The organism is Rhodococcus sp. ABRD24 (assembly GCF_004328705.1).
Lineage (GTDB): Bacteria > Actinomycetota > Actinomycetes > Mycobacteriales > Mycobacteriaceae > Prescottella.
This window is the reverse complement of record NZ_CP035319.1, coordinates 2646122-2761464: the sequence shown is the minus strand read 5'-3', so window position 1 is coordinate 2761464 and position 115343 is coordinate 2646122. Positions and strand designations below refer to the sequence as shown.

General features: G+C 65.2%; 99 protein-coding genes and 1 tRNA gene (1 of these 100 cut by a window edge). 45 read left to right on the top strand and 55 right to left on the bottom strand.

Annotation, left to right across the window (positions count from 1 at the left end; translation table 11 throughout):
• Nucleotides 1-473 precede the first annotated feature (473 nt).
• The gene (locus tag ERC79_RS12150; protein WP_131578491.1) at nt 474-677 is read right to left on the bottom strand and encodes a cold-shock protein; all 204 of its coding nucleotides are present in this window, start codon (nt 675-677) and stop codon (nt 474-476) included.
• Nucleotides 678-1045: 368 nt separating this feature from the next.
• A complete protein-coding gene (locus tag ERC79_RS23100) occupies nt 1046-1216 on the bottom strand; it encodes a hypothetical protein (RefSeq protein ID WP_165497098.1) in 171 nt (56 codons plus the stop codon).
• A gap of 529 nt (nt 1217-1745) precedes the next feature.
• Between ERC79_RS23100 and ERC79_RS12145 the strand changes: the two genes are divergently transcribed.
• From ERC79_RS12145 to ERC79_RS23095, 4 genes are all read left to right on the top strand, one after another.
• On the top strand, nt 1746-2201 hold the full coding sequence (locus ERC79_RS12145) for an Hsp20/alpha crystallin family protein (RefSeq protein ID WP_131578490.1): 456 nt from the start codon (nt 1746-1748) through the stop codon (nt 2199-2201).
• 573 nt (nt 2202-2774) lie between these two features.
• Nucleotides 2775-3641 carry an SDR family NAD(P)-dependent oxidoreductase gene (locus ERC79_RS12140; RefSeq protein ID WP_131578488.1) on the top strand — a complete coding sequence of 289 codons (867 nt, stop codon included), beginning with the start codon at nt 2775-2777 and terminating at the stop codon, nt 3639-3641.
• Nucleotides 3642-3725: 84 nt separating this feature from the next.
• Nucleotides 3726-4163 (top strand): SPW repeat protein, encoded by a 438-nt coding sequence (locus tag ERC79_RS12135; RefSeq protein ID WP_131578487.1) that lies wholly within the window; start codon nt 3726-3728, stop codon nt 4161-4163.
• Nucleotides 4164-4198: 35 nt separating this feature from the next.
• Nucleotides 4199-4369, top strand: coding sequence for a hypothetical protein (locus ERC79_RS23095; protein ID WP_165497097.1), 171 nt, complete (start codon nt 4199-4201; stop codon nt 4367-4369).
• 12 nt (nt 4370-4381) lie between these two features.
• On the opposite strand, the gene ERC79_RS12130 is transcribed toward ERC79_RS23095, so the two are convergent.
• The 10 genes from ERC79_RS12130 to ERC79_RS12085 all read right to left on the bottom strand — a co-directional run bounded on the left by ERC79_RS12130 (nt 4382) and on the right by ERC79_RS12085 (nt 12383).
• A complete protein-coding gene (locus tag ERC79_RS12130; protein WP_131578485.1) occupies nt 4382-5146 on the bottom strand; it encodes a GntR family transcriptional regulator in 765 nt (254 codons plus the stop codon).
• 107 nt (nt 5147-5253) lie between these two features.
• Nucleotides 5254-6033: a 3-oxoacyl-ACP reductase FabG gene (gene fabG / locus ERC79_RS12125; RefSeq protein WP_131578484.1), complete on the bottom strand. Its 780-nt coding sequence runs from the start codon at nt 6031-6033 to the stop codon at nt 5254-5256.
• 33 nt (nt 6034-6066) lie between these two features.
• Nucleotides 6067-7065, bottom strand: a complete 999-nt coding sequence (locus ERC79_RS12120; RefSeq protein WP_131578482.1) for a phosphotransferase — start codon at nt 7063-7065, stop codon at nt 6067-6069.
• 32 nt (nt 7066-7097) lie between these two features.
• A complete protein-coding gene (locus tag ERC79_RS12115; RefSeq protein WP_131581035.1) occupies nt 7098-7706 on the bottom strand; it encodes a microcompartment protein in 609 nt (202 codons plus the stop codon).
• An 86-nt stretch (nt 7707-7792) separates the two neighbouring features.
• Nucleotides 7793-8074, bottom strand: a complete 282-nt coding sequence (locus ERC79_RS12110; RefSeq protein WP_131578480.1) for a BMC domain-containing protein — start codon at nt 8072-8074, stop codon at nt 7793-7795.
• A gap of 97 nt (nt 8075-8171) precedes the next feature.
• On the bottom strand, nt 8172-8417 hold the full coding sequence (locus ERC79_RS12105; protein WP_131578478.1) for a EutN/CcmL family microcompartment protein: 246 nt from the start codon (nt 8415-8417) through the stop codon (nt 8172-8174).
• A complete protein-coding gene (locus tag ERC79_RS12100) occupies nt 8414-8935 on the bottom strand; it encodes a hypothetical protein (RefSeq protein ID WP_131578476.1) in 522 nt (173 codons plus the stop codon). Before ERC79_RS12100 ends, ERC79_RS12105 begins: the two co-directional genes overlap by 4 nt.
• Nucleotides 8932-9537: a BMC domain-containing protein gene (locus tag ERC79_RS12095; protein ID WP_131578474.1), complete on the bottom strand. Its 606-nt coding sequence runs from the start codon at nt 9535-9537 to the stop codon at nt 8932-8934. Before ERC79_RS12095 ends, ERC79_RS12100 begins: the two co-directional genes overlap by 4 nt.
• A gap of 3 nt (nt 9538-9540) precedes the next feature.
• On the bottom strand, nt 9541-11097 hold the full coding sequence (locus ERC79_RS12090) for an aldehyde dehydrogenase family protein (RefSeq protein WP_131578472.1): 1557 nt from the start codon (nt 11095-11097) through the stop codon (nt 9541-9543).
• Nucleotides 11097-12383, bottom strand: a complete 1287-nt coding sequence (locus ERC79_RS12085; RefSeq protein WP_131578470.1) for an aminotransferase class III-fold pyridoxal phosphate-dependent enzyme — start codon at nt 12381-12383, stop codon at nt 11097-11099. Before ERC79_RS12085 ends, ERC79_RS12090 begins: the two co-directional genes overlap by 1 nt.
• A gap of 224 nt (nt 12384-12607) precedes the next feature.
• On the opposite strand from ERC79_RS12085, the gene ERC79_RS12080 reads away from it, so the two are divergent.
• Entirely contained in the window at nt 12608-14140 is a 1533-nt protein-coding gene (locus ERC79_RS12080) for an APC family permease (protein WP_131578468.1), read from the top strand.
• A 143-nt stretch (nt 14141-14283) separates the two neighbouring features.
• Nucleotides 14284-15276 carry a LuxR C-terminal-related transcriptional regulator gene (locus ERC79_RS12075; RefSeq protein WP_131578466.1) on the top strand — a complete coding sequence of 331 codons (993 nt, stop codon included), beginning with the start codon at nt 14284-14286 and terminating at the stop codon, nt 15274-15276.
• A gap of 30 nt (nt 15277-15306) precedes the next feature.
• On the opposite strand, the gene ERC79_RS12070 is transcribed toward ERC79_RS12075, so the two are convergent.
• The 10 genes from ERC79_RS12070 to ERC79_RS12025 form a co-directional block, all read right to left on the bottom strand.
• Complete coding sequence (locus ERC79_RS12070) at nt 15307-16080, bottom strand: 3-oxoacyl-ACP reductase family protein (RefSeq protein WP_131578464.1); 774 nt, start codon at nt 16078-16080, stop codon at nt 15307-15309.
• Between the two features lie 181 nt (nt 16081-16261).
• Nucleotides 16262-17893 carry a DHA2 family efflux MFS transporter permease subunit gene (locus ERC79_RS12065; RefSeq protein ID WP_131578462.1) on the bottom strand — a complete coding sequence of 544 codons (1632 nt, stop codon included), beginning with the start codon at nt 17891-17893 and terminating at the stop codon, nt 16262-16264.
• A gap of 172 nt (nt 17894-18065) precedes the next feature.
• Nucleotides 18066-19625 carry a carboxylesterase/lipase family protein gene (locus tag ERC79_RS12060; RefSeq protein WP_131578460.1) on the bottom strand — a complete coding sequence of 520 codons (1560 nt, stop codon included), beginning with the start codon at nt 19623-19625 and terminating at the stop codon, nt 18066-18068.
• Nucleotides 19626-19655: 30 nt separating this feature from the next.
• Nucleotides 19656-20330 (bottom strand): GAP family protein, encoded by a 675-nt coding sequence (locus tag ERC79_RS12055; RefSeq protein WP_131578458.1) that lies wholly within the window; start codon nt 20328-20330, stop codon nt 19656-19658.
• Nucleotides 20331-20488: 158 nt separating this feature from the next.
• Nucleotides 20489-22228 (bottom strand): hypothetical protein, encoded by a 1740-nt coding sequence (locus ERC79_RS12050; RefSeq protein ID WP_131578456.1) that lies wholly within the window; start codon nt 22226-22228, stop codon nt 20489-20491.
• The gene (locus tag ERC79_RS12045; protein WP_242676536.1) at nt 22225-22881 is read right to left on the bottom strand and encodes a response regulator transcription factor; all 657 of its coding nucleotides are present in this window, start codon (nt 22879-22881) and stop codon (nt 22225-22227) included. The genes ERC79_RS12050 and ERC79_RS12045 overlap by 4 nt, the downstream gene beginning before the upstream one ends.
• A 95-nt stretch (nt 22882-22976) precedes the next feature.
• Entirely contained in the window at nt 22977-24530 is a 1554-nt protein-coding gene (locus tag ERC79_RS12040) for a succinic semialdehyde dehydrogenase (RefSeq protein ID WP_131578454.1), read from the bottom strand.
• A gap of 140 nt (nt 24531-24670) precedes the next feature.
• On the bottom strand, nt 24671-25687 hold the full coding sequence (locus ERC79_RS12035) for a hypothetical protein (RefSeq protein WP_131578452.1): 1017 nt from the start codon (nt 25685-25687) through the stop codon (nt 24671-24673).
• 76 nt (nt 25688-25763) lie between these two features.
• Nucleotides 25764-26288: a hypothetical protein gene (locus ERC79_RS12030; RefSeq protein ID WP_131578451.1), complete on the bottom strand. Its 525-nt coding sequence runs from the start codon at nt 26286-26288 to the stop codon at nt 25764-25766.
• A gap of 187 nt (nt 26289-26475) precedes the next feature.
• Nucleotides 26476-26964 (bottom strand): hypothetical protein, encoded by a 489-nt coding sequence (locus tag ERC79_RS12025; RefSeq protein ID WP_131578449.1) that lies wholly within the window; start codon nt 26962-26964, stop codon nt 26476-26478.
• A 229-nt stretch (nt 26965-27193) separates the two neighbouring features.
• On the opposite strand from ERC79_RS12025, the gene ERC79_RS12020 reads away from it, so the two are divergent.
• The 4 genes from ERC79_RS12020 to ERC79_RS12005 all read left to right on the top strand — a co-directional run bounded on the left by ERC79_RS12020 (nt 27194) and on the right by ERC79_RS12005 (nt 32396).
• Nucleotides 27194-27838: a TetR family transcriptional regulator gene (locus tag ERC79_RS12020; protein WP_131581031.1), complete on the top strand. Its 645-nt coding sequence runs from the start codon at nt 27194-27196 to the stop codon at nt 27836-27838.
• A gap of 41 nt (nt 27839-27879) precedes the next feature.
• Entirely contained in the window at nt 27880-28779 is a 900-nt protein-coding gene (locus tag ERC79_RS12015; protein WP_131578447.1) for an ABC transporter ATP-binding protein, read from the top strand.
• Nucleotides 28776-30407 (top strand): ABC transporter permease, encoded by a 1632-nt coding sequence (locus ERC79_RS12010; RefSeq protein WP_131578445.1) that lies wholly within the window; start codon nt 28776-28778, stop codon nt 30405-30407. The genes ERC79_RS12015 and ERC79_RS12010 overlap by 4 nt, the downstream gene beginning before the upstream one ends.
• Before the next feature lie 138 nt (nt 30408-30545).
• Complete coding sequence (locus ERC79_RS12005; protein WP_131578443.1) at nt 30546-32396, top strand: long-chain fatty acid--CoA ligase; 1851 nt, start codon at nt 30546-30548, stop codon at nt 32394-32396.
• Nucleotides 32397-32474: 78 nt separating this feature from the next.
• On the opposite strand, the gene ERC79_RS23090 is transcribed toward ERC79_RS12005, so the two are convergent.
• On the bottom strand, nt 32475-32642 hold the full coding sequence (locus ERC79_RS23090; RefSeq protein ID WP_165497096.1) for a hypothetical protein: 168 nt from the start codon (nt 32640-32642) through the stop codon (nt 32475-32477).
• A gap of 294 nt (nt 32643-32936) precedes the next feature.
• Between ERC79_RS23090 and ERC79_RS12000 the strand changes: the two genes are divergently transcribed.
• Nucleotides 32937-33959, top strand: a complete 1023-nt coding sequence (locus ERC79_RS12000) for an aldo/keto reductase (RefSeq protein WP_131578441.1) — start codon at nt 32937-32939, stop codon at nt 33957-33959.
• 146 nt (nt 33960-34105) lie between these two features.
• Here the strand turns inward: ERC79_RS12000 and ERC79_RS11995 are convergent, their stop codons facing one another.
• Both ERC79_RS11995 and ERC79_RS11990 read right to left on the bottom strand, forming a co-directional pair.
• Nucleotides 34106-34543 carry a hypothetical protein gene (locus tag ERC79_RS11995; RefSeq protein WP_131578439.1) on the bottom strand — a complete coding sequence of 146 codons (438 nt, stop codon included), beginning with the start codon at nt 34541-34543 and terminating at the stop codon, nt 34106-34108.
• Nucleotides 34544-34587: 44 nt separating this feature from the next.
• Nucleotides 34588-35643 (bottom strand): alcohol dehydrogenase catalytic domain-containing protein, encoded by a 1056-nt coding sequence (locus ERC79_RS11990; RefSeq protein ID WP_131578437.1) that lies wholly within the window; start codon nt 35641-35643, stop codon nt 34588-34590.
• A gap of 358 nt (nt 35644-36001) precedes the next feature.
• Here ERC79_RS11990 and ERC79_RS11985 point away from each other — a divergent pair, with 358 nt between their 5' ends.
• From ERC79_RS11985 to ERC79_RS11965, 5 genes are all read left to right on the top strand, one after another.
• Nucleotides 36002-37135 carry a sugar ABC transporter substrate-binding protein gene (locus ERC79_RS11985; protein ID WP_131578435.1) on the top strand — a complete coding sequence of 378 codons (1134 nt, stop codon included), beginning with the start codon at nt 36002-36004 and terminating at the stop codon, nt 37133-37135.
• Nucleotides 37128-38684, top strand: coding sequence for a sugar ABC transporter ATP-binding protein (locus ERC79_RS11980; RefSeq protein ID WP_131578433.1), 1557 nt, complete (start codon nt 37128-37130; stop codon nt 38682-38684). Before ERC79_RS11985 ends, ERC79_RS11980 begins: the two co-directional genes overlap by 8 nt.
• Nucleotides 38681-39790, top strand: a complete 1110-nt coding sequence (locus ERC79_RS11975) for an ABC transporter permease (RefSeq protein ID WP_131578431.1) — start codon at nt 38681-38683, stop codon at nt 39788-39790. Before ERC79_RS11980 ends, ERC79_RS11975 begins: the two co-directional genes overlap by 4 nt.
• A gap of 51 nt (nt 39791-39841) precedes the next feature.
• On the top strand, nt 39842-40633 hold the full coding sequence (locus tag ERC79_RS11970) for an SDR family oxidoreductase (RefSeq protein WP_131578429.1): 792 nt from the start codon (nt 39842-39844) through the stop codon (nt 40631-40633).
• 173 nt (nt 40634-40806) lie between these two features.
• Nucleotides 40807-41592: an SDR family oxidoreductase gene (locus tag ERC79_RS11965; RefSeq protein WP_131578427.1), complete on the top strand. Its 786-nt coding sequence runs from the start codon at nt 40807-40809 to the stop codon at nt 41590-41592.
• A gap of 63 nt (nt 41593-41655) precedes the next feature.
• Here the strand turns inward: ERC79_RS11965 and ERC79_RS11960 are convergent, their stop codons facing one another.
• Entirely contained in the window at nt 41656-42567 is a 912-nt protein-coding gene (locus tag ERC79_RS11960; RefSeq protein ID WP_131578425.1) for a LysR family transcriptional regulator, read from the bottom strand.
• A gap of 1540 nt (nt 42568-44107) precedes the next feature.
• On the opposite strand from ERC79_RS11960, the gene ERC79_RS11950 reads away from it, so the two are divergent.
• Together ERC79_RS11950 and rraA are read left to right on the top strand one after the other, a co-directional pair.
• Nucleotides 44108-44488 carry a DUF5313 family protein gene (locus ERC79_RS11950; protein WP_131578421.1) on the top strand — a complete coding sequence of 127 codons (381 nt, stop codon included), beginning with the start codon at nt 44108-44110 and terminating at the stop codon, nt 44486-44488.
• A gap of 63 nt (nt 44489-44551) precedes the next feature.
• On the top strand, nt 44552-45022 hold the full coding sequence (gene rraA, locus ERC79_RS11945; RefSeq protein ID WP_131578420.1) for a ribonuclease E activity regulator RraA: 471 nt from the start codon (nt 44552-44554) through the stop codon (nt 45020-45022).
• Nucleotide 45023: 1 nt separating this feature from the next.
• Here the strand turns inward: rraA and ERC79_RS11940 are convergent, their stop codons facing one another.
• The 3 genes from ERC79_RS11940 to ERC79_RS11930 form a co-directional block, all read right to left on the bottom strand.
• On the bottom strand, nt 45024-46325 hold the full coding sequence (locus ERC79_RS11940; RefSeq protein ID WP_131578418.1) for an alpha/beta fold hydrolase: 1302 nt from the start codon (nt 46323-46325) through the stop codon (nt 45024-45026).
• Between the two features lie 94 nt (nt 46326-46419).
• A complete protein-coding gene (locus ERC79_RS11935) occupies nt 46420-47271 on the bottom strand; it encodes a mycofactocin-coupled SDR family oxidoreductase (protein ID WP_131578417.1) in 852 nt (283 codons plus the stop codon).
• A gap of 19 nt (nt 47272-47290) precedes the next feature.
• On the bottom strand, nt 47291-47878 hold the full coding sequence (locus ERC79_RS11930; RefSeq protein WP_131578415.1) for a cupin domain-containing protein: 588 nt from the start codon (nt 47876-47878) through the stop codon (nt 47291-47293).
• A 136-nt stretch (nt 47879-48014) separates the two neighbouring features.
• Between ERC79_RS11930 and ERC79_RS11925 the strand changes: the two genes are divergently transcribed.
• Entirely contained in the window at nt 48015-48896 is an 882-nt protein-coding gene (locus ERC79_RS11925) for a LysR substrate-binding domain-containing protein (RefSeq protein ID WP_131578414.1), read from the top strand.
• A 923-nt stretch (nt 48897-49819) separates the two neighbouring features.
• Complete coding sequence (locus ERC79_RS11920) at nt 49820-50863, top strand: hypothetical protein (RefSeq protein WP_131578412.1); 1044 nt, start codon at nt 49820-49822, stop codon at nt 50861-50863.
• 355 nt (nt 50864-51218) lie between these two features.
• On the opposite strand, the gene ERC79_RS11915 is transcribed toward ERC79_RS11920, so the two are convergent.
• Genes ERC79_RS11915 through ERC79_RS11880 form a run of 8 tightly spaced genes read right to left on the bottom strand, consistent with a single transcriptional unit; the run spans nt 51219 to nt 60217 of the window.
• Nucleotides 51219-52715, bottom strand: coding sequence for an NAD(P)/FAD-dependent oxidoreductase (locus ERC79_RS11915; protein ID WP_131578411.1), 1497 nt, complete (start codon nt 52713-52715; stop codon nt 51219-51221).
• Between the two features lie 46 nt (nt 52716-52761).
• On the bottom strand, nt 52762-53619 hold the full coding sequence (locus tag ERC79_RS11910) for an alpha/beta hydrolase (RefSeq protein WP_131578409.1): 858 nt from the start codon (nt 53617-53619) through the stop codon (nt 52762-52764).
• A 2-nt stretch (nt 53620-53621) separates the two neighbouring features.
• On the bottom strand, nt 53622-54356 hold the full coding sequence (locus tag ERC79_RS11905; protein ID WP_242676535.1) for an aspartate/glutamate racemase family protein: 735 nt from the start codon (nt 54354-54356) through the stop codon (nt 53622-53624).
• Between the two features lie 23 nt (nt 54357-54379).
• Nucleotides 54380-55717 (bottom strand): acetylornithine deacetylase, encoded by a 1338-nt coding sequence (locus ERC79_RS11900; protein ID WP_131578406.1) that lies wholly within the window; start codon nt 55715-55717, stop codon nt 54380-54382.
• A complete protein-coding gene (locus tag ERC79_RS11895; protein ID WP_242676534.1) occupies nt 55710-57029 on the bottom strand; it encodes an amidase in 1320 nt (439 codons plus the stop codon). Before ERC79_RS11895 ends, ERC79_RS11900 begins: the two co-directional genes overlap by 8 nt.
• Nucleotides 57030-57034: 5 nt before the next feature.
• Nucleotides 57035-57913: a VOC family protein gene (locus ERC79_RS11890; protein WP_131578403.1), complete on the bottom strand. Its 879-nt coding sequence runs from the start codon at nt 57911-57913 to the stop codon at nt 57035-57037.
• Between the two features lie 52 nt (nt 57914-57965).
• A complete protein-coding gene (locus ERC79_RS11885) occupies nt 57966-59021 on the bottom strand; it encodes a 2Fe-2S iron-sulfur cluster binding domain-containing protein (RefSeq protein WP_131578402.1) in 1056 nt (351 codons plus the stop codon).
• Between the two features lie 2 nt (nt 59022-59023).
• Nucleotides 59024-60217 (bottom strand): Rieske 2Fe-2S domain-containing protein, encoded by a 1194-nt coding sequence (locus ERC79_RS11880; RefSeq protein WP_131578400.1) that lies wholly within the window; start codon nt 60215-60217, stop codon nt 59024-59026.
• Nucleotides 60218-60497: 280 nt separating this feature from the next.
• Between ERC79_RS11880 and ERC79_RS11875 the strand changes: the two genes are divergently transcribed.
• Nucleotides 60498-61151: a winged helix DNA-binding protein gene (locus ERC79_RS11875; RefSeq protein WP_131578399.1), complete on the top strand. Its 654-nt coding sequence runs from the start codon at nt 60498-60500 to the stop codon at nt 61149-61151.
• Nucleotides 61152-61163: 12 nt separating this feature from the next.
• Here the strand turns inward: ERC79_RS11875 and ERC79_RS11870 are convergent, their stop codons facing one another.
• Nucleotides 61164-61901, bottom strand: coding sequence for an IclR family transcriptional regulator (locus tag ERC79_RS11870; RefSeq protein WP_131578397.1), 738 nt, complete (start codon nt 61899-61901; stop codon nt 61164-61166).
• A gap of 157 nt (nt 61902-62058) precedes the next feature.
• Between ERC79_RS11870 and ERC79_RS11865 the strand changes: the two genes are divergently transcribed.
• Nucleotides 62059-63474, top strand: coding sequence for an acyl-CoA synthetase (locus tag ERC79_RS11865; protein WP_242676881.1), 1416 nt, complete (start codon nt 62059-62061; stop codon nt 63472-63474).
• 2 nt (nt 63475-63476) lie between these two features.
• Nucleotides 63477-64253, top strand: coding sequence for an enoyl-CoA hydratase/isomerase family protein (locus ERC79_RS11860; RefSeq protein ID WP_242676533.1), 777 nt, complete (start codon nt 63477-63479; stop codon nt 64251-64253).
• Between the two features lie 88 nt (nt 64254-64341).
• Here ERC79_RS11860 and ERC79_RS23085 read toward each other — a convergent pair whose 3' ends face one another.
• From ERC79_RS23085 to ERC79_RS11850, 3 genes are read right to left on the bottom strand one after another with little or no spacing between them, the layout of a single operon-like run.
• On the bottom strand, nt 64342-64497 hold the full coding sequence (locus ERC79_RS23085; RefSeq protein WP_165497095.1) for a DUF6131 family protein: 156 nt from the start codon (nt 64495-64497) through the stop codon (nt 64342-64344).
• A gap of 26 nt (nt 64498-64523) precedes the next feature.
• The gene (locus ERC79_RS11855) at nt 64524-65906 is read right to left on the bottom strand and encodes an FAD-linked oxidase C-terminal domain-containing protein (RefSeq protein WP_207390305.1); all 1383 of its coding nucleotides are present in this window, start codon (nt 65904-65906) and stop codon (nt 64524-64526) included.
• The gene (locus ERC79_RS11850) at nt 65903-67546 is read right to left on the bottom strand and encodes an L-lactate permease (RefSeq protein ID WP_131578390.1); all 1644 of its coding nucleotides are present in this window, start codon (nt 67544-67546) and stop codon (nt 65903-65905) included. The genes ERC79_RS11855 and ERC79_RS11850 overlap by 4 nt, the downstream gene beginning before the upstream one ends.
• Before the next feature lie 172 nt (nt 67547-67718).
• Between ERC79_RS11850 and ERC79_RS11845 the strand changes: the two genes are divergently transcribed.
• Nucleotides 67719-68402 carry a GntR family transcriptional regulator gene (locus tag ERC79_RS11845; protein ID WP_131578388.1) on the top strand — a complete coding sequence of 228 codons (684 nt, stop codon included), beginning with the start codon at nt 67719-67721 and terminating at the stop codon, nt 68400-68402.
• A gap of 29 nt (nt 68403-68431) precedes the next feature.
• On the opposite strand, the gene ERC79_RS11840 is transcribed toward ERC79_RS11845, so the two are convergent.
• A complete protein-coding gene (locus ERC79_RS11840; protein WP_131578386.1) occupies nt 68432-68665 on the bottom strand; it encodes an RNA-binding S4 domain-containing protein in 234 nt (77 codons plus the stop codon).
• Nucleotides 68666-68799: 134 nt separating this feature from the next.
• On the opposite strand from ERC79_RS11840, the gene lysX reads away from it, so the two are divergent.
• Nucleotides 68800-72135, top strand: coding sequence for a bifunctional lysylphosphatidylglycerol synthetase/lysine--tRNA ligase LysX (gene lysX / locus ERC79_RS11835; protein WP_242676880.1), 3336 nt, complete (start codon nt 68800-68802; stop codon nt 72133-72135).
• Between the two features lie 13 nt (nt 72136-72148).
• On the top strand, nt 72149-72853 hold the full coding sequence (locus tag ERC79_RS11830) for a DUF998 domain-containing protein (protein ID WP_131578382.1): 705 nt from the start codon (nt 72149-72151) through the stop codon (nt 72851-72853).
• A gap of 104 nt (nt 72854-72957) precedes the next feature.
• On the opposite strand, the gene sigJ is transcribed toward ERC79_RS11830, so the two are convergent.
• The 4 genes from sigJ to ERC79_RS11810 form a co-directional block, all read right to left on the bottom strand.
• Nucleotides 72958-73863, bottom strand: coding sequence for an RNA polymerase sigma factor SigJ (gene sigJ / locus ERC79_RS11825; protein ID WP_131578380.1), 906 nt, complete (start codon nt 73861-73863; stop codon nt 72958-72960).
• On the bottom strand, nt 73860-75107 hold the full coding sequence (locus ERC79_RS11820; protein ID WP_165497094.1) for an FAD-dependent oxidoreductase: 1248 nt from the start codon (nt 75105-75107) through the stop codon (nt 73860-73862). The genes sigJ and ERC79_RS11820 overlap by 4 nt, the downstream gene beginning before the upstream one ends.
• Nucleotides 75108-75216: 109 nt before the next feature.
• Nucleotides 75217-75510 carry a putative quinol monooxygenase gene (locus tag ERC79_RS11815; RefSeq protein ID WP_131578376.1) on the bottom strand — a complete coding sequence of 98 codons (294 nt, stop codon included), beginning with the start codon at nt 75508-75510 and terminating at the stop codon, nt 75217-75219.
• 54 nt (nt 75511-75564) lie between these two features.
• Nucleotides 75565-76059: a hypothetical protein gene (locus ERC79_RS11810; RefSeq protein ID WP_131581029.1), complete on the bottom strand. Its 495-nt coding sequence runs from the start codon at nt 76057-76059 to the stop codon at nt 75565-75567.
• A gap of 79 nt (nt 76060-76138) precedes the next feature.
• Here ERC79_RS11810 and ERC79_RS11805 point away from each other — a divergent pair, with 79 nt between their 5' ends.
• Genes ERC79_RS11805 through ERC79_RS11795 form a run of 3 tightly spaced genes read left to right on the top strand, consistent with a single transcriptional unit; the run spans nt 76139 to nt 79251 of the window.
• Complete coding sequence (locus ERC79_RS11805; protein WP_131578374.1) at nt 76139-76789, top strand: TetR family transcriptional regulator C-terminal domain-containing protein; 651 nt, start codon at nt 76139-76141, stop codon at nt 76787-76789.
• Between the two features lie 3 nt (nt 76790-76792).
• Nucleotides 76793-78454, top strand: a complete 1662-nt coding sequence (locus ERC79_RS11800) for an FAD-binding dehydrogenase (protein WP_131578372.1) — start codon at nt 76793-76795, stop codon at nt 78452-78454.
• Complete coding sequence (locus ERC79_RS11795) at nt 78451-79251, top strand: SDR family oxidoreductase (RefSeq protein ID WP_131578370.1); 801 nt, start codon at nt 78451-78453, stop codon at nt 79249-79251. Before ERC79_RS11800 ends, ERC79_RS11795 begins: the two co-directional genes overlap by 4 nt.
• Nucleotides 79252-79366: 115 nt before the next feature.
• Here the strand turns inward: ERC79_RS11795 and ERC79_RS11790 are convergent, their stop codons facing one another.
• Nucleotides 79367-80158: an SDR family NAD(P)-dependent oxidoreductase gene (locus ERC79_RS11790; protein WP_131578368.1), complete on the bottom strand. Its 792-nt coding sequence runs from the start codon at nt 80156-80158 to the stop codon at nt 79367-79369.
• A 550-nt stretch (nt 80159-80708) separates the two neighbouring features.
• Here ERC79_RS11790 and ERC79_RS11785 point away from each other — a divergent pair.
• The 7 genes from ERC79_RS11785 to ERC79_RS11755 all read left to right on the top strand — a co-directional run bounded on the left by ERC79_RS11785 (nt 80709) and on the right by ERC79_RS11755 (nt 89140).
• On the top strand, nt 80709-81689 hold the full coding sequence (locus ERC79_RS11785; RefSeq protein ID WP_165497093.1) for an alcohol dehydrogenase catalytic domain-containing protein: 981 nt from the start codon (nt 80709-80711) through the stop codon (nt 81687-81689).
• 191 nt (nt 81690-81880) lie between these two features.
• On the top strand, nt 81881-82606 hold the full coding sequence (locus ERC79_RS11780; RefSeq protein WP_131581027.1) for a sulfite exporter TauE/SafE family protein: 726 nt from the start codon (nt 81881-81883) through the stop codon (nt 82604-82606).
• A gap of 172 nt (nt 82607-82778) precedes the next feature.
• Nucleotides 82779-84272: an NAD(P)/FAD-dependent oxidoreductase gene (locus ERC79_RS11775; protein WP_131578364.1), complete on the top strand. Its 1494-nt coding sequence runs from the start codon at nt 82779-82781 to the stop codon at nt 84270-84272.
• A 73-nt stretch (nt 84273-84345) separates the two neighbouring features.
• Nucleotides 84346-85941 (top strand): AMP-binding protein, encoded by a 1596-nt coding sequence (locus ERC79_RS11770; RefSeq protein WP_131578362.1) that lies wholly within the window; start codon nt 84346-84348, stop codon nt 85939-85941.
• 75 nt (nt 85942-86016) lie between these two features.
• Complete coding sequence (locus tag ERC79_RS11765) at nt 86017-87018, top strand: alpha/beta hydrolase (RefSeq protein ID WP_131578360.1); 1002 nt, start codon at nt 86017-86019, stop codon at nt 87016-87018.
• Nucleotides 87015-88058 carry a zinc-binding dehydrogenase gene (locus tag ERC79_RS11760; protein WP_131578358.1) on the top strand — a complete coding sequence of 348 codons (1044 nt, stop codon included), beginning with the start codon at nt 87015-87017 and terminating at the stop codon, nt 88056-88058. The genes ERC79_RS11765 and ERC79_RS11760 overlap by 4 nt, the downstream gene beginning before the upstream one ends.
• A 29-nt stretch (nt 88059-88087) precedes the next feature.
• Nucleotides 88088-89140, top strand: a complete 1053-nt coding sequence (locus ERC79_RS11755; protein WP_131578356.1) for a zinc-binding dehydrogenase — start codon at nt 88088-88090, stop codon at nt 89138-89140.
• Between the two features lie 90 nt (nt 89141-89230).
• Here the strand turns inward: ERC79_RS11755 and ERC79_RS11750 are convergent, their stop codons facing one another.
• A complete protein-coding gene (locus ERC79_RS11750; RefSeq protein ID WP_131578354.1) occupies nt 89231-90133 on the bottom strand; it encodes a LysR family transcriptional regulator in 903 nt (300 codons plus the stop codon).
• A gap of 286 nt (nt 90134-90419) precedes the next feature.
• Here ERC79_RS11750 and ERC79_RS11745 point away from each other — a divergent pair, with 286 nt between their 5' ends.
• On the top strand, nt 90420-91733 hold the full coding sequence (locus ERC79_RS11745; protein ID WP_131578352.1) for an MFS transporter: 1314 nt from the start codon (nt 90420-90422) through the stop codon (nt 91731-91733).
• 139 nt (nt 91734-91872) lie between these two features.
• Here ERC79_RS11745 and ERC79_RS11740 read toward each other — a convergent pair whose 3' ends face one another.
• Nucleotides 91873-92724, bottom strand: a complete 852-nt coding sequence (locus ERC79_RS11740) for a hypothetical protein (protein ID WP_131578350.1) — start codon at nt 92722-92724, stop codon at nt 91873-91875.
• A 300-nt stretch (nt 92725-93024) separates the two neighbouring features.
• Between ERC79_RS11740 and ERC79_RS11735 the strand changes: the two genes are divergently transcribed.
• Entirely contained in the window at nt 93025-93570 is a 546-nt protein-coding gene (locus tag ERC79_RS11735; RefSeq protein WP_131578348.1) for a DUF732 domain-containing protein, read from the top strand.
• Between the two features lie 74 nt (nt 93571-93644).
• On the opposite strand, the gene ERC79_RS11730 is transcribed toward ERC79_RS11735, so the two are convergent.
• From ERC79_RS11730 to ERC79_RS11705, 6 genes are all read right to left on the bottom strand, one after another.
• Nucleotides 93645-94547, bottom strand: coding sequence for a cutinase family protein (locus ERC79_RS11730; RefSeq protein ID WP_131578346.1), 903 nt, complete (start codon nt 94545-94547; stop codon nt 93645-93647).
• Between the two features lie 295 nt (nt 94548-94842).
• Nucleotides 94843-96582: an Ig-like domain-containing protein gene (locus ERC79_RS11725; RefSeq protein ID WP_131578344.1), complete on the bottom strand. Its 1740-nt coding sequence runs from the start codon at nt 96580-96582 to the stop codon at nt 94843-94845.
• 22 nt (nt 96583-96604) lie between these two features.
• Nucleotides 96605-98440 (bottom strand): Ig-like domain-containing protein, encoded by a 1836-nt coding sequence (locus ERC79_RS11720; protein WP_131578342.1) that lies wholly within the window; start codon nt 98438-98440, stop codon nt 96605-96607.
• A 303-nt stretch (nt 98441-98743) separates the two neighbouring features.
• Nucleotides 98744-100210, bottom strand: coding sequence for a glutamate synthase subunit beta (locus ERC79_RS11715; protein ID WP_131578340.1), 1467 nt, complete (start codon nt 100208-100210; stop codon nt 98744-98746).
• Nucleotides 100203-104852, bottom strand: a complete 4650-nt coding sequence (gene gltB / locus ERC79_RS11710; RefSeq protein ID WP_131578338.1) for a glutamate synthase large subunit — start codon at nt 104850-104852, stop codon at nt 100203-100205. Before gltB ends, ERC79_RS11715 begins: the two co-directional genes overlap by 8 nt.
• An 824-nt stretch (nt 104853-105676) precedes the next feature.
• Nucleotides 105677-105762: transfer RNA gene (locus tag ERC79_RS11705), tRNA-Leu, on the bottom strand.
• A gap of 188 nt (nt 105763-105950) precedes the next feature.
• Here ERC79_RS11705 and ERC79_RS11700 point away from each other — a divergent pair.
• From ERC79_RS11700 to pknB, 7 genes are all read left to right on the top strand, one after another.
• Complete coding sequence (locus ERC79_RS11700; RefSeq protein ID WP_131578336.1) at nt 105951-107204, top strand: DUF3662 and FHA domain-containing protein; 1254 nt, start codon at nt 105951-105953, stop codon at nt 107202-107204.
• A gap of 165 nt (nt 107205-107369) precedes the next feature.
• Nucleotides 107370-107837 carry an FHA domain-containing protein gene (locus tag ERC79_RS11695; protein ID WP_131578335.1) on the top strand — a complete coding sequence of 156 codons (468 nt, stop codon included), beginning with the start codon at nt 107370-107372 and terminating at the stop codon, nt 107835-107837.
• Nucleotides 107834-109237 carry a PP2C family serine/threonine-protein phosphatase gene (locus tag ERC79_RS11690; protein WP_131578333.1) on the top strand — a complete coding sequence of 468 codons (1404 nt, stop codon included), beginning with the start codon at nt 107834-107836 and terminating at the stop codon, nt 109235-109237. Before ERC79_RS11695 ends, ERC79_RS11690 begins: the two co-directional genes overlap by 4 nt.
• The gene (locus tag ERC79_RS11685) at nt 109237-110679 is read left to right on the top strand and encodes an FtsW/RodA/SpoVE family cell cycle protein (protein WP_131578332.1); all 1443 of its coding nucleotides are present in this window, start codon (nt 109237-109239) and stop codon (nt 110677-110679) included. The genes ERC79_RS11690 and ERC79_RS11685 overlap by 1 nt, the downstream gene beginning before the upstream one ends.
• Complete coding sequence (locus tag ERC79_RS11680; RefSeq protein ID WP_131578330.1) at nt 110676-112163, top strand: penicillin-binding protein 2; 1488 nt, start codon at nt 110676-110678, stop codon at nt 112161-112163. The genes ERC79_RS11685 and ERC79_RS11680 overlap by 4 nt, the downstream gene beginning before the upstream one ends.
• A gap of 2 nt (nt 112164-112165) precedes the next feature.
• Nucleotides 112166-113530, top strand: coding sequence for a serine/threonine-protein kinase (locus tag ERC79_RS11675; RefSeq protein WP_131578329.1), 1365 nt, complete (start codon nt 112166-112168; stop codon nt 113528-113530).
• A protein-coding gene (gene pknB, locus ERC79_RS11670) for a Stk1 family PASTA domain-containing Ser/Thr kinase (RefSeq protein WP_131578327.1) crosses the window boundary here: on the top strand, nt 113527-115343 show its 5' portion. The gene runs 97 nt beyond the window's last position; 1817 of the gene's 1914 nt are visible here — the first part of the coding sequence; its start codon is at nt 113527-113529; the stop codon falls past the right edge of the window. The genes ERC79_RS11675 and pknB overlap by 4 nt, the downstream gene beginning before the upstream one ends.

Here is a 115343-nt window from a genome sequence, read left to right as displayed (position 1 = left end):
CGGAACTCACTACCCTCGCGCGGGCCGTCGAGAACCTGCACGGGGCTGTCCACCACTGAGAGATTCTCTTGCCAAACCGGATTCGGGATCAGACCCTGGTGCGGTGCGCGGCAGCTATCGAGCAGCCTCGTGCGTGGACGATCCATCGTGTCGGGTGATTGAACGTGCAACCACGATCGGCGCGGAGGGCACGGTGGCGAGAGATGCTGCCGGCAGCGGAGCACGCGAGTCGCGGCGTATTCAGCGTCTCGGTCCCGTAGGAGCTGTCCGGCGTGGGCCTGCAGACCTGCGGCTGTACGGCCGGCGACGCCCATCCGCGCACGCCTGATCGAGGAAGACACACTCCTCGCGAATTCGGCTGCACAGCGGGAGTTTTCCCGGTAACGCGAAATACGTCGGGCCCCGCCCCCTGCATAGGGGGGCGGGGCCCGACGCTGCCTCACATCCCCGCGAGGGGGAAGAGCGGGGGTGGATCAGATGACGGTGATACCGGTCGCCTGGGGGCCCTTGGCGCCCTGGCCGATATCGAACCGCACGTGCTGGTTCTCTTCGAGGTTGCGGAACCCGCCGCTCTGAATCTCCGAGTAGTGCGCGAAGACGTCAGCGGTGCCGTCCGACGGTGCGATGAAGCCGAACCCCTTCTCGGAGTTGAACCACTTCACGGTGCCCTCTGCCATGTATATCTCCTCTTGTCATGCTCAACAGCTCTGCCGAAAATGGGCAAGGCTGGGCCGGTATCACACGACGGCGATTCCTGAAGAGGAAATCCATCCGCCCGCAATAAGGATTTGCGAGCGTGGAAAAACGCGAACAAAAACTACGACCAACAACAGTTAACCACACATGCTGCGGGAAGTCCTCTCGAACGGAATTCGCAGCCCCGGCCCCGAGGAAGAAACCGAGCGCCCGGGAAGCGCGCAGCAGCCGCTGTCGCCGGGGAGCAGCGCCGGCGGTCCGGTCGACGACCTCTACAGGACGGCTGTCGACATACCGAGGTCAAAGTTCCACTCGGCCTGAATTTCTCGGAAGACCGGATTGCCGGTGTCTACTGCGCGCTGAAGAGCACTCGATGGATTTCCTCGCTCGTCTTCTGCTTAGGGATGAGGAGGGCACTGGTGGATCCGGCCACCTCTCGCGTCGGCTCATTGTTCTCCGGGCCGACCCCCGCAGGAGGGTCGGAGAAGAGCAGTCCGTCGACACCATATTTGCTGTTCACAGTGGTCCTTTGTCGTCGTGCATCGGGTCAGCAGCGACATACTCAGGATCGATACCGGCCCCCGCGTCGGCCCGAGAAAGGTCCGAAAAAAGGACCGCATCGAGACGCCGTACATGGGGCCCGGGTACTCGATCACCGAGACGAGTCTCTAGCGTGCTGAGATCGCCGGGGCAGAGAGAGTCACCTGGCTCGAACCCCACTGTACGGCTTTCCCGGAAAAGCGGGCGCCGATCTGTTGAGCCGGACCGAGAATGACCCAGTAGCGACGGGTTGTGATTGACCCTTCCCTGATGCCAGGAGGGTGAAATCCGCGGAGGATTCGGCGGAGATCCATCGGCAGACAATCATCAAGACCCTCTGAGTCTGGGCGCCGTCACGCCTCTGCTGCACACCCCGCCCACATCCGCGATGAGTTGGCACTCGGGGTTGCCGAGTGCCAGATTCTTTGGCTATCATGCACTCGCACAGTAATTTTCGGTCGCCCGTCGAGGTGGCGGGGACCTTTCGACGACATGGGAGGTGTGTTGCTGTGCTTCGCTTGGATCCCTTCACTGACATCGACCTGATCGCCAAGTCTCTGCTTGCCCCAGGGACCGGCAGTGCCCGGAGTCCACGGTTCATGCCGATCGACCTCTACAGGGTCGAAGATCACTACCTCCTGCACGCCGATCTCCCCGGCGTCGATCCAGGATCGGTGGATGTCCGTGTCGACGGTTCGACCTTGACGTTGACTGCGCACCGCAGCGCACCGCCGGAAGACGGTGTGACGTGGCTGGCCGGTGAACGATTCACCGGCACCTACAAGCGTCAGGTGTCCATCAGCGACGACATCGACAGTGAGCGCATTGCCGCGTCCCACGAGAATGGTGTCCTGACGGTGAGTTTGCCGATCGCGGAGAAGGCGAAGCCGCGTCGCATCGAGATCACGTCCGGTCCACCGGGTAGTGCCGGCACGGCCTCCGGGCAAGTTCAGATCGAAGCATGAGCCCCTCGGCCCGGGCGTAACCATGGTGGGGAGGCCCGAAACCGTGTGCCGGTTCTCGGGCGTCCCCCACCGTCGTCATCTCGCCGATGTTCGAGCCCTGGTGTTCGTCAGCAGCTGGGCTTTTCGCCGGTGGGCGCAGCGGATTCGGCAGCCGACACCGTCGGCTGCCAATACTGGTATGTCGCTGATGGGCAGTACGCATGCACCCCGGCGCCATGAGTTCGACGGAAGTCGGCAGACACTGCACCGGGTTCGGGGTAGGTCTCACACGGAGGCTAACGCCATGCGCCGTGCAATAATTCGTCGTTCGTTCGCACCCTGGGCCGCGGCCCAGTCGCGGTGCTCACCTCTCGCTGTGCTCGGCCGCCGACGTCGACGACGAGCGAACCCGGCCTGGTGACCTTCGCGGCGGGTACCAGATACTGGTCAACCCGGGTCTGGGGACCTTCCCGGTCCCCCAACCTCACATGCTCCGTGGTCGTAGCAGCCTGTACCAGGCCGGCGGTAGCGCGCCGAACTCCGTCGCCTCACCACTCGCTCGCTCGCATTCCGCACCCCCTATGATCCGTCGGCATGACCTCGACGAGAACGTGGTGGTACCAAGTCAGACACGCGTTGGACACCCGCAACCCGCTGCGGGCACTGCGCGGTCGCCGCACTCTCGCCGAGGCGGTAGCCGGCCGGACCGTTCTGCTCACCGGCGCATCGTCGGGGATCGGCCGGGCCGCCGCGATCGAGCTGGGTGCGGCGGGCGCCGTGGTCCTGCTCGTGGCGCGCCGCGAGCAGGAGCTGAACGAGGTGGCCGAGACGATCTCCGCACTCGGCGGAATCGCCGCGGCCTATCCGTGTGACTTGAACGATGCCGACGCGACCTCGACGATGCTCGAGCGGGTTCTCGCCGAACACGGGCACGTCGACATCCTCGTCAACAATGCGGGCCGATCGATCCGACGATCGCTCGACCAGTCCTACGATCGGTTTCACGACTTCGAACGGACGATGCAGCTCAACTACTTTGCCGCAGTACGGATGATGCTCGCGGTGCTACCCGGGATGCGCGAGCGCGGGTTCGGACAGGTGATCAACGTGCTCTCGGTCGCGAACCTCTTCGGCGGTCCGGGGTACGGAGCGTACGTGGCGTCCAAGGCTGCGCTCGACGAGCTCGCCACCTGCTTCCAGGCCGAAACCCTGGACGAGAACATCCGATTCACCTCGGTGTACATGCCTTTGGTACGAACGGCCATGATCGCGCCCAATGAGAAGTGGCGCGATGCCGCGGCGCTCACGGCCGAGCAGGGGGGCCGGGTGATCTGCGACGCCGTAACAGATCGTCCACGCCGGGTCGGTCCGCTGTCCGGCAAGGCCGTCACTCTGGTCGACGCCATCACTCCGGCGCGAGCCGACAAGGGCCGGAGCCGGCGATTCCGGTCGGGAGTCTGAGCCGCAGATCGGGCCTGTACGCACCTCCGAACGCGGATTACTGTCGAAGTACACGGATCGAACAGACCGAGGAGATGATCCGTCATGCCGACAACACCGAACATGTCGATCGAAGCCCATCCCGATATCGCAGCCCTACGTGACAGCTACGACGAGCTCGGCGAGGGGCCTGCCCTCCAGATAGCCGAGGGTCTGATGGTGCTCGCCGGCCTGTACGCGGCCGCGTCGTCCTGGATCGTCGGCTTCGACGGTCAGACGTCACTGATGATGAGCAACCTCATCTGCGGCCTCGCGGTCGCCCTGCTCGCGGCCGGCTACGCCACGACGTACGGACGCACCCACGGGATCGCATTCGTCGCCCCGCTGCTCGGAGTCTGGTTGATCGTCTCGCCCTGGCTGGTTTCGAACGTCACGACGACCGCGGGGATGATCTGGTCCAACGTGGTCACAGGGGCGGTGATCCTGGCTCTGGGCGCGGCGGGAGTGGGGATGGCTATGACCCGGCGAAACCTCCTCCGCTAGTTCGCGCAATGTCCCGGGAACCGAACCGGAAGCCGGTGCGAACCATTCAAACGGTGGCCGTCGCGGTGACGGCAACCCTGGTACTGACCGTGGCCCTGAGCTGGACCGGTTCCATCCTCATGGCAACGACCCTGGCGGTGCTGTGCGCCGTCGCGGCGGTGATCGTGCTTCTCCTGTGGCAGGTACTTCCGCCCTCACAGGAGTAAGCTGGCCGCCCGCTATGCCCGCAGCTCGACGACCGTACCGTCCCGCCGTGCCTGGCCGCGGATACCCGAGCCCGGCGCGGTGACAGCGATCCGGGTGCGATCGCCGCGGAAGAGGTCACGGGAGAATTCGAACGGCACGCCGGACTCGTCCCGCGTGGTCCGAGTGATCAGCAGCAGGGCGGCTCTCGGTTTGATCCCGAGCATCGACGCCTCGTCATCGCTGGCATTGACCGCCTCGATACGTTCGTCGGCTTCCCCCGGGACCAGGCCGTACTCCTCCTCCAACAGCTCGTACAACGAGCCGCCGAGGGGCTGCTCGAGCAGCCCCGGGAAACGGTCGGCGGGAAACTGCACCTGTTCGAGCGAGATGGGCTTGCCGTCCGCGAGCCGGATTCGACGGATGTCTACGACGAAGTCCCCGGCCTTCGTCCCGAGGGCGCGGGCAGACTGCGCATCGGGCTCGGTGATTCGCGTCGAGAGGATCCGGGAGCCCGCCGAATACCCCTGGCTCGCCAGGTAGGCCGGCACACCGACGACGCCGGACAGGTTGCGCTCCACTTTCATGTCGCTGATGAACGTGCCGCCGGAACGCCCGATGGATCGGTTGACCATTCCAGCCTCCTCGAGCGCGGCCAGAACCTGCCGCAGGCTCGAGCGGCTCACGCCGTAGTGCTCGGCCAGCTCTCGCTCGCTACCGAGCTTAGAGCCCGGTGGTAGCTCTCCCGAGCTGATATCGGCCACGATTCGACGCCGCAGTTCGTCGGTCTGATTGCCCAAAACGTCCTCCCCAAGACCACCTGTTGTGGTAGGACCAAATTCTAGCGCATTCGACCATTACGTCATCCGGGTCCCGCGCCGGCGCACCAGGCGCCGGCGCGAGGATCTCAGATCTCGCTCAGGGCCTGCAGACTCTCCGGCAGAACCTGGCCGCCGTCGACCACGAGGGATTGACCCGTCACGTAACGCGCCTCGTCGGTAGCAAAGAACAGCGCGGCGTTGCCGATGTCCTCGACCTCGCCCAGACGCCCTTGCGGCACGGCAGCAGCCATCGCCTTCAGATACTGCTCACCCATTCCGTCCAGGCCCTCGGTCCTGATGTTGCCGGGCAGGACCGCATTGACGGTGATGTTCCGCCGCGCCAGTTCCATCGCGGCGGTACGCAGGAACCCGAGCTGTGCGGCCTTGCTGGCCCCGTAGTGCGACCAACCCGGATATCCGGTCATGGGGCCGGTAATCGAGGACGTGACGACGATCCGCCCCCGACCGGAGGCCTCCAACGCGGGCACCGCGGCCTGCACGGCGAACACCGTGCCCTTGAAGTTCACCGCGAGCACCTCGTCGAGATCCTGCGAAGTGAGGTCCTCGAGCCGGCGGGACGGGAAGATCCCGGCATTCGCACACAGCACGTCCAGTCCGCCGTACCGGTCGACGGCCATCTCCACCATCTCCCGGCACGAGTCCGGATCAGTGACGTCGACCTGCATCGGGGTGACCCGGCCGGGTAGTTCGGACAGCTCCCTGGCCGTCTTCTCGAGCGCCTCCGCATCGCGGGCGGTGATCAGGACGTCGGCACCGGCTGTGGCGAAAACCCGCGCGATGCCGCGCCCGATCCCCTTGCTGCCACCGGTGACGATCACGGAACGGCCGGCAATTGATGTGAACATTGACTTCCTCGAATCGCTTGACGGAAGAACGAACTAGAGGAGCGAGAGCCCACCGGACCGCAGATAGCGCTCGGCGAGATCGCAGGTTCCTACCGCGAAACTTGCACTCTTGGTGCGTGATTCACGCGAATGAGCATGAGAACCCATCCAGGCGAGTAGCAGCATCCGCCGCAGCAGCACGAACGTAGGCAGCATGGCCTCGTCCTCGGCCGCCAATTCGGCCTCGGAGCGGTAGCCCGCGAGCCACGCCGCCTGCCACTGCCCCAGCGCCGGATCGTGCTCCATGAAGGACACCGCGGTGCCGAAATCGTAGAGAAACCAACCGAACCCGCAGTCATCGAAATCGATGACGTTCACCCGGGAGGGCTCCACCAGCAGATTGGCCAACCGCAGGTCGGCGTGGATCAGACCGAAACGGTCCGATTCTTGTCCGTATCCCTCGAGACGCTCGCGCAGGAGCGCGACGGCGGGGCGCAACAGATCGATCTCGGCCGGACCGACCCCACCAGCGTCCTCCCATCGACCCCAGCGCGGATCGCTGCCCAGACAGTGCTCCCAGTCCCATGTGAAGCGAGTGAAGCCGGCTGGCGGCGACCATCGCTTGGAATGTTTGTGCAGACGCGCCGTCACCGCGCCCAGCGTCTCGAAATCCGCTGGGGTGAGGCCATTCTCATCCGGCTCCAAACCTCCCATCGTCTCGAACAGCACCACGTGGCGCGTCCGGCCCTCCAATTGCACGGTCACCACTCGGCGGCCGTCGCGGGCCGGGATCACGGCCGGAGCGTCGACTGCGCCGTCGGCGCGCAGCGCCTCGAGCCAGGTGAGCTCCGATTCGACGGCCGCCACACTGTGATACCCCTCGCGGTGTACCCGGAGGATCCCGCCGCCATTGGTGGCGGGATCCTCGATGAGGTACGTCGCATTCTCCGAGAGGTTGATCATCCGGCAGCGGGTGCCCGCCGAGAAGGTGTACTCGGCGAGCGCTCTCTCGGCGACTGCATCGTCGATCGAGCGGACTCCGTTTGCAGGCATAACACCACCCTTGTTCCCTCAACCGACTCAGGTCAGCTGTGCTCTCGTCCCTCGATACCGGCAAGGACCTTGGTGATCTGGTCACGGGCCACCGTCACGTCCTCGGTGGATCCGCTGATGTAGAGGCGACCGGCGGCGCCGATCATCTGCACATCGACAAGCGTGATGCCCGGCGCAACCCGTTCGGCCTCGTTGGCTGCCACCGCCGCGAACAGCGCCGGAGTCATCTCGTAGACGAGCAACGACTCCCCCGGCATCACCATCGAGGCCTGCCGATTCCGGTTGAGAATCACCGCATGCTGATCGGTGATGGTCTCGATGATGTCGTGATAGAGCACCTTCGGCCGCAGCTGGTCGCTCGCCTTGTTGCCGGTGCCCTCGAGGATCGCCTCACCGGCGCGAACGACGTCGTCGAGCGTCCGCGCGTGGATTTCCAGGACGCCGAACTGCCGCTCCACGTACAGAATTCCGGGTTCCACGGTGGGCACCGACCGCAGAGCCAGGTCGATGACCCGCTCGATCGCCAGTGCAGGCGACACCTCCACAATCAGTGCGTGGTCGCCCTCGTACGGCGGATAGCCGCGAGCCCGGGTGGGCGTGCCCATGTATGCCGCGAACTGGCGTTGCAGATCGTGAACCATGAGATAGACGCGGATGTCGGTCCGGGTGCCGGTGTTTTTCTCGCCCACTGCGCTCACCTCCTTGTCGGTGTGTCGGGCTCGTCGGTCTACTTGGACGAGACCGAGAAGTGGGCACCGAGTTCGGCGTGCGGGCGCGGGATGACATGCACACTGACGAGTTCGCCTACCTGCGAGGCGGTCTCGGCACCGGCCTCGGTCGCGGCCTTGACCGCGCCCACCTCGCCCGTGACGACGATCGCGACCAGGCCGTCGCCGACGTCCTGACGATCGGTGATCGTCACATTGGCGGCCTTGACCATGGCGTCTGCGGCAGCGAGTGCAGCGACGTAACCCTTGGTCTCGATCATTCCGATGGCGTTGCTGGACATTGCATCTCCTTGGTGTGATGCGCACGCGCGCTGCGTACGCGGATATGGGGTGGACGAACCGGAACGCGTCCGGCTGGTTGGGTGCGCAGTTGCGGGACTACGGTGCGTCGTCGACGGAGCCGATGATCAGGGCATCCACCGGTGGCGGGGTTCCCGGGAACCAGGAGGCGGCCACCGAGCCCTGGGCGACCAGGACCTTCTCGCCAACGCCGGAGCCGAGGACATCGAAGGCGATCAGCCGCGAACCGGCACCCTCGACCTCCACCTCGAGGAAGGCGCCGTGCGGGAGACCTTCGACCCGACGCGTGGCCCACACGCTGCCGGTCACAGTTGCGACAATCATCTGCGCTCCTTCTCGATTTCGACTCCCAACGCCCGCGCCTTCTCGCGCGCGAGCGGGGTGAGGACGGCGCCCGGGGCGAGGAGGAGACGGCCACGGGTCTCGGCGACGGCCACGATCTGTCGTTCGGTCACCGCACCCTTGTCCACGCGGGTCACGGAGCCTGCGCCGGTTGTGCCGCCGCCGGCCAGCCGAAACTCGAGGCGACCGGCACGCAGGTCCGCCCGAGACTTGGGGTTCTCGAACAGAGCCAGGAGCGTCCGTACGAACGCCCCGAGCTCGGCGTCGTCCGTCAGACGCACCGTCTCGGTGCGCTTACGACCGGCCGTCGCCCTCGGCCCCGAGGGCGACGCGCCGATCTGCTCGGCAAACGTCGCTGGCGCGGGTCGAGCGGGGACGGCCGCCACCGCGGCGGGCTTGCCGCCCACCGGGGCCGGGTTGGTGGACTTGAGATCACCGACCACGTCGCGCACCACCTCACGGACCATGGCGCGGATATCGGCGGGCAGGAGATCGCTCATCGCGCACCTCCCGCCAGCGCGTCCTGCGCTGCGGACGCCGCCTGGCGCACGTCCGCCTCGGTACCGGAGAGGTAGACGCGCCCGGTGGCACCGATCATCCGGAAGTCCACGACCTTGATGTCCGCGGCCTTCTCGGCCTCGTTGGTCGCGAGGATCGCATACGACGCGGGCTGGACCTCGAGGACGAACAACGATTCCCCAGCCAGCACCATCGAGCCGATCTTGTTGCGGTTGATCAGGAATGCGTGCTGGTGCTCGACGCTGGAGATGATCTTCGAAGCCAGGATCGTCGGCGCCATCGCGGAACTCGTCGTGGCGTCCAGTGCGTCGAGTGCCGCCTCCGCGGCGGCGGTAACGGCTCCGGTCTCCCCATGGAACTCGAGGTAGCCGAATTGCCGCTCCACCACCAGAATTCCGGCCTGCACCTCGGCGTGCTTGAGGGCGACGTCGGTGATGCCCTCGATGTCGAGACCCGGTGCCACCTCGATGATCTGGGCGGCCATATCGGCCCTGGGCAAGGCTCCACGGATCCAGCTACCCAGATAGGACATCGTCTGGGGTTGGAGTCGGTCGATGAAAATGAAGGAACGTAGCTCTGCCACGGTTCACCCCTTGATGAGTTGAGAGAGCTCTTCGACGACGATGCGCCGCAGCTCGGCTCTGAGTTGGTCGGGACCCGGACCACCACGGCCGGTCGAGCGGGTGGCCGGCCGCGACGGCGCCCGAGGCGACGGCGAGGCGACGGCTCCGGGATCGTTGGACGGGACCGGGTACGACGGGACCGGCCCAGCGGGAACGGCCCACGGCTCGGCTCCGGCGAACGACCCCATCGGAACGGCTGGGTCGCTGTTGAACGCGACCTTCGTCCAGTCGAGCAGGTGCTTGGGCTCGAGGTTCTCTCCGATCGAACTGCGGCCGACGAAGCCGGTCCCGATCGTCATGGACGGTGCGAGATTGGTGTCGAGACCCGAACTGCCGGTGCTGTTTCCAACGTTCACCGATACTCGGAGCACTGGCACCCGAGCCCCGAACTCCATGATCGTCGCCGAGTCCGAGCTGTGGATCGCACCCGAATGCCCGGCACCGGCGATGCGCACCACCGCCCGGGCAGCGTTGATGCCCCGCCGCGCATCCGCGACGCGGGTCATCCCGATCACCGGAGACAGCTTCTCGTGAGTGAACACCTCTTCCGCGATGACGAGAGGGAACGGCGCAACCAGCACCCGCACCTTAGGGTTCACCTGGATTCCGGCCTCCGCCGCGATCCAGGTAGCGTCCTTGCCCACCACATCGGTGTTGAGGTGACCTTCGGGGAACATGTACGCGCGCAGCAGATCTGCAGACTCGGTGTCGAGAATGTGGGCTCCGGCCCGCGTCAATTCCTTCTCGAGCTGGTCGGCCACCGACTCCTCGACGATCAGCACGGATTCGTTGGTGCACAACACCGAGTTGTCGAATGCCTTGCTCTCGACGATCCGCCGGGCCGCGGCCCGGACATCTGCGGTGGCATCGACCAGGACCGGCACGTTACCCGGCCCGACTCCGAGTGCGGGATTTCCGGAAGAGTACGCCGCGCGCACCACGCCGGTGCCGCCCGTCGCTACGATCACGTCGGTTCGTTCATCCGCCATGAGTGCCTCGACCAACGGGATCGACGGCTCCTCGAGCACCTGCACGATTCCGTCCGGCGCACCGGCGGCAGTCGCCGCCTCGGCGAGCATCCGGGCCGCGTCGACGCAGCACTCCTTCGCCCGCGGATGCGGTGCAATCACCACGGCGTTGCGCGTCATCAGACTCAGGATGATCTTGAAGTACACGGTGGCAACGGGATTGGTGGTGGGCGTCAGGCCCAGCACCACCCCTGCAGGACGGGGAAGCTCGGCAATCTTGCGGCCGTCGTCGACCCGCGGCGAGACGAAGTCCTGTCCGCGGTAGTGCTCCACCAGCCCACGCGAGCAGGCCTGGTTCTTGCGGACCTTGTCCGCGACCACGCCCATCCCGGTCTCGGTGACCGCCCACTGGGCGTATTTCTCGGCGTCCCGGTAGCCCGCCTCGGCGACCGCGGTGACGATCGCTTCGACACTCTCCCGGTCGTAGGTGGCATAGGACGCGGCGGCCCAGCGGGCCCGTTCGAGAATGTGTCCGGCACGTGCCGTACTCATCAGCTTGCTCTCCGATCAGTTCTGCGCGCCTCCGCGCGCGCTCGGCCGACAGCCACTTCGAGCCGGTCGAGCACGTCCTCGCAGAGATCGCGTGGCATGAGGATTCCGGGCTTGAACTGCAGGACCCTCGGGTCGAGCGTCGAGAAGATCGCCCACACTCCGATTTCGTAGAGATGGCGCATGACGTACTTCGCGCCCTCCGGGTGATCGAACTCGAGCCCGACCACCACTCCGTTCTGCCGGATTCCGACCATCCAGTCCGGGTACGTCTCCTGGATCCGGCGCAGACCGTCACGCATCAACTCGGAGATGTAGTGCACCATCGAACGAACCTCGGGCCGGGTCGTGATCTCGAGGGTCGTGAGCGCTGCCACGCAACCCACCTCGGCGCCGCCGAACGTGGAGATGTGGCCGAAGCCGTCCTGATCGAGCCACTGCGCGGCCCGGTCACTGAGCAACGCCGCAGTGATCGGGTAGACGCCGCCGGAGATTCCCTTGCCGGTCACCAGAATGTCCGGCCGAATGCCGTGTTTGGTGATCGCCCACAGTTCCCCGGTACGCATCAGCCCGGTCTGGACCTCGTCAGCGATGTACAGCGCGTCGTACTTCTCGGTGAGCGCCTTGACCGCCTCCAGGTAGCCGGGTGGCGGAAGCGGGAACCCGTATGTCGCCGGAATGGTCTCCATGATCACCGCAGCGACGTCGCGGCCGGAGAGGGCACGATCCATCGCGTCGATGTCCCCGAAGGGGACCTGCACGAATTCGTCGGGCTGCTCCGAGAGGAAGATCTTGGCGAACCGATTGTCACCGGTAGCGAGTGCCAGTCCGGTGTGCCCGTGATAGGCCTTCATGATCGAGACGATCTTGCGCTTCTGCGTCGCGTGCCGGGCACTCTTGAGGGCGATATCGATCGCCTCGCCGCCACCCGAGCCGTAGGCAACCTTGGTCAAACCCTCAGGCGCAGTGGCGATCAGAGCCTCGGCCAGTGCCGTACGCGCCACCGACGGGAAGTGGTGATTACCCACGTCGAAGCGTTGGAGCGCATCGGTCACGGCGGCCACGACCTCCGGATTGCGGTGTCCGAGGTTGTATGTGCCGCCGTTGAGGTGGAGGTCGATCAGGCGTCGCCCGCTCATGTCCCACAGGAAGTAACCCTCCCGGCGGTCGATGACCAAATCCACGCCAGAATTGGTCCAAAACTTGGTCTTGTCCGGATTCCAGTACTTCACGGACTTCTCGAGGACTTCACTCTTGGACTCGAAAGTGAATGCGCCGTAGTCGTACATGGCCTACCCATCGTCGCTCGGGCCCGATCCAGATCGGGCGGTCAGCCACTGTCGAGGTCAATAATATTGGTAGGACCATAAATGTCAATGGTCTCGAAGTAACCAGTTTTTCTTGGTCCGAACCCTTGCGGGCGTCAATTGGTAGTGCCATTATTGCCGCCATCCCATGTGGCGTAGACCACACATCCTATGTCAGCCCGACGATTCCGGGAGGTTCCCCGCTCATGACCCAAACCGAAAACCCCGAAGTAGCACCGACTGGTCGGTCCGTTCAACGACTGAGACGGAACGCCGTCGGCACGATCGGTGTCGTCTTCATGGCTGTCGCCACGTCCGCGCCGATCACCGCGATGGTCGGCAACGTTCCCATCGCGATCGGCTTCGGAAACGGCTCGGCAGCCCCTGCCGGCTACCTCGTCGCGACGATCGTGCTCGGCCTGTTCGCCCTCGGATACGCCACGATGGCCAAGCACATCACAGCCACCGGTGCCTTCTACGGCTTCATCTCGCACGGGCTCGGGCGAATCGTCGGCATGGCGAGTGGATTCATCATCACGATGGCCTACGTCGTCTTCGAGGCCGCCCTGGTCGGAATCTTCTCGTTCTTCGCAGCAAACATGCTCCAGACGGAGCTGGGTATCACGGTCCACTGGATCGTCTTCGCGCTCAGCATGATCGCACTCAATGCTCTGCTTACGTACTTCGACGTCAACCTCACCGCCAAGGTTCTCGGCGTCTTCCTCGTCGCCGAGATCGCGATTCTCGCACTCGGCGCCTTCGCTGTGCTCGTCCACGGCGGTGGCCCGGAGGGCTTCGTTCCCGAATCCATCAATCCGCTCAACGCATTCGAGCCGGCAAAGGGCGTGGTTACGGCCAGCGCGGGGCTCGGGTTGTTCTTCGCCTTCTGGTCGTGGGTCGGCTTCGAGTCCACGGCCATGTACGGCGAGGAGTCCCGGGATCCCAAGAAGATCATCCCCCGCGCCACGATGTTCGCTGTCCTCGGCGTCGGCGTCTTCTACGTGTTCGTGTCGTGGATGGCAATCGCCGGCACCGGGCCAAGTGAATCCATTGCGCTTGCGCAGGATTCGAGTACGGCATCGGAGATCTTCTTCGGCCCGGCCCGCGAGTACCTCGGCGCCTGGTCGGTGACGACGTTCAACATCCTGCTGGTGACGGGGTCGTTCGCCTGCGGCATGGCCTTCCACAACTGCGCGTCGCGGTACCTGTACGCGCTCGGACGCGAGGGCCTGTCTCCACGGCTGCAGCGCACGCTGGGCGCGACCCATCCCAAGCACGGGTCGCCGCACATCGCATCCTTCACGCAGACCGCCATCGCCACCACTATCGTGCTGCTGTTCCTCGCCGCCGGAATGGATCCGTACGGCGAGATGTACGTGATCCTGGCAATTCTCGGAACGATGGCGATCCTGATCGTCCAGGCGCTGTGCGCGTTCGCCGTGATCGCCTACTTCCACGTCGGCAAGCACCATCCCGAATCGGCGCACTGGTTCAAGACATTCACCGCTCCCCTACTCGGCGGTATCGGCATGCTGTACGTGGTCTACCTGTTGTGGAAGCACAAAGAAGACGCGGCCGGTTCTGCCTCCGGCACATTGCTGTTCACGCTGACACCGTGGATCGTGGTCGGTATGTTCGCGGCCGGTGCCGCCATCGCCGTGTACTTCCGGTTCCGCGACCCGAAGCAATACGAACTGATCGGTCGCATCGTCCTGGAGGAAGCGCACGAACGCGAGTAGTCACGATCGAAACCGAACAAACGTTTGAGGACGGATCCCGCAACGTGGGATCCGTCCTCGAGATCTCGCCGAAAGCCACCGCCACCCGCCGAGAAGGCGCAAGATCCACACTGTCCGCTCCCCAGGTGCACGAGGAAACGCAAATGACGAACTCTCACGACACCCTCGCGATGATCTCCGATATCGCGGCGATCTGTACCGAACCGATGCCGGCAGACGACCTCGCCACGGCCGTTATCGAACGACTCAGCGGCGATATACCGTTCGAGGCTGCGGCGCTCTCTACCTACGACCCCACCAACGGCGTGCATTCGACGATCGCGGGTACCGAATACCCGAGCGAGGTGGTCGGGTATCTGAACGACGGATTCACCGTCGACGATCCAGCCTTCCTGGCCATGCGTTTCCGGCATTCACGCCCCCTCCGCTGGTGCGACATCCCCCGCTATTCCGAAACCTTCAGTGCACGAGAAGTTTTCCAGCCGTCAGGATTTCGCGAAGGGGTTACTACCTGCCTGTTCACCCGCGACGGCCGCTACACCGGATCACTGCACCTGAGCACCACCTTCGCGGTGCCACTCAGCGATACCGACGTCGACTGCCTTGCGGCGATGCGCCCGGTACTGGGCACGCTTCTGGACTCGCTCCGAGTGGTTTCGGCGGCGGCCTGGACGGATCTCGTCGACAGTGCCGAAGAATCGGCTCTGCTGACGAAAGGAAAGCAGCTGGTGCCGCTTCCGGGCCTGCCGTGCGGGACGCTCCTGACGCAGGACGGCCCCGTCATGCGACGGATCCTGGTCGCGGCTGCCCTCCCCGGGCAGCGCAGTCTGTACTGGACCGCCCCTGACGGCCGCACGTTCCTCATCCAGCTCACGCCGGTCTCGGCCGGATCGGTCGTGACGATGCGCGAACGCCGGCCGCCCCGCGGACTCACCAACCGCGAACTCGAAGTGCTCGCGCTCCTCACGCAGGGTCTCAGCAACAGCGAGATCGGAGCAGAGCTGCACCTGAGCCACCGGACGGTCGCAACCCATGTCGAACACATTCTCGAGAAGTTGCAGTGCCGTTCCCGGGTCGCGGCCGCCGGCCTCGCGACAGCGGAGGGGATCGTCGCACCACCGGCGACGACCGGGTGAGGAGGGCTCACGCGGTCGTCGCGATCCGACTCATAGCTGGACCGGCGTTCCGATCGTCCAGCCGCCGTCCACCAGCAGGTTCTCGCCGACGATGTGATCAGCGAGTGGGGACGCGAGGAACAGCACCGCGTTCGCGATGTCCTGTGCGGTCGCCCACCGGCCCCGTGGGGTCTGGGCCGACAACGCGTCGCGGGTCTGGTCGTCGTACAGCGCGGTCATCTCCGTCGTCACGAACCCGGGTGCCACCGCGTTCACGTTGATGCCGTGCGCCGCATAATCGAGCGCGACCTGCCGAGTGAAGTTGACGATCGCCCCCTTCGAGGCGCAGTACGCCGCAAAGCCGGGGTTCCCGCGTAGTCCGCTGATCGAGCTGATGTTGACGACCTTGCCCGGGCGGTCGAGTGCGAGCAGTTGGCGGATCACCTCGCGGGTGCAATGGAAGGTGCCATCGACGTTCACCGACATCTGCCGACGCCACGTCTCGTCGTCCGTCTCCACGACGGTGCCCGAGACGAGCACTCCCGCGTTGTTGACCAGTATGTCGATGCCGCCGAGGCGGGTCGAGACGTCGGCAACGACACGCGATACCTGCGCACTGTCCGAAACATCGAGCAGCACATGCTCGGCCGAACCACCATCCGCCACGATGAGCTCGCCAGTGGTGGGGCCACCCTCGCGTGCGCTTTCGGTGAGGTCCGCGATCACGAGGTGTGCACCCACCTGGGCGAGAGTGTAGGCGATCGCCCGCCCGATCCCGGAGGACCCGCCGGTGACGAACGCGACCTTGCCTGACAGATCGATCATGATGCTCCTCGAAGTCTTTGCCGGATAATGGTTTCCCACGCTAAGAGCACTCCTGAGTGACTGCAATCGGCCGGTCGACCCACTCTTTCGGATCGCATCGAATCGGGCATCCGTCAATTGACGGAGCCGGAGCGGCGAACCGGTTCCCCGCCCCAGTTCCCGTCACGGATTCGTTTGCCCACTAGACCTTCTCGCGAGTCCGCGGCTGCAGCTGTGTCGCGGTGCCGAGACCGGCGAGCAGGAATCCGGCGGCGACGAGCAGCGACCAGCGGGTCGCGTCGGCAAATCCGTCGGACAGCGCTTCCGCCGTCTCCGGCCCGGCGGTGCCGAGTCGGCCGTGGTCACCCTGATCGCGGATCGACGGGATCGTACCGCCGGCCGAGTCACGGGTGGCGTTCACCAGCTGCGACGAAACCTGCGGCGGCAACGCGACCGGTTCGAGCCGGTCGGTGAGGCTGTGCGCGAGCCCGAGCGAAAGCACGGTACCGAGAATCGCGGTGCCGAGCGCGGCGCCCAGCTGCCGGACAGTGCTCTGCGTCGCCGATCCCTGCCCGGACTCGTCGGTGGGAATGTCGACCAGGACCGTGCCGGTGAGCTGTGCCGACGCCAGCCCCAGGCCCAGTCCGTAGATGGCGAGCAGCAGCGCCAACAGCCACGTCGGCGAGGTCGGGCGCAGGTACAGCGCGAATGCCAGCACACCGACAACCTCGAGCGCCAAGCCGAGCATGACGGTGCGCGGCGCCCCGAACTTCGCCGTCACGTGGCGAGCTGCAGCACCCGACATGAACGCACCGGCGGCCATCACCGCGAGCACGCAACCGGCGCCGAGGGTACTGAGCCCCATAGCATTCACCAAGAACAGCGGCAGGACCAGCAGCAGGCCGAACTCGCCGATCGCGACACTCATCGCGGTGAAGTTGCCCCAGCTGAACGTGCGGAAGCGGAACAGCGCCAGGTCCAAGATCGCCGAGTGAGCGATTCGCGCCCGGTGCCGCTCCCACACCACGAACGCCACCAGCGCCGCCACACCGATCGCGGCAATGACAGGAGTCGCGGAGATCGCCGCGGTCTCCGGCCACGTCGCACCGAAGACGTTGAGGTCCGCGATCGGTGTCCACCAACCGATGGTCTGCCCCTCGATCAGTGCGAAGATCAACGCACCGAACCCGATCACGCTGAGCAGCAGACCGACGACGTCGAGGCCGGGAACGGTGATCTTCGCCCGCGTCTCCGGGACCGTGAGCACGGCGCCGATGATGACGAGGATGCCGATCGGGACGTTGACCAGGAAGATCCACGGCCACGTGAACGACGTGGTGAGCCAGCCGCCGAGTAGCGGGCCGACGGCCGCCATGCCGGAGATCACGGCGCCCCACACGCCGAACGCTATGGCCCGGTCCTTCCCGCGGAACGTCGCATTGACCGTCGACAGCGTGCACGGCAGCACCAGCGCGCCGCCGACACCCTGTACGAGGCGGGCGACGATCAGCGCGGTGGAACTGTCCGACGCGGCAGCGAGCAGGCTGCCGCCGATGAACACGACGACACCGACGATGAAAAGCAACCGGCGGCCCAATCGGTCGCCGAGTCGGCCAGCGGTGAGTAGCAACGCCGCGAACACCACTGCGTAGATGCTGTTGATCCACTGCGCATCGGTGAGGTCCAGGTTCAGCTGGTCGATGATCACCGGCAGCGAAACGTTGACGATCGTGCCGTCCACGACGATGAGCGACAGACCGGCGGCCAGAACCCCCAGCCCTATCCAGTCCCGCCGCCCCACTCGGGGTTCGGTCTCGGTCGTATCCACGCTCATCACTACGCCTTTCCTCCGGCTGTGCGGCGCGCCATCTGTCGACGCTCCCGCGATTCCATCAGAGGAAACGCGCGACAGTGACGGATGCCGACCGCGAATCGGGCAATTCAAACTTTCGGTTGAGGCCTCCGGGGTACTTGGACCCCATCGGCAACTGAGCCACGAGCGCAACTCAGGTGAAGGCGATGACCTGCTCGCCCCAGGCCTCGCGCAGCGGCCCGTCGAGATCCCTGACGACGGTGTCGTGTTTGTCGATCACCAGCGTGGCCCGATTCTCCCTGTTGTATGCGTCCCATTGCGGCTCACCGTCGAGGCCGACCGGCACAGCGTACTTCGCGAAGGCGAGCCACCGCTGCTGCATGCGCGCCGACACCTTCCGGCCCGTGGACAGGCCGCCGAGCTTGTAGGTGATCTCCTTGGGCCCATGCGCAATGTTGCCGAATACGTATGGCAGTTCGGTCGCGTGGGTCGCGCCGATCTTCAACGCCTTGAGCATCGGCGTCGCGTAATCGAAGCGGTACAGCCAAGTGGGGGCGTACTGGCTGTGCGCCTCCACGATCCACAGCGTGGGCAGCCGAAACCCGAAGTCCCGAGTCAACCCCATCGCATCACTCTTGGTGGCCAGACCCGAGTAGGCCGATTCGATGCGCGCCTGATCGGGTAGCTCCAGATCGGGGTGCTCGGCGGCAATCTCGTCGAACATCGCCCGGATGACGGCGGGATCGACCGGCATGAGTGGGCTCTTCATGATCTGGAACAGCGACGACTCGTCCTTGTTGGTGCCGATGAGCAGCGGGATCCGCATCGCGGTGCCGTTCCAGAATGCATTCACCGGATAGTCCGGCACCAGCTCGCCGTCGACGATCGGGCCGAACGCCAACGTACCGGGGGTCTCACTGGGGATGCGGGCGAACAACGCGTCCGACGCCGTCAGCAGTTCGTCCGAGGTCGCCGTCAGCAGACGCTCGACGGGATCGTCTGCGCCGCCGAGGATCTCGAGGAAGGTATTCGCAACATGAGCTGCTCGCTCCGAGTTGTACACCGAGGTGGCCGGGGAGCTCTCCGCGATCGCGCGGTGGAAGAGCCCCCGCGCCGAAGGCATTGTCATCAGCGTGGTCACCGCGCCGCCGCCAGCCGATTCCCCGAACAGGGTGACGCTGTCCGGATCACCGCCGAAGGCGGTGATGTTGTCCCGCACCCAGCGCAGCGCGGCAATCATGTCCTGCAGCGCGACGTTCGGATCGAACCGGTGCTCTTCGGTGTTCAGCGACGAGAAGTCGACGAACCCGAGGACGCCGAGACGATAGTTCATCGTGACCACGACAACGTCACCGTTCTCGGCGAGCGACCGGCCGTCGTACAGCGGCTGACTCGACGCCCCGCGGAAGTACGCGCCTCCGTGAATCCACACCATGACCGGCTTCGGCTTGTCGAGGCTTCCCGGCGACCAGACGTTGAGTGAGAGGCAGTCTTCGTGCTTCTGGATATCGACGCCGAGCGGCATCCCCGGCATCGGGCTCTGCGGGCAGACTGGGCCGAAGCGGTTCGCCTCGAAGATGTCGGTCCACGGCTCGGGTGCGACGGGGGCCTGGAACCGCCGGCCACCGGTCGGTGCGGCCGCGAAGCGGATTCCCTTCCACACGGCGACGGGGCCGTCGATCGTGCCGCGCACCGGTCCGTAGCTGGTTTGGACGACGGGCACGGTGTCGGTGTTGTTGCCGGTGAGAGTCATCGGGTTCCTCCTTCGAATCGATTGGGACGGCTACGCGTTGAGCGCGGAAATCACATGAGAGACCTGTAGGGCTGCCAGCATCAGAAAGAGAACGGTCATGATGGCGGCGTTGTGGCGGACCAGTTCGTCCTTGACGATGCCGAGCGCAGCGGTGACCCGCTTCGATGGCACAGCCGCGAGAATGGTGAGGACGATCAGGCCCAGTCCGCCGAGGACGGCGAACCCGAATCCGAGGAGGATCAACTGCGGCACAGCAAGATGCGCTTCACCGATCAGCGTGCCAGCCTTGAGCTCGATCGGCAGGCTCTTCGCATTCGGGACCGTCAGCAGCAGGCTCAGTACTGCGACCCGGCCGGCAGTCATGGAGTCGATCTGGGCCATCCACGAGGGCATCACTGCGGCGGCGCCGTTCTTCGGCCGGCTCCGCCAGCTCAGATACGCCATCACCAGGAAGGCAGAGCCGAAGACCGAGGCGAACACCACCTGAGTCGGGTGCGCTGCTCCAGTGGCGTCCAGATCGGACCTGCTCGTCAGCGCTGTCACGATGGTGATCACCGCCGACCCCGCGATCGCCACGGCCGTGAACGTCATCGCGTTCGTCCGGGCCCGGGCAGAGAGCACGATCGCGATGATGGCCGCGAGTGGAATCGGGCTGATGATCATTCCGATTCCCAACGGAACCAGATGAGCCACTGTGGATTCCATTTCGACTCACCCTTCCTTCGTTCGTATCGAATGCGGAAGCTGACGAACAGTGCGGAGACTATCGTCGGCATCCGAGAGCAACGATATGAAGGTCAGTGCCAGGTTCGTCCCAGATGTTCGGGTATTGCGACATCGCTGCACGGAGGAGCCGGCGCCGGTCAATCGAGCCGGACGGACAGCAACACCGAATCGGGCTCCTGAACGAGTTCCGCCGCCCCCACCGAGTTCGACAACGAGGCCAGCCCCAGCCCCACACCACGATCTCGCGCGATCTGGCCGGGTGATCGAATTCCTATGCAGATCAACGATGTCCGCGGATCCACCCGCATCGACACGTGTAACGGACCGCCCGATCCGTGCCGGATGGCATTCGTGAAGCCCTCGGACAACACGTCGACTGCATGCTCGAGGCGGACGGGGCTGGCCGACAGTAACGGCCAGACCGCCTCGTCGATGTCCGTCACCATCGGCACGGCAGCGGACCACATGCCGATCAACTCGGTGATCTGCTGCTTGGCTTCGGCTCTCGGGATCGTCGGCCGCGACTCGTCCTCGGCCACCTCACGCAAGATACGGTCGATCAGCTCGCCGACGGCTGCGTCGACGGACGGCTGATCGACGGAGGTACCGGCGGCACTGGCTGACGTGTGCATGAGGAGTGCCGCGGCCACCAGCTCGCCCTGCACCGACGAATGCAGAACGTGCGCCAGCCGCCGCCGAGCCGACACCACCTGCCCGTGCACCTCCGCCGCGAGACGGCTCTGCTCGCCGAGCGCCGTCGCGAGTTGCTGCTCCTCCAGCGCACGCTGCGCGGTCGCAGCCCGGATGAAGCAGATGGCGAGCGCGGAGAAGGGGTAGAAAGCAATGCCGGGAAGGACGAAGGCCGGCGGGTATCCGACGCCGCCGAGGATCACCCAGAACACAGAGGCGGTCGCGGCAGCGACGACGACGTACGCCACTGCCATGAAGCCGATGCGCCGGGCGGCGACCGGAATTCGCGACGCCGTGCGCTGGACGACCCAGCTTCCGAACATCGACACCACGGCGCCGAGCACGATCTGGAGTGCCGCATCGCGGAACCCGTAATTCGTGAACAGGAACGTCATGATCAGCGAGGTGTACAACAGCGCCGGCAGGACGAGCGGAGCTGGTTCCACCGCCTGCATCATGTCCGCCAGGCGCTCGCGTCGGGTCAGTACCGCGGGCGTCACGGCCGGTTGAGGCAGCGGAGTGACGTCCTGGAACAGCGCGTGGCTCATGGGGCGGACGATCTCCTCCGAGATCCCGCGCAGCAGCCGTGACGCCCGCTCGGGTTCGAGCGAAGTTCGGTCCGCGGCATCGAGAGCGGAGCGGATCTGTCCGGCCAGCTCGTCGGCGCATTCCCGTCCGAGACCCGCGAGGTACTTCTCGTCGATTCTGCGCTGCTGATCGAGCGCTGCCTGCGCGGCCCGCAACCGTTGCATCATCGCGTTGTGTTCACGGATGGCGTCGACGAGAATCGCGATGAGCGACAACGAAACCACTGCCGTCGACACGTTGATGATCACGCGGATCAGCGTCGGCCGGAGGTCGGTCGGCAGGCCCTGGAAGCTCAGCAGCGCATCCAGCAGGAACGGTCGGCATGCGCCGAGCACGGCGAAGACGGCGATCGACACGGCGGGACGCGGCCGGATCCGGTTGCCGCGCAGCACGGTGAGCCATGCAATCAACAGCCCGCCACCGACGATCATGTGCACGACCACCGCGACCCCGAAGTACTCGGGCCAGTCGCGAGGACTCTGAGCAGTGGTGTAGCTACCCATGACCGTGACCGCGAACGGTGCGGTCAGAATCCACGACCAGCGAGTGACGGCGCAGCTGCCGCCGATCCGCGTCAGCCAGGGAAACTGTCGGTTCAACCGATCTCCGCCGGAGTTCCGAAGCGGCGGACGTACAGCTGTGCGGCGACGACCCGCGGGTTCAGCTCCGGGTTGTTGCTCAGCTCGAGGGCATCGAAGGTGCGGGTCACCATCTTCTCGACACTTCGCAGGCTCGAACCCCGTCGCCGCGCGATCTCGGCATTGGACCAGCCGAGCGCGATACACCGCAGCACGTCGAGCTGGGTACGCGTCAACCGCTCGAGCACCGCGTCCGGATCGTCATGCCTGGGCGCCGGCGGCAATGGCTTTTCCGTGAGCGCGAACTCGACGGCCGTCACCAGATCCTCCACGGATTCCAGCGAGACCTTGTCGAGGAACACCGATCCAGCGGGGACGCCCTCACCCGGAGCGACACGGGCCCGCGGATAGTTCGTCAGGAACACCACCGCGCAGTGCGGGGCCCTGGCATGGATGATCATCGCCATCTCCATGCCGTTGGGCCGCGCCCCGAGGTCGATGTCGGTGATGAGAACGTCCGGGTCGATGTCGTCGAAGTCGGCGAGCGCGTCGGCAGAACACGACCGCTGCTCCACCTCGAATCCGGCATGCCGGAGTGCGTCGCCGACCAGTGAACGCATCAGCGGCTGATCTTCGACGACCAGTGCCCTACGCACCCATGTGGTTTCGTTCACGGGAAGAGAGTAACGAGTGAAGTCCGATCAGACGTGACAGTACGCATGTCTAACGATCAACGGCGCGCCGTGCAGCGGGCCTCGAATCTGCCGGCTCAACGCCCCGGAAGGTAACCCATCGCCTTGATGAACGGCGGCAGGAGCCTGGCCCACACCTTGGCCGGAAGCCAACGCGGGCCACCGAGATTGACCACACGCGTGGTCGCGACAGTCTGCGCCTCGGTGTATTTGAGCAGCCCGTCCTCGCCATGACGTCGACCCACCCCGGAGGCGCCCATGCCACCCATCGGCGCTGCGGTGCTGCCCCACGCCGGGCCGTAGCCTTCAGCGACGTTGACCGTGCCTGCCATGATGCGAGACGCGATGGCCTCACCCTCGGCATGGCTACCCGCCCACACACTGGCATTGAGGCCGTACTCGGTGTCATTGGCGCGGCGGATTGCTTCCTCGACGTCGGCGACCGGGTAGATCGATACCAGAGGTCCGAACGTCTCGTTGGCGTAGCACTCCATTTCCTCGGTAACGCCGGTGAGCACCGTCGGCTCGTAGAACAGCGGGCCCAGGTCGGGACGCGCCTTGCCGCCCGCGACCACCGTGGCGCCCTTCGCCACAGCGTCTTCGACATGCCCGGAAACCGTCTTGACCTGCGCCTCGGAAACGAGGCTGCCCATCTCGATGCCGAATTCATAGCCAGGCGCCAGGTTGATCTTGCGTACCCGTTCCCCGAACATGCGGATGAACTCCGGCGCGATCGACTCCTCGACGAAAATCCGCTCGATCGAGATGCACAGCTGGCCGGAGTTGGAGAAGCAGGCGCGCACCCCCGCGTCGGTGACCTCGCGCAGATTCGCACCCGCGGCGACGATCATCGGGTTCTTGCCACCGAGCTCGGCGGAGAAGCCGATGAGGCGGCGCCCAGCCTGCTCCGCGAGCAGCTGTCCGGTAGCGGTGGAGCCGGTGAACATGAGGTAGTCGGTGTTCTCGACCAGTGCGGTGCCCACCACCGATCCGGGACCGGGCACCACCGCGAACAGCTCACGAGGAAGACCCGCCTGGTACAGCAGCTCCGCGCAGGCGAGCGCGCAGTACGGCGTCTGGCTGTCCGGCTTGATCACGACGGCGTTGCCGGCGAGCAGCGCCGCGATCGCGTCGGACACCGCCAGGGTCATCGGGTAATTCCACGGCGAGATCACGCCGACGACTCCCTTGGGATGACGTCGGACAACGGTCTTGGTCAGGCCTGGCAGCATCCCCTGGACCCGCTTGGGGCGCAGCAGCTTCGGAGCGAGCCGCGCATAGAAACGAGAGGTCATCGCGATATCGAGAACCTCTTCCTGCGCCGAGGCACGAGACTTGCCGGTCTCGGCCTGCGCCATGTCCATCAGCGCATCGCGGTTCTCGAGGACCAAGTCGCGGTAGCGGAAGAAGATCTGCGCCCGCTCGACCGGCGAGCGCTTCGCCCACGCCTTCTGCGCCACGCGGGCCCGCTCGATAGCCGCAAGCGCATCGGCCTCGGTACCGACCGGAACGGTCGCAAGTTCGCGGCCGGTGAATGCCTCGACGATCGAGCGCGTCGGACGGTCAGCGGCGTCCGGGATCGCGATGAGATCGGCGAGACGCGCAAATGTCGCTGCGGACGGAGCAGGCATGTTCGCACCCCTACTGGTGAGTAGATTTCGAGTTACACACAAACCTACCCCGTCCGTGGCCGTGATCACAGGTTCCGGCGAAGCAGTGTCGGTACATCATCGAATGATCGAGACCGCCGTTCGAATGGTCCGTGTTCGAACTACCCGGCCGGCGGGTTGTTGTGCTGCCACAGCGCCCAGGCCGCTGCCCCCACCGCCGCGGTCGCGGCGGCACCCACAAGTGGGATCCAGAGTGACGACGTACCGGAGGAGGAACCGAGAGAGCCCAGCGAACCGAGGGAACCGCCCGCACCGGATTCGGGGAACGTGACCGGGCCGGAGTACTTGCGCTCGAGCCAGTTGTTGTGCAGCAGCTTGACGGACGCCAGCCACTGGCCGCCCGGCAGCTCGACGCTGTCCGAAATCGGGAACACCACCCTGCCGCGCTCTCCCGTACCGACCCTCGTCACATTGGCTGGGATGGGTCCGGCACTCCTACCGCCAGGACCTGCGGTCAACATCAGCTCGCCGCTGATGTCCACGGCACGGCCGCCGGTGTTCTCGACGTCGACCACCACGGAGACCTGCCCGTCCGGCCCGGTCTCCGAGGCCAGGCCGAGGATCCCGAAGTTCGCGGGCGGGCCGTTACCCGGACCCACGGTGAGATACACGCGGACCCCCACACGGGATGCCGAGATGACGCCACCGCCACCATTGCCGTTGGCGCCCTGGGCCCAGACCACCGCCTGCTGCGCACCTTCGGGCGCGTCGGCGGGAACCGCGAACGTGACGATCACCTCGGAACTCTCACCGCTCGCGAGTACGACGCTCGGCTTGTCCATGCTCATCCACGTCGTCAGTTCATTGAGGGTGCCCCGGTCCTCGACTACGAACTGACCGTTCGTCTCAGTGGCCGCGCCCGCGTAGACCTCGACCCGCTGCGTCGCAGCGGTGGTGTTCTTGACAAGAACCCGCCGGTGGATCGTCGCGCCTGGTGCGAGATCCTCGACGATGTAGTTCGCCCGCGGATCGCCCGGGTTCCCAACGGGCGCATCGAGGAGCCTGATGCCGATACCTCCCCCTTCGGCCGCAGGAACCACGGACGGAGCCGCGTTCGCCGTCACGGTAGACCCGACGATCGATGCAATCAGAAGTAGGAAAGTAAGCAGGTGGCGCATGGAGGAATCACCTTCGTGAGAGACCCGCGGTGCAGCTCGTCGAATGAGCCGCGCCGAGTGGAAGCGGAACGAACAATCAAGCAACCGAGTGAGTCAACGTCGCGCTGCAGTTCCCGATGACGTCGATAGCAGTGCGGTCGATCGACAGCTTCGGGGTCCACTGGACCGTGATGTCGGTCAATCCGTGGCCCGGTTGGGCGAGGACGACCTTGGGCGAGCCCAGCGCTTGTGCGCCAGTGCCTTCAGCACCCGTGGTCGGAGCGATCGCGGTGTACGTCACCTTGTTCTTCGGAATGGTGCTGTCCTGACTGTTGGTGAGGTCGGTGATCGATGCGGTCACCAGGAACGCGCGGGCCACACCCGTGCCATTCCGTCGATCACGAACACTCGAGACGGGGGCGAGTGCGGTGGCGCCGTCCTGGCCGGGCACCCAGGTCAACGGGGCGCCGTCCGGCACGCTGAGGTCGAGACCACCGTTCAGACCGGTCACGCTGAAAGTCACCGTGGTGTCAGCGGAGGCCGCGTCGGCCACCACCCCCGGAACGAGCAATAGGCCGGTCACCGATGCTGCGACCCCAGCCGTCGCCAGCGTCTTACGCATGTCTCGTCTCCAGTGCGGTAGTGAAGTCGGGCACCCTCGGGAGATGGCATTACTCTCCGTGTCGAAAGGCGCCTCGAATCTGAACAGAATTTTGAACAGTTGTCCAGTACTGGCGCATGCCGATTCCTGACGTCCTCGGAGTCCTTGATCAAATGGCCATTAGATGCGGGCTCATCCCCGATACCGCTCAACCCCAGTACGGGGGAATCGCTACGGTCGACAGCTTGGCCGACCGAATCCCGTTGGTCACCAGTCCACACCGATCCGTACCCCAGCGGACCTCGACGAGCGGACCCGATTCGTAGCGGAAGATCACCGACACCGCGGATGCACGGCCGTCGACCGGTCGGCACGCGGTGGGGCTCGTCGGCACACTCTCGTTGAGCACCTCGACGACCTTGTCGAGAACCTCGCCGCTCAGGAGGCCGGCGCGGGTCAGTCCGAGTGGCGCCGAGCCGTCGTACCGGATTCCGTCGTAACGGCAGGCGGTGGCGGCCACCGGCGAGCCCGGCACCATCAGTTCTGCGGAGCCCGCCCGGGTGGGGCCGAAGTCGTGATCTCGGGTAGTCGGGGGGCAGGCCGGGGTCGGTGCCTCCACAGCCACCGAGCCGCCGATGATGTCGTAAGCCAGGACGGCGGCCACCGCGCACAATCCGGCAGCGACCAGAGCAGTCACGCGTGCTGCGTGGTTTCGCTTCTCGAGCATCCACACCGTCGACGCAACCCCCGATCACGCTGACCAAATATTGGATTGAATTGTGCGCCCGCTGCGGCCGTCGCGGCGGCAAATCGAAATTCCGCATGCCGCCCGAACAGGACACGACGGCGGCTGAGCCCAGCTCACGGCGGCGCAACCCTTGTCGGCCGTTGCACACGCGAGTAGCGTTTTGAACATGTGTTCAGCCATGGCTGTTCCGGGCACGCAGGCACAGGACCTGAACACCCGCGCACGGATCCGCGACGCCGCGATCCGAGTGTTCGGTGAGCAGGGATTCGACGCCGGGGTCCGTGCCGTCGCGACCGCGGCTGGAGTCTCTCCGGGCCTCGTCAACCATCACTTCGGCTCGAAGCAGGGCCTGCGCAGCGCATGCGACGAGAAGGTCCTCTCGATCATCGTCTCCGAGAAGAAGGCGGTGCTGACGGCGTCCAGTCCCGCACGCATGCTCACGGCGCTGGCGGAGATCGAGCAGTACGCCCCACTGGTCGCCTACCTGGTCCGGAGCTTCCAGGCCGGTGGACGCCTCGCCGCATCACTGTTCGAGCACATGGTCGCCGGCGTCGAGACCTACCTCGAGGCCGGCGTCGCCGAGGGCAGGCTCCGACCCAGTCGCGATCCTGCCGCCCGCGCGCGGTACCTCACCCTCAACAGCCTCGGGTCGACGCTGCTCTACCTGCAGATGCGAAACGAACAGGATGGCTCGGCCGGCTACGGCGCTGCGATCCGCGCGATGACCGACGAGATCATGCTGCCCAGCCTCGAGGTCCATACCGAGGGGCTGTTCGTCGACACCTCGATGCTCGACGCCTACGTGGCCCACGAACCCGAGTAGTCCACATTCCGGCTTCCAGGACACGACCTCCAGGAGAAGACATGACCGTCATCATCGAAATCGACAAGCTGGTGAAGACCTTCGGCACCACCCGCGCTCTCGACGGGCTGGATCTCACGGTCGGCGAAGGCGAGGTGCACGGATTCCTCGGCCCCAACGGAGCCGGCAAGTCGACCGCCATCCGGGTGCTTCTCGGCATGCTGCGCGCCAACGGCGGCACGGCGCGACTGTTCGGCCGCGATCCGTGGCGGGACGCCGTCGATCTGCATCGTGACATTGCCTACGTCCCAGGCGATGTCACCCTGTGGCCGTCGCTGACCGGCGGCGAGGTCATCGACCTGCTCGGCCGCATGCGCGGTGGCATGGACGCAGGCCGCCGCGCCGAGCTGATCGAACGGTTCGATCTCGACCCGAGGAAGAAGGCGCGCACATACTCGAAGGGAAATCGGCAGAAGGTAGCGGTGATCTCGGCGTTCTCGTCCCACGCCCGCCTTCTCCTGCTTGACGAGCCGACAACTGGTCTGGATCCGCTGATGGAAAAGGTCTTTCGCGATTGCATTTCCGAGGCCGGTGACCGCAATGTGACCGTACTGCTGTCGAGCCACATTCTCTCCGAGGTCGAGGCTCTCTGCCAAAAGGTGACGATCATCCGAGCCGGGAAGACGGTCGAGAGCGGCTCGATCGACTCCATGCGCCACCTCAGCCGCACGTCGATCACCGCCGAAATCACCGGCGATCCAGGAGATCTCGGACGGATACCGGGCGTCGAAGACGTCCGGTTCGACGGCCGGACGCTACACTGCCAGGTTGACGCCGATGCTCTGGGAACGCTCATCCGCACGCTCGGCGACACCGGGGTGCGGAGTCTGGTCAGCACGCCGCCGACGCTCGAGGAACTGTTCCTGCGGCACTACCAACTCACCGAAGAGGTGCGGGTATGACCACCACCGCGCCGTCTGCGACCAGCCATCCGACGGTCACAGCGTCATCACCGTTCACGGGAACCACAGCACTGCTGCGCCTGATCCTACGACGCGACCGCATGATCCTGCCGTTTTGGTCGCTCTCCATCGGCCTGCTGCCGATCATCTACGGCCGGGCCATCATCGGGCTGTACACCACCGACAGTCAGCGCGTCGCCTTCGTCGAGTCGACCTCGGCACTCAAGTCCGAAATCGCCTTGGTAGGACCGATCTTCGGCTCCAGCGTCGGCGCTTTGACGGCTTGGCGCGCCGGCTACCTGTTCACCTTCCTGGCCGTCGCCGTCATCCTCACCGTCATCCGGCACACCCGGACCGAAGAGGACAGCGGGCGCACCGAACTGCTCGACTCGACCGCGGTCGGCCGGTACGCAAGCCTGACCGCCGCGCTGCTCGTCGCAGGCCTGGGTGTGGCCATCAGTACCGCAACCGGCACCCTGGGACTGATCTCGATCGGGACCGGAGTAGCTGGCTCGATTGCGTTCGGAATCTCGGCTTTCGGCGCGGGGGCTGTCTTCATCGGCGTCGCCGCGATCGCTGCACAGGTGAGTTCCGGCGCCCGACTGGCTCGCGGCATTTCATTCGTCGTACTGGCCATTGCCTTCCTTCTGCGCGCAGTCGGCGACGCGGGGTCCGGATCGCTGTCGTGGCTGTCGCCGATCGGCTGGGCCCAGCAGTTGCGTCCCTACGCAGACGAACGATGGTGGGTACCAGCGCTTCCGGCCGTCACCGCCGTGATGTTGATCGCTATCGCCTACCAACTGCTCGCGCGCCGCGATCTGGGCGCGGGACTCATCGCCGAGCGCCGCGGCCCTGCGGCGGCTCCGAAGGCACTCTCCGGGCCGGTCGGACTCGCGTGGCGCACGCAACGCGGACCGCTGATCGCCTGGACCGTAGGCCTGACCGTGTTCGCGCTGGTGATCGGCGGCGCCGCGCACGGCGTCAGCGATCAGCTGGGCGGCAGCGAGGCGGTTGCGCAGGTTCTGGCCCGGCTGGGCGGGACGCGGACGATAGAGGACTCCTTCATCGCGTTGGGGTTCACGATCTTCGGGCTCGGCGCCGGCGCGTACTCCATCTCCGCCACCCTGCAGTTGCACGACGAGGAGCAAGCAGGCCGCGCCGAGAACACTCTCGCCGCGTCGATCGGCCGTCGGCGCTGGGCCATGAGCCACATCCTGTTCGCGCTCGTCGGCCCTGCCATCGCACTCGCCGTCGCCGGCCTGGCGGCGGGGATCTCGTACGGCGTGTCGATCGACGACGTCGGCGGCCAGGTACCCCGCATCCTGGGTGCGGCGCTGGTGCAGTTGCCGGGCGTGTGGCTGCTGGCCGGTATCACCTTCACGCTGTTTGCAATGGCGCCGCGTCTCGCGCCCGTCTCATGGGCGGTCTTCGCGGCGATGATGGCGCTCTACGTCTTCGGGATGGTCGCCGACCTTCCCCAACCGCTGCTCGACCTGGTCCCGTTCCTGCACCTGCCCCGGCTACCCGGCGGCGAGTTCCATGCCGCCCCGATCGTGTGGTTGCTGCTGATCACCACGGCGCTGTTGCTCGTCGGGCTGGCCGCCTTCCGTCGCCGCGACATCAGATGAACTACCCGCCGCGGTCGTCGTCCGGCTCGCCCTGAATACGCCCAAAACCCCGACCGAGAGCTCACAGCGCACTTTCGAGACCGAACCGTGCCGCGAATTCCTGTTCAGTGGTTCGGGCGGGATTCCTAGACTCGAGGTATGGCACCTTGGCGCGCGTCTGACGAGGTCGTGGACTGGTCCAAGATCGAGGAGCGGGCGCCGACGGTTGCCCGGATGTTCACCGACCGAGTAGCGGCATCGCCGCGAGCGGAGGCATTCCGATTCCCCGCGCCGGACGGTAACGGATGGGCGAGCGTCACCTGGTCCGAGGCCGGCAAACGCGTCCGCACACTGGCTGCCGGCCTCATCGCGCTGGGTGTCCAGCCCGAGCAGCGGGTGGCGCTGACGTCGGCGACCCGGTACGAGTGGGTACTCGCCGATCTCGCAGTGATGTGCGCGGGTGCCGCGACCACCACCGTCTACCCGACCACGACGGCGTCCGACATCACCTTCATCGTCGCCAACTCGGGCAGCCGCGTCGTCGTTGCCGAGGACGAGAAGCAGCTCGCCAAGCTCCGAGAACACCGCGACCAGCTGCCCGACGTCCAGCGCGTCGTGCTCATCGACGGGCCCGCACCCGCCGACGACGAGTGGGTCATCGGGTTCGACGACCTCGCCGCGCTCGGCGACCACCTGCTGGCCGAGCACCCCGATGCGGTCGACGACCGCATTGCACAGATTTCGCCGGACAGCCTGGCGACACTGATCTATACGTCCGGCACCACCGGCCGTCCGAAGGGCGTGCGGCTGCCGCACTCGGCGTGGACGTACGAGGCCGCGTCGATCGATGCGGTCGGCATCTTCGATAGCGAGGACCTGCAGTACCTGTGGCTGCCGTTGTCGCACGTATTCGGCAAGATCCTGTTGATCCTGCCGCTGCAAGTAGGGTTCCCGACCGCAGTCGACGGCCGGGTCGACAAGATAGTCGACAACCTCGCGGTGGTCCGGCCGACGTTCATGGGCGCCGCACCGCGCATCTTCGAGAAGGCATACGCCCGGATCGTCGGTACGGTCCACGACGAGGGCGGGATCAAGGCGAAAATCTTCGACTGGGCACTCGGAGTGGGGCTGCAGATGTCGCGCACCCGGCAGGCCGGACGCGAACCGTCACGGATGCTGACGGCGCGGTACCGGTTGGCAGATCGGCTCGTGTTCCGCACCATCCGGGACCGCTTCGGGGGACGGTTGAAGTTCTTCGTCTCGGGCTCCGCACCGCTCGATCGTCATGTGGCGCAATGGTTCGATGCGGTCGGCATCGTCATTCTCGAGGGATACGGACTGTCCGAGACCAGCGCCGCATCCCTGGTGAACCGGCCGTCGGCGTACCGGTTCGGATCGGTCGGCTGGCCCATCCCCGGCACCGAGGTGCGAATCGCCGAGGATGGCGAGATTCTCATCAAAGGTCCTGGCGTGATGCCCGGCTACCACGACAACCCCGAGGCGACCGCCGAATCACTGGACGCCGACGGCTGGTTCCACACCGGCGATATCGGCATGATCGACCAGGACGGCTTCGTGCAGATCACGGACCGCAAGAAGGACATGTTCAAGACGTCCACCGGCAAGTACGTGGCGCCGTCGGCGATCGCCGCAACGTTCAAGGGCATCTGCCCCTACGTCGGCGAGATCATCATTCACGGCGAGGGAAAATCCTACTGCGTCGCGCTGATCAGCCTGGACGCCGAGTCGGTCAGCGAATGGGCCCGCGAGAACGGCATGGCGGGCCGGCCACTCGACGAGATCGCTCGCTCGGACAAGGCGATGGCGATGATGCGCGCCTATGTCGACCAGCTCAACGCCGGACTCAACCGATGGGAGCAGGTCAAGAAGTTCACGATCCTCGAGCGCGAACTCACCGTCGAGAGCGGCGAGATCACCCCGAGTATGAAACTCAAGCGCAAGATCGTGACGAACAACTTCGCCGACCGGATCAGTGAGCTGTACAGCTGACGCCCACGCCACCGCGCGACGCCCAAACTCCCCACATCTGGTACCGAATCAAGTACCAGTGAAGTACTCAATTCAGTGCTACTGATCAGGCGAACTACGCCAGGGCGAAGACGCCATCGCGGGTGTCGTCTCGAACTCGCCTCGCTCGTCCACGACGGATACCGCCACTTCCGAGTCCTGTTCTCCGGAGTACCTCTGGGTCAACTCGAGGATGAGGTGGGCTCTCGCCATCGTGAGTGCGGTCATGCCTCCTGCCAGCTCTGGACAGCCACGATCGCCGTATCGTCCACCAAGGGTGCGACATGCCACAAGTTCCGTCTTTCCAATGTCTGCCATAGCGTTTCGCTATGGCAGACGATGACTGACCTGTCATCGATCGCCTGCCTGCCCTAGCAAATTTTCGATCCGAGACCGCGAAGTTTCGGTAGTCGCGACCGTCCTAGTGGCTCACGCACAGTTGTAATCACCGCGGACTCGCCGTGGACACCCATCCATCCGGGCGCCGGAACTCGCGGCTCTCCATGACCTAGGACTGACTTCATGAGTATTACCGGTCTTCTCCCCTCATCGCTCGGATTCGGCACGGCGCCACTGGGAAACATGTTCCGATACATTCCGGACTGGGAGGCCGCACAGACAATCCAGGCGGCATGGGATCACGGCATTCGTTACTTCGACACCGCCCCGCTCTACGGGGCAGGGCTGGCGGAGATCCGACTCGGCCGGGTGCTTTCCGACCACCCACGTGAAGAGTTCGTGATCAGCACCAAGGTTGGTCGTATGGTTTCGAACGAGTTGCGTGGCGAGCACGTCCCCGATCGCGGGGCCGAGCACAAGGACCACCTGTTCGCCGATGGCCTGCCGTACAGGGTGGTCGATGACTATTCGGCAAGCGCGGCGGAGCGCTCGATCGAGGACAGCCTCGAGCGCCTGGGCACCGACTATCTCGACATCGCGTGGGTTCACGACGTGGGTCAGGATTATCACGGGGACACCTGGTTGGAAAAGTACGAGATCGCCAGAACGGGCGCGTTCCGGACCCTCACCCGTCTTCGTGACGAAGGCGTGATCAGGGCGTGGGGTGTGGCGGTCAATCGCGTGGAGCCGCTGGAGATAACTCTCAGCCTCGACGAGCCCCAACCGGACGCGCTCTTGTTGGCCGGTCGCTACACACTGCTGGATCACGCGACCGCTCTGCAGCGGTTGTTGCCACAGGCGCAGGCGCAGGGTGTCGACATCGTGGTCGGTGGCCCATACAGCTCAGGCGCCCTAGTGGGAGGAGCCACTTTCGAGTATCAGCAGACTCCACCCGAGATTGCATTCAAGGTTGCTCGAATTGCCGCTGTTGCAGAGCACCACAGCATTTCGGTGAAGTCAGCCGCGCTGCAGTTCGTCCTCGCGCATCCTGCTGTTGCGGCAGTGATCCCCGGCGCAAGTCGACCGGCCCGGATAGCAGAAGACGTGGCTGCCGCGGTCGAGGTTGTGCCACCGGCGTTCTGGGACGAACTTCGAGACGAGGGCCTGATCTCACCCCATGCACCCGTCCCGGTCTGGACGGCATAGGCGTTTCGAGATATGACTCCGGCACGAAGCTCGCTGGGTCACTCCTCTCCGACCACAGACGCGCTGAGGCGCCAAAGCGCCGGGAAGCTTCTGGTCGAGGCACTTCCCGGCGCTCTGTCCTCCCTTCGGTGGATCGCCCGTCGCGATCAGCTCGCCGGGAGAGGCGCGTTCTCACTGTCGAGGAACTCGACGGTGGAGAAGACGAGTTCGGAATCACCGATGTTCTCGAGGTCGTGGAGCAAGTATTCGCCCGGGCCGAAGGTGAAGTGCCGAGTCTCGCCAGGGGCGTAGGCGACCTCTCGGGTGGAGCCGTCAGCGGTGTGTTGACGGCTGCGGCCGGCGGTGACGGCGGTCCAGAAGTAGTCGAGCACGTGGCGGTGTGCGCCGTGCCGCTGACCCGGTTGCAGTCGGATCTCCCATACGCGTACGCGGGAGGACTCGGAGAGTAGCCGGCCCCCGACCTTGCCGTTGAATGAGTTGCTCTCGAAGTCCTCGCGCACCTCCTGCGACCATCCTTCGAAGTTCTCGCCGACAAGAGTTCCGGCGAGGGGCTGATCGGTCAGAGCACCGTTGTCGTTCGTCATTCGTGTTATCTCCCTTTGTTGTGCTGATGGCCACGACGCGGCTGTCAGAGGCTGTGGTCGAACAGGATCTTGCAGGTGGTGGGGTCGGCGACCATGTCGTGCATGGCCTGCTCGGCGTGGCTCCAAGGGCGGACAGAGGTGACCAGGTCGTCCGTGCGGACGTGCCCCGCGGCGATGGCCGCGAGACCGGTACTCATCGCCCACCGGGACGCGAATCCACCCATGACGGTCAGCTCCTTCGTGACGATCGAGTTGGTGTCCAGGGCTGTGGTCCCGCCGCTACCGAGACCGGACAGGACGACCCGGGACCCCGGCGCTGCCGCGGCGATCGCCTGGGCGACGGCGGTCGACGATCCACTCGCCTCGACGACGACGTCCGGCCCGGCGCCGTTGGTAGCCGCGCGGGTGGCGTCGACGATGTCGTGCGCGAGCGGATCGATCGTGAGTGTTGCACCGACCCGCTCGGCGGACGCACGACGATTGGCCTGCGGCTCGGAGACGAGAATCCTTTCGGCACCAGCAGCTTTGGCCATCGCGACGGATAGCAGGCCGATCGGTCCTGCTCCGACGATCAGGACTGTCTCCCCGGTTCGGACGCGGCCACGCTGGACGACGAAGTTCACGGCACACGCGAGCGGTTCGGCGAGCGCGGCGTCGTAGAGGCTCACCCCGTCGGGGAGCTTCGTCGCACGGACGGCGGGGACGCGAACGAGGTCGGCCCAGCAGCCGTCGTCGAGGATCCCGAGGTGCGACCAGTCGGAGCACAGGTTGGAGCGCCCGCGCAGACACTGACTGCAAGAGTTACAGGGCAATAGCGGTTCGACGGACACGTGATCGCCGACCCGCAGCTGATCGGTTTCCCCGTACGGGCGCACCTGGTCGCCGCTGCCGATTTCCACGACGGTGCCGACGAACTCGTGCCCCATGACGACGGGCAGCGACGACTTCCTTGTCAGCGTGCCCTCGTGGAACATGTGGACATCGGTGCCGCAGAGTCCGGAGTAGGCGGGCGCGATGATGACGTCGCCGCGACTGGGGGTGGGGTCGGCGACGCGTTCGCGCCCGCCCACCCCGATATCGCGCATGACGAAGGCGTGCATGTGATCCTCGATTTCCGGTTGGTGGCTCCAGACCCGATCGGCCAGCCGCGATGTCGTGAAACGTGTTCGCTCCGAGGGTGTGTCACCGCGTGGGGCCTGACAAGTCGAATCTTCTCTGGGGTGGCATAGAAGGACTGCTATGCACCGGCCCTCTATGGATCCGCACGTGGGTGTTCGGGCTGATCGTCGAGGGCGGCGGGGTCGCCTCGCCTGTAGGTATAGAAGTTGTTCGATGTGAGTGCAGGGTTTTTCGTAGTCGATCTCAGGGGTGAGGTGGCGCACATTGTTAGAGGCCTTGGAGGGCCAGTCCGCCTCACTTCCGATCTCGGATTCCGGGCGGCGTTGCGAAAGGACCGTGATGGCAACCAATAGACCACCTGGGGACGGATCCTCGTCCGACAACGACTCGTTCGGCCGACAGGTGCCCGAATCGGTGATCGAGGCTCAGCAACTGGTGAGGACGCACTCGAAGATGGAACGTCGAAAGCTCTTGCGTTATCTCGGGGTCGGAACCGTCGCGCTGGCGGCGGGTGGCGCCGTTCTCTCACAGATCAGCAGGGAGGATCCCAGCGCCGTCGCCGCGGCAATGAACGACCTCGGGGATGGGCTCAAGATGCTCGGCACCAACGGTGCCCTGACGGTATCCTGGTATGCCCAGGGCAAGGACACCATGCAGCACTGGTGTGACATCTTCGGCATCGAGTTGACCTGGATCGACGGGCAGGGCGACGGCAACAAACAACGCGCGTCGCTCGACTCAGCAGCAAACCGCAACTGGGATCTCGCGGGAGTTACGCCGGCCACCGCCGGAACCATCGTCGACCCGGTGAACACGATGGCTGCCAACGGAACCGGCGTCTTCGAGATGACCTCCAACATCGGCGGTCCCGACGATCGGGTGAACACGCTGAGCTCGATCACGCAGAGCTCGTACCTGATGGGCTATCAGGTAGGGAAGTTGCTGTTCGACTCGGTGGGTGGACGCGGGACGGTGATCAACACCCGCGGTGTGCCCGGTGGATCCGACGAAGCGGGCCGCTACGAAGGCTTCCACGCCGCACTGAAGGAGTACCCGGGGATGCAGTTGCTGACCGAGGATTTCGCCCGGTGGGATCGGTCGCGCGCTCAGGACCTCTGGCAGAGCTACCTGACCCGGTTCCCTGACATCTCGGTGGCGTACTGCCAGAACGACGACATGGCGTTCGGTGCGATGAACGCGATCGACGCTGCGGGCCGCACCGGCATCAAGATCGGCGGTGCCGACGGGATGCCGGACGCGATCAAAGCGGTCCAGGACGGTCGCATGCTGGCGACGGTGCGTCACTCCTCCTGCCAAATCCATTCACTTCCAGTCATTCTCGGCGTGGCGTGGAAGCTAGGTGCCCTGGACGGGGATATTCCGCCCAAGATCGACGTTCTCGGGCCGGTAGTACAGAAGGACAACGCGGCCTCCGTCGCATTCATGCAGGGCCCGGGTGTTCTCTATGCCTAGCGTCACCGGGCAGGAACAGGATGCGCCAGGGACGTCGGTCACCGATCGCGAAGTGATTCTCGAGTTGAACGGGATCAGCAAGCGGTTCGGACCGACGCAGGCACTCTCCGATGTGCACCTGGATGTACGGCGTGGCGAGATCCACGCGTTACTCGGTCACAACGGCGCCGGCAAAAGCACCCTCATCAAGACGCTCGCCGGGGTCAACATCCCCGATCAGGGCTCGATTTCTATCAACGGTGTGCCCGCGTCGATCACCGGCCCCAAGGACGCCCTTGCCGCAGGCATCAGCGTGGTGTATCAGGAGTTGTCCCTGTTCGGGTCGTTGACGGTGGCGGAAAACCTGGTCGGCAGCACGGGTGGCGGTCTGGACCTCGGCGGCGGTCTCGTCCGCCGCGGTGCGATCAACAAACGTGCCGCCCAGGAACTGCAGCAGATGGGGCTGGACATCGACCCGGACCGCAAGGTCGACTCGCTGCCCATCGGCGAACAGCAGATGGTGGAGATCGGTCGAGCCTTGTTCTCCGGCGCTCAGATCGTGGTCCTGGACGAGCCAACCAGCGCGCTGAGCCCGGCGGAGACCGAAGTGCTGTTCGACCTGGTGCAGAGCATGGCACGCAAGGGTGTGTCGTTCATTCTCATCAGCCATTTCCTCGACGAGATCATGGACAACGCCGACCGGGTCACCGTCATGCGCGCGGGGCGTGCCGTCGACACCGTCGAGGTATCGCGGACCTCGAAGCGCGACCTGCTCGCGTTGTCCCTGGGCGATCCGGACAACGTGATGACATCGACGTACGGGGACAGCACCACCACCCTGCCGCCCCGGATGGAAGGCCCACTGGTGCTACGGGCGACCGGCGTTCACGTGGCACCCCGCGTCCGCTCGTTCGACCTGCATGTTCACCGCGGAGAGATCGTGTCCGTCTACGGCGAAATCGGTTCCGGGCACGAGGATTTCGCCGATACCGTGTTCGGCATGCAATCGCTGTCCGGAGGCGAGCTCGTCGTCCTCGGCCACCTCGTGTACCGCGCCGACAGCGAACTGATGCGGGAGTATGGCGTCGGCTACATTCCCAGCGACCGGCGCCGCGCGCTGGCGCTCGAGAAGTCGGTGTCGGACAACATCAGCATCGCCGCACTTCGCCACGTCAGCAGTGGACCGCTGCGCCCGCTGCGCGAGCGGAAGCTTGCGCAGCGGCTGATCGACCGCCTCGGCATTCGTGGCGCCCGCCCTACGCTGCCGATCAACGGTCTGTCCGGAGGCAACCAGCAGAAGGCGCTGATCGCTCGGTGGCTGGTGCACCCTCCCCGACTCCTCGTGCTGTGCGAACCGACTCGCGGGATGGACCTGCGGGCCAAGAGTGACGTGCTGCGCACCGTCGCCGATCTGCGAGACCGGGGTACCTCGGTCCTGCTGATCACCAGTGAACCCGAAACCGCGCTCGCGATCGCCGACCGGGTCCTAGTGGCCCGACGCGGGGAGATCGTGACTGACTTCTCCGACTGCACCCTGACCAACCGAGACCTGATCGAGGCCACGCTATGACCTCTCCATCCACCGCTCGGCGGCACCAATCGATACCTGAGTGGGCCGCGTCCAATGCACTGATCCTGGGCCCGGTGTTCGCGCTGGTGCTGCTGATCGTCGTGTTCTCGGCACTCGCGCCGGGAACGTTCCTGTCCGGCGGGAACCTGACAAACATCGCGTCCCAGGTGTCGGTCCTCGCCGTCATGGCAGTGGGGCTGACGCTGGTTCTGCTGCTCGGCCAGATCGACCTGTCCGTCGCGAACATCTCGTCCTTCGCCGGTGTCGCCTGCGCGACCTTCTTCTCCGGTCAGGCGTTCGGGTTGTTCCTGTTCGGGAAGGGCAGCTTCCCCGCCGGAATCAACTGGCTGGCGGTGGCCGTGCCCATCGTCCTCGCCGGGCTCCTGGGCTGGGTGGCCAGCATCCTGATCAACCGGGCTTCGATCCCCAGTTTCGTTGCCACACTGGCAATCTACGAGGTCGCGAGCGGATGGTCGCTGTACTGGAGTCAGGGCAACACGCTCTACTCGATTCCTCCAGTGATCAAGACACTCGGTGCGGGCATGATCGGACCCGTCCCCACCATCGCCGTCGTCGCCGTGGTCACGCTGATCGCCGGCCATCTGGTGCTGCAGCGCACTCGCTTCGGCCGACATGTCTACATGACCGGCGCAAGCAAGAGCGCGGCCGAATTGTCCGGCGTCCCGGTGCGAGCCGTGACCCGCAACGTGTTCATCATCTCGGCGTCACTGTCCGCGTTCGCAGGCATCCTGAACATCGGCCGGCTGGGGTCGGCACAGGCCGAACTCGGTAACGACCTCCTGCTGCCTGCGATCGCTGCCGTCGTGCTTGGCGGCACCTCCCTGTTCGGCGGGGTCGGCGGAATGGGCCACACCGTGCTGGGCCTGCTGATCTACGGAGTACTCGACAACGGTCTCGACCAGCTCGACGTCGATATTTTCCTCAAGCCCTACATTCGAGGACTGTTCCTCATCCTCGCTCTGGTACTCAACATGTTCGCGATGCGACTAGCCGCGAAGGCAAGCAGTCGATCGGTCGAACGGGACATCACACACGCGGACGACAAGAACGAGCCGCCCGTCCCCGCGACCACCGCACCCGGCTAGCACGGCGCTTCGATTGAGCGTGACTACCCGCTTCCGACAGGAGCAGAAACAATGACCGTTCCCTCATTCCCCACCGAGTCGCTGACCGGCAGAGTGATCGTGGTGACCGGCGCGGCATCCGGTATCGGCGAAGCGACCGCACGCCTGGCGGTGGCCCGTGGCGCCGCCGTCGCCGTCGCGGACCTGGATGGGGCCGCCGCCAAGGCGGTTGCCGCGAACATCTCCGAAAGTCCCGGGAGCCGGGTCGCCGGGTACCGGGCTGACGTCTCCTCCGAGGCAGACATGGCGAGCCTGTTCACACAGGCCACGAAGGACCTCGGTGACATCACCGGGGTGGTAAACAATGCCGGCATGATTATCACCAAGTCCCTCACCGACACGTCCGTGGACGAGTGGGACCGATCCATGGCAGTCAATGCGCGTGGAACATTCCTGGGCAGCAAGCTCGCCGTGGAACGATTCCTCGAACACGGCCGGGGAGGCTCGATCGTCAACATCGCGTCCATCTCCGCCCTTGTGGGCCTGCCCGAACAGGCAGCCTACTGTGCGTCCAAAGGTGCGATCCTGCAGTTGACAAAGCAGATCGCGATCGATTACTCCGCACGAGGCGTCCGCTGCAACTCCGTCGGTCCGGGTTCGGTCCAGACTCCTGTCCTGGACGCGTACCTGTCCGGTCAAGCCGACTTCGAGGCCGCGCACGCAGCGTTGCTCGGAGCGCACCCGATCGGCCGCCTGGCCCGTCCGATGGAACTCGCGGCTGCCATCTGCTTCCTGCTCTCGGATGCAGCATCCTTCATCACCGGCGCGAACCTGCAAGTGGACGGCGGCTACACCGCGGCCTGAGCACCACATCACGTCCGTGAGCCTGTCTCAGGCCGAATCGACAGGAGAGAGATCGAAGAAACCGAATACCACCAGCAGCAAACTCGTCATGGTCATCTTTGGGGGCGCTGCGCACACTGGCCAGTGAATCCCTGGTGTGTGTCACGCCCTCGCAGTGAAGAATGGAATGTGTTGTGGATACCAAACTCAAAGGCAAGACCGCGATCGTCACCGGCGCGGCGGCTGGCATCGGCTTCGCCACCGTGGAGCTACTTCTCGCTGAGGGCGCGAACGTGATCGGCGGTGACCTGCGCCCCGATGCGCTCACCGCGCTCGGCGAGGCCGTCGTCCCCGTCGTGGCCGACCTCGCCACGGAGGAGGGCAGCAAGGCCCTCGTCGACGTCGCAGTCGAAAAATTCGGCGGGGTGGACATCGTGGTCAACAACGTCGGCACCTTCCCGTACCGAGAGGGTTTCCTGACCACCACGATCGACCAGTGGCGGCAGTCGTTCGAGATCAACTTCCTCTCCGCGGTGCGCCTGACCCGTCTGGCCCTGCCGCACATGATTGAGCGTGGTAGCGGGTCGATCGTCACCGTCGCCAGCGAGTGCGGCCGTCAGCCCGATGTGTTCTTCGTGGACTATTCGGTGACCAAGGCCGCGTTGATCAACCTCTCGAAGTCATGGGCGAACGAATTCGGCCGCAAGGGGATTCGCAGCAACATCGTCTCGCCAGGACCTACGCGCAGCGCCCAGTGGGACGCACCCGGCGGCTTCGGTGAGAGCCTCGCCGCCGAGTACAACATGAGCAAGGAGGAGGCAATCGTGCATTTCGCGCAGGAGGTCCGCAAGCTTCCGGTCGGTCACATCGGCGCGCCGGAGGATGTGGCGGCCGCCATCGTGTTCCTGTCCTCGGATCTGGCTAAGCAGGTCACCGGCGCGGAGTACACCGTCAACGGCGGTAGCTACATCGCGGCATGATCGGTTCCACGCTGCTCGGCCCACAGACACGGTGGCCTGTGGGCCGAACGGCGTGCTCGCCCGCTACAGATCGAGAACTTCTCCGCGACCCGTCGGGTACTCCTTCAATCCGTGCTCGGCGGAACGGAGTTCGTCGACGAAGCTCCGGACGATTGCCGGCATCGAGGATCGTGAGTACGCGGCAAGCCGTCGGATCAGCGGCCGGGTTGCGGGCCGTACTGCGGCGTCGATGTTGGCCGGGATGACGTTGGCGGGCAGTAGAGCGGGCCCGAGGCCCGCCGCGGCCAGCCGCGCAGCCGTCTCCACCTGGGACGTGCGCACGCCGACTTGGGGGGAAAATCCGAATGCGGAGCACACCGTGTTCACCACGATCGACAGGCCGTGCGCCGGGTCGTAGAGCACCCAGTCACGGTCTTGGAGGTCCGCAGGGTTGATCACGCGGTCAGTGGCATGCGGGTCGTCGTGCGGCAGCACAAACACGAACTCCTCAGTGCCGACCTCCACAACCTCACCCATCGGCCGACGGGGGACCGGACCGAACCCGAAGTCACCGATCCCACCCTGCACACCCTCTTCCAGTCGATCGCTGTGGCTGTGCTCGTGCAGCCTCAATGCCACGTTGGCGTGGGATCTGCGCCACGCCCTCGCGACGGACGGGATGACGCCCACGGCGAGCGACGTCACAGTCGCGATCTCGAGTTCTCCGAGAGCGCCGTCGGTGACGGCCTGCACCGAGCGCTTCGCCCGGCCGACGTCCGCAATGACCCGTTTGGCCTCGACGAGAAACACCCGACCGGCCGGAGTCAACCGCAATCCACGCGGAAGCCGCTCGAACAGCTGACCGCCTAGTTCCTTTTCCAGAGTGGTGATCTGGTAGGAGAGCGACGGTTGAGCGAGATACAAGTTCGCTGCAGCCTGAGTGATCGATCCAGCCTCGGCAACTGCAAGAAAGTACTCCACCTGACGCAATCTCATTCGGCTCCTCACACCTTCTAAATAGAAGAGATCCTAGGCTTTCACGGCTATCACTATTTTTTCATCCATGCTTAAATTCAATCAAATTTAGCACTAAACGACGAAGCGAGAAACCTGCAGAAATCAATGCCTCAAATAACGAACCAACGGGTATGTCGGCTGGGTGCTCAGCCCGAGGTCGAATCGGACCTCGGGCCGCTTTTCGCATCGCCGCCGAATTCGGCAGTGGCTTCTGACACAACCGCCAGCGCAGTGTCGACCGACGCGGTAACCGTGGCGGATATGACGGCACCGACCAGCGCGGGCGGAGACAACGCTGCCACCTGCAACTGGTCCAAGCCTCGATCTCTCATGAGTCCCGCCCATCTCGCCGATCCAAGGATCGGGCACCCGGTCACCGGCGACCAAGCAGGCAACTGCTCACGTGCAGCGATCCCAGGAGATCATCGCCACCGCAGCCAGGGAGGACCGCATAACTGACGCAGGATTTCGGCCTGAAAGGCGGTTCTCGAAATCACGGAATGCGGCCCTGCACCATTCAATTTCTTTCAGATCAGAGCATTGTTCTTTCGTTCACGATGCAGACTTCAGCTCACTCAGATTGAAATCGCGAGGCTGGTGCAAAAGTCGGGTACAGCGCCCCCGGGACTATATGCAAGAACCGCACCCTCATACCAACCCGTGCGGGAAAACCAAGCATCCATCCAAAGCACCAACGTCTCCCCTCCCAGGCGACGATAGCCATTCTCCTGGGCGGAAACTCCCAATCTTGCAGACCCAGCAGCACGGGCCTGACGGCAACAATGAGGCCCGTCTGCGACCGATCGATCGATATCTGCGAGTGAACCGAACGAACCGGACTTCCGTCCGTGGCAGTGAAACGGAGATAGTCGTGAATCATGTTGTCTTCCATGACAATTAATCGATTTCAACGAAAGATGCCTGGATCGGTCTGACATCAACGCAGTGCTCCAGCTAGAGGGCGAATCCGATCCCACAACGCGCGGGCGCAACAGCGAAGACTGGCATACTTCCCTGCCCTCGGGGGGAATTCAGGTTGACACGAACACCAGATTCCCGACATCTCGGACCGACCACCATACCGAAACACCACACACCAGAATCCAACATTACGAAGGTCTTTCGCTCACGTCGAAGAAACACTAGAAACTCCAGAATCAAACAGGGATCCAGGGACAGTCACGCGAATTCGCAGAATCCTCTGCCCGTACTCGAATTGAATGAGGTCGACACAAAATTTTCCAATTCGCGAGAGACCATCAGCAGCTGACCCGGTCCGGGGATAGGACTGGCTCTCACGGGCGTGCATATCGGCATGGGCTACAGCATGGGCCCTCCTGTTCTGCCTTCGGTCAGTGCGCTCTCCTAAGACTGAGGGAGGTGCTGCCCGCTCACAAGACGAATATTCCCAGTGCTGCCATAGGCGGGAATCTATAGGAAGCAGGAGTCGACAGATGTGCGCCAGAGGTGCTGATGGTGATGACGAAGCTCTCGGCAGTCGCGCCACTAGGCTGGACCCATGTCGGCACCACAGCGCCCCGCGTTCGGGCAGTACATCGGGTACCTCTTCGGGCGGACGCTGCCGGATTCACTGCAGGACTGGGTCCGCAACGATCTGGTCGGTCCGGGCGCGTCGCTGCGCTACCTGATCCGCTTCACGCTCCCGGTCCTGCCGATCCTCGCGCTCTTCCTGCTGATCCCCGGCCCGATCTGGGTGCCGCTGGCGATGATGGCGCTGCTGTTCGTCCCTCTCGTGTACTTCGCGATCGCGCTGATGCAGGTGTACCGGCGCCACCGGTTGCAGAGCCACGGCCTGGATCCCGAGCTGGTCGCCGAGAAGGCGCAACGCCGCGCCGACCGTGTGCGCGACGACTACGAACGACGCCACGGGCGCGGGTAGAGCCCGCAAGCTACCGGCGGGCCAACTATCGTGAACCGGCGAAACCGACGAAGGGAACACACCATGAGTGAGCAGGTAGCGACCGCCGATCTGGCCGACGAGATCGGCCCCGACATTCGCAGCTGCGACACCCAGTTGATCCAGTTCGGTGCCCAGGCCGTCTTCTCGGGCCCGATCACCACCATCAAGTGCTTCCAGGACAACCTGCTGGTGAAGCAGACCCTGAGCGAGCCCGGAAACGGCGGCGTCCTGGTGGTCGATGGCGACGCCAGCGTCCACACCGCCCTCGTCGGCGACATCATCGCCGGTCGCGGTGTGTCCAACGGATGGGCCGGTGTCATCGTCAACGGCGCTGTGCGTGACTCGGCGATCCTGCGCACCCTCGAAATCGGGATCAAGGCGCTCGGTACCAACCCGCGCAAGAGCACCCAGACCGGATCGGGCGAAAAGAACGTGCCCGTCTCCTTCGGCGGTGTCACCTTCAACCCGGGCGAGACGGTCTACAGCGACGACGACGGCGTCGTCGTCCGCTGACTCACACCCGCCGCAAGTGTCCCGCGGTCCAGTCGCTCACCAACTCGAGCACCTCGGGATCGACTGGTTCACGGACCAGCCTGCGGTAGGCACCTAGGGAGGGGGTGCCTGGATCTCGACGCATGAGATGCGTCAGATCCGGCATCCTGACGGTGTCGACTGGACCCGGTACGAGCGCCGCGACTACCTCGAGGTCGTTCGGATCCACCTGAATGTCCTTCGCGCCAGTAATCGCGATGACAGGTGAATGGATTTGCTGCAGTAGCGGTTTCGGATCGAAATCGAGAAACTCCCGGAACCACCGAGCGTTGATCCGTCGGGGGCCCATCCAGGCGACATCACCACTACTCGCACGTAGCCTGCGCAGCGCGTTGCGTTGCCGTGCAGCCACATCGATTCGCAGCACCCGCACCAGCATCCGCACCGGGGCAGAGAGCCCGGCCATCACCTGCCCAGACTGCCACATCAACGTCGCCTCTCCCGTCGCGGCCGGCCCGGCGAGCAGCACCACCGCGGCGATGCCCACACCACGGTCCGCACCGAGGGCGATCGCATGGCACGCACCCTCACTGTGCCCGATGACGGCAATCGCACTACGCGCGAATCCGGCTGTGGTGCGCAACCATTCGATAGCCGATGCAGCATCTTCGAGGTTGTCGGCGAATCCCGCCGAACAGAAGTTGCCGCCGGATCGACCGACTCCACGCTTGTCGTAGCGTAGCGATGCGACACCGTTGCGGGCCAAGGCATTCGCGAGTGCGCGACTGATCCCGATCGACAGCTGCGGGTGATCGCCGTCTCGGTCCACCTGGCCGGACCCGGTCAGGATCAACGCGACTGGGCCCGGCTGCCCGCCGTCCGGCACGGTGAGCGTGCCGGCGAGCAGCGTGCCGTCCCCGGATCGGAACGCGACCTCGCGTTCGGTCACTCCAGGGCGTCCGTCCTCCACCGCATCGCGAATCCTCCCCGCGACGACAAGCGCGTCCGCCGAGGAGACGATGAGCTGGTCGAACTCGGCACCCGCAGCCCGCCCTACGGTACGCACCCGGACTGCAGGAAGCCGGCCGCGCGCCACCACGAAGGTCCGCGCTCCCCCGCCCCGGCACGTCCCGATCCGGATCCGGCGCGGCACGGCCAGCCCCGGGGCACGCGTCCCACCGATATTCGCGAACGCATCCGCCACGACATCGACGTCGCGGACCTGCGCGAGCGGCACGGTGACATCACCGTGTACGCCGGCGATCTTCTCCATCCGCGTCAGCGTCAACACCAGTTCGTTGCCGCACACACTCAGCTCGGCCATCGGCGCACCTCCTGGCATCGAGTATCCCGCGAAGCGGGCAGCCGGCGATCGAGGTGCAAATGCCACGCCGCCGCTCGGCCGCCCGCGGGTGTTGCTACGCGTCGTGCGGGAGCTTGAACGGAGCGGTGAGCCCACCGTCGACGGGTAGCACGACTCCGGTGACGTAGCGGGCTTCGTCGGAGGCGAGCCAGAGCACGGCATTGCTGATGTCCTCGGATTCGACCCACGGAATCGGCAGTGCGTGCATCGATTTCATTGCCACGCTCGCCTGCTCAGCAGTGGCGCCCGACACTCCGCCCGTGAACAGCTCGTAGACGGCCGGGTTCTGAATCATGGGCGTATTCACATGGCTCGGGCAGATGACATTGGCGCGAATGCTCTTCGGAGCCAGCTCCACGGCAAGCACTTTCATCAAACCGATGAGCCCGTGCTTGGCCGCCGAGTAATGCGCCAGGTTCGGGAAGGCGATCATCCCGGCGACGGAGCTGGTCAGAATGATCGATCCGCCCCGTCCGGCTTCGACCATGGACGGTGCCACTGCACGTACCGTCTTCCACGCGCCGGTGAGGTTGATGTCGATCATCTCTTGCCAGACGTTTTCGGACATCTCGACGGCTTGCCCGTAGCCGGCAATACCCGCGTTGACGACCAGAACGTCGATGCCACCGAAGGCCTCGATGCCCTTCTCGACGCCCTTCTCGATCTCCTGGCTGTGCCGGACATCAGCCTCGACGGCAATGATCCGTCCGCCCACGGCCTCGACGAGTTCAACCGTGTGTTCGAGGTCCGCGGCGGTCGACCCCTCGTAGGGTGCGGTATCGATGTCGCGGCAGATATCGAGGGCGATGATGTTGGCACCCTCTTCGGCGAGTCGGACGGCGTGCGCCCTACCCTGGCCCCGCGCCGCGCCCGTGATAAATGCTGTCTTTCCCGCAAGTCGTTTCATTGAACTCGAGTCCTTTGGGTCAGCGGCCGGTGCGGGCAGGGAGGTGAGCGACAGCGCCATTGGCCTCGGCGAGGTCCCACAGCAGATCCGCGGTGATGATGCCGGCGACATTGCCGTCCTCGTCGTAGCCGACGATCGGTCCGTGGAAGATTCCGAACATCAGCGATTCGGACTCCTGCTTCGGCAGGTGCACGATGCCGCTGGGCTCGTAGACGTAGCAATTCGGCCCGATCGGCTCCGCCTCACCCTCGTATGCCCAAGTGCCGAAGATGTTGTAAGCCTCGGCAGCGCCGATATGGCGGTGCAACGGCGCCTCCGCCCCTTCGGAGATGTAGAGCAGAAGGCTGGTGGCACCGGTCGTCTCGTTGATGTTGAGGAGCTTGAAGGAGGTCCCCGGCATCGGGAACGGAGTCCACGGAATGCCGTCACAGTTGGTGACGCGCGAGGCCAGACTGTTGGTCGGTCCGGTCACCGGCTGCGTTGCGCGTCCGAAGACCTCGGCCACCGCCGGATTCTGCGCAGGGTCGATGGCGGGTCCACCATTCGGTACCGTCGGCTGGGCGACGACGGGGCCTTGATGAGTGTGGGCGTCGGTGCTGAGTGTCATGATTAGTCTTTCTGTGGTGGCTGTCACATCCACCGACCAACTTGCCCCGACTCACAGGAGACGTCCATGTCCTATGTTCACACGGGCGTTAGGGTTCACCTAACATCCCAGTTCGACCGCGACAGGCGATGACGTCGTGGAGTCGATCCCCGATATCAATACCCGGGTCCTGCGCTACTTCGTCACCCTCGCTCAGGCCGGCACCTACACCCGGGCAGCAGAAGTACTCCACGTGGCGACTCCGTCGCTGTCCCAGCAGATCAGCAAACTCGAACACGATCTCGGTGTACGCCTCATCGAGCGAGACCATCGCGGCGCGCGCCTAACCGAGGCGGGCGCAGAATTTCTACCTCTGGCACTCGATCTCTTGTCAGTGCATGATCAAGCGGTGGGTGTCGTCCGCCGGCATCGCCGCGCCGCACAACAACGGATTCGGATCGGCTTCTTCGCCACAGTCGCCGGCCCTCGTACCCACGAAATTCTGGACAAACTACGAAAGACTCTGCCGGGCATCAATATCGAGCTCGTCCAGGTGGGCTGGGGAGAGCAAATAACGGCCGTCCTCGACGGCCGAGTCGATGTCGTGTTCGCGCGCCCCCCGCTGGATACGCAACACGTCCGCGTATTTCCCGTCTTCACCGAAAAACGCGTACTAGTCATGTCGGCGAACCACCGCCTCGCGGCAAAACCCGAACTGACGACATCCGATCTGGCCGACGTTGTTCAGGTCGATACCGACAACGTTCCGGAAGACTGGCGACGATGGTGGTCGGTCGACCCCCGCCCCGATGGATCCCCGGTGACCTACGGTCCACTGGTTCACGGGGTGGAGGAGATGCTCGAAGTGGTCGCGACCAGCGACACGGTCGCGATCACCGCCGAAAGTCTCATCACCGCATTCCCACGACAGGACATCGTCTATCGACCGATCATCGACATAGACCCCACCCAGATAGTTCTGGTCACACCCACCGAAGAACGGCTGACCATTAGGGCGCTGATTCACGCCACAAGATGAATCCGGTCCTTGAACGCCGCCGGCCCCTGAACCGTTCCTGGTTTGTGGCCGCCCCTATCCAAAAGCGCGGCTGTAGTCGACGACTTTGGATCGAGCCCGGTCGACTCGCATCGCTGCGTGGGGGCCCAAACGGCTGGACCAGCAGCTTGTTCTCGATCGCAGGCTACATCGTCGGTCACGGCGACCGAATTCGTCTGACAGCTTTCAACGAACGCGGCCCGCGCCGACCTGCTCGCTGGCCGCACCGACCAGCCGACGCCGGACACCACGCAAGCGGGCAGTCCGGGACATCATTCCGAAACCGGTCACTAAGTCAGAAGATCACGGCTATCCAGCCTCGCAAGAATCACAAGAATGCCAACAGCAAGTAATTTGAGAGGTTGGGATTATCAAGCTTCGATAATATTACATAAAATTCGGCGAAACCAGATCCCAAAACCGATCGATGGAGTTGCACTCCAGGGGTGCTGCGCTTACGATTTACGGACACGGAGTGCAGTTCCGTTCACCAACTCATCAGGAGCAGCATCACCTTCCTGCGGACCACTGGTGAACGTGCTTTCGGATATTTCCGCTCGCGCTCATATGGAGGAATTATGTACTGTGACTGTGAAGTGGTTGCCGCAGGCCCCAAGAATGACGGAAACATTTATATATGGCTGAGTCTTCGTAGCAGCCCCGGAGGAAGTCGGTGGTACCAGGCAGAACCGAAGATGCAGAGTGAAATGTTGGCTACGGCACTTGCTGCGCTTACGTCCGGGCAACTCGTGAGCGTCGCTTTCGAGAAACCGGAAACAGCCTATACCACCATAGAGTGGATCTATCTGAAGTGGACATCGGACAAAGCGGCGTCCGAAATCTGATTTACGGCGGCTCTGACGACGGAATTGGTCTATGCCACTGCGGAGGAATTGGGGTTTAAAATGAGTCCTCATCTGATTGAAGAAGAATTTGATCCCATTTCGCATCCGCGTGAGGCCATAGGTCAACTGCCTGCGGGGCCCATGCCAGCCCACACCCTTCACGTCAGCAGCGGTTGCCCTCCAACCGGCAAGTTCCCCGATCATATCCAGGGAGTATGCCGATATGATGATAAATGGATCTTCACACACAACCTCAGTGGAGAAAACCAACACGGTTACTTCGCCGCTTTTGATGGAAAGAATTTCATCGGCTGCTGGGAAGTAGCCCCGACATCTGATACAACCTGGCCTCACCCAGGTGGATGCCAGATTGTGGGAAACCACCTGGCTGTATGCACTGAGATCCCGGGAGGGTCCAGGGTCTTGTTTTATGACATCAGCGGCTTGAAGGGACCGAGTGGAGCATATAAGGCTCCTTTTCGAGTATTCCCGGAGATAAATCGGCCGCGCAGGGGAGCTGGAGCTGTAGGAATCACGGTCTGCAAAGCGAAAGGAATATTTCAATATTTGATCGCCGTTCTAGATGGCCGGCAAGTGGACTTCCACGCCATGTCGTCTACATTCGAATCGGGGGACGGGAAGATCGAGTTTTTAGGAACCCAGTCCATCGCAGGTGACGTCCAGAATCTCAATCTCATCGCAGACGGAGATGGAATACCCTATCTGTGCGCGTTCCGTAGCGTTCAGGAAGACCCCGGAAGCGATGTCCGTTGGCACGACAGCTTCCTTCTGTATGAAGTCAGAAGTGACCTCAGCCTCTCCAAACCTGAAGTAGTGGACTTTGGAGTCAAGAGCTACAACCACAATCCGCGATTTCGTTTCGGCGCAGGAATAAGGGTTCTTGATTCTGGTTCCGCGGAGATCTATGCGACGGAAAGAGAGATCAAGGGTAGCCGGTCTGAGTTCGAGTTCACCTTCGGGCGGGTCAGTACTGCAACTCCTGGGCCTTCACGGCCAAACGGTGGCAATAAACGAGCATCCGGGATGATGGGTGGGCAATACCTGCTTCTCTCAAGGGTGAGCAATCCGACCATGTCTACGTAAGACCTGCGGATTCTGCTCGAGCGGACCCGCGGTGATCACGGCCGGTCCGAGGGGCCATGCCAGTGCGGTCGCGGTCCCCACTGATCGGGATCGGCCTACGAGACGTGCCCGGCACCCGCGCCGACGGGAACCTCGAGCCGCTCCATACACTGTTCACGCGGATCGTGGACGACGAGCTAGCCTACCTCTATTGCTGACCTGTCAGGCAGCGGCACCACCAGTTCGAAAGAGAGTGCCCGACGCACCGAGCGAGGCACCGGCCAGCCGGCGATCACGGCTGTGGGCATCCGATCAGCCCAACACGACGACGTGGGTCCCCGGCAAATGCCGGGGACCCACTCGCTTGTTACATCCGCTACCGTGACCCGTTGATCCCGTGACGCCGCAACAGAATCCGAGTCGTCCGACGATAGGACGCCGGTCTGGCGGGCAGGAACCACTGCATCATGCGGGTGGCCGGACCCACGTTCGCGTCGATCTCGTCGAGAACCTCGTCGATCTGGCGCAATGAGAACGGGATGATGTTGGTGCCCCGTGCCGGCTTACCCTCACTGCGCTCGACCATCCACTTCAGCCGGGTCCGGACGAAGGCGCGCCGACGCTCCAGCGAGGGCAGCTCGGTGCCACCGAGCAGATGGTTCGCCGTCCACAGCGCCGCGGCCTCCGCACTGAGCGGGCTGAACAACGACGACCCGTAACCGACGAAGTACAGGTTGGGCACATCGAGTGGGAGGATCTGCCGGTAGAGCTCGAAGTTCCCGTCCGCATCCGTGAGCCGGTCCTGCATCTCCTCGCCGAGAAACGGCACATGCTGCCGGAAGCCGGTGGCGCACACCACGACATCCGCCGGAACCACCTCGCCGTCACTGAGTTCGGCTACAGGCTTGCCGTCCTTCTCGTGCAGCGCGGAGATGACCGCCCCGCGCCGGACGCCGATCGTTCCGTCCAAGACCTTCTCGTAGAACTGTTCGGTCGCCAAGCTCACCGCATGCCGGACGATCCGCTCGAAGGAACCCTCGGGAACCAGCCCGACCCGGTCGAGTAGCAGCTGACGCTGCGCGACTCTCTGGACCGTGCCGAGCAAGCCGTCCCGCAGGAACCTTCCACGGCCGACGAGGAAACGCCCGAAACCCCGCTGCTCGATGTGCTCGAACAAGCCCTCGCTCAACCGAGTGAGCAGGATGTACTTGTAGTTCAGTACATTTCCCAGCTTTCGCGGCATTTTCCAGGTGACCTCACGCGCCACCACAGTCGTACTCGCGGCCACCTCGCTGAGTGCCTCGGCGACATCGCACGCGGACTTGCCGTAGCCCACGACGAGAACGTTCCTGCCCTCCGCGTCGTCGAGATGGTTGAAGTCCGACGCCGCGCACAGCCGTCCCCCCGCCTTCTCGTACTCCTCCGCACCGGGATACGGGGGGATGAAGGGATCGCAGAAGATACCGTTCGCGATCACGAGGCGGTCGTACTGCTGCTCGTCGATCCGGCCGGTCTCGACCTCCCGAGTCGTCACCGTCCAGTTCCCGGTGCCCTCGTCCTGAGTCGCCGACGTCACCTCTGTGCCCAGGCGCAGGTACGGGTGCAACCCGAACCTATCGGCATACCCGGCCAGGTACTTTTGCACCTGCTCCCCCGTCGGCCACTCGGGATAATCGCGCGGCATGGGGAAATCCGAGAATGCGTAAGTGCCCTTGTTGTTCTGGGTGGTCACACCTGGGTAGCGGCGGGTCACGCTCCACACCCCGCCGACATCCGGCGTGCGGTCGTACACGGTGACATCGAACCCGAACTGCTTCAGCACCTTCGCCGAGGACAGGCCCGCGACGCCAGCGCCCACGATCGCGACCCTCATAAGACGGCGTCCTCGCTCCCGGCCTGCTCACGCCGCAGGCGGGGACTCACACCGACCCCTCTTCGCGCTCGAGCGCCTCACCGAGGAACTGACCGACCAGCTGCTGAAAGCGAGTAGCGTGCTCGATCTGGGTCCAGTGACCGCACTTGCCGAACACGTGCAGCTGCGAGTTGGGGATCATCTCGAACATGTGCCGGGAGGCCTCCACCGGAACGACCCGATCCTCGCGGCCGTGGAGGATCAGCACCTCGTGCTCGAGCTGCGCCAACTTCTCGTCAGGCACGATCTGGGCGTCGAGGTGGCGCTGCCGCGGCTCAGGGAACACCAGCTCGAACGCCTCCTGCGCGCCCGGGCGAATCGTTGCGCGGTAGCGCAGCTCGGCGAGTTCGTCGGTCACGAGCGACCGGTCGTACGCCATGATGTCCATGATCTTCTTCATGTTCTCGACCGACGGGGTGTAGCCCCACAGCGCATCGAGTTCGGGCGTGAAATCGAACTTCACGCCGCCGGCGCCCATCAGCACGATCCGGTCGATCCGCTCCGGGAACCGCGTCGCCAGGTGCAGTGCGAGCCCACCACCGAACGAGTTCCCCACCACATGAACCTTGGGGATGTCCAATGCGTCGAGCAGCGCCAGGATCTGGTCGATCCAGGTGTCGAAGATCTCGAACTCTGCGGGCTCGGGCAGCGACGTGTAGCCGAAGCCTACGAGATCCGGTGCGATCACCCGAAAGTTCTGTGCCAGAACGGGAATCAGACCACGCCAGTTAGCCCAAGCCGAGACCCCCGCCCCAGAACCATGCAGCAACAGAACGGGAGCGCCGGTCCCGACGTCGTGGTAGTTCGTCTCGAAGGATCCGGTACGCAGGCTCTGCCCGATCTCCGGGTTGGATTCATTCGTCATTGTCAATCCTTGCTCGGGAAGACGGAAGCCACAGTCGACAGGAGGTCGTCCTGGACACGTTCCGGGGACGGGTAGGCACGCTTGCTGTGCGCCAGCCCGGTCTGCACCAACAGTTCGCACAGCTTGTAGGCCACGACACCGGGGTTGAGAACCGGCACGTCCAGCACGGACTCGAGATGCGCGTGACTCTGGTGCATCGTCGTGGAGCCGAGGATGATGACGTCCGCGCCGTCCTCCTCGATCGCGGCACGCGCTTCACGCTCGATGGCCCCGAACACGAACTCTTCCTTGCCGGCGAGCAGCTCCGCCGCATCGGGCCGGACACCGATGTCCCGCACCGATGCCAGACGTCCGGTGAGTCCGTTCTCGCGGGCCGCCTTGTGGTAGAGCTCGTGCCACTGCGGCCACATGGTCACGACCGAAAACTTCTTGCCCAGCAGGCACGCGAGCAGCATTGTCGCCTGACTCGGCGCAACGACCGGGATGGTCAGCCGCGAGCGCAGCGCCGCAAGAGCCGAATCGCTCATGGAGTTCACGCATACCGCCGCGTAGCCCTGTTCCTCCGCGCGGCAACCGGCGTCGAGCACGAACGCGTCGGCCAGAGTCGTCTCGTACGCACTGTCCAGCGTGCCACCACCCGCGCGGGCAGAGACGAAGACGTTCTCGAAGTCAGGGTGCACGAAGTCACCAGAGAGCTGAGCCGCAAAGGCGTCCAGCGCTTCCGGTGGAACCGGCACTGGAACGATATTGAGTACACGCTTCACAGATCGAGTTCCTCTCTAGTTCGGGTAAGGGTGTCGACAACCGAGTACGCGACGGCACGCGTCGCCATCATCACGTCGTCGACGGAGGCGACACCCATGCCGCCCAGTCCCTCGTTGAGCTCTGCCGGGGCAGTTGCCGGAGGCCACGGGTAACCGATTCGCGCGCAGGGAATTCCGAGCCGGCGAATCAGTGTGCCGTCGGTTTGCCCGCCCAGCAAGGGCGTCGTCTCGTACGGCCTGCCTTCGACTTCCTCCCAGCCTCGACGACACGACTGGATGATCCAGTTGTCGGGGTCGGTCATCCCACCAGGCAATGAGCCGTACATCTCCCAGTCCAGTTCGATGTCGGGATGACGACGCCGGACGTCAGCAATCATCTCGGCGAACTGATGCCGGACGTCGGCCGGGGTTACCCGGGGATTCACTCGTACATCCAGGTAGATCTCGGTCGTGGCAGATGGGAAGGCCGGCTTGTCCGGGCTCCCCGATCGCATCGCCGAGATCCACCCCTCGGGCAATGTGGAGCCGGAGGTATTGCGCGCGGTGTAATCGGGAAGCCAGGCCTCTATCTCCTGCACGACCGTTGCTGCCGGGACAATCGAGGAGCGGAATCCCTCTGTGCCACGACTGATTCCCGCATATCCGTACGTACCGCGGACGGAAACCTTGAACCAGCACATACCCGGTTCCTCGGGATACACTGCCCACCAAGGCTTCAGCACGATCGCATGGTCTGGCATCATGCCGTGCGTGAGCATGTGGAACACGCCACTGCTCATTCCTACATGGTCCCGGTCACTCATGGTCACCGGCATGCCGCCGCCTGCGAATCCGATCGCGAGATCGCCGATCAAGGGTATGCCCGCATCGACCACCGCGTTCGCTACCTCGGTCAGCCCCGCAACCATGCACTTCGGGTTGGCGGCACCGAGCCCGATGATCAGGTCGCCGTCGACCTTGGCCTCGGGAATCATGTCGGGGCGCAACGTCTTCCCCACCCACGGCACATCCGCCTCGGGATCGATATGAGTGTCGATCGGCGCGTACAGCAGCAGCCTGCTGCCACCCCCGGAACCAGTGCGCTCGCCCACCGCGTTACCCGTGTGCTCGGAGATCGGTTGGTAACGAGCATCGATGCCCACCTGGTCACGCAGGTAGCCGGCCATGAACTCGGATGCAGCCCGCTCGTGGCCCGTCGGGCTGTGAATGTTGATCAGGTCGACCAACAGATCCCGGAAGCGGTCCGGATTCAGGTAGCGGCAGACCTCGTCGTACATCTCCCGGCGCGCGCCGACCAGCGGCAGACGGACCGTCGAGGTCTGCGAGTCACTCACCTTCGGTCTCCTCGAGTAGCTCCGGCCGCGCCGCGAGTCCGATTCGGTCGGTCAGGCAGGTCGCCACGCGCACGAGTGCCTGGTCGGCGTGAGCGGGGCCGATGAGCTGAATGCCGAGGGGAAGTCCGTGGACACCCCGCCCAGCAGGCAGACCGACCGCCGGCTTCCCGCTCACACTCGCGAGCTTGTTGAAGACCGGGTCGCCTGTGCTGGCAAGCCCAGCCGGGGCCTCCCCGGGTGCCGCCAACGTCAGCAGAAGATCGACCTCCCCGAGCGCACGATCCACGAACGCCCGGGCGAGGCGGAGCACCTCGCGCGCATGCTGGATCTCGCTCGCGGGTGCCGACCGTCCCCCGTGCAGGAAGGCATGCAGCTGGTCACTCACCCGCGCGGGGTGAGGGCGGTGAATACGCTCACTCAGCGCGGCCGAAGCCTCCGCTGCCATGATCAGGGTGTGCGCGTCGTCCAGATCCCCCAACGCCGCCGGGACCTCGATGTCACGTACCTCGGACACCGACGACCGCATGCTCGCGGAAAAGGTCTCGAGGAGCGCCGCCGCAGCAGGGGTCGCCCGATCGGCCCACGGGGGCCGAAGGACACCGACCCGCATGTCCTGCAGCGCGGGCAGCACTACCGAATGCGGCGCGTGGACCCCGTCCGTCGCCAGAGCCTCGTCGAGTGCGCCGAGCCAGGCGGGATGCCGGGCGAATCCACCCACCGTGTCGAACGTGAGCGCAACGGGCAGCACACCGTCGAAAGGCCAACGACCATAAGTCGGTTTGAGAGTGAAGACACCGCAGAAGGAACCGGGCCGCAACACCGACCCGGCGGTCTGCGTGCCGAGCGCCAGCGGAACCTGACCGTCGGCCACCGCAGCCGCGGAACCACTGGATGAACCTCCAGGGGTGTGCCCGAGCCGATGCGGGTTACGAGTGGCCGTCGGCCGATAGGTGGCGAACTCGGTGGTGGTCGTCTTGCCGAGGACGACGGCACCGTCGCGGCGAAGACGCCGGACCACCTCCGCATCACGATCTGGCCGCCAGCCGGCCCACAACTCCGATCCGTAGCCCGTCGGCTGGTCCTCGGTGTCGATGATGTCCTTGAGCCCGACAGGGATTCCGTGGAGCGCGGAGCGTCGCGGCTCGGCGTCGCGCGCTGCCGCCTGTTCGCGGGCCAGATCGGGGTCGAGGTGCGCCCAGGCCTGGATAGTTCTGTCCCGCAGCTCGATCCGATCGAGACAGTGATCGATCGCGGAAACACTGAGGTTCTCGTCGGCAAGGATCTCCGCGAAGGGCGAGGAGGTACCGGACATCACGATCATCCCGCCTTCTGCGGCTCGTGGCCCCATCTGGACGGCGACCGGAAGGTCTTGACCTCCCAGTCGTCGGATTCCACGAGATCTCCACCGTGACCGATCTCGATGCCGAAACCCGAAGGGGTACGGAGGTAGAACGAGGTAACCCCGTCGTTGGTATGACGCCCGAAGGTCATGTGCAAACCGATCCCGGCCGCGTTGATGATGTCGTAGGCGCGGCCCACGTCGTCGAGCGACGCAACCTCCAGCATCAGATGGTTGAAGTCTCCACCCTTGAAACTGAAACACTCGTTCATCAGAGCAAGGCTGTGGTGACGTGGATTGCAGTGCAGGAAAGTCGCGTCGGCGCCGTCCCACACGATGTAGTCCGTCAACCGGAATCCGAGCACCCGGGTGTAGAAGTCGACCGCGGCCGGGTAATCCTTGCACATGAGCACCACGTGCCCGAGACCCAGCGAACCGGTGACGAATTCGCCGATGACGTCTCCGCGCTCGAGCGGCCGGTGGTCGATCGTCGGCCCGAAGCAGACTTCATTTGGAAAGCCGTCCGCATCGACGAACCGGAAGGCAGCCACGGCCATCCGCGTCTCCGGATTGTCCGTAGGCACCAACTCGACGGCCACACCCTCGGCGGCCACCCGATCGGCGATCGCCCGCAGTTCCTCGGGGCTGTCGACCTCCCACGTGATCATCCGGATTCGATCCTCGGTGGCGGGATACAGGGCGATGCGGTGGTGATGGTCATCGATCCGGATCAGCAGAGGTTCCTGCTCCGACTCCCTGGGCCGAGCGTGCAGCCCTAGGAGATCGACCAGCAGGTACCGCCAGGCCTCGAGGTCGGCGACGTCGACGCTCAACGCGCCAAGACGGGAAATACTCATCTCTTGCCTCTGTTCGGAAGTCGAGCCACGCCGGACGCAGCTCGATCACGATCTAGCTGGGAAGGAACTGCTCGGCGTGGATTCGTTCCGCCGACATTCCTAGTTCGAGCAGACGTTCCTCGGCTGCCTGCAGCATCGCCGGGGGTCCGCACAGGTATGCGGAGGTCTGTGGGTGCGCGACGTCCTCCGGGGTCAGGACACTGACCGGGTTACCCGTCAGGACATCGGGTATGTCGACTGGCTCGTCGACGACGACTCGGACCCCGAGATTGCGCATGAAGCTCCGCCGCGCATCGAGTTCGTCGAGGTGGAACAGGTCGGCCTCACGAGTGCACCCGAAGACGAGCCGGATCGGGAAGTCGGTGCGCGCGGTCTGCAGTGTTTCGAGCATCGAGAGCATCGGCGCCAGTCCAGTGCCGCCCGCGATCATCAGCGTCGGTCCCGGATCATCCGCGAGTCCGAATCCCCCGATCGGCCCTTCCAGGTCGATCTGGTCGCCGACCGCTGCGACGTTGCGCAGGTAGTCCGACATGGCACCGGACGGGAGTACCCGAATGGTGAATGTCAGCTTCTTGCGCTCGCGCTCACCGGACGCCATCGAATAGGAACGCCACTCATCGGTGCCGGGAACACGCATCCGGACGTACTGACCGGCCCGGAACGAGAAGCGCACCGACTTGGGGAGTTTGAGCTGCAACTCCACCACCGACTCGCCGAGCCAGGTGACCGCACCGACCTTCGCGGTGGTGACGATCACCGGGTACTCGTCCAGCATCGCTGCCGGGTAGTCGAGTTCAACCTCGGACTCCGCGAAGGCGTGCGACTGACACAGCAGGCGGTGGCCGGCGGCCATCTCGTCCTGCCGCAACGAGTACACCCGTCCCTCGGGCATCACGACGTCACCACAGGCGACCCGACCGACGCAGGTTCCGCACGTACCGACAGTGCACTGACTGACCAGTCGGACACCGGCCGCGTTCGCTGCTTCGAGAATGGTGGTACCGGCCGGCACCGAGATGGTCTTGGTTCCGTCCGTGAACTTCAAATGGACGTTGTTGTCAGTGGTCACTGCGGACTCCGGAATTGCGTCGGTCGGGGCGATGGACATGGTCAGTCCTCGTCCTGGAAAGGCGACTCGAAGAAGCCACGCGGGTAGCGCGCAGCCAGCTTGCGCCAAGCGATGATGGAGTAGTCCATGTCGCAAAGCATTTCGTTGTTCCACCCGTCGAACCGGGTGTAGTGCTCCTCGGTGGCCTCACGGGCGAAGACGTCGCTGTTGTTGAAGCCCTCGAGCGCCAGCGGCAGCATGAAGTTGTCGTACTTGAAGTTGAACTCGGCGATGTCTTCGTCGCTGGTGACCCGGGTGGCGATGATCTCCCAGTACTCGTGGTGATGATCGTCGATGGGAACGTAGAACTCGTACTGAACGTGGTCCGTGATGGGCCAGTGCTCGACCATGAGCGAGCCCGGCACCCACAGCGAGGTACGGAAGTAGTGCGGGACGGTGCCGCGCGCCTTCATGTTGACCTTGGGGTTGTCCAGCACCGGCTTGTACAGGTCCGGTCGGTCGTACCGGTTCATCACACCCTTGGGGCCGTCCGGGAGGTCGATCTCCTCGGTGGCCGAATCGGTCAGGGCATTGACACCGAGCGGCAGGGCGCGGTCGAGCGCAACGAGGATCTGGTTGTCCCAGTGCACGAGAAGGTGGCCCGGGTCGAGGCCGTTCTCCGCCGCGAGACGCCAGTTGCCGACGAGCTTGCGGTGGATGCCCCGGATGACAATGCCCTCGTCCAGCAGGTGGGGAACCGGATTGTTGTTGGGGTCGTTCGTGACTCGCGCCGGAAGATCACTACTGAGCGGCGGCGGGGTTCCGAAGTCCTCGTCGCCGACGAAGACGTAGATGATCCCGTTGGCTTCCTCGACGGGGTACGTGCGGATACCGGCATTGCCGATCAGCGAGTCGTCGGGGTTACCGACGATCGTCGTGAGGGTGCCGTCCTCGAGACCATAGGTGAATCCGTGGTACCAGCACGTGATGGTGCCTTCCGAGAGGCACATCGGCTTGGCGGAGAGCTTGACACCACGATGGATGCAGCGATCAGAGAGCGCGTAGGCCTTGCCGGCCGAGCGGCGCACGGCGATGTCGTGCCCACCGATGGTGATGCCCTTGACGGTGCCGTCCTCGAGCTCGTCGGACAGCAGCGCGGGATACCAGTGGTTGGCGTAGCCCCAATCGGCCTTGACGTAGGGCGCGTACTGCCGGGTGACGCCGGCAGACGAGCCACTGTGAGACGAAGCAGTCATCGAAGAGACCTCCGTGTGGTCTGGATGGATTGGCTGTTCAGCTGCGTGTTCGTGCCAGCTGCGCGATGGCCCGGGCTGTGGGCCGCAAGTTGTAGAAGTCGAAACACCTCGGGTGTTGCGAGTCACAGTATCAGTTATCCGTGAAGTGTCAATAGACTTTCTATGGATGATCAATGAATAGGTTCAATGTTTGCCCCTGATACCGTTGCAACGCAGTGCGCACAGCTCCGGCCGATGCGCGCCGCGCAGGTCGTCCGTAGAGCGAACAGCGAAAGAGAACATGAGCATCACCGACCCTCAGTCGCCCGGAGAGCCCGAATCACTGACACCTGGACGGCGCTGGCATCTGTCGGAGAACGCCTACGAGGAGGCGCTGACCGCGTTCGAGTTCGCAATCCTCCAGGTGGAGGGCGGGTTCCAGCGGTTTGCGGTCCAGTCGATTCGCGTCGCAGCCGAGATCGACCTGGGATTCAACGAGGTGGTGGCGCTACACGTCGTGCGAATGCAGGAACGGTCGAAGGACACCGCCACGATCGCGCAGCTCACCAACCGCGACGATCTGCCGAACCTCCAGTACAACCTGCGCAAACTGGTCACCATGGGCCTTCTCGAACGCACCAAATCCGGTACCTCGTCGGTCTTCAATGTCACCGCGAAGGGGCGCGAGATCACCGATCGCTATGCGCAACTGCGTCGTCAGACCCTGGTGTCCAACCTCGAGGAGCTGAGCGACATCGTCACCAAGATGAACCACGCGGTGCGGTCGATGCAGGTACTCACCGGTCTCTACGAGGCGGCCAGCCGCGAGCTCGCCACCATCAACACTGCGGTGTTCTTCGACCCGCTGCCCGACGGGCAGCCCGTCGCCGAGACGGCACCGCCGAAGAAGGCGGCCGGTAAGGCACGCTCTCGAAGCAAGCGGACCCAGGACTGATTCCTGCCCCCGTCAGGACAGGAACCGCTCGATCGCCGCGCGCGAAGCCAGCGCCCTCTCGCCGTACTCCCGATAGAGGTCCGGGGTCAGGCGTGAGGCCGGACCAGAAACGCTGAAACAACCCCGAACGGCACCGCCCCGCCCCCGCAAGGCGACCGCAACGGCAGCGATGCCATCGTGCAGCTCCTGGTCTGTCACGGCGTATCCGCGACGACGGATCTCAGCGAGTTCGGCACCCAGAGCCGCCGGATCGGTGACGGTACGGCCCGTCACCGGTGTGAGCTCGGCCGCGAGAAACTCCTCGATCTCGGCGTCCGACAGCGACGCGAGATACGCCTTGCCGTTGGACGCCGCGTGCAGGGGCAACCGCGTCCCCAACGGCAGGAAGGCCCGCAGCTGATGGGCGCTGTCGAGGCGCTCTACCAGAACCAGTTCGTTCCCGTCGGGAACTGCCAGGTGAACGGTCTCCCCCGTCTCCGCCTGCAGTCGGCTCAGCTCCGGAAGCGCCACGTCCCGCAGGTCGTCGCCCGCCGAGAGCGCACTACCCAGGCTGAAGGCCTTGCCGGTGATCACCCAGCGCCCGGCATCGTTGATTGCGGGTCGTAACCACCCTGCATCGGCCAGGGTCTTGAGGCACCGCTGAACCGTGCTCTTCGGAACGTCGAGCCTATTGCTGAGCTCCGACAGTCCGACCGGCTGTGCCGCCGCTACCTCCTCGAACACTCGGAGCGCAGTGAGAACGCTGTTCATTCAAGACCTTTCACACACGCCAGTTGACGTCGAGCATTGCGGGCTATAGGTTAGCCGGACCACATGGTAGCACAGCGGTCCACAATATGGACCGATGTGGGACCGACACCGTCCGGTAGGGACTTCGAGAAAGGACCCTTCGCCGATGACCACCCCCATGCCTCGACCGTTGCTGCAATCGCTCGTCGAAACCGGCCACGACGACCGCGACGCGGTCCGCGTCGGAGACGATGCGCTCACCCGAGCCGAGCTGATCGCGGCGGCGGCGGCTGTGGCCGACGAGATCGGCGGTGCCACAAGCGTTGCCATCGATGCGACCGCAACCATCGAGACGGTGGTCGCGGTGACCGGATGCCTGATGGCCGGCGTGGCGGCGGTTCCGGTGCCACCCGACTCGGGACCGGCCGAGCGGAACCACATTCTGAAGGACTCGGGCGCGCAACTCTGGCTCGGCGGTCAACGGGAGGACGTCACGCTCCCCGGTATCCCAATCGATGTGCAGGCGCGATCGGGATCGACATACCACGAGCCCGATCCCGCCAGTACCGCGATGATCATGTACACCTCGGGCACGACCGGCGCCCCGAAGGGCGTCGTGCTCTCCCGTTCCGCTGTGGCGGCAGGGCTGGACGGGCTGGCCGAGGCCTGGGACTGGAGTCCGGACGACACCCTCGTTCACGGGCTTCCGTTGTTCCACGTGCACGGGCTCATCCTCGGGGTCGTGGGCGCACTCCGGCACGGCTCACCGCTGGTGCACACGGTACGCCCCACTCCGGAATCGTATGCAGCGGCGAATGGTTCGCTGTACTTCGGCGTCCCCACCGTATGGTCCCGGGTGTGCGCCGACGAGTCGGCCGCCCGAGCGCTCGGCTCTGCACGGCTCCTCGTCTCAGGCAGCGCCCCCCTGCCGGTGCCCGTCTTCGAACGCATGACGGCACTTACCGGATCCGCTCCGATCGAGCGCTACGGAATGAGCGAGACCATCATCACGCTGAGCACGCGGTTCGACGGTGAACGACGCCCCGGCTGGGTGGGGTTGCCGATCCAGGGAGTCGCAACCCGGCTCCGGGACCAGTCCGGCAACCCGGTAGCGCACGATGGGGAAACCCTCGGGCAGTTGGAGATTGCGGGTCCAACCCTTTTCGACGGATACCTGGGCAACCTCGAGAAGACCGCCGAATCGATGACCGACGACGGGTGGTTCAAGACCGGCGACATCGCCGTCATCGACGAGCAGGGCTTCCATCGCATTGTCGGGCGCGAGTCGATCGACATGATCAAGTCGGGTGGCTACCGGATCGGTGCCGGCGAGGTCGAACAGGCACTGCTGAATCACCCCGATGTCCGGGAAGCCGCCGTCGTGGGCGTGCCCGACAACGATCTCGGGCAACGAATCGTCGCCTACATCGTCGGTGACTGCCACGACCACCGCGAGCTGTCGAACTTCGTCGCACAGACGCTCTCGATCCACAAACGTCCGCGGGAGATTCGCGTCGTGGACATCCTGCCCCGCAACGCGATGGGCAAGGTGCAGAAGAAGCTACTCGTCGAGGACTTCCAGGCAGGTAGATGAGCATGCCCGAAGTTCCGGGCCGGATCCTCACGACGGTCGAGCAACGCGTAGCGGCGATCACGATCGACCATCCGCGCCGCTACAACGCCCTCACCGGAGCAATGCTCGACGAACTGACGAACACGCTCGCACGGCTGGCGGACGATCCCGCCGTCTCCGTGGTGCTGGTGACCGGCGCCGGGCCGCACTTCTGCGCCGGGATGGACATCCGAGAGCTACGGTCGGCGAGGGCGTCCGGTATCCGCATGGAGGACCGGGTGACCGACGCGGAGGAAGCACTGGCGGCGTTCCCCAAACCGACGATTGCAGCGATCGCGGGATACTGCATCGGCGGTGGCGCACAGCTCGCGCTGGCGTGCGATATCCGTGTGGCCGCCGAGAATGCCGAATTCGCAGTGACACCCGCGAAGCTCGGCGTGATCTACCCCGCCCGGACGATCACCCGACTGGTCCACACTCTGGGACCGGCCACCGCGAAACGACTGGTGATCACCGGCGACCGGATCGACGCCGACACGGCGCTGCGGGTGGGACTCGCCGCGGAGGTCGTGCCCGGGGATCGATTGGGTTCACGTGCGGCCGCATTGGCGGAGACGATAGCCACGCGATCCTCGGTCACGCAGCGGGCTGCCAAACAGATGATCGACGCGGCCGCCGGACCAGGAATTGGCAGCGAACTCGAACACCGCTGGACCGGTGCGCCCAATCCGGATCTGGAAATCGGCCTCGACGCATTCCTCTCCGGCACGGTTCCGAGGTTCAACCGTCCGTCGCACTGAGTCACCCGTCCCGCACAGCTCAGTCGCCGAGTCATGTTCGCGCGGTTGGTCGACCACGGGTTGCCGGACGGCTGTGCACGAACCGCGGTCAGAAGAAGTGGCGTCGGCCGCCGAGCCCGAGACCCATGCTGCCGAGCAAGAGCAGGACAAGTCCGATCGTGAGTAGTGACGTGCCGATATAGGAAATGAGATGGAGATGACCTGCCATCCCTGCGACGGTCAGTCCTGCGCCGATGGTCACCATGGTGCATTCCTCTCTGCTGCGTTCTCTCAGAATCCGCGACCCGGGTTGAGGATCCCGGTGGGGTCGAAGGCCCTCTTGATCCCGGCCATCAGCTCCCGCTCGGTGGTGCCCACCATGGATTCCATGTAGGGCTTCTTGAGGATGCCGACACCGTGCTCGCCGGTGATCGATCCACCGAGGGCGAGGCAGGCCGCGACGAGGTCGTCGAAGGCCGCACGCGCCCGCTCGGTCGCGGCGGCATCTGCGGCGTCGAACACGATGGTGGGGTGGAGGTTTCCGTCGGCGGCGTGCCCGAACGTGCCGATGAGGACGTCGTGGCTGGCGGCGATCTCCTCGATCGCCGCCAACATCCGGGGCAGCTGCGGGACGGGGACCGCAAGGTCGTCGAGAAGAGTGCTGCCCTGGCGCTCGAGCGCGGTGAGCGCGACGCGGCGGGCCTGCATGAACTCCTCGCCCTCGGCGGGATCAGCGGTGTCGTATACCTCGGTGGCGCCGGCCGCGGTGCACGCGTCGGCGCAGCGGGCGGCCTCGGCTGCCGAATCCCCTCCGTCGCACTGGATGAGCAGCAGGGCACCCGCCGAATCGTCGAGACCCATCCGGGTCATCTCGTTGACGGCGGCGATCGTGGTGCGGTCCATCAGCTCGAGCAGACAGGGGTCGGCGACCTGCCGGATCGCGAGCACCGCGGCGATGGCCTGCGGCGTCTTCGGGAAGCTCGCGACGACGGTGGATGCCGCCGACGGCTGGGTCCGCAGCCGCATCGTCGCCTCGACGATCACCGCGAGGGTGCCCTCGGATCCGACGAGCAACTGGGTGAGGTTGAGACCGGCGACGTTCTTACGGGTGTTCGCGCCGGTGTGAATCACCCGTCCGTCGGCCAGTACCGCCTTGATCCGGGCCACGTGGTCGGCGGTGACGCCGTACTTTGCACAGCACGTCCCGCCGGCATTGGTCGCGAGGTTGCCGCCGATCGACGAGATGGTGCGGCTGCCGGGGTCGGGCACGTACCAGAGCCCGCGTTCGGCGACCGCCGCCGCGAGGTCGCCGTTGATGACTCCGGGTTCCACTGTGGCGGTGCGTGCTTCGTCGTCGATCTCGATGATCGTGTCCATCCGGTCCAGGCTCAGCACGATGCAGCCGTCCAGCGCGTTCGCGCCGCCGGCCAGCCCGGTGCCGGCGCCACGGGTGACTACAGCGATGCCGTGCGCGTGCGCAAACCGGAGCGTCGCGACGACGTCGTCGATCCCCCGCGCCCGCACCACGGCGATCGGTTCGCCGTCCGGTGTGAGCAGCGACTGGTCCCGGCGGTAGGCGAGCATCCGGTCCACATCGGTGACGACCACGCTTCCCAGCAGTTCCGCCAATTCTGCAGCCGGGGAAGAGATTTCAACGGTCTTGTCGAGAGTCATGGAACCATCCATCCGAGTACAGGGGTCGATTGCAGGTAGATGATGATCGTGAGGAAGGCGAGAAGCCCCAGGCTCCAGCCGATCAGCTTCCGCAGGATCACGCCCTCGCTGCCCGCCAAGCCGACCGCCGCGACCGCCACCGACAGATTCTGCGGCGACAGCATCTTGCCCAGGACGCCGGCGGACGAGTTGGATGCAGCCATCAGCACCGGGTCGAGCCCGACGTGCTGAGCGGCCGTCATCTGCATGACACCGAACAGCGAGTTCGACGACGTATCCGAACCGGTGATCGCGACACCGATCCAGCCGATCAGGGGTGAGGCCAGCGCGAAAAGGCCACCGGTCGAGGCCAGCGCCATCCCCAAGCTTGCCGTCTGCCCCGACAGATTCATCACGAAGGCCAAGGCCAGGACCGCGGTAACCGTGACGACGGTCCATCTCAGCTGAACCAGCGTCTCCCAGTAGGTACGGAGAACTTCGCGAACACCGATCTTGTAGAGCATCGCGGTGAGGACTCCGGACAGAAGCAACAACGTGCCGGTGGACTTGAGTATGTCGAGCTTGAAAGTCATGGCGGACAAGGGATTTCCGGCCGGATCCACGATGTCCAGTCCCGGCCACCGGAAGACGGCGGTACCGAGGTCGGTGAGGATCGACTTCACCGCCGGGATCTGGGCGATCGTGAACACCACGATGATGATGACGTACGGCGCAATCGCGAGAACGGTTCGACGGCTACGGTCGATGGTCGCGACGGTCGAAATGGCGACGGCTCCACCCGAGGCGTCCGAGGTACCGAGGTCGACCGAATCGGCGACCATGCCGACCTCCGGCTGCCAGATGCGCAGCATCCCGAGCACGGCGAGAACCGTCACGATCGATGCCACGACATCGGTGAGTTCCACCGCCAGATAGTTGGCGGTCACGAACTGTGCCAGTGCAAACACCACGCCGGCGACGACGGCCACCGGCCACGTCTGGCGCACACCTCGCCGACCGTCGACCATGAACACCATCACCAACGGAACCAGAGCCGCAATGAAGGGAGTCTGACGGCCGGCCATCGCCGCAAGGTCGTCGAGCGGCAGTCCCGTGACACCCGCCAGCGCCAGGATGGGCGCCCCCATCGCCCCGAACGCAACCGGCGCGGTGTTGGCGAGCAGTGACGTGCAGGCCGCGACGAGCGGCCTCATCCCAGCCGCCATCAGCATTGCTGCCGAAATCGCCACAGGCGCACCGAAACCCGCAAGCGATTCCAGCAGGGCGCCGAAGCAGAAGGCGATGAGAATCGAGAGGATGCGGAGGTCGTCGGAAATCGCCCGAACCACGCGGCCCAGTTCCTCGAACCACCCCGAGCGCACCGTCAGGCGGTAGACGAAGAGCGCGTTCACCAAGATCCAGAGAATCGGGAACACCCCGTAGAAGGCGCCCTCCGCTGTCGCGCTCACGGCCTGGGCGATCGGCATCCCCCACCCGATGATCGCGGCGCCGACGGCGATTCCGAGGCCCGCAAGGGCCGCATGGTGCGCCTTGCACCGGAAGACGCCGAGCATGACGAACATCGCGAGGAGTGGCAGGGTCGCCGCCGCGGCCGACCACGCCAGTGACCCGCCGACCGGGTCGAGCACTTGCTGATACACCGCAACTCCTTCATGTGATGTCAGTCACCTGAGGAATGATTGTCAGACAAGTATTCCAGCATGTCAAGAATACGATCTTGGAAAGCGCGCATGACAGACCTTCATGAGATGATCGAATCGGAAAGCGGCGGGGACGCTGCGTGGGGCAGTCCGAATGCGGCGGAGGGATCACATGGCAGGCAGAGTCGCGGCGTTGTCGATCGTCGATGCGCTGGCAGCGGAGCTTCGCCAGCGCGTGTTCGCTGGCGACCTGACGCACGCCGACGCACTCACCGAGGCCGAGGTCGCCCGCACCTACGAGGTGGCCCGCCCCACTGCGAAGGCGGCAATCGAGAAGCTCGTCGGCGAGGGTCTACTTCAGCGGGGCACTCACAAGACTGCCCGGGTGCTGCGGCTGGGGCCGGACGATGTGCGCGATATCTACCGCACCCGCGCGGCCCTCGAATCGCAGGTCCTGCAGCAACTGGCGGAGAACCGGACCGTGCCGGCGGAGGCGGTGGCCGCGAACGCCGAGATCGCCGCCTTGAAGGACTCGGCGCCGCTGTCGATAGTCGAACCAGACATGCGGTTCCATACCTCGCTCGTCGACGCGGTGGGAAGCCCCCGAACCAGCCGGATCTTCCGGACCCTCGTCTCCGAGGTGCGCCTGTGCATGGTGCAGGTGCAGGGCAAGCACCTGCTCACCACGTCGAGCATCGCGGCGGAGCACCAGCAGATCCTCGACGCGATCGGCGACGGCGACGGCGACCGCGCGGTCGCGATACTGACCGGGCACCTGGGCCGCGCCCGAGAACGTCTCGCGGCGGTTCTCGGCGGCGAGTCCGGACGCGAAGCGGCGCTGCCCGAACCCACGTGACACGGTGGCGCGCACAGGCGGCGCGCGGGCTACTGCGCCACTGGGCCGCTCACCCGCGCCGACATCCCGCCGATCTCGACGACGTCTCCGTCACGCAGCTGCCGACCGCGGCGGATCTCGACCTCACCGTTGACGCTCACGAACCCGTCGGCGATGACGCCCTTCGCCTCGGCGCCCGACTCGATGAGGTTCGCTAGTTTGAGGAACTGACCGAGCCGGATGGACTCGTCGCGGATCGGTACGTCGTTGGCAGCATCTGACATGCCACTATCTTCCCCCCTGCGCCCAAACTCGTGCCCGACGCCTCACACTGGAGATACGAACGAATCGGTTTCACAGTGGAAGGATCTTGATGGCGACGAGCACCGGCAATCCCGCCGACACCGCCGAGGGCGGGATGCATCCGTCGGCCCGCCGCACCCCGAAACGCGGTCGCCTGACCGAGGTTCCGCACATCGCAGGGCTGGTCCTCGGGGTCTTCTCTGTGCTCGTGTTCCTATGGAGCCTCTCGCCGGTGCTGCGGTACGTGGTGCACACCCCGCGCATCTACGTCGAGAACTACTATTTCGACGCCCCCGACACGAGCCTGGCGTGGGCGCTGGTCCTCGGACTGTCGGCCGCGGCGCTCGCGAGCCGCAAACGGATTGCGTGGTGGCTGCTCACGGTCTATCTGACCGTGTTCGCGATCACGAACGCAATCGTCGTCGTCATCGACAAGGACGGCAACGCCGCGGTCGCATTGGTGGTGCAGATCGCGGTGATCGGTGTCCTGATCGCGGCGCGCAAGGAGTTCCACACCCGGGTCCGCAGCGGCGCCGGATGGAAGGCGCTCGGGGTCCTGGTGGCGGGCCTCGCGGCCGGCACGCTACTCGGGTGGGGACTCGTGGAATTGTTCCCCGGCTCGCTGCCGTCCGGTCAGCGTTTCCTGTGGGCGCTCAACCGCGTCACCGCACTGGTGGTCATCGAGAACGAACAGTTCGACGGCCGGCCACACGCTTTCGTCAACACCCTCCTCGGTCTGTTCGGCGCGCTCGCACTGCTGGCCGCCGTGATCACTCTGTTCCGCTCGCAGCGGGCGTCCAATGCGTTGACCGGCAACGACGAATCCGCGCTACGCGGGCTGCTCGACGCGTACGGGGCAAACGACTCCCTCGGCTACTTCGCGACCCGTCGGGACAAGGCCGTCGTGTTCGCACCCAGCGGCAAGGCCGCGGTGACCTACCGCGTGGAGACCGGCGTCTGCCTCGCGAGCGGCGATCCGATCGGCAACCCGGAAGCGTGGCCGCATGCGATCGACGCCTGGCTCGAGTTGGCATCGAAGTACGGCTGGGCTCCGGCCGTCATGGGTGCCAGCGAGGCCGGGGCCACCGCGTACAAGCGGGCCGGTCTTTCCGTCCTGCAGCTCGGCGACGAGGCGATCCTCAACACCCGCGGGTTCAGCCTGAACGGCCGTGACATGCGACAGGTCCGGCAGGCGGTCCACCGTGTCCGCAAGCAGAACGTGACCGTCCGGATCCGACGTCACCGCGACATCCCGCCCGCGGAGATGAAGGCCGCGATCTCCCGCGCCGATGCGTGGCGCGACACCGAGTCCGAGCGCGGATTCTCGATGGCTCTCGGCCGCCTAGGCGACACCCTCGACGGAGACTGCCTGCTCGTCGAGGCTATCGGGTGGGAAGGAACGGGCGGGAATGACACAGCGGGGGAAGGAACGGTACTGGGCATGTTGTCGCTCGTGCCGTGGGGTCCCAACGGTGCCTCGCTGGATCTGATGCGACGGAATCCGGACGCTCCCAACGGGGTCGTCGAGCTGATGGTCACCGAACTCGCGACCCGCGCCGACGAGTTCGGCGTCATCCGGATCTCGCTCAACTTCGCAGTGTTCCGCTCCGCGTTCGAGGAGGGTGCCCGCATCGGCGCCGGACCGGTTCTGCGCGTGTGGCGTTCGCTGCTGCTGTTCTTCTCCCGTTGGTGGCAGCTCGAGGCGCTGTACCGGTCCAATGTGAAGTACCTGCCCGAGTGGGCGCCGCGCTACCTGTGCTTCGACGACAACCGAGAGCTTCCGCGGGTGGCGATCGCCTCAGCTGTCGCCGAAGGCTTTCTCACGCTGCCCCGGCTGGGTCGGCCCAGTACGCCGTTCAAGCACACCGGCACGCACACTGCGGTGCCGGACGCGCTGGCGGGCTCCGGGATCCTGCACGCCGACGGCAGTGCGCCGGACGCCTCCCCGGATCCGGTCGAGACCGCACCGGCCAAGCCCGAGGCGCCCGGGCCGCGCCGGCCCGAACAGGTCCGGGTACGGATGGACAAACTGTCGCGCCTCGCCGAGGAGGGCATCGACCCGTACCCGGTCGCCTATCCCCCGACTCACACCGTCGCCGCGGCAGCGGGCTCCCCAGAGGGCACACGGGTGCGAATCGCGGGACGGCTGCTGCGGATCCGCACATACGGCGGCGTCGCCTTCGCGGTGCTGCGGGACTGGTCCGGCGATATCCAGGTGCTGATCGAGCGGGCCACCGTCGGCGACCGCCTCGACGATTTCTCGACCGATTTCGATCTGGGCGACCTCATGGAGGTGAGCGGCACCATCGGTCGCAGCCGCAAGGGTGAGCTGTCGCTGCTGGCGACGGACTGGCGGATGAACGGCAAGTGTCTGCACCCGCTGCCGGACAAGTGGAAGGGCCTGACGGACGCGGAAACCCGCGTGCGGCAGCGGTACGTAGATCTGGCGATCAACCCCGAGTCACGCCGGTTGCTTGCCGCACGCACCGCGGTCGTGAAGTCGTTGCGCGACACCCTCTCCGGTCGCGACTACCTCGAGGTCGAGACCCCGATCCTGCAGCGCATCCACGGCGGCGCCAACGCGGCCCCGTTCGTCACCCACATCAACGCCTACGACCTGGACCTGTACCTGCGCATCGCGCCGGAACTGTTCCTCAAACGGCTGTGCGTGGCCGGCATGGAGAAGGTTTTCGAGATCGGACGGGTATTCCGCAACGAGGGCGTCGACTTCAAACACAACCCGGAGTTCACGATCCTCGAGGCGTACGAAGCGCACAGCGACTACGAACGCATGATGGTGCTGTGCCGCGAGCTGATCCAGAATGCGGCCGTCGCCGCGCACGGCAGCCAGACGATCATGCGGCCCGGACCGGACGGCGAACTGGTGGCCGTCGACATCTCCGGCGAATGGCCGGTGAAGACGATGCACGGCGCGGTCGCCGAGAAGCTCGGTGTCGAGGTCACGCCCGAGACCCCGCTCCAAGACCTGCAGAAGCTGTGCGACGCAAACGAGATCGAGTACCAGAAGGGCTGGGACGCGGGTGCCGTCGCCCAGGAGATGTACGAGCATCTGGTGGAGGGTCAGACCGAGTTCCCGACCTTCTACACCAACTTCCCGACCTCGATGTCGCCACTGACCCGGCCGCATCCCACGATCCCGGGGGTAGCCGCCAAGTGGGATCTGGTGGCGTGGGGCATGGAACTCGGCACCGCATACAGCGAACTCACCGACCCGATCGACCAGCGTCAGCGCCTCACCGAGCAGTCCCTGCTCGCGGCCGGTGGCGACGCCGAGGCGATGGAACTGGACGAGGACTTCCTGCAGGCGCTCGAGCACGCCATGCCGCCCACGGGCGGTCTCGGCATGGGCGTCGACCGTATCGTCATGCTCATCACCGGCGGCAGCATCCGGGAGTCACTCGCATTCCCGTTCGCCAAACCACGCAACTGAGGCCGTCGTGTCGATGACTGTCCGTCGGTACACACTTGCCACGCTGCTGGGTCTGGGCGCGGTGCTGTACTCGTCCTGGGTGCTGGCGTTCTTCCTCAATACCGGGGAGGGCCCGTTCGAGGGGTTCGCGAGCCAGCTCGCGGCGACCGATCAGGAGTACGGGATTCTCTACCGCAGCGGTGATCTGCTGACCGGAATCGTGCTGACCGTCGCCGCGATGCTCGGGCTGACGATGATGCCCCGACGGTTCCTCACCACCGTCGGCTGGATCTCCCTCGGGGTGTTCGCCGTCGGCACCATCGCGGATTCGCGGCTCCCACTGCGGTGTTCGAAGCCAGCTTGCGAGGCGACGCAGGTGCCACTGACGCACCAGTGGCATGCGCTGACGAGCACGGTGTCGGTGACGGCCGCCGTCGTCTCAGCGCTCGCATTCATCATCGCGATCTACGTCTACCGCGCACCACGAGCGATGTGGTGGGCCGGCCTCACCGTCGTGGCGCTCTTCCTCATCGGCACACTGTGGATGCTCGTCGGCGTCGACGACCCGTCGGGCAGCCACAGCTGGCTCGGCTTCGCCCAGCGCGTCGAGCTGCTGTCGATGAGCGGGTGGATGGTCCTCGTCGCAGCGACGCTGCTGAGCGATCGGGCGTGGCGGGACGTGCACGGCGGCGCGGACTCCCGTGTCCCGGAGGGGTTCGGGCAGCCGGACGGGGTCTGAGCCACGGTTCCACGTGAAACCCTCCCCCGCGTTTTGCGCACTTATCGCTGATTCACGGGCAGAAATTTCGCGTCAAGTGCGCCAAACGCGGGGATGGTCCGGAGTCAGTCCGGCTGAGCCCAAGCCCTCAGCTTGTCCGGGTTCATGATGATCGCGATCTCGTGGACGCGTCCGTCTGCGACGGCGAGATCCAGCACCGCGGCCACCCGGTCGTCGAAAGAGATCACCACGCCGGTGCGGTTGTTCACGATCTCGAACCGCGCACCTATCGTCACCCCGCGCACTCCGCTCATGCCGACTATGCCCAACAGGTACCGCGCCACACGATCGGCACCCATCACGGGCACCCGTGCGATGCCGGCCATCCCCCCACCGTCCGCCCGCGACACCACTCCGGGAGCGAGGACATCCATCAACGCGTCGATATCGCCGGTCGAGCAGGCCGCCGCGAACGCGAACACCACCTGACGGCGCTGCTCGTCGTCCGCCTGGAAGCGGGGCGAGGATCGCAGATGCCGTCGCGCGGTGGACGCAAGCTGACGGCACGCGTCCGGGGTGCGGCCGACGACATCCGCGATCTCGGCGAACGGCATCCCGAAGACGTCGTGCAGGATCAGCGCGACCCGTTCGCCCGGCGTCAACGACTCCATTGCCCGCATCAGCGCCACCGACACCGACTCGTCCAGCGTCACCGCGTCGGCCGGATCCGGCGATCGTGTGCCGACGGACCCCGGGCCGACCGCGCCCGGCACCGGTTCGGGCAGCCAGATCCCCGCATACGACTCCCGCCGTGCCCGTGCGGAACCGAGCTGGTCCAAGCAGATTCGGCTGACCACCGTCGTCATCCACGCGATCGGTTCCCGGATGGCTGCACGTTCCGCGGCGCCCAGCGACTGCCATCGGACGACGGCGTCCTGGACGGCATCCTCGGCGTCGTGTGCCGAGCCGAGCATCCGGTAGGCCATGCCGAACAGTTGCTTGTACTCGGTTGATTCGGGAGCGAGGTTCATCGGGCGTCCTCCGCGATTCGGTTCACCGGGTCCGGCCGCGGGCCCTTGGGGGTCCGGTAGGCGCCGGGCCGGTTCTGCTCGGCCCGCATCTTGTCGACGGTCATCCTGCAGATCGATTCCTTTACGGCGGCACCCAACCGGCCGGACACCCCGAACGGGCGCGGGACGTCGTCGGCATGAACGAACTGGAGATAGCCGGCCTTACGCCCGAGGCTCATGCACTGAACCATGAAGCCGAGGGACAGTGCCGGTGCCCGCTCTCCCCGCATCCGCGCCAGCACGGTGGCCGCGGCGTGCCCGCCCAACGGCATCGCCGTCGCGCACGCCATGCGCAGGTGCGCACCCACCTCGGATGCCACCGCTACGGCGTCACCGGCACCGACAACCGCGGCGTCGTCGGTGCTCGTCAGTGTCGAGTCGACGCGGAGGCGTCCGTCGACGTCCGTCGACAGTCCGCTCCGAGCGGCGAGATCCGGCACGGCGAACGACGCGGCCCACACGCACACGTCGAAACCGAGAACGGTCCCGTCGGCGGTGTGCAGTTCGCGGTCGCGCACCTCCACCACGCGGGTGTCCTCGCGCCACGTGACGCGGAGTCGGCGCAGGGTCGCGAGCACACTCTTTCGCGCGGCATCACGCATGAAGCCGGCCACACCGCCCGCGGACACCATCTCGACGTCCAGATCCGAACGGGCAGCACCGATCTCACTGGCGATCTCGATCGCCGTCGATCCCCCTCCGACGACACGCACCACCGATCCCGGTGCGAGCGCGGTCACCGAAGCACGCAAGTCTTCCGCCGCGCCCACATCACCGGCGTGGTGGGCGAACTCGGCCGCCCCTGGAACGGATCGGTCGGTATTGCTGCCGATGGCGTACACGAGGGAGTCGTAGCCGACGGAGTCGGTGCAGTTCCCGACAGCCACCTCCACTCGACGCCGGTCCTTATCGATCGACACCACTGATCCGACGACGATCTCTGCATCGCGGTGCAACAGGTCCCGCAGCGGCACGGTGGCCGCCGCACGGGTGCCCGCCGCGACCTCGTGCAGGCGGATGCGCTCGACGAAGTCGGCGCGCGGATTGATGACGACGACGGAACAGTTCCGGGCCGGATCCGCGCCCCGGGCCTGGTCCCGGCTCGCCAGAATCCGGTTCGCGGCGAGCACGCCGGCATACCCTGCGCCGACGACCACCACCCGGTGAGTCGACGCCGACGGACGGGCGGAATGCAAATTCGTCATGACGGTCTCCTGTGCCTCTGGCCCGCCGATCGCGGACTCCTGCACTACTGACGACACAGGACGCGAAAATGTGAGGGCCTCCGCCCCCATTACGCGAAACGGGACGAAATCAGGAGACCGGGCGCAGCGGGTGGATGCCCGGAGCGGCGGCGAGATGCGAGCCGAACGTGCCCGCCGCCTCACGCAGATGCGGCGACCTCATGTGCGCATCGAGCGCCTCCTGGCCGCTCCACACCTCGACCGTGACGAACGTGCCCGGCGCCGACTCCGATTCGAACAGGTCGTACGACACGCAGCCGTCCTCCTTGCGGGACTCCTCCACCAGCGCGGTCAGCGCGGCCCGGACCGTGTTCTCGGAACCGGGCTTGGCCGGAATGGTCGCTACGACATGCAGATTCGACATCGGAGTCCTCTCGTGTGAGTACCGCCATAGCGCGGCTCCCCGACGGTACCCGCCTCAGCCCGACAGCCGCCGGAAATACGCGTCTGTGCGGCGCGTACCCCAACCGTGCACCTCCCGCAGGCCGACGGCCATCGCAGCCAGATAGGCGGGGGACGGCGACGTTGTGACGATGGCGGCGCGCCCGGCCACGCTCGTGAAGGTCCGCAGGGGCACGCCGTCGCGGACGCCCAGGTGGAGAACGCGGTCGTAGCAAGACGGCTCCTGTGCGTGGATGTCGTCGAACTGTTCGGCGGTCACCAGGTACGCGCAGGCGGCGGTCACTCCCGGCAGATCGGGGTCGTAAAACGCGCGGCCGCCACCCCATACGAAGGATTCCCCGGCGAAGAACACGGTGCCGGACAGCCGGATCGCGGCACGCGAGCGGGGCGCGGTCGGATCTCGCGCGCCGGCGTAGGTGCGCTCGGACCCGGCCGGACGGCCGCCGCGGAGGTAGCAGTCCAGGCGGGCACGCGACATGTTCGAGCCGTATCCGACGTACCAGACCTGCACAATTTCCAAGCTACGCGCCGCCCCATCGCATACAGTTTTGTATCGGATGGGTTCTCGAATCCGGAATCGGGGGTGACCAGTGCAGACAAGCGAACTCGAAGTCGACGCCGCGCAGCCCAAGCGCGTCACCAAACGCCGCGCCGAGACCCGGCAACGCCTACTCGATGCCGCGGGTGAGGTGTTCGCGGCCGAAGGCTTCGGACGCTCCACCGTCGAGCAGGTCTGCGACCGAGCCGGGTACACCCGTGGCGCGTTCTACTCCAACTTCACCTCGCTCGACGAGTTGTTCCTCGCCATGTGGGAACAGCGCTCAGCGCAGATGCTCGACGACATCCGGACCGCCCTCTCCGAACGACCACCGACCCTGACGCTCGAGACGGCCGTCGAGCGCGTCCTGTCCGCGATTCCCGTCGACGACGAGTGGTACCGAATCACCGCGGAGTTCACCGCGCACGCGCTGCGTAAACCCGACCTCAAGCAGATCGTCGCCGCACGCGAGGACGCGATCATGCGGACGATCATGCCCATCGTGGAGACCGCGCTGGGGGCCGCCGGCCGCCGAGTCACCGACCGCGAGGCACTCGGCCGGGCGCTCGTCGCACTGCACGACGGCACCAGCATCCAGATCCTGATGGAACCCCACAACGACGCGGTGCGGCGAGCGCGGGCGCACCTGTTCGTCACCGTCGTGAGCAGTTACAGCAGCAGTACCGAAGCGGACAGGAGATAGGCCGTGGCAGCAGAAGCCGACGTCATCGTGGTCGGAGCGGGACTTGCAGGTCTGGTCGCAACACACGAACTTGTCAAGGCAGGGCGCCGGGTACTGGTCGTCGATCAGGAAAACGTGGAAAACCTAGGCGGGCAGGCATTCTGGTCGCTCGGTGGACTCTTCTTCGTCGACAGTCCCGAGCAGCGCCGGATGGGCATCAAGGACTCGCGTGAACTGGCCCTGCAGGATTGGATGGGAAGCGCCGGCTTCGACCGTGACCGTGAGGATCACTGGCCCCGCCAGTGGGCCGAGGCGTACGTCGACTTCGCCGCCGGCGAGAAGCGCTCGTACCTGCATGAATTGGGTCTGCGGCTGATGCCGAATGTCGGCTGGGCCGAGCGCGGCGCCGGACTCGCGTACGGTCACGGCAACTCGGTGCCGAGATTCCACATCACGTGGGGTACCGGCCCCGAGGTAGTGCGCGTCTTCCGTGAACCCGTGCTCGACGCCGCGAGCCGCGGCCAGGTCACGTTCCGCTACCGGCACCAAGTGGACGAACTGATCGTCGAGTCCGGCGCCGTGGTCGGGGTACGCGGCACCGTGCTCGAGCCGTCCAGCGAGCCGCGCGGCGTGCGGTCGTCACGAACTCCCGCCGGCGAATTCGAGTTGCGCGCCCAGGCAGTGATCGTCACGTCGGGCGGCATCGGTGGCAACCCCGAACTGGTGAAGAAGAACTGGCCCGTCGACCGTCTGGGCCGAGCGCCGGAGCGGATGATCACCGGCGTCCCCGCGCACGTCGACGGCCGCATGCTCGAGATCACCGAGAGCGCCGGCGGCAACATCGTCAACCGGGACCGCATGTGGCACTACACCGAAGGCATCGTCAACTGGGATCCGATCTGGCCCAACCACGCGATCCGCATCATTCCCGGCCCGTCGTCGCTATGGCTGGACGCGAACGGCAAACGCCTGCCGGTGCCACTGTTCCCCGGCTTCGACACCCTCGCCACCCTGAAGCACATCCTGAGCACCGGGCAGGACCACTCCTGGTACATCCTCACGCAGTCGATCATCGAGAAGGAGTTCGCGCTATCGGGTTCCGAACAGAACCCAGACATGACCGGCAAGGACCTCAAGCTGCTGCTGGGCCGCGTCAAGAAGGGGGCGCCGGGCCCGGTGGAGGCCTTCAAGCAGCACGGCGAGGACTTCGTGGTTCGCGACAACCTGCGCGATCTCGTCGACGGCATGAACGCCATCAACCCCGGTCCACCACTGGATTACGCACAGGTGGAGCGGGAGGTGACCGCCCGCGACCGCGAGGTGGACAACTCATTCTCCAAGGACATGCAAATGATGGCGATCAAGAATGCGCGCTCGTACTTGCCGGACAAGGTGATTCGTGTCGCCAAACCACACCGCCTGCAGGACCCGGAACACGGACCGATGATCGCCGTTCGCCTGAACCTGTTGACCCGCAAGACCCTTGGCGGACTCGAGACCAATCTGGACTCACAGGTGATCCGGCCCGACGGCAGTGTCTACGACGGCCTGTATGCGGCCGGCGAGGTGGCCGGGTTCGGCGGCGGCGGCGTGCACGGCTACAACGCACTCGAGGGTACATTTCTCGGTGGCTGCATCTTCTCCGGCCGGGCGGCCGGGCGAGCACTGGGCAGGACCCTCGGATGAGCGGCACCGCACTCGTGACCGGGGCGTCGTCCGGGATCGGCCTCGAGGTGGCGCGAGCGCTGGTCGCCCGCGGCTACCGCGTTCTGGGCACCACCCGCAATCCTGATGCGCTGCCGGAGAAGTCACGTGTTCCCGGGGTCGAGTACGTGACCCTGGACCTGTGCGACAGGGTGAGCATAGAGAAATGCGCCCAGGCCGCCGGCGACGTCGACATCCTGGTGAACAATGCCGGCGAAAGCCAGATGGGCCCCTTCGAGGAACTGCCGACCGATGCGATCGACAGGCTCTTCCAGGTGAACGTACTCGGCGCCGTGCAGTTGACACAGCTACTGCTGCCGGGGATGCGCATGCGCGGTTACGGCCGCGTGGTGATGGTCGGTTCGATGCTCGCGAGCTTCCCGCTCGCTTTCCGGTCATCGTACGTCGCGACCAAGTGTGCGCTGAAAGGGTTTGCATCGGCGGCCCGGCGCGAGCTGAGTCCGTTCGGGGTGTGGCTCACCACCGTCGAACCCGGCACCATAGCGACCGGCATCGGTGACCGGCGTACTCGCTATGTCGGCGACGGTTCCCCGTACGGCGGCGACTACTCTACCGTCGCGAGTGCCATGGCGCGCAACGAGGATCGCGGTATCCGCGCCGAAAAGGTGGCCGCGCTGGTGGTCAAGGCGATCGAGGCGGACAAACCGAAGCCTCTCTACGCCGTCGGCAACATGGCACCACTGGTGTTCACCGTCCGACGGCTCGCGCCGCGGGCTGTCACCGAGAAGATGATGTCGCGTTTCCACGGACTGCGCTGAACCACACCGGCAGCGAATTACTCTAGACACCAACGTCACTGACCTCTCGACAACAGGGCCGAGGCTCCGAAGTAGGCGCGGGGCCTCGAACCGGCTCGGTTTCAGGCCGCCCGAGTCAGTGCATGACTGCTCCGCCGTCGACATTCATGACCTGCCCCGTTACATTGACGCCGTCATCGGATACGAGATAGGCGATCGCGCCGGCAACATCCTGTGCGGTCTGAGGTCGGCCGAGGGGTATCTGACGAACGATGGACGCCTCGAACACCTCTTCGCTGGTCAGCCCGGCCGCACCCGCCACATTCTCGGCCATCCAGTCGCCTCCGTCACGCCACATCTGAGTCCGGATGAGTCCCGGCGCAACGCAGTTGACGTTCACACCTTTGGGTGCCAGTGCACGCGCCAACGCCCTGGTGAACGAGACGACAGCACCCTTACTTGCGGAGTAGTCGACCAGGAACGGACCACCCTGTTGCGCAGCGATAGAGGCAACGTTGACGATCCGCCCACCTCGATCGCCGAAGTGTGCCGCTGCGGCCTTGGCGATGAGGAACGTACCAGTCATATTGACCGCGAACGTCCTGTCCCACATTTCACGCGTCAGCTCGGAGAAGACGGAGGGAACACCGATACCGGCAACATTCACCGCAGCCCAGAGCCCGGAGTGGGCCGCGACTGCACCCTCGAGGGCCGCAATCACGTCCGCTTCGTTGCTCACGTCCAGAGCCCGGGACCAAACATTCGCCCCCGTGCGTCGAAGACGGTCCGCAACAACCTCTACACCGTCGCCGTTCAGATCCACGAGCGCGAGATCGTAACCTTCAGTCGCCAATCGTTCCGCCGTGGCCTCACCGAGTCCGGACGCCGCGCCGGTCACGAACACTGCCTTGTTTCTATTGTCGGTCATACGGTTCCTCTCGAGTAATCAGGAGATCCGGGCGTACCTCGGTTCATCCTCTGCAACGCGACCACTTCCATGATTCCGATCGATGGACGACAACAGAATTCAGATTGGGCGAGCTGTCGACTCTCAGCGACGAGCTTCCGCGCTCTGTCAGATGTGCGAGCAGACGTGACTGCTAGCTGCAGCCATCGGTGGACAGAAACAGCGGTTCTCGGTCATGCCTACCGAGGATCACGGTGAAAGAACCAGAATTCCACATAGCGACACCCGCGAACCTGTACCCGCCGGCCGATCCGAGCCGGGTCTAACCATGTTCGTCGGTAGATGTCACCGAAAGTACCCGTTTCCGAACCGTCACGGCTGGCGCTAGCGTCCATTCTGACGACTCATCCAGACCATCACCGCAACGCTCCGCGCGACTGCGTTTCGCAGGTTCGCAACCTAGCGACGCGGCAAATCTTCGCACGAATCGACTTCGTGTCACACTGCATCTCGACAAGGACGAAATCGCATGCGTTCAGTAGTACTACAAGATGACCGGACCCTCGCAGTAATGGAGGTTCCCGTATCAGCTCTCGCTTCCGGCTACATCCGCGTCCGCGTCTCCTATTGCGGGATCTGCGGCAGCGACTTGCACATGCGTTCTGCGGAGACCGTCCCTGGCGGCTCGCCGGTCGGCGCTGTCTTCGGCCACGAGTTCGTCGGAGCCGTGGAGGAGGTAGCACCGGATGTTTCGCAGTGGAAGGTGGGCGACCGCGTGGTCGCCTGGCCGAGTGGCGCCTGCGGAGACTGCGCGCACTGTCGATCGGAGCGGTTCAGACTCTGCCCCAGCCGGATGCCGAACGGTATCGGCATGGGAAAGACACCCGGCGCGTTGGCGGAATCGATTGTGATCCGCGCGGACCGGGCCTTTGCCATTCCTGACGAACTCGAGGATGCGCATGCCGCGCTCACCGAACCGCTTGCGGTCGCGCTCCGCGCGGTCAGCATCGGTTCGGTACAGCGGGAAGACCGGGTTGCCGTGATCGGAGCGGGTCCGGTAGGGCTGATCACAGCACTCGCATTGCGCGCCAAAGGCATCGAGAACATCGTGTTGATCGAGGTCAATCCCAAGCGCGCCGAACGTGCACGGGAGTTCGGATTTCTGACAGTTGGATTGGACGACGTCGGGGCAGCCGTCGCAGAAGGCCTCGCTGGCGCCCCGTCGGTGATCATGGAATGCGCCGGACATCCGAGTGCCCTCCCGATGGCCATGGAGATAGCCGCCCCCGAAGCCGCGATCGTCGTCCTCGGCGCTCTGGTCGAACCGGTGTCAATCGACACCATGCTCATCCTCGGCAAGGAACTGCGCATCCTCGGGTCGTTGGGGCACACTCCGGCCATCTTCGCCGATGCCATCGCGATGCTCGCTTCACGCGCGGTTCCGGCAGACGACCTGATCACGGGCCGCATGGTTCTGGAAGACGCTGAACGTGCATTCGACGAACTGCTCGATTCGGACACCGACCACATCAAAATTCTCCTGCATCCCTGACCTGACGCCGACTCGGGCGCGTAGACAGCGGCGCCGGACCGACAACCGTCGCAGGAGCCAGGAACCGACCATGTGGCGCGCACGATGAGGTCGAGACGGTCGGTGAACGAGCGGAGCGGGCAGTTGCGGCGTCGGCTGCGGGTCGACTGGTTCCGAGGTATAGAACATGAGGAGACGAAAGCTTGGCAACGATGCTGGCGGCGATGCTGTGCATGGGGTTCGCATCCGTTATCGGCGGTGCCAGCGGCTTCGGAACCGCGCTCATCGCAACGCCATTGATGTTACTGGCAGGCATCGGTGTCACCGAGATCGTGGTCGTCAACATCGTGGTGGGCCTCGTGACGAGAATCGCCGCAACGTACCAATTGCGTGAACACATCGACTGGCACCGGGTCGCCTTGCTGGGAGGAGCGAGCCTCCCGGGGGCGTGGCTCGGGATTCTGACGGTGAACATGCTTCCCGAGCAGTATCTGAAGCCGGCGGCGGGTGTGGTGGCCGTCCTGTGCGGCGCGCTGATGGCTCTGCCCACCGCCAAGGAACCGGCCCCACCGTCACGGGCCGCCAACATCGCTGTCGGCACTATCGGTGGCTACTTCACCACGACAACCTCGATGAACGGCCCCCCGGTCGTTCTGCTGCTCAGTCGAGCCAAGTTGCCGCCCATGAACTTCATCGCGGACCTGGCGGGATACTTCATCGTCACCGGAACGTTGTCGTTGGCCCTGCTGTGGATCTACACGGACGTGCAACCGATCTCGATGTGGCCGCTACTGTCCGGGTGTATTGCGGCCGGTCTCCTCGGCAATCATCTCGGAATGTGGATTGCCGGGCGGATTCCGGCCGAGAGGTTCCGAACCGGCGTCATCGCGCTCGTGATCGGCGCCGGCGTTCTCACGATCGTGTCGGCACAGTTCTGACGCCGAATCGACCACGGCACTCGGTAAGTGTCACCAAAAGATCGTGTTTCCCAACTATGTAATGGATCTCATACCGTAACCCCATCGGCTCGATCACTCAGCACACACCTTGGAACATTTCGCCGGGCACGCTGAGTCACAGACTTCACGTGAGAAACGGAGCATCCCCATCATGCCCACCGAACATTTCGATGTCCTCATCGTCGGAGCAGGACTGTCCGGAATCGGCGCAGCGTACCGCCTGCAAGAAGCGTTCCCTGGAAAGCGTTACGCCGTTCTCGAGGGCCGCGCGCGAATTGGCGGAACCTGGGATCTGTTCAAATATCCCGGAATTCGCTGCGACTCCCCGATGCACACGCTGAGCTATTCCTTCCGACCATGGCAGGAGCGAAAGGCGATCGCCGGCGGTGAGGCGATCCGTTCCTACATCGAATCGACGGCATCCGAGTTCGGAATCGACGAGCACATCCGGTTCAAGCATCGGGTGCGGGGGGCCGAGTGGTCCACAGCGACTCAGAAGTGGACCGTCGAGGTCGAGGTCGGCGATGCAGACGAAACCTGCACGTACACTTGCGGTTTCCTGTTCATGTGCAGCGGGTACTACAGCTACGAGAGTGGCTACATGCCGGACTTCCCGGGCAGCGGCTCCTTCAAGGGCCGGATCGTCCATGCGCAGACATGGCCGGAGGACCTCGACTACCGAGGGAAGAAGGTCGTGGTGATCGGCAGCGGCGCGACGGCTGCCACACTGGTGCCCGCCATGGCGGAGGATGCCGGCCACGTGACGATGCTGCAACGCTCCCCCACCTACTTCAGGGCCCTCCCGGACGAGGACCAGCTGGCGAACCGACTGCAAAAACTGCTACCGAGCGGCCTGGCGAACTCCGTGGTGCGCTGGAAGAACATCCTCCTCGGCATCGGCTTCTACCAGTTCTGCCGCAGACTGCCGAACAAGGCAAAGAATGTGCTGCTCAATGGAGTGTCCAAGCAACTGGCCACGAAGAGCGACCTCGAAAAGCACTTCACCCCGACGTACAAGCCCTGGGACCAGCGCATCTGCGCTATCCCGAACTCGGATTTCTTTGCTGCGATCGGGTCCGACCGCGCTTCCGTGGTCACCGACACCATCGAGTCATTCACCGAGAACGGCATCCGGCTCTCCTCCGGTCAGGAACTCGAGGCGGATATCATCGTGGCCGCGACCGGACTGAACCTCGAGTCCTGTGGAGGTACGCAGATCGTCGTCGACGGGGAGGTCGTGCGGCCCGGCGATCAACTCTTCTACAAGGGCGTGATGGTCAGTGGCATACCGAACTTCGCCGTCTGCCTCGGCTATACCAATGCGGCGTGGACTTTGCGGGCCGACCTGTCGGCACGGTACGTGTGTCGGGTCCTCGAGCACATGGACAGCAACGGCTACGGTGTGGCGGTTCCAGAACACGACAGTTCCTCGATGGACCGCAAGCCCACACTCGATCTGAAGTCGGGCTACGTCCAGCGGGGTGCGGACGTTCACCCCAAGCAGGGATCGCAGGCACCGTGGTTCCTGCGTCAGAACTACCTGCTCGACTCGATGACCGCGAAGTTCAGCGATATCGAGGAATCTATGGCATTCAGCAAGAACAACTCCCGTGCCGAGCGGTCCCCCGAACCGGCACACAGCTAGGCGCGCGCACCAGTCGATCGCCGGCTTGTTGTTCCTGATCACCGGCACATTCGCGAAGCCATAGGAGAAGAACATGAGTTTCACAAGTCCGTATCCCGATGTCGAGATCCCCGATCTGAGTGTCTACGACTTCCTGTTCGACCAGATCGACCCCCAAGTCCTCGACAAGCCCGCCCTAATCGAGGGGGCTTCCGGCGCCGTCACGACATATAGCGCGCTGATCAGCCAGATCCAGGGCGTAGCAGGAGCGCTCGCTGCCCGCGGACTGTCGGTGGGCGACGTGGTAGGACTACACGCTCCGAACGTTCCGGCGTTCGCATCGGTGTTCCACGGCACTCTGCGGGCCGGCGGTGTGGCGACGACGATCAACGTGCTCTACACCGCGGAGGACATCGCCAAGCAGTTGACCGACTCCGAGGCGAAGTTCCTCTTCACAGTATCGGTGTTCCTGCCGCAAGCGGCAGCCGCAGCCGAGGCCGCAGGAATCCCCGCGTCGAACGTGTTCGTCCTCGACGGAGCCGACGGCCACCTGGGGCTGCGTGATCTGCTTCTCGAGAACCATCCGGCCCCTGAAGTGTCGTTCGACCCGGCCACCCACCTGGCGGTCCTGCCGTACTCCTCGGGAACCACGGGTCGCCCCAAGGGCGTGATGCTCACCCACCGCAACCTCGTCGCCAACGTGTGCCAGTCACGTCCCATGATGGGAATGACGGCCGACGACAAGGTGCTGGCGGTTCTGCCGTTCTTCCACATCTACGGGATGACGGTGCTGCTGAACACCGCCCTGCACGAGCGTGCCGCCCTGGTCACCATGCCGAAGTTCGACCTGGTCGAATTCCTGCGCATCGTCGCCGAGCAGCGGTGCAGCTACATCTTCATCGCGCCGCCGATCGCCGTGGCGCTGGCCAAACACCCGCTCGTGGACCAGTACGACCTGTCGAGCATCAACATGGTGTTCTCCGGCGCCGCACCACTCGACAGTGCCCTCGGCAAGGCGGTCGCTGCCAGGCTCGACTGCAAGGTCCGCCAGGGATACGGCATGTCCGAGATGAGCCCGGTCAGCCACGTCATCCCGTTCGACAGCGACGACGTCGCTTTGGACTCGGTCGGTTACACCATCTCGAACATGGAGTGCAAGCTCGTCGACCCCGCCACCGGTGAGGAGGTCGACTACCCGGCCGAGGGGGTGAGCGAGCCAGGTGAGTTGTGTTGCAAGGGACCGAACATCATGGTCGGATACCTGGGCAACGAGCAGGCCACCCGGGACACCATCGACGCCGACGGCTTCCTGCACACCGGCGACATCGCCACCGTGGACAGCTCCGGAGTGGTCACCGTGGTCGATCGACTCAAGGAGCTGATCAAGTACAAGGGCTATCAGGTTCCGCCGGCCGAGTTGGAGGCGCTTCTGCTGACACACCCGGGGATCGCAGACGCAGCCGTGATCGGTGTCCTCGACGCGGACGGCGAGGAAGTACCGAAGGCGTTCGTCGTGCGTCAGCCCGACGCGCAGATCGATGATGAGGACGTCATGTCCTTTGTTGCCGAACGCGTTTCGCCACACAAGAAAGTGCGGAAGGTGCAGTTCATCGACGCCGTCCCGAAGTCCGCCTCCGGCAAGATCCTTCGCAAGGATCTGAGGGCCGCCGAGGCCGTCTCGATCGACTAGTCAGCAGCTCACGAGAAGCGGCCGGCAGAGAGCCACTCTCGCCGGCCGTTTCTCGTACCGAGAAAAGGAGACATCGTGCCTCTGGACGACCATTTGAAATCCATGATCGACATGATGGAGAGTGCCGGGGTCCCTCCCCTTCACAGCGGAACACCCGAGTGGAGCCGGAACCAGTACCGTGCCCGAACGGTGGGGGTGCGGTCACCGGACTCGCTGGCAGCCGTCGATCGGGTGCGCGAGCTTTCCGTAGCCGGCGGAGACGGTGATCTTCGTGCACGCGCGTACTACCCTGTCGCGACTACCCCTGTCCCGACGATCGTGTTCTTCCACGGCGGCGGTTGGGTCGTAGGTGATCTCGACACCCACGACGGCATGGCGCGAGCAATCTGCCGCCATACCGACACGGTCGTGGTCTCGGTCGAGTACCGAGTCGCACCGGATCACCCGTTCCCCGCGGCCGTCGACGATGCGGTCGCATCGGTCCGCTGGGTCTTCGACAACCTCCACGAGTTCGGCGGTTCCGGAAGGCTGGCGGTTGCAGGAGACAGCGCCGGCGGGAACCTGGCCGCCGTCGCGGCGCAGATACTGCGGGATGCCGGGGGACCCCCGTTGGCTGGGCAGTTCCTGATCTACCCACCCACCGACGCTCGCGGCGAGTATCTCTCGCGGGTCGAGAACGGCACCGGGTACCTATTGGACACCACGACGATGGACTGGTTCCTCGGGCATTACGCACCGAATCCGGCCGACCACCAGGACGAGCGCATCTCCCCCGTCAATGCGGCGAGCTTGGCCCACCTGCCTCCCGCCGTGATCGTCACCGCTGAGTTCGATCCGCTGCGAGACGAGGCGGAGGACTACGGCCGAGAACTCCGTATCGCGGGCGTTCCGGTGGAAGTGGTGCGCTGCGATGGAATGATTCATGGATTCTTCGACATGGGGGCAGCCTCACCTGGTGCGCAGCAGCACATTGAACGGACCTGCCGGCTCTTCGCGAAGGCATTGAATCAAGAAATAGCCGGCGCCGGCTCGAGCGCCGAACCACAAGCGGAAACAGCAAGGACGGTAGGACGATGACACAGACCATGCGAGCGCAGAGACTCTATGCGGAGACGAGAACCGTTACTGTAGAGGATGTTCCGATACCCACTCCAGGCGAAGGCGAGGTCCTGGTCAAGATCGCGTACTGTGGGATCTGCCATTCCGACATCAGCCAGATCGACGGCACATTTACACCCAAATTGCCCATCTTGACGCTCGGACACGAGGCCTCGGGGTACATCGCGGAGGTAGGGCCGGACGTGACCGGTTGGGCCGTCGGCGACCCCGTGATCATTGCCGCCGGCCGGCCATGCACGACGTGCCGCAATTGCCTGCGCGGACAGATCACCGCGTGTCAGAACCTCAGGCTGATGGCCAGTGCCTACGACGGCGGTTGGGCAGAGTACGCCGTGGCCGAGGCCCGCGGCCTCACCCGGGTCCCTGACAACGTGCCGATGGAGCAGGCAGCGATCCTCGCCGATGCGGTCTCGACCCCATACGGCGCGGTGGTGCGGACCGGAAAGGTCTCGATCGGGGAGTCGGTAGGAGTCTGGGGAGCCGGCGGTGTCGGTACCCACATCATTCAACTGTCGAAACTGGTTGGAGCCGTACCAATTCTGGCTTTCGATATCGAACCGAAGGTGCGGGAACGCGCACTCGATCTCGGTGCAGACTACGCGTTCGATCCAACGGCGGACGATCTGGTGGAGCGGGTAGCCGAGGCGACGAATGGCCGGATGCTCGACGTCGCGTTCGATGCCGTCGGCACGAGTTCCACATTCGACCAGGCGCTCGCGTCGGTGGACGCCGGCGGGCGTGTGGTCCTCGTCGGAATGACGGGACAGGAGTTGTCGTTGGGGCCATCTACAGCCATGGCGCGGTCCTCCAAACAGGTGCTGGGTCACCTTGGCTACCATCCCTCCGACATCGGGGTACTCGCCGCACTCGTGTCCCACGGACGCCTGGATCTGTCCCGCTCGATCAGCGAGATCATCTCGCTCGAGAACGTTGCCGACGGCATCACGAAGCTGCAAACCCGTGAGGGTAATCCGATCCGCATCCTCGTGAAGCCCTGAACACTGTCCAACAATGAAGGGAGAGTCCGATGTCACGCACCATGCGCGCACAACGACTCCACACCGCAACCGGAACCGTCACGGTGGAGGACATTCCGATTCCGCAGCCGGGACCGGGTGAGGTCCTCGTCGAGATTGCCTTCTGCGGCATCTGCCACTCCGACCTGAGCCTGATCGACGGCACCTTCCCGCCCCCACTACCGATGGTCACCCAAGGGCACGAAGCCTCCGGGGTGGTAACCGAACTCGGAGCCGGTGTCACGACGTGGGCGAAGGGTGATCGGGTGCTGCTCAGGGCCGGCCGCGCATGTTCCAGGTGCCGCAACTGCATCTGTGGACGGAACGAGGAATGTCAGGACAGGCAGTCCATGGCGTTCCACTACGACGGAGCCTGGGCCGAGTATGCGCTGGCGCAGGAGAGTGGGCTCGTACGAGTTCCGGACAATGTTCCCCTGGAGCAGGCCGCGCTTCTCACCGATGCCGTCGCCACCCCGTACGGTGCGGTGGTGAGCACCGGAAAGGTGGCGATCGGTGAGACTGTCGGGGTGTGGGGCGTCGGGGGAATCGGCTCCCATACCGTCCAGATCGCGAGACTGGTCGGTGCCGTCCCCATTATCGCTTTCGACGTCAATCCGGCGGTGCTCGAACGCGCACTCGACCTCGGCGCCGACTACGCATTCGATTCCCGAGACGAGAATCTGAAACAAAAGGTCGCCGAGGTGACCGACGGCCGGATGCTCGATGTCGCCTTCGATTCCGTCGGACTGGGTTCCACCTTCGATCAGGCCTTGGAGTTCCTCCGCATCGGCGGCCGACTGGTCGTCGTCGGGTTGAGCGACCAGAAGGCCACGCTGGGCGATATCACGTCCTTCGGACTTTCCAGGAAGCAGGTTCTCGCTCACTTCGGGGGCAGCCCCGCGGCTCTCGAGACCTTGACCGAACTGGTGTCCCGCGGACGTCTGGACTTGAATCGCTCGATCAGCGAGATCATCTCCCTCGAGGACATCGCAAGCGGCATTGCCAAACTGCGCAATCACGAAGGAAACCCGATCCGTATTCTGGTCGATCCCCGACGCGGATAATCGGAGTTGCCGGAAAGAATCATCGATTCGCTTGCGCCCAAGCAACTTTCATACCGCGGGGCCAGAGACCATCCGGCTCCGCGGTATCCACTACTCCGCGGTATCGCCCGCTTCGTCGACAACCTGCTGCACGATCTCCATGAACCGGCGGACATTGGCCCGCTCATCGCCCTTTCGAGCGGCGGCAACCATCTGCACGGCCGGTGCGCCGAGGATGGGGACGTAAGCGATCCCGGGCCGCGGCGCCCCAATCCTCGCCCTGCCAGTCGTTGGCATCATGCCGATTCCCGCAGCTACCAGGGCGAGGGTACCTTCCAACCCGCGCGCGACTGCCGCGACCTTGGCCGGCTTGTCCGGCGGGCGTAAGTCGGCGAGCGTCCAGAAGCGGCGGCGCGTCGAATCAGTATGAGGAAGGGCAATCAAGGGCGCATCGAACGCCTCGTCGGTAGAAACGAAGTCACGGTCGGCCCACACATGGGTGGACGCCACCGCGAGCACCATGGGGTCGCTATAGAGCACGATCTCATCGTGCTCTATCCCCAAGGGGCCGTAGAAGATCGCGACATCGGTGTCGCCCCCCTCGAGGCCGCACGAGGGATCAGCGAGTGCGTACTCGGAAACCTCGACAGCAATGCCGGCGTCCGACGCCGCGTGCAGAATCGGGCTGGTGAGGCCCCATGCCGCCCCAGCTACAACTCCCAGGCGAATCGAGTACTGCGGGTCCCCTGACACCCGACGGGTCTCCTCGACCAGTTCGTCGAACGTGCCGAGCAGTTGCATACCACCGACCTTGAGCGTTTCACCCGCGGCGGTGAGCGTGACCTGTCGCGTCGTCCGCTCCAGAAGCGGCGTACCGAGCGCCTTCTCGAGCTGGGAGATCTGGGAAGACAGTGTCTGCTGTGCCACGTGGAGACGGTGCGCCGCTCGGGTGAAGTTCAATTCCTCGGCCACCGCAAGGAACGACCTCAACAACCGCGTTGAGAGATCAACCATGAGTTCCGGTAACTCTCACTGAAACTTCGAGTTTCCTACTGTGGTACATCTCTCACTAACCTTCGCACTGTTGGAACCACCACACATCGATCGAGCGTGTCCCCCGAGATACTAGCCCGCTCGCTCGCTGATTCCGATATCCACAGAGGCCGTCTCTGCACGAAACGCGCGGTATGTAGTCGCACCGCCATGACGCGCAGTACGTCGCGGATCGGGAGCAGTACCTGCCCGAATCAATCAGTTGTTTGTCCGCGCCCTCTCCTACCTAGCCGAAGGAACCTGGTCGATGACCCTGACGAGTTCAGCCCCTCCGACTCCGCGAGAGTCATCCGCCAAAGGCGCCTGGTGGATCGTCCTCCTGCTGTGCGCGATCAACATCGTCAACTTCCTGGACAAGTCCGCCTTCGGGCTGGTCGCTCTTCCCGTCATGGAGGAGTTCGGTCTGACCCCCTCGCAGTTCGGCACGATCAACAGCGCGTTCTTCGCGGTGTTCGCCGTCTCGGCCGCCGGACTGTCGTGGCTCGGCAACCGCTACTCGGCTCGTTGGCTGCTCGTCGTCCTTATCGTCGTGTGGTCGCTGCTGCAGCTCCCGATCGCCGTGACGAACACCGTCGTGCTGCTGGTCCTGTGCCGAATCGCACTCGGCGCCGCCGAAGCTCCGTTCATGCCAATCTCCCAGCACGTACTGCAGCAGTGGTTCCCGGATCGACTGCGGCAGGCTCCGATAATGGTCGTCGTCGCCAGCGGCGGAATCGGCGGTATTGTCCTGATCCCACTGTTGGCCAAGTTGATCGAGAGCGCCGGTTGGCGGTGGCTCTTCGTCGTGTTGGCCGTCGCAGGTTTCGTGGTGGCGTTGTTGTGGGCATTCTTCGGCGCGGAACGCCCCACCGATCAGGCGACCACGGCCGCGACAGATTCGCCTGAGGTTTCGACGCCAGACCGTGTTCCCTACCGCAAGATCGTCTGCAGCGGAACGTTCCTAGGTTCGGTAGCCGCCCTGTTCGTCGCACAGTGGATCTTGGCGTTCGGATCGGCCTGGGTGCCCGCATACCTGGAGCAGGGTCTGGGGTTCACGTCCTCGAAGGCCGGCCTCCTCGTCGGGGTGCTGTACGTGATCATCTCGGTGGGCACGCTCGGCTACGGGGTGCTGTCGCAGATGCTCTCCTCCCGGGGCGTGTCGAACCGACAGGCCAGGGTCGTCCCCATGGCGGTTCTGTTCGTAGCGGGAGCGGCAATCCTGATCCTCTCCACGATGGGAGTTCCCCCTGTGGCGAGTGCTCTGCTGCTCGGCGTGGGCTGTGCCCTGGCGCAGGGTGGGTTCGGGATCGGACCGGTGTCGCTGGGGCAGGTCGTTCCGCCGACGCAGCGTCCCGCCGTGCTGGGCATGCTGTTGACTGGAGGTGCCCTCGGCGCCATCACGGCCCCGACAGTGTTCGGAGCCCTGATCCAGAACGCCGCGACACCTCTCCAGGGCTACCATCATGCGCTCTGGGTCACCGCCGGCGTCTTCGCTCTGGCAGCAGTGGTTGTGATGGTCTTCATCAGGCCGGAACGGGACGCCGCTACTTGGGCGGTGAAGGCCCGAGTCGAACAGCAGTGACAACTGCCATTCAGAGCCCGGACACAGACAACCGGACCTTATGGAAGTGGTGGGTTCGGTTCCACGGACTGCGCTGACGAACCGGGCGTCCTGTCCACCCCCGACGGGGATCGACAGGACGCCCGATCGACATGCAGTGTCAGCTACCGCTCGAACCTCCGGAACCCGTATCGCCTCCTGACCCATCGAGCGGATCGGTGCCGCCGGCGGTTGCCGGGAACAGGAATCCGGTGGCCTTGGTCTTCAGCAAGGTGCCGGTGTCGTTGGGCACCTTGGCACGCCAGTTGACGATCGGGTTGAGGACGCCGAACGGACCACATCCGCTGGCACCCGGCAGCGCGAAGTCGGTTGCCGTGTTCTGCACGTTGTCGATCGCGGCGGTGCCCGCCGGGTACGGCGTCGTGATATCGGTCGTGGGCAGGTCATCCATAGGGTTCGACTTGTCGAGTTCGAACACCACTGGATTGTCCTCGGAGCCGATGTAGCAGTTGCCGCCGAGGAACGGATTGTCGATCTTCAGCCGCACCGGCAGCGTGATGTCGTAGTCGGTGATGATCCCGTTGAACATCGGTACGTCCACCGCTTCGACTGTCGACGTCACGGCAGCGAGGCCGAACAAGTTGTTGAAGGGCAGGTCCACGCCGAGCACACCGCCGGGCACGGTGAGCGGCTTACTGTAAACGCCGTTGCTGCCGTCGTCGCGCGGTATGAAGTCCACGTCACCGAGGTTGCCGGCGATGATCATGTCCCCATCCCCGATCGGCAGGGTAAACCCGTTGTTGGCAAAGGTTCCGCTCCGGACCACAACAGACAGGCACGCCTCGGTCAGAACCGGGTCGCAGACAGCGCCGCCCGGGACTGGGACTGTGACGGGATCGGGCGCGGCCGCCGCGGTGGGTGCGACAAGGGCCATCGAGGCAGCGACGGCGCTGCCGACCAGGGCAGCGCGTGCCGGGCGGCTGCGGCGCAGAGACTTCGTTTGCGTGTTCACTCGTTCTCCTCGAGATTCAGCTGGTGTCGATCGACCACACGGGGCGACCGGCCAACAAAGCGACTGAGAAATCTGGTGACGTGCTGTGCGCGAAGCGGGCTCACCGCGGCACGCGGAATCTGGTCGACCACGACTCGATGGAGCAGGCCGACACCATCAATGTGACTGTGATCACGGGTTACAACAGATCAGTTTTCTATCACAATTCGTATTTGCGTGGAAAGGGGCGATTTCAAACGGAGGTTCGTGAAGGAAATTCGGGCTACCCACGAGTAGCAACGCATGCAACACTGTTCAACCATGATCAACACACGCGTAGTCGCCGCCGCCGCGGTGGCAGGGGTCTTCTTCCTCGCCGCGTGCGGGAGGCAGGACTCGGGTTCGGAGCAGGACAACCATGACGCATCTCCAGCCGCGTCGATGCAGGTCACCACGCACGCCGCTCCCTCGACGTCCACCGAATCGCCGATCCCCACCACCAGCGCGGCCGCCGCTCCTTCGGCCGCGACCACACTGCCACCGCCCCCACCGGCCCTCACGCCGACACCCCCCACGATCGGCGAGATCGACGCGCGCTCACCGGATCAGATCGTCGCCGAGTCCGGCGCTCGAGGGCAGCGGTACCTGGCCGCATTGCGTGCCGCAGGAATTCCGCCGACGGGCATGGAAGCCGCCGAGGTCCTGTACGCACAAGGCACGTGTCAAGCACTGGCACAGGGTGATTCGCGAGCGAGTGTCCTCGCCGAGTTCGACTCGGTCGGCCGGACGTATGCGCAGTTCCTGCCGATGACGGCCAGTCAGATCGCCGAAGCCTACGTCTCCACCGCGGAGCGCACCTACTGTTGAGCTGCAGAACACGCTGCAACGGCAACCTCTGATCGGTTCACGACGACATGCGGCCGAGTGTCCGGCTCGAACCGTCAGGCCTTGGAGCGCAACCAGTTTGCGAGCCAGGACGTGGCCGTCGCACCGGACCCGTCCACGACGTAACCGCGATAATCGTGGTGTACCTGCGAATCGTAGAACCGCTCCAACTGCTCGAATCGCTGCTCGTTGGCCTGATCGGTGAGCTGCGCCTGCAGCGTCGCGATCCCGCCCGCCGCCATCAGGTCATCGAAGATCGCGAGGGCCTCCTGCGTGTAGCGGCCCATCATCGGCGCTACCGGATCCGACACCTGGGCGAGGAATCCCGCCATCCGGGTGACGAAGTCGTCCTTCGGCGTCGAGCAGTACAGATCGCCGACCACGCAGAACGTACGGGTCTGCTCACTCACCCACCCGAAGCCACCGATCCGCGGTCCGCCCGCCCCGTTGCCCACCACTCGCGGACCCACAAGGGCATCCGTCTCTGAGCGCCGCGGATCCGACAGCAGTCCCACGGCCGCGATCCGCGACGGCGGGACGATACCGAGTCCGGTGCCGATCTCGGCGGCCAGGTCACCGGCCGCATCTGCTCCCTGGCTGTACCCGATGATTCCGAAATTTGTGTTGCCGCATCGCTTCGCGATATCGCCGATGATTGCCCGAGCGTTGTCGACGGCCTGACGCTTGGACGCGGCGTAGACCTCCGACTCCCACGGGAACGCCGTCGCCGCATACGTCACATAGTCGACCCCCACCGATGACGGCAGCGCATCCGTGACGGCGGAAAGCATGCCCGGCCGGGGCTTGGAATCCGGCGACGTTTCCCACGTCCCCGGGATGGCGACCACATGGAGATTCGGGCACACGGGCGCAGCCTGCGCCGACCCTACGGACACCACCGAACCGACCACTGCCACAACGCATGCCCCGAGCGCAACGAACAACTTCTTCACACGCATGAACACCGCACCCCACTCACTCGATCCCAGTGGTCACTTCCCCATGACCACGTGCCGTGACGTCCCCTCCCGTGACAACGCCTGCGGGTGACGCGACACGGCGATCTTGCCAGAACTTTGTGTCGGGGCGATGCACGATCAGTAAACAAACGTTACCGGAGGGCCGGTCGAAATTGGATTCCTTTACCCGGCCGACGAAGAGTGCGGTCCGGCACGCTGAGACCTGCCCCGGGCGTGCGACCGAAAAGACGGTGGGTCCCCTCGATTTTCCAGGGGACCCACCGCCTTGGTCAGATCAGCCGCCCAGGCTCCCGAACAGCCCCGACAGGTCACCGAGGCTGCCGCTGGGCACCGGCAAAGTGTCCGGAGTGCCGGTCACCGTGAGGTTGACCGGGTCCGCAGCGGAGTCGACGAAGCCACCGTCCGCCGTGAACTCGGCAGTGACAACGAACTCGCCCGGGTTCTGGAAGAACGTTGTGAGGGTCGCGACGCCACTCTGATCCACCCGAACCGGACCGCCGAGCAGCGTGTCACCGATCTTGAACTGCACCGTGCCACGCGCTTCGGCCGGAGCCAGACGTGCGGTGAGGGTCACCGGAGATCCCTTGCCGGTCGCCGCGATCGGATCGACAGTGATCGTGGTGGCCACATCAGCGGCCGGCGCCTCGGTGACGCTGACCGGGTACTGCAGCGAGACCGACGAGGAGATCCCCTCGGCGCCCGAGTAGCGGGCTATCACCCGATGGGTTCCGTTGGTCGTGAAGGTATGCGGGAGCACGGCGACGCCGTCATCCATCACATCGGCTGTACCGACCGCAGTGCCGTCGACCTCGAAGGTCACCGTGCCGCCGGAGACTCCCGGTTCGACCTTGGCGGTCAGGTTCACCGGCTCGTCCCGGTAGGCGTCGTGATCGGGTCCGGTGACCGAGGTGGTGGTCTGGATGTCCTGCGAGGTCACCGTGACCGTCTTCGAACCCGACGACGGATGGGAGAACTCCGAACCCAGGAACTTCGCCTCGTAGGTGTAGTCACCGTCTACGTCGAGCGTCTGAGTCAGCGAAGCCTTGCCGTTCACCAGATCTACTGGCGCTCCGACGTCCTCACCGCCCAACGTGAACTGAACCTGCCCGGTGTCCGGCGTGGGAACGACTGTGGCGCTGAGGGTGAACTCGCCGCCGTTGGTCACCGCGCTGGGACCGTCCAGATGCGTGACGGTCTCGGAGACCCCGCGCAGAACCTGCACCGTCGTCAGAGGACCGGCACCCGCGTTGAGCGGGCCACCTGTGCTGTCACGCGGAGTGCACTGGGTCGGCGCCCACACGGTCCCGACGACGGGCGCGTTCACCCGCGGCAGGAACGTCAGGAAGTTGGCGTCGTTGGCGAAGGCGCCCGCGGAACCGGCCGTGCGCAGCTTCAGCTGAATCTCGCCGGTGGTGCCCGCCTTCAGCCGCGCCTTGACCTGTGGCAACTGGAAGGTCGTGTCGGTGCCGCCGGTTGCGCTCGCCTTGATCCCGCCTTCCGAGCTCTTCGAGGAGCTCGGGCCGTTGCCGATCGTCTGGTTGTTCCCGGACAGGCGGATGATCTGCCCGTTCGGATCCACGTTGCCCTGATCGTTGACCACGAGCACGTTGGGTGCGACACCGGAGAGCCCGAACCCGGTGCCCGGCACCACAGTTCCGCTGAGGAGTTGTGCGTTCTGTGGCATCTCCACGTCGATCTTCAGCCGGGAGACATTGGTCAGGCTGGCGCCGGAACCGGGATCGTTGGGAACCGAGATCGGCGGCGGCGTGATGATCACGTCGAACTCCTCACCGGGCGCCACGGTCGCTGGCGCGTCGACCGTCACCGATGCTTCCTGCACCTGGTCCTGCGGCCCGCCGGCCAGGCTCGACGAAGGCACCGCACGGCACGCATTCTTGAATGCGATCGTGGAAGTCTCCGCCGAAGCCGTTGCCACGCCCAGCACGGCCGCGCCGGCTATGACCGTCGCGCCCACCGCGACCGGTCCGATAAAGCGGTACAGCCTGGAACTCATCGATCCTCCTGCACTCATCTCGTCAGCCCCCAATCGATCCAGCGAGCAACCCGCCGAGCGGGCCTTCCAACAGCGATCCGAGGCTGCCGGCACCCGAATTGGGAGTCTCCGGCGCGGCGGACACGTTCAGCACCACGGGATTGGACACGGTGTCCCGGAAGCCTTCGCCGCCAAGGAACTTCGCGCTGAGCAACTGTGTGCCCTCGAAGTCCAGCGTGGTGGTGATGGATGCTTTGCCGTTCACCACCGCGACCGGCACGCCGATCGCCTCGGCACCCTTGTAGAACTGCACGGTGCCGACGGCGTCCGCGGGACCGACGGTCACGGTCAGCGTCAGCGTCTGCCCCACGACCGACAAGCCCTCGACCTTCAAGTCCGCGTCGACCGCGGTCAGCACCGGCGGCGCGTCCTCCACTATTGCGGTGAACGCCGTGGAGGCGGAAGCGTTGAACCCGTCGGTTCCGGTGAACTCGGCGACCACCTGGTAGGAGCCGGCGGTGGCGAAGATGTGCTCGAGAACAGCGACGCCGTCGGCGGTGCCGACATCGGCACGTCCGACCTCGGTGCCGTCGACCCGGAAGATGACCTCGCCGCCGGTGGGGATCGGGCGGACGGACGCCATCAGGTTGGTCGGGCTGCCGGACTCGGCGGTCACCGGCTCGACGACCACGGTGGTGGTCTGCCAAGCACCGTAGGCGACGCTGACCTGCTGGGCCGCGGCGGCCGAGTTGGCGTAACCGAAGCCACCAGTGAAGTTGGCCGTCACCGCGAAGTCACCCGGATCGTCGAAGCGGTGATTGAGGGTGGCCATGCCGTCGCTGACCTGGACGGGGTTGCCGACGTTGGTGCCGTTCACCGCGAACTGCACGGTGCCATCGGCGCCTGCCGGGGAAATGGTAGCCGCCAACGGCACCGTCGTCCCCGCCTCGGCCGTAGCCGGCACCGTCACATTGGTCGTGGTCACCACCGGGCCGACCTCGATCGGCACCGCTGTCGACTCGGAGGCATGGAACTGACCACTAGGGGTGTACTTGGCGGAGATGGAGTAGGTACCCATCTCGCTGAAGGAGTGGGGCAGCGTGGCCGTGCCTCCGCTTACCGCGACCGGGTCACCGATGGGGTTCGCGCCTTCGAAGAACTGCACCGTGCCGGTGGCACCGGCCGGGGAGACCGTCGCCGTGAGGTTCGCTTCGCTGCCCTTGCCCACGGTGGTGGGTGCCGTCACGGTGGTCGTCGTCTCAGCATGATCGTGCAGGACTCGGACCTTGGCCCCGGTGGCGCCGACGCCCTGCTGAGAGCCGAACGAGTACACGTCGAAGAGGAAGCCGCTGTCGAAGTCCCCGGGCGTGGGGTGGTCCGGCACCTTGTACGTAACGGTGTATTGCAGCACGGTGCTGCCCTTGATATGGAAGCCGCCTCCGCCGATCACCGGAACCGAACTGCATCCGCCCCCACTGCAGACCGCCTTGATATGGCCATCCACATCGGTGACGGTCGCCCCCATCGACACTTCGGAGCTCACATACTGGAACCCCGCGGGCGGGAGATGCCACATCGTCGTGATGTAACGGCCCAAGTTGAGGAAGCCGCCGACCCTCGAGTTCTCCCAGATGCTCGAACGGTAGGTGACCGTATCGCCGGGATTGAGAACATTGGTGGCTCCGACAACGCCGTTGACGCTGTAAATCTGTGTGTTCCAACCGAGATTGTCGGCCGTCTGGTTACCTGACGACGACGATGGTGGTGGTGGGTCCGACGGGTCCGCGCTTGCCGGGCCAGCCATGGCCAAGACCAGCGCTGACGCGCTGACCAGGACCAAGAATGGCGCGGCAAGTCGCCTGAAGACGCGAGTTGCCATGGATCCTCCTTCAAGGGACGCCCTCAACAACTCCCGACTCCGTTGTTACTGGACGGTTGTATAGTTGTGATCAGGACCACTATCGCCCAGGAAGGCTGTTCCCGTGCCCGTTTCGTCGAATACGGCGCGGTGCTGGCGATTGACGGCTTTCCTTCGCTACTTCGGACGTCGTGTTCCGGATTAGGTTCTCGAAGGTCCAGATCCGGTCTGAAAGCAGACGAAGGCCCCATTTCACGCGAGGCGAAGCGTGAAATGGGGCCTTCGAGTACTGGTGGCGGGGAACGACGCTGGTCCCCGCTTGGATCAGCGCTGAGGCACGCTGGTGGTCTGGATCGGCGCGGGCAGCGCCGTCGAGCCCTCGAGGAACTTGTCGACCGCGGCTGCACACGAGCGACCCTCGGCGATGGCCCACACGATCAGCGACTGACCGCGTCCCATATCGCCGGCAACGAAGACACCGGGCACGTTCGTCTCCCACTCCGAGGAGCGGGCGACGTTGCCGCGCTCGTTCAGGTCGACGCCCAGGTCGGTGAGCAGACCCGGCTTCTCGGGTCCGACGAAGCCCATCGCGAGGAACACGATGTCGGCCTCGAGCTCGAAGTCCGAGCCCTCGACCTTCTCGAAGCGGCCGTTCACCATCGTGACCTCGTGGGCCTTCAGCGCCGTCACCTTGCCATCGACTCCGACAAAAGCCTCGGTGTTGACCGAGAACACACGCTCGCCGCCCTCCTCGTGTGCGGAGGAGACGCGGTACATGAGCGGGTAAGTCGGCCACGGGGTCTGCTCGGCGCGCTCCTCCGGCGGACGCGGCATGATCTCGAACTGGTGCACGCTCTCCGCGCCCTGGCGGTGACTGGTGCCGAGGCAGTCGGCACCGGTGTCGCCGCCGCCGATGATGACGACCTTCTTGCCCTTCGCCGTGATCGGAGGCTCGCCTGCTTCATCGAGAACTGGGTCGCCCAGCTGGACGCGGTTGGCGATCGGCAGGAACTCCATCGCCTGGTAGATGCCGTCGAGCTCGCGCCCCGGGATTTGCAGGTCACGCGCCTCGGTGGCGCCGCCGGCGAGGACGACCGCGTCGAACTGCGCACGTAGCTGCTCCGCGGTGATGTCGACACCGACATCGACACCGGTGCGGAACACGGTGCCCTCGGCCTCCATCTGCGCCAAGCGACGGTCGATGTGGCGCTTCTCCATCTTGAACTCGGGAATGCCGTAGCGCAGCAGGCCGCCGATGCGGTCCTCACGCTCGAACACCGTCACCGAGTGCCCAGCGCGGGTGAGCTGCTGTGCGGCAGCCAGTCCCGCAGGACCGGAGCCGACGACAGCCACCTTCTTGCCGGTGATGTACGACGCCCGCACCGGCTGCACCCAACCCTCGTCGAAGGCGCGGTCGATGATCTCGACCTCGACCTGCTTGATGGTGACCGCATCCTGGTTGATGCCGAGCACGCACGACGCCTCACACGGCGCCGGGCACAGCCGCCCGGTGAACTCCGGGAAGTTGTTGGTCGCGTGCAACCGATCGATACCCTCGCGCCACCGGTCCTTGTGGACCAGATCGTTCCACTCCGGAATCAGGTTTCCGAGCGGGCAGCCGTTGTGGCAGAAGGGGATACCACAATCCATACACCGGCTGGCCTGAGCCTTGAGAGTTTCGGGCTGGAAATCTTCGTAGACCTCCTTCCAGTCCATCAGGCGCAGCGGCACCGGACGGCGGAGGGGCAGCTGGCGCGACGTGTGCTTGAGGAAGCCGTTCGGATCACCCACGAGCTGCCTCCATGATTGCGTCGTCCACGTTGGTTCCGTTCTTCTTCGCGGTCTCGATAGCGACGAGGACCTTCTTGTAGTCGCGCGGCATGACCTTTGCGAAATGTGCTTTCTGGTGCGACCAGTCGGCGAGGATCCGAGCCGCGACCTCGGATCCGGTCTCGTCACGGTGACGCTCGATGGCGCCTGCGAGCCACTCGAAGTCCCGGGCGTTGAGATCCTCGAGATCGACCAGTTCGGTGTTGAGGTTGGCCCCGAAATCACGCTCCGGGTTGAAGATGAACGCGACACCCCCGGACATACCGGCACCGAAGTTGCGTCCGGTCTTGCCCAGGATGACCACCTTGCCACCGGTCATGTACTCGCAACCGTGATCGCCCACCCCCTCCACGACAGCGGTGGCGCCGGAGTTGCGGACTGCGAAGCGCTCACCCACCATACCGCGGACCAGGGCCTCACCACCGGTGGCGCCGAACAGGATCACGTTGCCGCCGATGATGTTCTCCTCGGGCACGAAGCCCTCGGCCGTCTGCAACGGCGGGCGGACCACGATCCGGCCACCGGACAGGCCCTTGCCAACAAAGTCATTGGCATCGCCGTGCAGCCGCAGCGTCATACCCTTGGGCACGAACGCACCGAAGCTGTTTCCAGCCGAACCCGTGAAGGTGATGTCGATCGTGTTGTCCGGCAGTCCCTCTGCGCCGTACACCTTGGTCAATTCGTGGCCGAGCATGGTGCCGACCGTGCGGTTGACGTTGGTGATGTCCGACGCGAACGCAACGGCCTCACCCTTGTCGAGAGCCGGACGCGCCTGCACGATCAGCTGCTGATCGAGCGCCTTCTCCAGACCGTGCTCCTGCGTGCCGGAGCAGTACAGGTCCTGGTCCATGAACGCGGATTCGACCTGGTGCAGAATCGGCGAGAGGTCCAGCTTCGACGCCTTCCAATGCTCGATCGCCTTGGTGGTGTCGAGGAGATCCACCTGGCCGACCGCCTCCTGGAGAGTACGGAAGCCCAGTTCCGCGAGGAGCTCACGCACCTCTTCGGCGATGTACAGGAAGAAGTTCTCCACGAACTCGGGCTGGCCCGCGAAACGCTTGCGCAGCACCGGGTTCTGCGTCGCCACACCCACCGGGCAGGTATCGAGGTGGCATACGCGCATCATGATGCAACCCGAGACCACGAGCGGCGCGGTCGCGAAACCGAACTCCTCGCCGCCGAGCAGCGTCGCGATCATGACGTCGCGGCCGGTCTTCATCTGGCCGTCGACCTGAACCACGATGCGGTCGCGAAGACCGTTGAGCAGCAGCGTCTGCTGGGTCTCTGCGAGGCCGAGCTCCCACGGGGCGCCGGCGTGCTTGAGCGAGGTCAGCGGCGACGCGCCGGTGCCGCCGTCGTGACCCGAGATGAGGACGACGTCCGCGTGCGCCTTCGAGACACCCGCGGCGACCGTGCCGACACCGATCTCCGAGACCAGCTTGACGTGAATCCGCGCCTGCGGGTTCGCGTTCTTCAGGTCGTGGATCAGCTGGGCCAGATCCTCGATCGAGTAGATGTCGTGGTGCGGCGGCGGCGAGATGAGGCCGACGCCCGGAGTCGATCCACGAACCTCGGCGACCCACGGATACACCTTGTGCGGCGGCAGCTGGCCACCCTCACCCGGCTTGGCGCCCTGCGCCATCTTGATCTGGATGTCGGTGCAGTTGCTCAGGTAGTGCGACGTGACACCGAAGCGACCCGACGCGACCTGCTTGATCGCCGACCGGCGCCAGTCACCGTTCTCGTCCGGCGTGAAGCGTGACGGATGCTCGCCGCCCTCACCGGAGTTCGAGCGGCCACCGAGACGATTCATCGCGATCGCGAGGGTTTCGTGCGCCTCCGCGGAGATCGAGCCGTAGCTCATCGCGCCGGTCGAGAAGCGCTTGACGATCTCGCTGGCGGGCTCGACCTCGTCGATCGAGATGGGCTGACGCAGACCGGTCTTGAACTTGAACAGGCCGCGCAGCGACGCCAGTCGCTCCGACTGGTCGTCGACCAGCTTCGTGTACTCCTTGAACACCGAGTACTGGCCGGTGCGGGTCGCGTGCTGGAGCTTGAACACCGTGTCCGGATTGAACAGGTGATACTCGCCCTCCCGCCGCCACTGGTACTCGCCGCCCACCTCGAGCTCGCGGTGGGCGCGCTCCTCCGGACGGTCCAGGTACGCATTGGCATGCCGCACAGCGACATCCGCGGCGATCTCGTCCAGGCCGATACCGTCGAGGGTGGACTTGAGGCCGGTGAAGTACTCGTCCACCAGATCCTGCGACAGGCCGATCACCTGGAACAGCTGAGCACCGGTGTACGACGCCAGCGTCGAGATGCCCATCTTGGACATCACCTTGAGAACGCCCTTCCCGGCTCCCTTGATGTAGTTCGCGACCGCCTGGTCGATCGTGAGACCCGGCAGCTCGTTGTTCTGGATCAGCTCGTCGACGGTCTCGAATGCCATGTACGGGTTGACTGCTGCGGCACCGAAGCCCAGCAGCGCCGCCATGTGATGGACCTCGCGGGCGTCACCGGACTCGACGATGAGACCGACCTTGGTACGGGTCTTCTCGCGCACCAGATGCTGGTGCACCGCGGAGGTGAGCAACAACGACGGGATGGGCGCGAACTTCTCGTTGGACTCGCGGTCGGAGAGCACGATGATCCGTGCGCCGCCGGCGATGGCCTCGGAGACCTTCTCGCGCACCGTCTCCAGCGCCTTGCGCAGACCCTCGCCGCCGCGGGCCACCGGATACAGGCCGCGAACGACAACGCTGCGGAAGTGCGGGAACGCACCGTTGTCGTTGACGTGGATCAGCTTCGCGAGGTCATCGTTGTGCAGGATCGGCTGCGGCAGCACGATCTGGCGGCACGACGCAGCCGACGGGTTGAGCAGGTCGGCCTCGGGTCCGATGGTGCCGCCGAGACTGGTGACGATCTCCTCGCGGATGGCGTCCAGCGGCGGGTTGGTCACCTGGGCGAACAGCTGCTGGAAGTAGTCGAACAGCATGCGTGGCCGCGCGGAGAGCACCGCGATCGGGGTGTCGGTGCCCATCGAGCCCAACGCTTCGCCGCCGGTCGCAGCCATCGGCTTGACGAGGAGGTTGACCTCTTCGTTGGTGTAACCGAACATCTGCTGGCGCAGGACAACCCGGTCGTGGGTCATGTAGGTGTACTTGCTGTCCGGCAGGTCGTCGATCTGGACGAGGCCATCGTCGATCCACTGCTGGTACGGGTGTTCGGCAGCGAGCTCCGCCTTGATCTCGTCATCGGAGACGATGCGGCCTTGCGCGGTGTCGACCAGGAACATGCGGCCCGGCTGCAGGCGCACCTTCTTGACGATCTTCTCGGGCGCGATGTCGAGGACACCAACCTCGGACGCCATGACGACCAGGCCGTCGTCAGTCACCCAGAGGCGCGACGGGCGAAGGCCGTTGCGGTCGAGCACAGCACCGACGACGGTGCCGTCGGTGAAGCACACCGATGCCGGGCCGTCCCACGGCTCCATGAGCGCCGAGTGGTACTGGTAGAACGCCTTGCGTGCCGGATCCATGCTCTCGTGACGCTCCCAGGCCTCCGGGATCATCATCAGCACGGCGTGCGGCAGGCTGCGTCCGCCGAGGTGCAACAGCTCGAGCACCTCGTCGAAGCGCGCGGTGTCCGAGGCGCCAGGCGTGCAGACCGGGAAGATCTTCTCGAGCGCGCTGCGCTGGTCCTTGCCGGACCCAACGTCACCTGACGCGAACACGTCGGACTTGATGAGCGCCTCACGCGCCCGCATCCAGTTCTCGTTGCCGCTGACGGTGTTGATCTCGCCGTTGTGCGCGACGCGGCGGAACGGATGCGCCAGCGGCCACGACGGGAATGTGTTGGTGGAGAAGCGCGAGTGCACCAGGCCCAGCGCGCTCTCGAGCCGCTCGTCCTGCAGATCCAGGTAGAAGCCCTTGAGCTGCGGGGTGGTGAGCATGCCTTTGTAGACGAATGTCTGCCCGGACAGGCTCGGGAAGTACACCGACTCGCGGCCGGTCGCGTCCTTGCCGGCGCCCTCGTTGCCGAGCTCGTGTTCGACGCGCTTGCGGATGACGTACGCGCGGCGCTCGAGGTCCATGCCGGTGACGGCGTCGCCGACAGCCACATCCCCCGTCGCTTCGCTCGCCCCAGGGCTACCGATGAACACCTGACGGAACGTCGGCATCGCGTCGCGAGCGAGGGAACCCAGCGACGAGTCGTCGGTGGGAACCGCGCGCCACCCGAGAACCGTCAGGCCCTCCTCGGCGACGATCTTCTCGACACCCGCGGCGGCCTCGGCGGCTGCCTCGGCGCCCTGCGGCAGGAACGCGATACCGGTGGCATACGCGCCCTCGGCGGGGAGCTGAAAGTCCACGACGGCACGCAGGAAGCGGTCCGGAACCTGCAGCAGGATGCCCGCACCGTCACCGGTATTGGGCTCGGAACCCGCTGCACCGCGGTGCTCGAGGTTCACCAGTGCCGTGATCGCCTTCTCGACGATGTCGCGGCTGCGGCGACCGTGCATGTCGACAACGAACGCAACGCCACACGCGTCATGTTCGTTTGCCGGATGGTAGAGCCCTTGGGGCCCGGGAAGATGCTTCATACCCACTGCCTTCGTATGCGTAAATGCACCGACGACCAGCAGCGCTGATGGTCATCCACTTGCAGAGCGAGTACCGGCACGACATTGTGTTCGGCACCACCGAGAAGGGCTCATCGTTGAGCCTCGACACGGGACCGTCCTTCGCCCGGGCATCGTTGCTCGAGGGCGTTTCGGACGTTTGTGAGTCCACCGTGTTGAGAAAATGTTAATTCAGACCCCCGGGAGAAACGCAACCAAGGCTCCCCTTTCCACACCACGACCTGCAACTTTGCGATCGCCTTCTGGGCGAATGCAGCGCACATCACAGCCTAAGGTGATCGGCCCGGCCCTGGTGAGGCGGCGAATTGCAGCATCGACACGATCCTCCTACGAGGGTGCTGCGGTTGCATCTCGCTCCGGTGTCGAGCTGGTCGCACGACCGACCGTCGAAGACGCCGCACCACCCGGCTGCGAATGCGCGAGCGCGTCGTCAAGGGGTGAAATCGCGTTCCGGGTGAGAAATCGGACCGCAGCGGGATCCGGAGGCAGAAATGACTACTGGCCGCAGCGAGTGGACAGCTGCGGCCAGTGCGAGTCGAACCTTAGCACCGGTTGAACGCTTGTCTCACAGTGATCGATGAACTCTGAGCATTCCGGAGACCGCACACATTTCGCCGGCATCTCACACCAAATACGGACCAATCGGGGTGTGACGCTGCCAAAAGGTCTGTGGCGACGATTCAGCGGCACGGAGGTGGGCGGCGGAAACAGGCTGCGGCACGGAGGTCGACGGCGGACGCAAAGAAAGAGGCCGCGAACTTCGAGAAGTTCGCGGCCTCTGCCTGTGGTGGGCGAAGGGGGACTTGAACCCCCACGTCCCGAAGGACACTGGCACCTGAAGCCAGCGCGTCTGCCATTCCGCCACTCGCCCGAGCGACGGGAAAACATTAGCATGCAGGCTTCCAAGTGCACGATTCGTGCAGGTAGAGGGCGGAAATCGCGATACGGAACTGCGGTAGAACCCGTCGCTGCGGGGCGGGCGGATATCATGCAGGTGTCGCGGCCTGCCCACGACACGCAGAAGACATGACAATGGACAACAACAGCAAGGTTCATGCCGTGGGGATCGTTCAACGTTTCGAGCGCAAGCTGCAGGGGGCCGTCGGTGACGCCTTCGCGCGCGTCTTCGGCGGTGGCGTCGTACCGCAGGAAGTCGAGGCCGCGCTGCAGCGTGAGGCCACCGACCGCGTCCAGCAGCTCGACGGCGGGCATCTACTTGCGCCCAACAGCTACGTGATCACGATCAACAACTCGGATCACGAGAAACTGGCCTCGGACCACGAGCTGACCGTCAAATCTTTTGCCCGGCACCTCGAGGGCTTCATCCGAGAACAAGGGTGGCAGACCTACGGGGACATCGACGTCCGTTTCGAGCCGTCACCGACATTGCACACAGGGCAGTTCCGCACCGCAGGCTCGGTCGACCCGGACGCACGCCGCAGTAACACTGGCGGATCCGGTCCCGATCCTCGTGCGGCACGTGCCTCCGTACCCGTCCCACCGACCCCAGGAGCTAGCCCCATGACGCAGAACTCCGGACACGATGCCGGCCGCAATCCCGAGGACGCCCGCGGTCAGGGACGCGGGTACACGCGCAACGGCAACTCCCATCCGGGTCAGGATCAACCGCCGGCGCAAAGCGAGGGCTACCCGCAGGGATACGACCAGCCGCGCTACGACCAGCAGGGCTATGGCACACAGGGCGGCTACCCGCAGGATGCCGGCTACCCGCAGGAGGCTGGCTACGCGCCGCAGGGCGGGTACCCGTCCGACTACCAGCAGCAGGACTTCCAGCAGTACGAGCAGCCGTACCCGGGTCAGTACCCCGGCTACCACCAGGACTACAACCAGCAGCCCGGATACGAGCAGCAGGGGTACGACCCGAGCTATCAGCAGCAGTACGACCAGGGCTACCCCAACGAGGCTTACCAGCAGCCCGGGTACGAGCAAGCCGGCTACAACCACGCCTACCAACAGGGCTACGACCCGGGATACCAGGGCGGATACGCCCCCGAAGTAGGCCGTACCTACACCGCGACCCTCCAGCTCGAGGACGGCAGCGGCCGGTTCTACCAGCTGCGCGAAGGCAACAACATCGTCGGACGCGGTCAGGACGCTCAGTTCCGGCTCCCCGATACCGGGGTATCTCGTCGCCACATCGACATCCACTGGGATGGTCAGGTCGCGATGCTCTCCGATCTGGGCTCCACCAACGGCACCACCGTCAACGGCGCGCCGGTGCAGGACTGGCAGCTCGCGGACGGCGACGTGGTTCGCGCCGGCCATTCCGAAATCCTGGTGCGCATCCTCTGAGCACCTCGAACACGGAATCGACGGCCGACGATCGACCAACCTGGTGCGCCCACGTGCACCGGGAGAGCATGATCACCACGGTCGGCTTCCACATATGATGCTGCCAGCGAATAGTGCACCGGCCGCGTACCCGCGCGTCCGCGTCAGAGAAGGAGGTGTCGGGCAGTGCAGGGACTGATCCTCCAACTGACGCGAGCGGGATTCCTGCTGTTGCTCTGGCTCTTCGTCTGGGCAGTCATCCGGACGCTTCGCGGCGACATCTACGCCGGTACCAGCGGTGCGCGAGTTGCCCCGCGCTACTCACGCAGTTCCTCTGTGCTGCCGTCGCTCGGCAAGCAGAAGGTCGCCAAGAATCTCGTCGTGACGCAGGGTTCGCTGGCGGGTACCCGGATCACTCTCGGCACTCAGCCGGTCCTGATCGGTCGCGCCGATGACTCGACGCTGGTGCTCACCGACGACTACGCCTCCACCCGCCACGCCCGCCTGTCTCCGCGCGGAACGGATTGGTACGTCGAGGATCTCGGCTCCACCAACGGCACTTACCTGGACCGCGCCAAGGTGACCACCGCTGTCCGCGTTCCGCTCGGCACCCCCGTGCGGGTCGGCAAGACCGTGATCGAGCTGCGCCCGTGACCCTTGTGCTCCGCTACGCGGCCCGCAGTGACCGCGGACTGGTCCGCGCGAACAACGAGGACTCGGTGTACGCCGGCGCCCGCCTGCTGGCCCTTGCGGACGGCATGGGCGGACATGCGGCCGGAGAGGTCGCCTCGCAGCTGATGATCGCCGCGCTGGCACCACTCGACGACGACGAGCCGGGCGAGGACCTCCTCGGCAAACTCGATGCCGCCACGCACGCCGGAAATGCGACCATCGCCGACCACGTCGAGGAGGATCCAGAACTCGACGGCATGGGCACCACACTCACCGCGATTCTGTTCGCGGGCAGCAAACTCGGCCTGGTGCACATCGGCGACTCACGCGCCTATCTGCTGCGCGACGACCAGCTCACCCAGATCACCCGCGACGATACGTTCGTGCAGTCCCTCGTCGACGAGGGCCGCATCACCGCGGAGCAGGCACACACCCACCCGCAGCGTTCGCTGATCATGCGCGCACTCACCGGCAACGAGATCGAGCCGACGCTGACGGTGCGTGAGGCCCGCGCCGGGGACCGCTACCTGCTGTGCTCGGACGGCCTGTCCGACGTGGTCAGCGACGAGACCCTCGCCAACACCATGCGCGAGGGCACCCAGGACGAGTGCGCCGACCGCCTCGTCGAGCTGGCGCTGCGCAGCGGTGGTCCGGACAACGTCACCGTGGTCGTCGCCGACGTCATCAACCTCGACTACGGGCAGAGTCACCCGATCGTGGGGGGCGCAGCTTCCGGCGACGAGGACGAGGATGCGCCGCCGCCGAACACCGCCGCCGGCCGAGCCGCAGCGATACGGCTGCCGCGGGCAACGCCCAAGCGGGTGCTTCCCACACCGGAGGCAGCGCCGAAGAAGTCGCACAAGCTGCGATGGAGTCTCATCGCATTGACCCTGATTGCGCTGATCGTGGGTGGGCTGTTCGTGGGCCGATCGATGATCCGCAATTACTACTACGTCGGCGTCTCCGACGACCGGGTTGCGGTGCTGCAGGGCATCCCCGGCTCGATCCTGGGTTACTCACTGCAGGAGAGCGCGCTGGTCGGCTGCGTTGCGGACGATGGCGCACTGACGCTGGTGGACCCCAACGAGATTCCGGGCGGGTGCCGGCTGATGAAGGTCGACGATCTGCAGCCGTCCGCACGCGAACAGGTCCGCGCCGGGCTGCCGTCAGGAACCCGCAACGATGCCACCGAGCAGATGGGACGGCTCGCGGCCAACGATCTGTTGCCGGTATGCGTACCGGTGCCGGCACCCACACCGACCGGTGAGGCGCCTCCGCCCACCTCACCGAATGGCGATGCCGGTCCCGTCACGACCGCGCCCCCGCCTTCGCCGACGCCGCTGGAACAGATCCCAGGGCAGAACTGCAGGACCGGTAGCTGATGTCCACGTCCGATGCTCCGTTCCCCAGCCCACCCGGCGGCTTCGCTCCCGCACCGGTCCAGTCGAACCGGCGGAACACCGAACTGGTGCTGATCTGCTGCGCGATCGCAATCACCACCTTCTCGCTGATACTGGTCGAGGCCAGCCAGGAACAGAACATCACGTGGGACCTGGCGAAGTACACGTTGACGTACACGGCTATGTTCCTCGTCGCTCATCTGGCTGTGCGACGGTACGCGCCGTACGCTGATCCGCTGCTGCTGCCGATCGTGGCGCTGCTCAATGGACTTGGTCTGGTGCTGATCCACCGCCTCGACCTTGCAGACGCCGAAAACGCGATCTATCAGGGCCTCGAAGTCCCCTCCCCCGATGCCAACCAGCAAGTGCTGTGGACTGCGCTCGCGATCGGCGGATTCATCGCCGTGCTGGTGCTGCTGCGCGACTATCGCTTGCTTGCGCGCTACAGCTACACGGTGGGGCTGGCAGGCCTCGTTCTGCTCGCTATTCCGGCCCTGCTGCCGTCCCAGTTCTCCGAGGTGAACGGCGCCAAGATCTGGATCCGGCTGCCGGGCTTCAGCATCCAGCCCGGCGAGTTCGCGAAGATCCTGCTGATCATCTTCTTCGCCGCGGTACTCGTCTCCAAGCGCGACCTCTTCACTACTGCCGGCCGGCACTTCCTCGGCATGGACCTGCCCCGCGCCCGGGACCTCGGCCCGATCCTGGTGGCATGGATCGTCTCGGTCGGCATCATGGTGTTCGAGAAGGATCTCGGCACATCGCTTCTCATCTTCGGCACGGTCCTGGTGATGCTGTACATCGCGACCGAGCGCGCCGGCTGGCTACTCATCGGTGGGGCACTGCTGGCCGTCGGCTTCTTCCTTGCGTACCAAATGTTCGGGCACGTCCGGGTCCGCGTGCAGACGTGGCTGGATCCGCTCGGCGACTACCAGAACACCGGCTATCAGATCTCTCAGTCGCTGTTCGGGCTCGCCACCGGCGGGGTCGCCGGCACCGGGCTCGGAAGCGGTCGGCCATCGCAAGTACCGTTCGCGAAGACCGACTTCATCATCGCCGCGATCGGTGAGGAGCTCGGCCTGATCGGCCTGGCCGCGGTGCTGATGCTGTTCCTGATCCTCGTGGTCCGCGGACTGCGCACCGCGCTCGCCGTCCGGGACAGCTTCGGCAAGCTACTCGCCGCTGGGCTGTCGTTCACGATCGCGATCCAGCTGTTCGTCGTCGTGGGCGGTGTCACCAAGCTGATCCCGCTCACCGGCCTGACCACCCCGTTCATGTCCTACGGCGGGTCCTCGCTGCTGGCGAACTACCTACTCCTGGCGCTGCTGATGAAGATCTCCGACGCGGCCCGCACGCCCGCCGCACCCAAGAAGAAGGGACCCGCGCCCATCGCGGATGCCCCGACGGAAATGCTCGGTCGCCAATGAACACTCCCCTCCGCCGCGTCGCGCTGGCCGTCATGGTCATGGTCGTTGCATTGCTCGCCAACGCAACCTATGTGCAGGTCATCAAGGCCAACGATCTGCGCACCGATCCACGGAACTCGCGGGTGCTGCTCGACGAGTACTCGCGCCAGCGCGGCCAGATCTCCGCTGGCGGCCAGGTTCTCGCCGCGTCGATACCCACCGACGACCGTTACAAGTACCTGCGCACGTACCCGCCGAACCCGGCGGCGACATCGAGCCCATTCGCGAACGCACCAGTCACCGGCTTCTACTCGATGCAGTACGGCAGCGCCGGCCTCGAGCGGGCCGAGGACGCCGTCCTCAACGGCTCCGACAACCGCCTGTTCGGCAAGCGCTTCTTCGACCTGGTCGCGGGTCGCGATCCGCGCGGCGGCAACGTCATCACCACGATCGACCCGGTGATGCAGCAGGTCGCGTACGACCAGCTCACCGCAAAGGGCTACACCGGTTCGGTCGTGGCGATCGAACCGAGCACCGGGAACATCCTGTCGATGGTGAGCACCCCGAGCTACGACCCGAACACGCTCTCCAGCCACGACGGCGCCGAGACGACGTCCGCCTGGAACCAGCTCAACTCCGATCCCGACCGGCCGATGCTCAACCGCGCGGTGTCGGCAACGTACCCGCCCGGATCCACGTTCAAGGTCGTCGTCACCGCCGCGGCACTCGCGAACGGGGCCAACCCGGACGAGCAACTGACGGCGGCGCCCAACATCACACTGCCCGGCACATCGACGACGCTGGAGAACTACAACGGGAGCACGTGTGGCTCGGGTCCGACAGCATCGCTGCGGGACGCGTTCGCGCGCTCGTGCAACACCGCATTCGTCGAACTCGGCATCCGCACCGGCTCGGACGCCCTCGCCGAGCAGGCGACAGCGTTCGGCATCGGGCCGAACACCCCCGGCATCCCGATCCCGGTGGCCGACAGCACGATCGGCCCGATCCCGGACGACGCCGCTCTAGGCCAGTCCAGCATCGGCCAGCGCGACGTGGCGCTGACGCCGCTGCAGAACGCGGAGATCGCCGCGACGATCGCGAACGGCGGAGTGCGGATGGAATCACATCTCGTCGCGCAGCTGCAGGGCCCGGACCTGTCGGACCTGTCGACCACATCACCGAAATCGCTGGGACGCGCGATGTCACCGGAGGTTGCGTCGACACTGACCCAGCTGATGATCGGCTCCGAGAACAACACCGCCGGGCAGGGCAAGATCCCGGGCGTACAGATCGCGTCCAAGACCGGCACCGCCGAGCACGGCAGCGATCCGCGGAATACCCCGCCACACGCGTGGTACATCGCGTTCGCCCCCGCGCAGAACCCAACCATCGCAATCGCGGTCATCGTCGAGGACGGCGGCGACCGAGCGCTCGCCGCCACCGGAGGCTCGGTCGCCGCACCGATCGGGCGGGCCGTCATAGCGGCCGGATTACAGAGGGGCTGAGCATGTCGTTGACCAACGGATCAGTGATCGGCGGCCGCTACCGGCTGCAGCGGCTGATCGCGACCGGCGGCATGGGCCAGGTATGGGAGGCCACCGACGGCCGGCTCGACCGTCGTGTCGCGGTGAAGGTGCTCAAGGCCGAGTTCTCGTCGGACCCGGAGTTCATCGAGCGGTTCCGCATCGAGGCCCGCACCACCGCACAGCTCAACCATCCGGGCATCGCCGGGGTGTACGACTACGGCGAGACCCGCGACGATTCCGGCGCGCCTACCGCGTACCTGGTGATGGAGCTGGTCGCCGGTGAACCGCTCAACGCAGTCCTGGCGCGGGTGGGACGGCTGTCGATCCCGCATGCGCTGGACATGCTCGAGCAAACCGCACGCGCCCTGCAGACCGCACATTCGGCGGGCGTGGTGCACCGCGACGTCAAGCCCGGCAACATCCTGATCACCCCCACCGGCCAGGTGAAGATCACCGATTTCGGCATCGCGAAGGCCGTCGACGCCTCCCCGGTGACCCGGACCGGCATGGTGATGGGCACCGCGCAGTACATCGCGCCCGAGCAGGCACTCGGTCAGGAGGCCACCGCGGCCAGCGACGTGTACTCGCTGGGCGTTGTCGGCTACGAGGCGCTGTCCGGCAGACGGCCGTTCACCGGAGGCGGCACCCTGACCGTCGCGATGAAGCACGTGCAGGAGCCGCCCGAGCCGATGCCGGTGGATCTGCCGGCGCAGATCCGGGAACTCATCGACATCACCCTGACCAAGGATCCCGCGGGCCGCTACGCCAGCGGTGGTGAATTCGCGGACGCGGTGGCCGCGGTCCGCGCCGGACGTCGTCCGCCGCCGCCCGGGGGCGTATCGACCGGCGCGGCCCGCACGGTCCTGCCCCCGGCTGCCGCACCGACGGCGATGATGCCGACCGCACAACGCAACTACGCCGACACCGGAAACGTCGACACGCCGGCCGACGGTGACAATGGGGACGGCAGTGGCTGGACCAGCGGTCAGAAAGCCGTCGCCTGGGCCGGTGGCGGTCTACTCACCGTGGCCGCGATCGCCGCCCTGGGACTGCTGCTCTTCGGCGGTGGATCGAAGGAACCGTCGACGCCTCCGGTGGTCACGAGCACCTCGAAGGTCCCGGTGACGACCACGACACCGCCGCGGACCACGACCACCACCACGACACCGCCACCAACCACAACCACAACCACCACGACACCGCCACCAACCACAACCACCACGACACCGCCGCGGACCACGACCACCACAACGACACCGCCGCGGACCACGACGACCACCACAGCTCCCACCACGACCGCCACCACCACGACCGCCACCACCACGGTCACACAAGGACTCCCATGACTACACCGCGCAATCTCTCTTCCCGGTACGAGCTGGGTGAGATTCTCGGATTCGGTGGCATGTCCGAGGTGCATCTCGGACGGGACCTGAGGCTCAGCCGTGATGTGGCGATCAAGGTGCTGCGAGCGGATCTCGCCCGCGACCCCACTTCTTACCTGCGATTCCGCCGTGAGGCCCAGAACGCCGCCGCTCTGAACCATCCCGCGATCGTTGCGGTGTACGACACCGGCGAGGCCGAGACCGACGCCGGCCCTCTGCCGTACATCGTCATGGAGTACGTCGACGGCGACACCCTGCGCGACATCGTCCGTACCGAGGGCCCGCTGGCGCCGCGGCGGGCGATGGAAATCATCGCTGACGTGTGTGCGGCACTCGATTTCAGTCACCGCAACGGCATCGTGCACCGCGACATCAAGCCCGCGAACATCATGATCAACCGGGCCGGCGCGGTGAAGGTGATGGACTTCGGCATCGCCCGCGCCATCTCGGACAGCTCCAGCCCGATGACGCAGACCGCCGCAGTGATCGGCACCGCGCAGTACCTGTCCCCGGAACAGGCCCGCGGTGAGCAGGTCGATGCCCGCTCGGATGTCTACTCGCTGGGCTGCGTGCTGTACGAGATCCTCACCGGCCGGCCGCCATTTACCGGTGATTCACCGGTCGCGGTCGCCTACCAACATGTCCGCGAGGATCCTCAGCAGCCGTCACTGGTGAATCCGGCGGTGCCGCGCGCGCTCGACTCGGTGATCCTCAAGGCGATGAGCAAGAATCCGGCGAACCGCTATCAGAGCGCCGCGGAGATGCGCAGCGACCTGGTACGGGTGCTCGGCGGGCAGCGTCCGAGCGCACCGATGGTGATGACCGACGAGGATCGCACAACGTTCCTCGGGGCGGTCGAGGCCGACTCCGGCAACGGCTACCGGGCCACGCCGACCGTCGAGCCGACCCGGGTCCCCGCGGCCACGCCCCCACCGTCGAAGAAGCCCCGCACCACGCGAAACGTGCTGCTTGCGGTCGCAATGCTGATCGTGCTCGGCATCGTCGGTGTCTTCGGCTACTCGGTGCTGTCGACTCCCACGATGGTCAAGGTGCCCGACGTCTCGAACCGCAGCGCCCAGGATGCCGAGGCCCAGCTGACGGCCGCGAAACTGAAGGCGTCGATCCAGACCAAACCCGACCCCGTCGTCGCCAGCGGCAACGTGATCACCACCCGGCCTGTCGCCGGGTCGATGGCGGAGGAGAACAGCACCGTCGTCATGGAGGTGTCGTCAGGGCCCGCGCAGGTGGCGGTGCCGCGACTGACCGGACTCTCTCAGGACGAGGCGACGCAGGCACTCAACGCAGCCGGACTTCGCCTGGACACCAAGGTGAGCCGCGCACCGTCCGATCCGAATCAGCTGGACAAGGTGGTGGGGCAGGAGCCGTCCGCCGGCGCGAAGATCAGTGTCGACTCGGCGGTCGCGGTCACGTTGGGGTCCGGCCCCGAACAGGTGCGGGTACCGAATGTGATCGGGCAGACGATCGATGTCGCGCAGCCGAACATCGAGGGCGCAGGCTTCAAGGTGGACATCGAGAAGGTGGATTCCAGTAAGCCAGAGGGTCAGGTGATCTCCACCGATCCGGCCGGCGGGACATCCACTGCGAAGGGCGAGACGATTCGCATCCAGGTGTCCAACGGCAAACTGTTCACGATGCCGGACCTGACCGGGCTGTCGGTGTCGCAGGCCCTCGACACCCTACGCAAGGCCGGTTGGACGGGGTCGTCGAACCAGCTGGCACAGAGCTCGACGCAGACGCTCGACACCGACCTGGT

Excerpts from the sequence above, each read along its gene's own strand:
- ERC79_RS11830 (WP_131578382.1), top strand. The coding sequence starts at position 72,149 with ATGACTGTCCGTCGGTACACACTTGCCACGCTGCTGGGTCTGGGCGCG.
- ERC79_RS12070 (WP_131578464.1), bottom strand. The coding sequence starts at position 16,080 with ATGATCGATCTGTCAGGCAAGGTCGCGTTCGTCACCGGCGGGTCCTCC.
- sigJ (WP_131578380.1), bottom strand. The coding sequence starts at position 73,863 with ATGAACCTCGCTCCCGAATCAACCGAGTACAAGCAACTGTTCGGCATG.
- ERC79_RS12110 (WP_131578480.1), bottom strand. The coding sequence starts at position 8,074 with ATGTCCAGCAACGCCATCGGAATGATCGAGACCAAGGGTTACGTCGCT.
- ERC79_RS11815 (WP_131578376.1), bottom strand. The coding sequence starts at position 75,510 with ATGTCGAATCTGCATGTCGTAGCGACCATTCCGGCCAAGCCCGGTTCC.
- ERC79_RS11960 (WP_131578425.1), bottom strand. The coding sequence starts at position 42,567 with ATGAGATTGCGTCAGGTGGAGTACTTTCTTGCAGTTGCCGAGGCTGGA.
- ERC79_RS12115 (WP_131581035.1), bottom strand. The coding sequence starts at position 7,706 with ATGGTTCACGATCTGCAACGCCAGTTCGCGGCATACATGGGCACGCCC.
- ERC79_RS12010 (WP_131578445.1), top strand. The coding sequence starts at position 28,776 with ATGACCACCACCGCGCCGTCTGCGACCAGCCATCCGACGGTCACAGCG.
- ERC79_RS12105 (WP_131578478.1), bottom strand. The coding sequence starts at position 8,417 with ATGATTGTCGCAACTGTGACCGGCAGCGTGTGGGCCACGCGTCGGGTC.
- ERC79_RS11980 (WP_131578433.1), top strand. The coding sequence starts at position 37,128 with ATGCCTAGCGTCACCGGGCAGGAACAGGATGCGCCAGGGACGTCGGTC.
- ERC79_RS12030 (WP_131578451.1), bottom strand. The coding sequence starts at position 26,288 with ATGCGTAAGACGCTGGCGACGGCTGGGGTCGCAGCATCGGTGACCGGC.
- ERC79_RS11720 (WP_131578342.1), bottom strand. The coding sequence starts at position 98,440 with ATGGCAACTCGCGTCTTCAGGCGACTTGCCGCGCCATTCTTGGTCCTG.
- ERC79_RS12080 (WP_131578468.1), top strand. The coding sequence starts at position 12,608 with ATGACCCAAACCGAAAACCCCGAAGTAGCACCGACTGGTCGGTCCGTT.
- ERC79_RS12100 (WP_131578476.1), bottom strand. The coding sequence starts at position 8,935 with ATGAGCGATCTCCTGCCCGCCGATATCCGCGCCATGGTCCGTGAGGTG.
- ERC79_RS11730 (WP_131578346.1), bottom strand. The coding sequence starts at position 94,547 with ATGCGTGTGAAGAAGTTGTTCGTTGCGCTCGGGGCATGCGTTGTGGCA.
- rraA (WP_131578420.1), top strand. The coding sequence starts at position 44,552 with ATGAGTGAGCAGGTAGCGACCGCCGATCTGGCCGACGAGATCGGCCCC.
- ERC79_RS11995 (WP_131578439.1), bottom strand. The coding sequence starts at position 34,543 with ATGACGAACGACAACGGTGCTCTGACCGATCAGCCCCTCGCCGGAACT.
- ERC79_RS12005 (WP_131578443.1), top strand. The coding sequence starts at position 30,546 with ATGGCACCTTGGCGCGCGTCTGACGAGGTCGTGGACTGGTCCAAGATC.
- ERC79_RS23090 (WP_165497096.1), bottom strand. The coding sequence starts at position 32,642 with ATGACCGCACTCACGATGGCGAGAGCCCACCTCATCCTCGAGTTGACC.
- ERC79_RS12085 (WP_131578470.1), bottom strand. The coding sequence starts at position 12,383 with ATGTACGACTACGGCGCATTCACTTTCGAGTCCAAGAGTGAAGTCCTC.
- ERC79_RS11880 (WP_131578400.1), bottom strand. The coding sequence starts at position 60,217 with ATGACTGCTTCGTCTCACAGTGGCTCGTCTGCCGGCGTCACCCGGCAG.
- ERC79_RS12140 (WP_131578488.1), top strand. The coding sequence starts at position 2,775 with ATGACCTCGACGAGAACGTGGTGGTACCAAGTCAGACACGCGTTGGAC.
- ERC79_RS12015 (WP_131578447.1), top strand. The coding sequence starts at position 27,880 with ATGACCGTCATCATCGAAATCGACAAGCTGGTGAAGACCTTCGGCACC.
- ERC79_RS11860 (WP_242676533.1), top strand. The coding sequence starts at position 63,477 with ATGCCCGAAGTTCCGGGCCGGATCCTCACGACGGTCGAGCAACGCGTA.
- ERC79_RS11790 (WP_131578368.1), bottom strand. The coding sequence starts at position 80,158 with ATGACCGACAATAGAAACAAGGCAGTGTTCGTGACCGGCGCGGCGTCC.
- ERC79_RS11735 (WP_131578348.1), top strand. The coding sequence starts at position 93,025 with ATGATCAACACACGCGTAGTCGCCGCCGCCGCGGTGGCAGGGGTCTTC.
- ERC79_RS12065 (WP_131578462.1), bottom strand. The coding sequence starts at position 17,893 with ATGAGCGTGGATACGACCGAGACCGAACCCCGAGTGGGGCGGCGGGAC.
- ERC79_RS11785 (WP_165497093.1), top strand. The coding sequence starts at position 80,709 with ATGGAGGTTCCCGTATCAGCTCTCGCTTCCGGCTACATCCGCGTCCGC.
- ERC79_RS11760 (WP_131578358.1), top strand. The coding sequence starts at position 87,015 with ATGACACAGACCATGCGAGCGCAGAGACTCTATGCGGAGACGAGAACC.
- ERC79_RS12150 (WP_131578491.1), bottom strand. The coding sequence starts at position 677 with ATGGCAGAGGGCACCGTGAAGTGGTTCAACTCCGAGAAGGGGTTCGGC.
- ERC79_RS11870 (WP_131578397.1), bottom strand. The coding sequence starts at position 61,901 with ATGAACAGCGTTCTCACTGCGCTCCGAGTGTTCGAGGAGGTAGCGGCG.
- ERC79_RS11855 (WP_207390305.1), bottom strand. The coding sequence starts at position 65,906 with ATGACTCTCGACAAGACCGTTGAAATCTCTTCCCCGGCTGCAGAATTG.
- ERC79_RS11865 (WP_242676881.1), top strand. The coding sequence starts at position 62,059 with ATGCCTCGACCGTTGCTGCAATCGCTCGTCGAAACCGGCCACGACGAC.
- ERC79_RS11890 (WP_131578403.1), bottom strand. The coding sequence starts at position 57,913 with ATGAGTATTTCCCGTCTTGGCGCGTTGAGCGTCGACGTCGCCGACCTC.
- ERC79_RS11920 (WP_131578412.1), top strand. The coding sequence starts at position 49,820 with ATGAGTCCTCATCTGATTGAAGAAGAATTTGATCCCATTTCGCATCCG.
- lysX (WP_242676880.1), top strand. The coding sequence starts at position 68,800 with ATGCATCCGTCGGCCCGCCGCACCCCGAAACGCGGTCGCCTGACCGAG.
- ERC79_RS12000 (WP_131578441.1), top strand. The coding sequence starts at position 32,937 with ATGAGTATTACCGGTCTTCTCCCCTCATCGCTCGGATTCGGCACGGCG.
- ERC79_RS11680 (WP_131578330.1), top strand. The coding sequence starts at position 110,676 with ATGAACACTCCCCTCCGCCGCGTCGCGCTGGCCGTCATGGTCATGGTC.
- ERC79_RS11795 (WP_131578370.1), top strand. The coding sequence starts at position 78,451 with ATGAGCGGCACCGCACTCGTGACCGGGGCGTCGTCCGGGATCGGCCTC.
- ERC79_RS12075 (WP_131578466.1), top strand. The coding sequence starts at position 14,284 with ATGACGAACTCTCACGACACCCTCGCGATGATCTCCGATATCGCGGCG.
- ERC79_RS11885 (WP_131578402.1), bottom strand. The coding sequence starts at position 59,021 with ATGTCCATCGCCCCGACCGACGCAATTCCGGAGTCCGCAGTGACCACT.
- ERC79_RS11990 (WP_131578437.1), bottom strand. The coding sequence starts at position 35,643 with ATGCACGCCTTCGTCATGCGCGATATCGGGGTGGGCGGGCGCGAACGC.
- ERC79_RS11780 (WP_131581027.1), top strand. The coding sequence starts at position 81,881 with ATGCTGGCGGCGATGCTGTGCATGGGGTTCGCATCCGTTATCGGCGGT.
- ERC79_RS11820 (WP_165497094.1), bottom strand. The coding sequence starts at position 75,107 with ATGACGAATTTGCATTCCGCCCGTCCGTCGGCGTCGACTCACCGGGTG.
- ERC79_RS11915 (WP_131578411.1), bottom strand. The coding sequence starts at position 52,715 with ATGAGGGTCGCGATCGTGGGCGCTGGCGTCGCGGGCCTGTCCTCGGCG.
- ERC79_RS11745 (WP_131578352.1), top strand. The coding sequence starts at position 90,420 with ATGACCCTGACGAGTTCAGCCCCTCCGACTCCGCGAGAGTCATCCGCC.
- ERC79_RS11725 (WP_131578344.1), bottom strand. The coding sequence starts at position 96,582 with ATGAGTTCCAGGCTGTACCGCTTTATCGGACCGGTCGCGGTGGGCGCG.
- gltB (WP_131578338.1), bottom strand. The coding sequence starts at position 104,852 with ATGAAGCATCTTCCCGGGCCCCAAGGGCTCTACCATCCGGCAAACGAA.
- ERC79_RS11840 (WP_131578386.1), bottom strand. The coding sequence starts at position 68,665 with ATGTCAGATGCTGCCAACGACGTACCGATCCGCGACGAGTCCATCCGG.
- ERC79_RS12020 (WP_131581031.1), top strand. The coding sequence starts at position 27,194 with ATGGCTGTTCCGGGCACGCAGGCACAGGACCTGAACACCCGCGCACGG.
- ERC79_RS11845 (WP_131578388.1), top strand. The coding sequence starts at position 67,719 with ATGGCAGGCAGAGTCGCGGCGTTGTCGATCGTCGATGCGCTGGCAGCG.
- ERC79_RS11950 (WP_131578421.1), top strand. The coding sequence starts at position 44,108 with ATGTCGGCACCACAGCGCCCCGCGTTCGGGCAGTACATCGGGTACCTC.
- ERC79_RS12035 (WP_131578452.1), bottom strand. The coding sequence starts at position 25,687 with ATGCGCCACCTGCTTACTTTCCTACTTCTGATTGCATCGATCGTCGGG.
- ERC79_RS11755 (WP_131578356.1), top strand. The coding sequence starts at position 88,088 with ATGTCACGCACCATGCGCGCACAACGACTCCACACCGCAACCGGAACC.
- ERC79_RS12040 (WP_131578454.1), bottom strand. The coding sequence starts at position 24,530 with ATGCCTGCTCCGTCCGCAGCGACATTTGCGCGTCTCGCCGATCTCATC.
- ERC79_RS11930 (WP_131578415.1), bottom strand. The coding sequence starts at position 47,878 with ATGACACTCAGCACCGACGCCCACACTCATCAAGGCCCCGTCGTCGCC.
- ERC79_RS11895 (WP_242676534.1), bottom strand. The coding sequence starts at position 57,029 with ATGTCCGGTACCTCCTCGCCCTTCGCGGAGATCCTTGCCGACGAGAAC.
- ERC79_RS12055 (WP_131578458.1), bottom strand. The coding sequence starts at position 20,330 with ATGGAATCCACAGTGGCTCATCTGGTTCCGTTGGGAATCGGAATGATC.
- ERC79_RS11675 (WP_131578329.1), top strand. The coding sequence starts at position 112,166 with ATGTCGTTGACCAACGGATCAGTGATCGGCGGCCGCTACCGGCTGCAG.
- ERC79_RS11770 (WP_131578362.1), top strand. The coding sequence starts at position 84,346 with ATGAGTTTCACAAGTCCGTATCCCGATGTCGAGATCCCCGATCTGAGT.
- fabG (WP_131578484.1), bottom strand. The coding sequence starts at position 6,033 with ATGTTCACATCAATTGCCGGCCGTTCCGTGATCGTCACCGGTGGCAGC.
- ERC79_RS11935 (WP_131578417.1), bottom strand. The coding sequence starts at position 47,271 with ATGAAACGACTTGCGGGAAAGACAGCATTTATCACGGGCGCGGCGCGG.
- ERC79_RS11750 (WP_131578354.1), bottom strand. The coding sequence starts at position 90,133 with ATGGTTGATCTCTCAACGCGGTTGTTGAGGTCGTTCCTTGCGGTGGCC.
- ERC79_RS11775 (WP_131578364.1), top strand. The coding sequence starts at position 82,779 with ATGCCCACCGAACATTTCGATGTCCTCATCGTCGGAGCAGGACTGTCC.
- ERC79_RS11985 (WP_131578435.1), top strand. The coding sequence starts at position 36,002 with ATGGCAACCAATAGACCACCTGGGGACGGATCCTCGTCCGACAACGAC.
- ERC79_RS11910 (WP_131578409.1), bottom strand. The coding sequence starts at position 53,619 with ATGACGAATGAATCCAACCCGGAGATCGGGCAGAGCCTGCGTACCGGA.
- ERC79_RS12135 (WP_131578487.1), top strand. The coding sequence starts at position 3,726 with ATGCCGACAACACCGAACATGTCGATCGAAGCCCATCCCGATATCGCA.
- ERC79_RS11875 (WP_131578399.1), top strand. The coding sequence starts at position 60,498 with ATGAGCATCACCGACCCTCAGTCGCCCGGAGAGCCCGAATCACTGACA.
- ERC79_RS11975 (WP_131578431.1), top strand. The coding sequence starts at position 38,681 with ATGACCTCTCCATCCACCGCTCGGCGGCACCAATCGATACCTGAGTGG.
- ERC79_RS23085 (WP_165497095.1), bottom strand. The coding sequence starts at position 64,497 with ATGGTGACCATCGGCGCAGGACTGACCGTCGCAGGGATGGCAGGTCAT.
- ERC79_RS12090 (WP_131578472.1), bottom strand. The coding sequence starts at position 11,097 with ATGAGTACGGCACGTGCCGGACACATTCTCGAACGGGCCCGCTGGGCC.
- ERC79_RS12120 (WP_131578482.1), bottom strand. The coding sequence starts at position 7,065 with ATGCCTGCAAACGGAGTCCGCTCGATCGACGATGCAGTCGCCGAGAGA.
- ERC79_RS11970 (WP_131578429.1), top strand. The coding sequence starts at position 39,842 with ATGACCGTTCCCTCATTCCCCACCGAGTCGCTGACCGGCAGAGTGATC.
- ERC79_RS12060 (WP_131578460.1), bottom strand. The coding sequence starts at position 19,625 with ATGACTCTCACCGGCAACAACACCGACACCGTGCCCGTCGTCCAAACC.
- ERC79_RS11685 (WP_131578332.1), top strand. The coding sequence starts at position 109,237 with ATGTCCACGTCCGATGCTCCGTTCCCCAGCCCACCCGGCGGCTTCGCT.
- ERC79_RS11940 (WP_131578418.1), bottom strand. The coding sequence starts at position 46,325 with ATGGCCGAGCTGAGTGTGTGCGGCAACGAACTGGTGTTGACGCTGACG.